This is a genomic window from Pseudonocardia sp. CA-107938, from assembly GCF_050936315.1.
Taxonomy (GTDB): Bacteria; Actinomycetota; Actinomycetes; order Mycobacteriales; family Pseudonocardiaceae; genus Pseudonocardia.
In genome coordinates, this window is sequence record NZ_JBNJNA010000001.1 from 1,842,244 (window position 1) to 1,952,781 (window position 110,538).

Here is a 110,538-nt window from a genome sequence, read left to right on the forward strand (position 1 = left end):
ATCCACAGTGCCGGCATTCCGTGGCGCGCGAGCGTGATCTGCACTCCTGGAACGCTACGAAGTCGAACACGCCCTCGGCATGCCCGACGAACGGTCCTGGACGCTGATCGCCTGCCGTTCGTAAGCTGTTTCGCCGTGCGACCCGTTGATTCATTGGACGCCACCGACTGGGCGCTGCTCGGCGAGCTGCAGCGCGACGGCCGGCTGTCCTACAACGAGCTCGCCCGCCGCGTCCACCTCTCCCCGCCGGCGGTGGCGGACCGGGTCCGCCGGCTGGAGGAGTCCGGGGTGATCACCGGCTACGCGGCCCGGGTGGACCCGGCAAAGGTGGGGCAGCCGCTGCTCGCCTTCGTGCTCATGCGCTGCGCGGCGGGCCGGTGCCTGCTGCGAACCGGCTCGTCCGGGGACTTCCCCGAGGTCACCGAGGTGCACAAGCTGTCGAGCGAGCACTGCGCCCTGCTGAAGGTGCGGGCCGGTTCGCTGGGCCACCTCGAGGGAGTGCTGGAGGCCATCGGCGCGCACGGCGAGCTGCGCACCCACATCGTGCTGTCGACGCAGTACGACGGGGGTCCGGTCGAGCAGCCGCAGCCCGAGCGTCCGGTCACACGGGCCGAGCGCTGGACCTGATTCTCGCGGGCCTGCCGCGCGATCGTCAGGCATCCTGTGTGCATGCCCGACCAGGACGCCGCCGGAGATCTGCCGGTGCACGGTGCGCTGGTGCTGCCCGCGCGCGAGCTGCACTGGCGGTTCTCGCGCGCGTCCGGGCCGGGTGGGCAGGGCGTCAACACCACGGACTCGCGGGTGGAGCTGTCGTTCGACCTGACCGGATCGGCGGCGTTGTCCGAGGAGCTGCGCCAGCGGGCTGCGTCGCGGCTGGCGGGCCGGCTCGTCGACGGCGTGCTGACCGTCGTCGCGGCGGAGCACCGCAGCCAGCTGCGCAACCGCGAGGCCGCCCGCGAACGGTTGGCCGACGTGTTGCGCACCGCCATCGCACCGCCGCCCCGGGCACGGCGCGCCAGCCGGCCCACCGCCGGATCGAAGCGGCGGCGGCTGGAGGCGAAGGCGCGGCGCGGGGCGTTGAAGAAGCTGCGGGGGCGGCCCGACGAGTGATCAGGCCGCGGCCCGGCGCCGTCTGGTCGGTCGCCGAGATCGGGCTCGCGACGCGAGGTCCGCTACGAGGCTGTCGACGTTGGGGGAGTGAGCGTCGATGTACTCCGCCGCCCGGCAGTCGGCGAAAGTGGACTCGGAGGCGGTGCCGCTCCGTGATCCTCGCGTCCGGCGATGTTCCCCGTAGGCGTTTCGGAGGATCCGCCGTCACCGGATCGGTACCGCGCGGTCGCGTCCTCCCCGGCAGGCCCGCCGGCCGCGTGGAAGGATGCCTTCGATCACAACAGACACGTGCCCCGACATCGTTCGTGCAGGAGGACCGCGGTGGCCAGCCCGACCAGCTCCAACGGCGCGGAGGTTCCGCCCGTTCTGCCCTCGATCCCGCTCGCTCCCGAGCCGGTCGTCCCGGTCGGTGAGCAGTCCATCGGCGCCATCGTCAAGGACGCGACGACGCACGTGTCGACGTTGCTGCGGGCCGAGGTGGAGCTGGCGAAGGCCGAGGTCACGGCCGAGGTCAAGAAGGGGCTGCAGGGCAGCATCTTCTTCATCGTCGCCCTGGTGATCATGCTGTTCAGCCTGTTCTTCCTGTTCTTCGCGCTCGGCGAGACGCTCGCGATCTGGCTGCACCGGGCGGCCGCGTTCGGCATCGTCTTCGGCATCATGATCCTCGCGGCGGGACTGTTCGGGCTGCTCGGCTACCTGCGGGTGCGCAAGATCCGGGCGCCGGAGCGCACCATCTCGACGCTGAAGGACTCGGCCGCCGTGCTCTCGTCGCGGGGGCGCAGCCAGGCCGAACTGAACGGTCACCCGCGCTGACCCATGCGGCTGCCGGGGCCGTGGCGCCAGCGCTTCGTCTCCGCCAACGGCATCCGGCTGCACGTCGTCGAGCAGGGGGCGGGGCCGCTCGTCGTCCTGCTGCACGGTTTTCCCGAGTTCTGGTGGGCGTGGCGGCGCCAGCTGCCCGGTCTGGCGGCGCAGGGCTACCGCGTGGCGGCGATCGACCTGCGCGGGTACGGGGAGAGCGACAAGCCGCCCCGCGGCTACGACCTGTGGACCCTCGCCGGTGACGTCTCCGGCCTGATCGGAGCGTTGGGGGAGGTCCGCGCCGCCGTCGTCGGGCACGGGTGGGGCGGGCTCATCGGTTGGACGCTCACCGCGCTGCATCCGCGGCGGGTGTCGCGGCTCGTGTCGATCGGATCGGCGCATCCGCGGGCGCTGCGCGCGGCGATGGTCCGCGATCCTCGCGGGCAGGGCGCCGCGACCGCGTCGTACGCGCTCGGGTTCCAGGTGCCGCGCCGCCCGGAGCGGTCCTTGCGGGCCGACGACGCCGCGCGCGTCGAGCGGATCATGCGGGACTGGTCGGGTCCCGGCTGGACGGCGACCGCCGACTTCGCCGCCGCCGTCGCGCACTACCGCACGGCCATGGCCGTGCCGAACGTGGCGCACTGCACTCTCGAGTACCACCGGTGGGTCGCCCGGTCCCAGCTCAGGTCGGACGGACGCCGTTTCGCCGAGGCCGTGGCCAGAGCGTCCGAGGTGCCGGTGCTGCAGGTCCACGGCGCGGTCGATCCGTGCGTGCTGCCGGCCACGGCTGCGGCGTCGGCGCGGTGGGCCGGTGCCGACCATCAGCTCGAGGTGCTCGACGGGTGCGGGCACTTCCCGCACGAGGAGCAGCCGGACCGCGTAACCGGTCTCGTGGCGGACTTCCTCCGACGCTGACCGCGCGCTATATTCGTAGACGAGTATTCGTCTACGAATAAGGATGCGTCATGGCGAAGCGTCGCCGCGTCGGGAACCTGCTGGCCCTCGCCGTGCTCTCCGCACTGCTCCAGGGCGACCAGCACCCCTACGAGATCGCGGCGCGCCTGCGGGACCAGGGCAAGGAACGCGACATGGCGATCAAGTGGGGCTCCCTCTACACCGTGATCGGCAACCTGGCCAAGCACGGACTCGTCGTCGCGACGGGCAGCGAGCGCGCTGGAGCGAGGCCGGAACGCACCGTCTACCGCATCACCGACGAGGGCCGTGCCGAGCTCGTCGACTGGATCCGTGAGCTCGTCGGCGATGTGGAGACCGAGCGGCCGCGGTTCGTCGCCGGCCTGTCGCTGCTCAGTGCACTGCCCCCCGACGAGGCGCTCGCCCTGTTGCGGAAGCGGTCGGCGGCACTCGACGCGGCGCTGGCGGAGGAACGCGCACGGCTCGCCGAGGAGCTCGCCGCGGTCGACCGGCTCTTCCTGATCGAGGAGGAGTACGCCATCGCCGTGCTGGCGGCCGAGGCCGACTGGGTCCGCGGACTCGTCGCGGAGCTCGCCGACGGCACGTTCCCCCGACTCGCCGAATGGCGGGCCGTCTACGAGGAGGCCGCCGTGGACGGCTGACCCCGACACCCCGGCGGGGGTGCGCCAACACCTCCGCCGGGGCCCATCGACACGAACCCGGAACCGCCAGGAACCGAACCCGTTGCCACGCACAGCGTAGGCCGCGGGATCCGCCCCACTCGACGGGAGAACCCATGCCCCGCGTCAAGCTCGTGCCCGAGATGGAAGGCCCGATCGCTCGTTGGTACGCCCGACAGCGCTCGTCCGAAGCGCAACTCGTCGGCGTGCGGGCCAGCGCCGCCCGCTACGCAGCCGAGCTCGCTGCAGGCGCCGACGTGCTGGAAGTCGCGCCCGGCCCCGGTCTGCACGCGATCGAACTGGCCCGTCTCGGTCTGCACGTCACCGGTCTCGACATCAGCGCCACGTTCGTCGAGCTGGCGACCGAAGCCGCCCGTGTCGCGGGCATGGACGTCGTGTTCGTCCGCGGTGACGCCGCTTCCCTGCCCTTCCCCGACGCGTCCTTCGACCTCGTCGTCTGCCAGGCGGCGTTCAAGAACTTCCGCGCACCCCGTCTCGTGCTCGACGAGATGCACCGGGTGCTGCGGGACGGCGGTAGCGCCGTCGTAGAGGACCTCCGGCGGGACGTCTCGTCGGCGCAGATCGCGGAGGCCGTCGACGCCATGGGTCTGAGCCGTGCGAACGCCGCCGTCACCCGGATCGTGCTGGGTCGGCTGCGCAGGCGAGCGCTTCCGCGCGCCGAGTTCGAACGGCTCGCTCGGCAGAGCCGGTTCGGGGCAGCCTCCGTCGAGGAGGAAGGTCCCGGACTCCGCGTGCGACTCACCCGCACCCGCCCCTGAACACACCAGGCGGGGTGCGCCAACACCCCGCCGGAGCATCCACCCGTACCGGAACCGCCACCGAATCCTTCAGGAGAATCGATGCCTCTCGCCCCGTCCGTCGCCGTCATCGGCGGCGGCATCTCCGGACCCGTCACGGCGATCGCCCTGGCCGAGGCCGGCATCCCCGCAACCGTGTTCGAGGCCGCGCCCGGCCCCGACGGCACACCGGCAGGGCTGATCGCCCTCGCGCCCAACGGCGTCGCAGCCCTGGACGCCGTCGGAGCGGCGTCCGCCGTCCTGGACCACGCCCAGCCGATCGCCCACAGCGTTGTCGCCGTCGGGCGCAAGCGGATCCCGATGCCCGCGCTCGCCGACGTGCCGCCGCTGCAGGTGGTGCGCCGCGGCGACCTGCACCGCGCGCTGCACGACATCGCCGTCGCCCGCGGCATCCCGTTCGAGTACGGCAAGCGCCTCGTGGGGGCGACGCCGTCCATCGGCGGAGTGACGGCCACGTTCGCCGACGGGACGTCGGTGCGGGCCGACGTGCTGGTCGGCGCCGACGGCGTGCACTCCGGCGTGCGCCGCATCATCGACCCGGCTGCGCCTGCTGCCGGGTACACCGGGCTGCTGGCGTTCGAGGGCAGGACCGACCTCGACGTGCCCGGTGGGGCCGACACCATGACGTTCGCCTTCGGCCGGCGGGCGTACTACCTGTACTGGGGTCTTCCCGGCGGGGGATCGGTGTGGGGTGCGAACCTGCCGTCGCCGGAACCGCTGTCGCGCCGGAAGGCCCAGGAGCGGCCGAAGGCGGAGTGGCTGAAGGTGCTCGCCGACACCTACGCCGGCGACGATCCCGGAGCCGAGCTCGTGGCCCGCACCCGGCCGGAGGACCTGCAGGTGACGGGGGCGCTCTACATCATGCCGCCCGTGCCGCACTGGCACCGCGACGGAATGGTGCTGGTCGGCGACGCGGCGCACGCCCCGTCCAACAGCTCGGGGCAGGGCGCGTCGCTGTCGATCGAGAGCGCTGTCGAGCTGGCGCGCTGCCTGCGCGACCGGCCCGACGCCGCCAGCGCGTTCGCGACCTACGAGCAGTTGCGCCGAGCTCGGGTCGAGGGCGTCGCGGCGCGCGCGGCGAAGATCAACCACGTCAAGGCGCCCGGGCCGGTCGCCCGTGCCGCGCTGCCCGTCCTCATGCCGCTGGTGGCGCGCTACCTGATGCGCCCGGAGCGCACGCTCGGACCCGAGCAGCGCTTCCGCATCGACTGGGCGGCGCCGGTGGCCTGAGGGTTCGACGCGATCCGATCAGGCGTCGTCGCGCGCCAGCTGCGCCTCCTCGAGGTCGAGGCGGCGCAGCACGCGGCGCAGGATCTCGTCGTCGATGTCGCCGGAGTCGCGCCGCGCCACGAACGTGGCGCGCTCCTCGCGGAGCATCTCGCGCCGCAGCCGGCGGTAGGTGGCGTTGGGGCTCTCCCCGGCCTCCTCGTCGGAGCGGCCGAGCTGCTCCCACACGCCGTTGGCGCTCATCTGCGCCAGGCGCCGCAGCTTCTCGGCGGTGTGCTGGGTGGTGCTGATCTCGACGTCGGCGACGAGCGCGTCGAGGCGTTCGATGGAGGCCTGGACGGCGTCGTACTGGGTCTGGGCCTCGGCCAGCAGCTCCGCCTGGCCGTTCTGGTCGCGGACGCCGAGCCTGCGGATCAGCCACGGCAGCGTGAACCCGTGCAGCAGCAGCGTGGCGACGGTGACGAAGAAGGCCAGGAACACCACGGTGTCGCGGAACGGGACGTCGGTGTCGATGGTGAACGCGGCGGCGAGGGTGACCACGCCGCGCATGCCCGCCCACGAGATCACCGCCGGCCACTGCCAGGGCGGATAGGGGTCGCGGGCACGGATCCTGCGGAACAGGAAGCGCGGGACGTAGGTCGCGGGGAACACCCACACGATGCGCGCGACCACCGTCGCGGCGGTGATCACCAGCCCGGCCACGACGAGCGCACCGACGTCGCCGACGTTGCGCAGCACCGTGGTGAGCTGCAGCCCGATCAGCGCGAACACGACTGCCTCGAGGATCGTGTCGCTGGCCTGCCACACGGCCTGCTCCTGAAGCCGGGTGGCGTAGCCCGACTCGGGCGCGTGGTAGCCGAGGTACAGCCCGGCCACGACCACGGCGAGCACGCCGGACGTGTGCGCGATCTCGCCCACCGCGAACACCGCGAACGGCACCACCAGCCCGAGCGCCGCCTCGACGGGGGAGTCCTCGAGCTTGCGGCGGACGCGGTGCGCGATCCACGCCAGCCCGTACCCGATCGCGGCGCCGCCCGCGGACGCGATCACGAACATGCCGGCGCCCTGGAGCAGCGTGATCCCGGCCCCCGTGGCGACGGTCAGGAACACCCGGAACAACGTCAGCGACGTCGCGTCGTTGATGAGGCTCTCGCCCGAGATGATCGTCATCATGCGCCGCGGCAGCCCGAGCCGCCGCCCGATCGACACGGCCGAGACCGCGTCCGGCGGCGCGACGATCGCGCCCAGCACCAGCGCCGCCGGCAGGGTCAGCTCGGGCACCCACCACCAGGCCACGACGCCGACGACGACAGCGGTGAACGCCACCAGCCCGACGGCGAGCAGCCCGATGGGTCGTAGGTTGGCCCGGATGTCCAGGTACGAGGATTCCAGGGCCGACGAGTAGAGCAGCGGCGTCAGCACCAGCAGCAGGACGATCTCCGGATCGAACTCGACGATCTCCACGCCGGGCACGAACGACACCGCGATGCCGACGACGACGAGCACGAGCGGCGCGGACACGTCGAACCGGCGACACAGCCAGGTGATCGCGAGCGCGCCGAGCACGAGGGCGAGGATGGTGATCTCGGTGGTCATGGGTGCATGTCCCGTTCAGGCCTCACAGGGAGCAGGATGGTCCATGATGAGCTGCGCACACACCACTTCGTTCGACGCCCCGTCGTTCAGCTTCCCTGAGCCCGGCCCCGACGCCGTCTGCGAGGACTGCGCGGCTCTGGGCGAGACCGTCTGGGCGCACCTGCGGATCTGCCTGACCTGCGGGCACGTCGGCTGCTGCGATTCCAGTCCGCACAAGCACGCCACCGTTCACCACAAGGAGTCCGGTCATCCGGTCATGCGCTCGTACGAGCCGGGCGAGTCATGGCGCTGGTGCTACGTGGACCGCCGGCTCGTGTAGTCGGCCTGACCTGCTCCGCGACCGCCGCACTGGCTACGATTCCGGTCCGTGCGCGTCCTGGTCGTCGGTTCCGGTGCTCGAGAGCACGCCATCGTCCTGGCACTGGCCCAGGACCCCGAGGTGACGGCGCTCGCCTGCGCACCCGGCAACGCGGGCATCGCTGCGGTCGCCGAGCTGCACGGCCTCGACGTCACCGACCCGTCCGCAGCCGCCGATCTGGCCAAGGAGTGGCGGGCCGACCTGGTCGTGGTCGGTCCCGAGGTGCCACTGGTGGCCGGCATGGCCGACGCCGTGCGGGCGGCGGGGATCGACTGCTTCGGCCCGTCCGCCGCTGCGGCTCGCATCGAGGGCTCGAAGAGCTTCGCGAAGGACGTGATGGCGGCTGCCGGGGTGCGCACTGCCGACAGCGAGATCGTCGACAACCCGGCGCGGCTGGACGCGGCGCTGGCCCGGTTCTCCCCGCCGTACGTGGTCAAGGACGACGGTCTCGCGGCCGGCAAGGGCGTCGTGGTGTCGAGCGACCTCGAGGTGGCGCGCGCGCACGCGTCCACGCTGCTCGACGGCGGGCACCCGGTGCTGATCGAGGACTTCCTCGACGGGCCTGAGGTCTCCTTGTTCTGCCTGGTGGACGGCGAGACGGTGGTGCCGCTGCTCCCGGCGCAGGACTTCAAGCGGGTCGGCGACGGCGACTCCGGCCCCAACACCGGTGGGATGGGTGCCTACGCGCCGCTGCCGTGGGCGGCGGACGACCTGGCCGGGCAGCTGGTCGACCAGGTGGTCGCGCCGGTCGCCGCCGAGCTCGTCCGGCGGGGGGTGCCGTTCCAGGGGCTGCTGTACGCGGGTCTCGTGCTGACCGCGACCGGTCCCGCCGTGATCGAGTTCAACTGCCGCTTCGGCGACCCCGAGACCCAGGTCGTGCTGGCGCTGCTGCGCACGCCGCTGGCCCAGTTGCTGAGGGCCACCGCCACCGGCAAGCTCGCCGGCGAGGCTCCCCTGGAGTGGGCCGACGGGGCGGCCGTGACGGTGGTCGTGGCGGCCGAGGGCTACCCGGGCACGCCCCGCGTGGGAGATGTGATCACCGGAGCCGAGGCCGAGGGCGTGCTGCACGCCGGTACTCGCCGTCGTGACGACGGCGCCGTGGTCTCGGCAGGTGGTCGCGTGCTGTCGGTCGTCGGCACCGGGGCGGATCTGGCGGAAGCGCGGGCCGAGGCCTACCGGCGCCTCGAGGGCGTGCACCTCGCCGGGTCCCACCACCGCACCGACATCGCCGCCCGGGCGGCCGCCGGCGAGGTCGCCGTACCGTCCGCCGAGTGAGCCTCCTACACCGTTCCGGTGATGCACTTCGTCGATGATCCGTACCCGTTCGTCTCGACACGCGGCCGAACGAGTGGCACGAACCGCCCGTAATCCCCAAAGATGTCCTGGCGTCGTTGCTCCCCGCGATATCCGACGGCGTGGTCGCCCCGCGCGGCGCCGCTCCCCAGAAACTCAGAGGACACGCATGACGAAGAAGTACCGACCCCGGCACGCCGCCCCGAGCAAGACCAGCCGCATCGCCGGTCGGGCCGCGATCGGTGTGCTCGGTGCCCCGCTGGCGATGTTCGCCGCTGCAGGCCCGGCCGGCGCCGCGCCGCTGGTCGACGACAGTGGCGACTCGACCGTGGGTGACACCTCGCCCGCTCTCGGCCTCCCCGACCTCGGCGCGACCCTCGACGGCCTGCTCGGCGGCGCCCAGCTGCCCGGCCTGTCGTCCGTCTCCGGCCTGCTCTCCGGGCTGGCCGGCGGCGCCGAGCTGCCGACGCGACTCTCCCCGGCCGCGTTCGACCGCTTCGACGTCCAGGACGTCCAGCGCTGGCACCAGGAGGCGAGCGACTCCGACGACGACTCCGACGACTCCGACTGGAGCGACGAGGACTCGGACGACGACGAGGACGCGTCGAACTGGGACGATGACGACGACGACTCCGACTGGAGCGACGACGACTCGGACGACGACGAGGACTTCTCGGACTCGTCGTCCGACGATGACGACGATGACGACTCGTCGTCCTCCTCGTCCGGGCGCTCGCACCACGACGACGGCGGTTCGGGCGGGTCGTCCGACTCGGGCGGTTCCGGCCGGTCCAACGCCGAGAACGCCTCGTCCCACTCGGGTGGTGGCGGCGGTGGTCTGCTGGGTGGGCTGCTCAACCCGCTGTTCTGACTCGCTCCGCCAGGTCCTCCATCGAGGCCGCTCCCGAATCACGGGAGCGGCCTCGATCGCGTCCGTCCTAGAGTCGGCCGGGTGCCCCTCTCCTCCTCCGTGCCGCAGGGTCTTGCGGTGGCCTCCCGCGCCGGGATCCCGCCGTTCCACGTGATGAACGTGTGGTCGGCGGCCGGCGTGCGGCAGCGCCTGCGCGGTGACGTCGTCAACCTGTCCGCCGGCCAGCCGTCCACTCCTGCGCCGCGCCCGGTGCGCGCGGCGGCCGCTGCCGCGTTGGACGGAGAGGTGCTCGGCTACACCGAGGCACCGGGCATCCCCGCGCTGCGGGAGGCGATCGCCGCCCACTACGAGCTGCGGTACGGGCTGGTCGTCGCACCCGAGCAGGTGTTCGTCACGACGGGGTCGTCGGGCGGGTTCCTGATTGCGTTCCTCTCCGCGTTCGACGCCGGCGACCGGGTGGCGATGGCCCGCCCCGGATACCCGTGCTACCGCAACATCCTGGCCGCGCTGGGCTGCGAGGTCGTCGAGCTGCCGTGCGGGCCGGAGACGCGGTACCAGCCGACCGTCGCCATGCTGGAGGCGCTGGACGAGCCGGTCCGCGGCCTGATCGTGGCGAGCCCCGCCAACCCCACCGGCACCGTGCTCGACCCCGCCGAACTGGCGGCACTGGCGAGCTACTGCGCGGACCGCGGGATCCAGCTGATCAGCGACGAGATCTACCACGGCATCTCGTTCGCCGGGGCGCCGGCGACGTCGACGGCGTGGGCGACCTCGCGCGAGGCGATCGTGGTCAACTCGTTCTCGAAGTACTTCTCGATGACGGGCTGGCGGCTGGGTTGGCTGCTGCTGCCCCCGCGGCTGCTCACCGCCGCCGGGGCGATCGCCGGCAACTTCACCGTGTGCCCGCCGGCGCTGCCCCAGCACGCGGCGCTCGGCGCGTTCGACGCGGAGAGCATCGCGGAGGTCGACGGGCACGTCGCCGTGTACGAGCGCAACCGCGACGTGCTGCTCGCCGGGCTGACCCGGCTCGGCATCACCCGCGTGGCGCCGCCGGACGGGGCGTTCTACGTCTACGCCGACGTCTCCCACCTGACCGGCTCCGGGACGTCGATGGACTTCGTCTACCGGATCCTGGACGACACGGGCGTCGCGATCGCGCCTGGTCGCGACTTCGACCCCGTCGAGGGCGACCAGTGGGTGCGGTTCTCCGTCGCGGGATCGGCCGGGGACGTGCACGAGGCGATCGATCGGCTCGCGAAGTGGCTCCCGACGTACGAAGTGCCGTGAGCCGTCAAGCCGGGGCCACCAGCCGGTCGATCGACGCCAGGCGCACCGACCCGGCCCGTTGAACGGGCGCTGGACCCGCTCCAGCAGCAGCGCACGGGCCATGGGGGTCGCGCCGTCCGCGCCCCGGACGCCGGACAGGGCGAGCAAGGCGGCCTCCGACGGGTCGCCGACGTCGGCGATCCGGTAGCTGAGCGACGACAGCAGCTGCCCGGCCAGCACGCCGCCGGCGGCGGCCGCCGCGGTCACACCGGGCAGGTAGATGCGTTCCGCGTCGAGGTGGCGCGCGGCGTCGGACGCGACCCAGCCGGCGAGTCGGGACAGGTCGGCGACGGCGGCGAACAGCCGCCGCCCGGTCGCCTCGGAGTACGAACAGCGGCCGATCACGTCGTCTGCAGCAGCGAGCTCGGCCGAGACGACCGGTGACAGGTTGTTGCCGCCCACGATGTCGTCGAGGTGCCCGCAGCTCGACGACCCGGCGTTCCGGCTCGCTCACGAGCGTGCCACCGACCCTGCGTCCAGCCGCGGACTCGGTGCGGAGCGCGTTGTCCGAGACGAGCCACTCATGGGCGACTCGCAGAGGGTCGAGCGCCGGGCCCAAGATACGACCCACAGCCACGCCCAGCGCGCGGGAGTACGCCGTGACGTGCTCCGGCAGGACGGTCCGGTTGCCGATCTCCAGGTGGCCCAGCAGCGCCTTCGAGTAGTGGGTGCGGCGAGACATCGCCGACAGGCTGGGACCGGCCGCCAGGCGGGCGTAGCGCAGGTTGAAGCCAAAGACCGCACGAAGGTCCGTCACCCCGGCCTCCCGTCTCAGGTGCGGCCGTCGGGCGACGTTGCGTTGATCATGGGCAAAACGTCGCTCGTGGATCTTGAACAACGACGTTCTGCCCATGATCAACGCCCGGGCGCCCGCCTCGGGCACCGCTGCGCTCGGATCGTCGGTGATCAAGGGCAGAACGTCGTTGATCGATCTTGTGCAGCGACCTTTTGCCCTTGATCACCGAGCACCCCCGCCCACCGGTCCGGACCGAACCTCCCCGGTCAGCGACCGGTCGGCCGTGCTGGCGCCCGTCCGACCCTGCTCAGCGGCGCCCGTCCCGTGCCCGGGTCCTCGAGGCGGCCGCGGTCGATGGCGCCGATGCGGTTGAGGGCTTCCTTGATGTCGGTGTCGCTGAGGTCGGCGTGGGTGACGAAGCGGACCTTGCCGCCCATCGGGGCCACCTGCACGCCTGCGGCGGCGAAGCGCTGCAGCGTGCCGCGCAGGTCGGCGACGGTGACGAGCACGATGTTGGTCTCCGGCACCGAGGCCTGCCAGCCGCGTTCGCGCAGCCCGGTGGCGAGGGTGCGGGCGCGTTCGTGGTCCTCGGCGAGCCGGTCGATGCCGTCGAGCGCGACGAGGCCGGCCGCGGCCAGCACGCCGTTCTGCCGCATGCCGCCCCCGAGCATCTTGCGCAGCCGCCGGGCCTGCTCGACGAACTCGGCCGTACCTGCCACGAGCGAGCCGGCCGGGGCTCCGAGGCCCTTGCTGAGGCAGACCTGCACCGTGTCGACGCCCACCGTGAGCGCCCCCGGCGGCACCCCGAGCGCGACGGCGGCGTGCCAGAGCCGGGCCCCGTCGAGGTGGACGGCCAGCTTGGCGCCCCGGGCCGCCGCGACGACCGCCGCGTGCTGCTCGGGCGGGGTGACGACGCCGCCGGCGTGGTTGTGGGTGTTCTCCAGGCACAGCAGCCGGGTGCGCAGCGCGAAGTAGGGCCCCGGGCTGCCGGCGGCGCGACGGACGGCGGCGGGCGACACCCGGCCCGGTCCGGCGTCGTGCTCCAGAGGGCGCGGGGTGCCGCCGGCGAGCCATGCGGCCGCGCCCAGCTCGTCGTCGAGCACGTGTGAGCCCGCGGGGGCGAGGAACGCGTCGCCGCGGCCGACGTGGCTCATCAGCGCGATGATGTTGCCCATCGAGCCGGACGGCGTCCACAGTGCGGCGGATGCGCCGACCAGGTCGGCGACCCGTTCCTCCAGTTCCCGCGTGGTGGGGTCCCCGTCGAGGACGTCGTCGCCGACCTCGGCCGCGGCCATGGCGGCGCGCATCTGCTTGGTCGGCTTGGTGACGGTGTCGGATCGGAAGTCGATCGGGCGGTCCGCGTTCGCACGCCGGGAACGGGACGGGGTTCGCACAGTCTCCGATTCAACCATCCAGCGACGAACTGGTCGCGTCAGGGTCACGGAAAGGTCACAGCGTTGGCCCGTTAGGGGTACGCCGCAAGGCCCGTGCAACCGTATGTCCCGCAGCTGCCGTCTGAGCATCGGAAGGAGGACCGGGCCGCGTGGATGAGGCCAGCGAACGGGAGTTCGCCGACTACTTCCGCGCTCGGCGCGAGATGGTGCGACGGACGGCGTACATGATGTGTGGCGACTGGCACAAGGCCGATGACCATGCCCAGGCCGCGTTCGTCGCGCTGCACCGGAACTGGCGCAAGATCCGGGACCCCGGGGCGCTGGACGGCTGGATGCGTCGCACGTTGACGCGTTCGGTGATCGATGAGTCACGTCGACCGTGGCGCCGCGAGCGCTCCACGGCCGAGCACACCGACGTCATCGCGATCCCGCCCGCCGCCGACGCCATGGCCACGCGCCAGGTGCTCGTCGACGGGCTGCGGACGGTCCCTCCGCGCCAGCGCGCCGTGCTGGTCCTGCGGTTCTTCGAAGGCCTGGACGTCGCAGAGACGGCCAAGGCCATGGGATGTTCGGAAGGAACGGTCAAGAGCCAGACCGCGCGCGGTCTGGAGGCGCTGCGGTCCTCGCTGGGTGACGCCCTCGACGACCTGCGTCCGGCTGGGTGAGAGGAGGTGGCGGGATGAACGACGAGCTCGACGGCATCGACGGCAGCGACAAGCTGGTGGCGTTGATGCGTGCGGCGGCGTCGGTCCAGGACGCACCGCCACCGGCCTTCGACCACTCGGACGTGCTCGCCGGCTCCCACCGGATCACCCGCCGGAACCGCATGATCGCCGCGGGCGCCACCGGGCTGGTGCTGATCGCCAGCCTCGGCACGGCCGCCGTCCTGCCGATGCTGAGCGGTGCCGACGGCCCTTCGTCGACCGTTGCGGAGGCACCCCGCACCCCGACGACCGCGCCGGCCGCGGCCCCGGCGGCACCATCCAGCGAGCTGTTCGCACCTGCTCCTGCGCCCTCCGCCGGTGCCCGCTCGGCGGCGCCGGCGCAGCCGGCACCGAAGGAGGCTCCGGCACCATCACCGGCTCCGCAGGCTCCGCCGCCCGGCGACGGCGGACCCCCGCCGCCTCCCGCACCGACCGGCGGTGGTGCGCGCGACGACCGGGGCAGCGGCGGGGTGAAGCCGGACAACGGTGCTGGGCACGGCGGCGGCGTCAAACCACGGGACGAGCCGGCGGAGCCGCAGCCGGCCGAGGGCGGCGGCGCCGGGGGCAACCCTCCGCCGGCGCAGGGCTGCCAGGCCGGGCAGGCCCCGAACCTGAGCGCGATCGTCAGCGAGGTGGTCCCGGAGGCGTCGGGCGGGTCGCAGTCGTGCCGGTCGAACGGGGACTCGGCACTGGACGTCCGCATCACCAAGGACGGCAAGACGGGCATCCTCACCGTCGTCTTCTCCCCGAATGGCGGCGGCACGCCCAGCGGCACCACGGCGACGACGGCGTCCGGCGGCACGGTCGGTGTGAGCGTGCGCAGCACCGGCGACGGTCCGGCGCCGTACGCCGACGAGCTGGGGCGGATCGCGTCCGAGCTGGCCTCACGTCTGTAGAGCACCGCTGTAACCTGTGCGAACGTGATCCCCAACGTGCTGGCCGCGCGCTACGCGAGCCCCGAGCTGGTCCACCTCTGGTCGCCCGAACGCAAGATCGTGCTGGAGCGGCAGCTGTGGATCGCGGTGCTGAAGGCCCAGCGTGAGCTCGGCATCGACGTGCCCGACGGCGTGGTCGAGGCGTACGAGCGGGTCGTCGACCAGGTTGACCTGGAGTCGATCACCGCGCGCGAGCGGGTCACCCGGCACGACGTGAAGGCGCGCATCGAGGAGTTCAGCGCGCTGGCCGGCCACGAGCACGTGCACAAGGGCATGACCAGTCGCGACCTCACCGAGAACGTCGAGCAGCTGCAGATCCGGCTCTCGCTCGACCTGGTGCGCGACCGGGCCGTCGCCGTGCTGGCCAGGCTGGCGCGGCGGGCCGCCGAGTACACGGAGCTCGTCATGGTCGGCCGCAGCCACAACGTCGCCGCGCAGGCCACCACCCTCGGCAAGCGGTTCGCGTCGGCCGCGGAGGAGCTGCTCGTCGCCATCCAGCGCCTGGACGAGCTGCGTGCCCGCTACCCGCTGCGCGGCATCAAGGGCCCGATGGGCACCGCGCAGGACATGCTGGACCTCCTCGGTGGCGACGCGACCAAGCTGGCCGACCTGGAGCGCCGCATCGCCGAGCACCTGGGCTTCTCCGCGGTGTTCACCAGCGTCGGCCAGGTCTACCCGCGCTCGCTCGACCTCGACGTCGTCTCGGCGCTGCTGCAGCTGGCCGCCGGCCCGTCGTCGCTGGCCACCACGATCCGGCTGATGGCCGGGTTCGAGCTGGCCACCGAGGGCTTCCGGCCCGGCCAGGTGGGCAGCTCGGCGATGCCGCACAAGATGAACTCCCGCTCCACCGAGCGCGTCAACGGGATGATGGTGCTGCTCCGGGGCTACGCCGGCATGGTGGGTGAGCTGGCCGGCAGCCAGTGGAACGAGGGCGACGTCTCCGACTCGGTGGTGCGCCGGGTTGCCCTGCCCGACGCGTTCCTGGCGCTGGACGGGCTGTTCGAGACGATGCTGACGGTGCTCGACGACTTCGGCGCCTACCCGGCCGTCATCGCCCGCGAGCTGGACCGCTACCTGCCCTTCCTCGCCACCACCTCGGTGCTGATGGCCGCGGTGCGCCATGGCGTCGGCCGGGAGACCGCGCACGAGGTGATCAAGGAGCACGCCGTCGGCGTCGCGCTCGCCATGCGGGAGAAGGGGCAGGCGGAGAACGACCTGCTGGCCCGCCTGGCCGCCGACGAGCGCCTCGGCAACCCGAACCTGGACGGGCTGCTGTCCGACCCGCTCGCCTTCACCGGCGCCGCCACCGCGCAGGTCGCCGAGGTCGTCCGGCGGGCGGCCGTGATCGTCGACGCCTCGCCGGAGGCGGCCGCCTACACCCCCGGAGCCACGCTGTGAAGCTCGTCCACCAGGGCAAGGTCCGCGATCTGTACGAGGACGGCGAGGACCTGATCCTCGTCGCGTCGGACCGCCTCTCGATCTACGACGTCGTGCTGCCCACGCCGATCCCGGACAAGGGGGCGTTGCTCACGCAGCTGTCGCTGTGGTGGTTCGAGCAGCTGTCCGACGTGCCCAACCACGTGCTGTCGGCGACCGACGTGCCGGCCGAGTTCGCCGGACGGGCGCTGCGCTGCCGCAAGCTGGAGATGCTGCCGATCGAGTGCATCGCGCGCGGCTACCTCGCCGGGCTGGGGCTGAAGGAGTACGAGAAGCACGGTGCCGTCTCCGGGGTCGCGCTGCCCGACGGGCTCGTCGAGGGCTCGAAGCTGCCCGAGCCGATCTTCACGCCGACGACGAAGGCGCCGGTCGGCGAGCACGACGAGTTCATGACCTTCGCCGATGCCGAGGCGCTGGTCGGCGCGGACACGGCAGCTCGCCTACGGGAGCTCACCCTCGCCGTCTACGCGCGGGGCGCGGCGCTGGCTGCCGAGCGCGGCATCATCGTGGCCGACACGAAGCTGGAGTTCGGGCTCGCCCCCGACGGGTCGATCGTGCTGGCCGACGAGGTGCTGACGTCCGACTCGTCGCGGTTCTGGCCTGCTGACCGGTGGGCGCCGGGTGGGCCGCAGTTCTCCTTCGACAAGCAGTTCGTGCGCGACTGGTCGGCCGGGCTCGACTGGGACCGCACGCCGCCCGGCCCGGAGATCCCGGCCGACGTGGTGACGGCGACCCGAGACCGTTATGTCGAGGTCTACGAACGGATCACCGGGCGCGACTGGTAGTTCACCCGCGTATGGCCTGATGGCAGCGTGGCCTCACGACTGATCGTCTCGCTGTCCGGGCTCGGTGACGACTCGTTGAAGCGGGCGGTCGAATTCACCGACCAGCTCGCCGCCCGCGGTGTGCCGGTGTCGCAGCTGCTGCGGCCGGCCGGGCTCCTGCCGGAGTCCCCGCTGGTGAGCTGGGTGCGGCAGCGTCGCGCTGCCGGTGACGCGCTCGTCCTGCACGGGTACGACCACGTCGTCGCGCCGGCGATGCCGACGGTGGGTCGCCGCGCCGAGTTCGCCGCGCTCCCGCGGCACGAGGCCGGCCTGCGGCTCACGGCCGCCCGGCGGGCGCTGACGGCCCTGGGTCTGCGCACCGACGTGTTCGTGCCACCGCGCTGGCTCGCGTCGGCAGGCACCGTCGAGGCGCTGGTGGAGCAGGGTTTCCGGGTGCTGGCCGACGAGACCGCCGTACGCCTGCTGCGGGAGCCGGCCGGCGGCGTCCGCTCCCGGGTGCTGGGCTTCCGTGCCGCAGGCACCCGGCCCCTGGGTGACGGGCGGGCGGCGGCCGAGGCCTGGCGGGCGCGGCTCCTGCTGGCCGAGGTGGGTCGCACCGCGCGCCGCGGCGGGTTGGTGCGGATCAACGTGCGGGCCAAGGACCTGCGCCGGGAGGAGCGGGTGACGGCCGCGCTGGCGGCGGTCGACCTCGCGCGGTCGCTGGGCGCGGCCCCGCTCACGTATGCGGGGGTGGGTGTCGATCAAGGGCAAAAGGTGGCTTCCTGATCGATTCAGGGCGCCCTTTTGCCCTTGATCGGCGTCAGAGCGCGGTGGCGACCTCGCGGTCCAACACCTGGAACCTGCTCTTCTCCGGCTTGAGGTTGTCCAGCAGCCCGTACGGGAGCTGCAGGATCGCCCACACCGCCTCGTGGATCGGGACGATCGTGCGCGGGTTGACCGCGCGGGTGTAGTCGACGGCCTCCGCCAGCTTCAGCCACGGCGCCCCGGACGGCACGAACAGCACGTCGACCGGGTGCGGCGGCACCACGAACGCATCGCCGGGGTGCAGGTGCGTGCCGTCGACGAGGTAGGCGTTGTTGGGGATCACCGGGATGTCCGGGTGGATGACGGCGTGCGCGCCGCCGAGCACCTCCACCCGGGCACCCGCGATCTCCAGCGTGGTGCCGGGCTCGGCGACCTCGTGCGGCACGTCCAGCTGGCTCGCGGTGCCCGTGTCGACGATCAGCCGGGCGTCCGGGTTGGCGTCCAGCAGCGGGCGCAGCCGCTCGGCGTCGAGGTGGTCGAAGTGCTGGTGGGTGACCATGATCGCGTCGAGGTCGGTGAGCGACTCGAAGCCCTTGGAGAACGACCCGGGGTCGAGCAGCAGGCGCGCGGCACCCGTGTCCAGGAGCAGGCAGGAGTGGCCGAAGTGGGTGATCTGCACGCGGCCCAGTCTCCACCCGCGGATCAATCCTTGGACTGACGACACGGGCCCGGCCGGGCCCGATGCTCGGTGCATGGTCACGACCAGCCCACGGACCGCCGGCCCGACAGGCATCCTCACCGCCGCCGGACTCGCCGTGTTCGCCGCCGCCTACGGATGGCTGCTCGCCACCGGCACCACCGAGGTGACGGGCTCGGCGGACTCCGGTGCCACCGGTCCGTCGCTGCTCGGGGCGCTGCTCCCGGCGCTGGTGGCCGTCCTGATCGCGCTGGTGGTGGCCCCGCACGCGCGGCCCGTCGTGCTCGACGGCGTGCCCACAGACCAGCTGCGCCGGGAGGCGCTGGTCCTCGTCGGCCTCGCGGTCGCGTTCCCGCTCTCCGTGCTCGCGGTGCCCGGCGACCTGGCCTACCCCCTGCTGAAGGTCGGGCTGTTGCTGGTGGCGCCGCTGGCCGCGTTCCGGCTGATGCGCGGCACGGGTCCGGTCGCCCGCACCGTGCCGCGCCCGCTCGTGTGGGCCGCGCCCAGCGCCGCCGCACTCGCCTGGTTCCTGACCTCGCACGTCGGCCCGCTCGCCGTGCCGCTCACCCAGCAACTGCCCGACCCGGTCACGCTCGCCGTGGTCTCGCTTGTCACGCTGCTCACGGCGAGCGTGCTGGAGGAGTTCTTCTACCGGGCGTGGCTGCAGACCAGGCTGGAGCGGCTGATCGGCGTCGGCCCGGCGGTGGTCGGCCAGGCCCTGCTGTTCGCCGCCATGCACGTCGGCCACATCCTGGCCAACACCGCCGGCATCGCGACGGGAGTGGCAGGCGCACTCGCCGTGCAGGGGGTGTTCGGGCTGATGCAGGGGGTGCTGTGGGCCCGCTACCGCAACATCTGGGTGATCGTCGCGATCCATGTCGTGACCAACCTGGTCTACGTCGACCTGCTGCTCGGCTGATCGGCGAGCATCGCGGCGGTCAGCACGTGCCCGCCGATGCCCCAGCCGCCGTCGACGACCTCCTCGACGAGGACGAGCGTGGTGGCCCGCGCCCGCTCCCCGTAGATCCGTACGTAGAGCTCGGTGGCCTCCTCGACGATCTCCTGCTTCTGCTCGGCGGTGACGGTGCCGGCAGGGACCTTGAAGTTGGCGAACGGCATGGTGACTCCTTCGGTGATCAGAGCGATGCGGATGCGGGCAGCAGCTCGGCGATGCCGATGCGGCGGTAGAACTCGGCGCGGATCCGGTCGTAGACGGCCGAGACCACCTCGCTGCCGTCCCGGCTCGGGTCCACGTGCACCCGGAACGGGCGCTTCCCGGCAGGCAGCCCGACCACGCGCACGATCTCCTCGGCGACCTCGTCGGCGGTCCGGCCCTCCGGGAACAGCCCGTCCAGGCGGGCCGGCATTTCCTGGCGCAGCGCGCCGTACGCGCCGTCGTACGCGGCCTCCCGCCCGGTGTCGGCGGGGTGGCCGGCGTGTGCGAAGTGGTTCGTGCCCGACGGGTAGGCACCCGGCACCACGATCGTCGTGTCGATGCCGAACTTCGCCACCTCGGCGGCGTAGCTCTCGGCCAGCGCGTCCATGCCGGCCTTGGCCGCGAAGTACGGGGCGAGGAACGGCGGGTGCCCGCCACGGGTCGACGACGACCCGACCCACACCAGCAGACCGGAGCCGCGCTCGCGCATCGCCGGCAGCACGGCCCGGTTGACGCGCTGCGTCGAGAGCACGTTGACGTCGTACAGCTGCGCGAGCTGCTCGGGGGTGAACGCCTCGGCCGGGCCGAGCACCATGTGCCCGGCGTTGTGGACCACGACGTCGACCGGACCCACCGCAGCGACGGCGGCGTCGACCGACGCCTGGTCGAGCACGTCCATCTCGACGGCGTGCACGCCGTGCTCGTGCAGCTCGGCGACGGCCGGCGCGTTGCGGCCCGTGCTCTCCCGCACGCCCGCGTGCACGGTGTGACCGGCCCGGGCCAGTGCCCGCGCGGACAGGTTGCCGAACCCGCTGGATGCGCCCGTGATGAGGACCGCGGCCATCAGACGATCCCGCCGTTCGCGCGGACGCGCTGTCCGTTGACCCAGTGGCCGGCCGGCGAGGTGAGGAACGCGACGACCTCGGCGATGTCCTGCGGCAGGCCGAGCCGCTCCAGTGGCGGCTGGGCGGCGAGGCGGTCGATGGTCTCCTGGTCCTTGCCGTCGAGGAACAGGTCGGTGGCCGTCGGGCCGGGGGCGACGGCGTTGACGGTGACGTCGCGGCCGCGCAGCTCGCGGGCGAGGATCAGCGGCAGTGCCTCGACAGCGCCCTTGCTCGCGGCGTACGCGCTGTAGCCGGGGAACGCGAGGCCGAGGACCGACGTCGAGAAGACGACGATCGAGCCGCCACGACGCACGCGGCGCGCCGCCTGCTGGGCGACGACGAACGCGCCGCGCACGTTGGTGCGCTGGATGGCGTCGAACTCGGCGAGGTCGAGGTCCACGAGCGGGGAGAGGGCCATCCGGCCTGCGGCGTGCACGACGACATCGACGCCGCCGAACTCGCGCTCGGCCGCGTCGAACATGGCGGCGACGGCGGTCTCGTCCGCGACGTCGGCCGCCGCGGCGACGGCGCGGCCGCCCGCGGCGATGATCTCCGCGACGGTCTTGTCGGCGGCCTCGTGGTTGCCCGCGTAGCCGACGACGACGGCCACGCCGTCCGCGGCGAGCCGGAGGGCGACGGCGCGCCCGATGCCGCGGGAGGCGCCGGTGACGACGGCGACGCGGTCGGTGCTGGTTGAAGTGGTCATGCCACCACGGTTCGCCGATCGGCCGGCGGCAGACAGAGTGCGTTCACCGGGGGGATGACACCCCCTGTCTCCGGCCGGGGCGCGAGGTCAGACTGCGGTGGTGAACCTCGCCGAGCTCGGCACCTTCCTGCGCTCGCGCCGCGACCGCATCCGCCCCGCAGACGTCGGGCTGCCCACCGGTCCGCGCCGCCGCGTTCCCGGGCTGCGCCGCGACGAGGTGGCGCAGCTGGCCGGGGCGTCCGTCGAGTACTACATCGAGCTGGAACGCGGTGCCGGCTCGCAGCCGTCCGAGCAGATGCTGGCGGCGCTCGCGCGGAGCCTGCGGCTCACCGTCGACGAGCGCAACCACCTCTACCACCTGGCCGGACGTCCGGTGCCCCGGCAGGGCGGCCCGGCCTCGCACGTGCACCCCGGGATGTCCGACCTCCTCGACCGGCTCACCACCACGCCCGCGCAGGTCATCACCGACCTGCACGTCACGCTGGTGCAGAACCGGCTGGCCAAGGCGCTCGTCGGGGACGAGTCGGTGCACCGCGGGCCGGCCGCGAGCTACGTGCACCGCTGGTTCCTCGACCCGGACGGCCGCCGCGCCTACCCGGAGGCGGACCACCCGGCCCAGTCCCGCGCGTTCGTCGCCGACCTGCGTGCCGCATTGGCCCGGCGCGACGCCCGCGACCCCGAGGCGTCGACGCTGCTGGCGGCGCTGCAACAGGGGTCGCCCGAGTTCGTCCGCCTCTGGGAGGAGCACGACGTCGCGTTCCGCCGCGACGACCGCAAGCGGATCATCCACCCCACGCTGGGCGTGCTGGAGGTGAACTGCCTCAACCTCTTCAGCGAGGACGGCCGGCAACGGCTGCTGTGGTTCACCCCGGCCGCGGGCACCGACACCGCCGAGCGGATGGAGCTGCTGGGCGTGGTGGGCCGGCAGGACCTCACACCCGAGCGCGGCTGAGCAGCTCCCGCTCGTCCGCGGCGGAGAGCCCCGCGCGGCGCTCCCGGTCCATGCCGAGCGCCTGCTCGTGGGCGAGCGCGCTGCGCGCGGTGTCAGCGATGGGCCGGCAGGTCAGGCCGGCGGCTGCGGCCGGGCCGGGGTCGCGGGACACGACGCCGAGGCTGTCGGAGGGCAGCCACAGCGGCAGCGACCGGGGTCCCATCCAGGGCTCGATCCCGGCTGCCACCAGCGTGTCCGCCGGCACCGGCACCCGCTCCAGGTCCGGCGCGCCGACCGCGGCGGCGATCTCGTCGAACATCGCACCGAGCGTCGTCGCCGGTCCGACGCCGTCGTACGTGCCACCCGTCCCGTTCTCCGCGCAGCGCACGATCCACGCGGCGAGATCGCGCACGTCGACGATTCGTACGGGCTGGTCAGGCACGTCCGGCACCACGGCCCGGCCGCCGCGGGCGAAGCGGGCCGCCCAGTAGCCGAACCGGTCGCTGAGGTCGCCGGGGCCGCAGATCAGCCCGGCACGCACGATCAGCGCGTCGGGGTGGGTGGCGCGGACCGCGTTCTCGGACGCGACCTTGACCGCGCCGTAGCCCTCCGGGTCGGTCGGGTCGGCCTCCTCCAACGGCGCGAGCAGCGAGCCGTCGTCCGCGTACACGCTGACCGATGACACGAACGTCCAGTGCCGCGCATCGATGCTGGTCAACGCGTCGCGTACCCAGGGCAGGTTCATCCGCGCCACGTCGACGACGGCGTCGAACCGCTCGCCCGTGAGCGGCCCGAGCCCGCGGTCACGGTCGACGGCCACCAGCATCGCCCCGTCGGGAACGGAGCCGGACTCGCCGCGCGCCGCGCAGACCACGTCGTGCCCGCGGGCGAGCGCGGCCGCCGCCGTCGCGTGGGAGAGGAACCGGGTACCGCCGAGGATCAACAACCGCATGAGCGCAGCGTCACGGACAGCGGTGACCGGCGGCAACGATGTTCGCCGTACGCTGAGGCACCGTGGCGAGAGTCGTGGTGGACGTGATGCCGAAGCCGGAGATCCTCGACGTGCAGGGCCAGGCCGTGCACGGGGCGCTGGGCCGCCTGGGCATCTCCGGTATCTCCGACGTGCGGCAGGGCAAGCACTTCGAGCTCGAGGTCGACGACTCGATCGACGACGAGACCCTGCACAAGGTGGCCGGGGAGCTCCTGGCCAACCCCGTGATCGAGGACTGGGTGGTGACGCGTTCATGACCCGCGTCGGCGTCATCACCTTCCCCGGCACCCTCGACGACGTCGACGCCGCGCGTGCGGCGCGCCGCTCCGGCGCCGAGGCCGTCGCGCTGTGGCACGCCGACCACGATCTGCGGGGCGTGGAGGCGGTGGTGATCCCGGGCGGGTTCAGCTACGGCGACTACCTGCGCGCCGGCGCGATCGCGAGCATGGCGCCGATCATGCGGTCGGTGGTCGACGCGGCCCGCGGCGGCATGCCCGTGCTGGGCATCTGCAACGGCTTCCAGATCCTCTGCGAGGCCGGGCTGCTCCCCGGCGCGCTGCTGCGCAACGCCGGCCTGCACTTCGTGTGCCGCGACCAGCGCCTGCGCGTCGAGACCACCGCCACGGCGTGGACCAGCGGCTTCGTCGCGGGCGCCGAGATCGTCGTGCCGGTGAAGAACATCGACGGCCGCTACCACGCCGACGCCGCCACGCTGGAGCAGCTGGAGGCGGAGAACCGGGTGGCGTTCCGCTACGTCGGGGGCAACCCCAACGGCTCGCTCCACGACATCGCCGGCATCAGCTCGGCCGACGGGCGCGTCGTCGGGCTCATGCCGCACCCGGAGCACGCCATCGACGAGCTGACCGGCCCGTCGACGGACGGCCTGGGCCTGTTCACGTCGCTGCTCGGCGCGGTGGCCGCAGCCTGAGGCGCGCGTTGATCAAGGGCAGAATGTCGCTTGTTGATCTCCGCGGACGACGTTCTGCCCTTGATCGACACAACCTCGGCCGTGCTTGACCGGTGGGGCGGGGTCCTGCTCACGACCGCCGTCGCCACGCCGGTGGCCGCGCTGGTGGTGTGGGCGCAAGCCGCACGGCGTGGGTGGCGCAACCCCGCACTGGAGGCCGTCCTCGTCCTGGGCACGCTGCCGTGGCTGTGGATGGTGCTCACCCCGCGCGGGACGGGCCGTGCGCTGGACCTCGTCCCGTTCGCGGACCTCGCCGGCCAGCTGGGCGCCGCGTCGGCCGTCGAGCAGATCGGCGGCAACCTGCTGGTCTTCGCCGCGCTGGGCGCGGCCGCACCGCTGCGCTGGCCGCTCGGCTGGCGGGTGGTCGCGATCGCGGCGGCCGGTTCCGTGGCGATCGAGGTCGCGCAGTACGTGCTGGCGATCGGTCGCGTCAGTTCGGCCGACGACGTGCTGCTCAACGTGGCCGGCGCGGCGCTGGCGGCGGCTGCGTCGCGGCACTGGTGGCGGGCAGGATGGGCGCGTGCCGGTCACCGCTGACGAGATCCGTCGGTTCGCCGCCCCGCTGCCTCGCACGGAGGTCGCGATGGTGCGCGACTCGCTGAAATTCCGCATCCGCAGCATCGTCTACCTGGCGATCTCGCCCGACGAGCGGACGATCGGGTTCGCGTTCCCGAAGGCCGAGCGCGCCGATCTGGTCGCGAGCGAGCCGGCCAAGTTCCACCTCCCGCGCGAGTCCGACCTGCGGTTCAACTGGGTGCAGGCGTGGCTCGCCGCCCTCGATCCCGACGAGATGCGCGAGCTCGTGCTCGACGCCTGGCAGATGGTGGTGCCGAAGAAGGTCGCCGCCGAGTACCTGGCGACGGACCCGATCCGGCGGGCGGCACGCGGCGACGTGTGAGGTTGCCCGGGGTGCGTCGGGCCGTGCGACCAGGCACGTAGGCTCGGACCGTGACGACCCCTGCCGTCAGCACCGCCGACACCGTCGAGCACGCCGCCGCGACGCCGGACCAGCCGCAGCCGTTCCGCGAGCTCGGCCTGAAGGACGACGAGTACGCGCGCATCCGGGAGATCCTCGGCCGCCGCCCCACCGACGCCGAGCTGGCGATGTACTCGGTGATGTGGAGCGAGCACTGCTCCTACAAGTCGTCGAAGGTGCACCTGCGCTACTTCGGCGAGACCACCACCGAGGCCATGCGGGCGAAGATGCTCGCGGGGATCGGCGAGAACGCCGGCGTCGTCGACATCGGTGACGGGTGGGCGGTCACGTTCAAGGTCGAGTCGCACAACCACCCGTCGTACGTGGAGCCGTACCAGGGCGCCGCGACGGGCGTGGGCGGGATCGTGCGCGACATCATGGCGATGGGTGCGCGCCCGATCGCGGTGGCGGACCCGCTGCGGTTCGGGCCTGCCGACGCGCCCGACACCCGCCGCGTGCTGCCCGGCGTGGTCGCGGGCGTCGGGGGCTACGGCAACTCGCTGGGCCTGCCGAACGTGGGCGGCGAGGTCGTCTTCGACGCGTGCTACGCCGGCAACCCGCTGGTCAACGCGCTGTGCGTGGGCGCGATGCGCACCGAGGACCTGCACCTGGCCTTCGCGTCCGGGGCCGGCAACAAGATCATCCTGTTCGGTGCCCGCACCGGCCTCGACGGCATCGGCGGGGTGTCGGTGCTGGCCAGCGAGACGTTCAGTGAAGAGACGGGGCGCAAGAAGCTGCCGGCCGTGCAGGTCGGCGACCCGTTCACCGAGAAGGTGCTCATCGAGTGCTGCCTCGAGCTGTACCACGCGGGCCTCGTCGTGGGCATCCAGGACCTGGGCGGTGCCGGCCTGTCGTGCGCCACGTCCGAGCTGGCCAGCGCCGGTGACGGCGGCATGCACATCGACCTCGACGCCGTCCCCCTGCGCGCGACCGGCATGACGCCGGCGGAGATCCTGTCCAGCGAGTCGCAGGAACGCATGTGCGCCGTCGTGACCCCGGAGAACGTCGACGCGTTCATGGCCGTGTGCCGCAAGTGGGACACGATCGCGACGGTCATCGGGGAGGTCACCGAAGGCGACCGGCTGGTCATCACCTGGCACGGCGAGACCGTCGTCGACGTGCCGCCGCGCACCGTCGCCCACGACGGGCCCGTCTACGAGCGCCCGGTCGCCCGCGGCGCCGGCCAGGACGCGCTGGTCGCGAACACCCCCGACGCGTTGCCGCGCCCGACCGACCTGCGCGCCGAGATCCTCCGCATGGTCGCCTCGCCGAACCTGGCCAGCCGCGCCTGGGTCACCGACCAGTACGACCGCTACGTGCGCGGCAACACCGCGGCTGCCCAGCCCGCCGACGCCGGTGTCGTCCGCGTCGACGAGGAGACCGGCCGCGGCATCGCCGTCGCCACCGACTGCAACGCCCGCTTCGTCGCGCTCGACCCGTACGCCGGCGCGCAGCTGGCGCTCGCGGAGGCCTACCGCAACGTCGCCACGTCGGGCGCGGTGCCGCTCGCCGTCACCGACTGCCTCAACTTCGGCTCGCCGGAGGACCCGCACGTCATGTGGCAGTTCCAGCAGGCCGTCCGGGGCATCGCCGACGGCTGCGCGCAGCTGGGCATCCCGGTCACCGGTGGCAACGTCAGCTTCTACAACCAGACGGGTTCCACCGCGATCCTGCCCACGCCGGTGGTCGGCGTGCTGGGCGTGCTCGACGACGTCGCGGCGCGGATCCCGGCCGGTTTCCGGCGGGACGGCGACGTGGTCGTCCTGCTCGGCGAGACCCGCGACGAGCTGGGCGGGAGCGAGTGGGCGCACGTCGTGCACGGGCACCTCGGTGGCCGCCCGCCCGCCGTCGACCTGGTCGCGGAGCAGCGGCTGGCCGGGTTCCTGGCCGGCTCGGCCGCCCTGCTCACCGGCTCGCACGACCTGTCCGACGGCGGTCTGGCCCAGGCGCTCGTCGAGAGCTGCCTGATCGGCGGGCAGGGCGCGAGCGTCGAGCTGCCCGGCGACGACGCGTTCGTGGCGCTGTTCGCCGAGTCCGCGGGGCGCGTGCTGGTCACGACGGCGCCGGAGCAGGTCGACGCCGTGCTCGCAGCGGCCGCGGCAGCAGGCGTGCCCGCCCGGGCGATCGGCACCACCGGCGGCGCGGACCTCGCGATCGCCGGCCTCGCCGAACTGCCCCTCGCCGAGCTGCGCACCGCGTGGGAGGGCACCCTCCCGGCGCTCTTCGCGTGAATGACCCGCTCGGGCCCGTGCTGGCCTGGCTCGACGGCGGGCCGGTCCCGGAGCGGGTGGTGCTGCGCTCCGCGGTGAAGGAGAGCCTTGCAGCACTTGCCGCCGCGGCTCCGGGACGCAGCGTCGAGGTGCGGGTACCTCCGATGGGTGCAGTGCAGTGCGTGGCGGGCCCGCGACACACCCGGGGGAACCCACCGAACGTGGTGGAGACCGACCCCCGCACGTGGCTCGCGCTGGCCGTCGGGCGGCTGAGCTGGGACGACGCGCTCACCGAACGGTTGGTGTCGGTTTCCGGGTCTCGGGCGGGCGAGATCGCCGCCTGGTTACCGCTGCTCTGACCAGTCCATTCCGTCACGCAGAGCCACTACGTGGACCCACCCGGTAGAGTGAAGCGCCACTCGTCGCGGTGGCGTTGCTCCGTCCCCGCGACCACACTTGGCCCGTTCGGTTCCCCTCGATCGGGCGAGAGGCAGGTGCCGCGTGACGCGCATCAACGGCACGGCCGACGCATCCGACGCGTTGGCGGAACCGACGGCCCCGATGCCGCGGATCGCCGACGAGCGGCTCGTCCGGCTGGCGACCCGGTGGGCGGCGACCGCCGGTGGCTCGGCGCACCTGGCCGGACGGCTCGAGACCGTGCTGCGCCGCATCGCCACCGTCGTGCGCGGCGAGCCCTTCACCGCCGAGTGCGGGCGGCAGATCGGGGCGGACCTGTTCACCATCGGGTCCACGATCAGCGCCACGGACCCCGAGGACCTGCTCGCCGCGAGCCTCACCCTGCTGCGTGCCGAGGAGGGCGTGCTGCTGGGCACCGTGGAGCCGTCCGGCCGCGCCCGGTTGGCCGCCGTGCTGGCCGAGCTCGCCGCCGGCTTCTCCCGCGCCTACGGCGAGCTGGGCGCCCGGGTCCCGACCGGTGCGGCCGCGCTGCCCGTGGACCTCGCGGGCGGCCTCGACAGCTGGTACTACCGCGCCGCGTTCGAGCAGGCCGCGTTCGCCGTCGGGCTGATGTCCCTCGACGGGGCGTCGTTCGTCGGGAACCCCGCGCTGGTCGCGATGTTCGGCATGCGTGGACCCGACCGCCCGCTCTCCGACTTCGTGCACCCGGACGACCTGGGTGAGGTGCTGCGGCTGCGGCAGCGGCTCGTCGAGGGCGAGGCCGAGGTCGTGCGCGTCGACGTGCGGGTGGTGCGGCCCGACAGCGCGACGTTCTGGGCGCACATGGTCGGCTCCCTCGTGCACCGGGCGGACGGGGCACCCACCCACGTCCAGGTGCTCGTCGAGGACGTGTCGCAGCGGCAGGCCCGCACGGCCCGGCTCGTCCACGCCGCGGGCCGTGACCACCTGACGCACCTGCCGGGCGAGGCGCAGGCCGAGACGTGGCTGCACCGGGCGTTCCACGGCGGGGCGCAGACCGTCGGCGTGTGCTCGGTGAACCTCGACGGGTTCTCCGCCATCGTCGACAACCTCGGCTCGTCCGGCGCCGACCGGCTGCTGATGGCCGTCGCCGGCCGGTTGCAGCTGGTGTCGGGCACGCACCTGCTCACCCGCACCGGCGCCGACCAGTTCCTCGTGCTGCTGGCCGACCCCGGCACCGACGGCGAGCCGGTCCGCCTCGCCGACCGCCTGCTCGACGCCCTGTCGGTGCCGTTCGTGATCGGGGAGCGGCCGGTCAGCGTCACGGCCAGCATCGGCGTGGCGCACGCGGCCACGGCGAGCACCACCGCGGCCGAGCTGACCAGGGCCGCCGACGTGGCGTGCTCCTGGGCTCGCTCGCTCGGCGGCGGCCGGCGCGTCGAGTTCGACCACCGCCGTGACGCCGGCGAGGCCGCCCGCTTCGCGCTGCTGTCGGGGCTGCGGGGCGCGATCGGGCGCGGCGAGTTCCGGCTCGCCTACCAGCCGCTCGTGGCGCTCGACTCCCGTCGGCTGCGCGGCGCGGAGGCGCTGGTGCGCTGGCAGCACCCCGACGAGGGCCTGATCGGGCCGGGACGGTTCATCGAGCTGGCGGAGCAGAGCGGCGCGATCGTCCCGCTCGGCCGCTGGGTGCTGGAGGAGGCGTGCGCGCAGGCGGCCCGCTGGTGGCACGAGCTCGGCGCGGAGGCCCCGTACGTGAGCGTCAACGTGTCGCCGGTGCAGCTGGCCGCCGCCGACTGGGTGGACGATGTCACGGAGGTGCTGGCCACCACCGGGCTCCCGCCCACCCACCTGCAGCTGGAGATCACCGAGCAGGCCGTCCTCGTCGACGAGGAGACGGCGCTCACCTCGCTCACCGCGCTGGCCGAGACCGGGGTGCGCTTCGCCCTCGACGACTTCGGCACCGGCTACTCCAGCTTCGCCTGGCTGCGCCGGCTGCCGGTGCACATGCTGAAGATCGACGGCTCGTTCATCCAGGGGCTGCGGCATCCGGCGCCCGACCGGGTGGACCGTTCGATCGTGCGCGCGCTGGTCGACATGGCCCACGCTCTGGACCTGTCCGTCACCGCGGAATGGGTCGAGACGCCCGTGCAGGTGCGCCGGCTCGCCGAGCTGGGATGCGACGTCGGGCAGGGCCGGTGGTTCGGTGACCCTGGTCCCGGTCAGTGGGTTCCGGGGGAGTTCCGGCGTAGGCTCGGGCGGTGACGTGCGGCAACCCGCGCGCTCACTGACCCGTCGCCGCATCCAGGAGCGTGTCGTGCGCACGAGTTCCGACCGGAACTGCCACCTCGACGACGATCTCGACACCACCCCCGGACTCGACGTCTCGGCCGACCCGGAGCCCCGCGAGGAATGCGGTGTCTTCGGCGTCTGGGCCCCTGGCGAGGACGTCGCGAACCTCACCTACTACGGCCTGTACGCGCTGCAGCACCGCGGACAGGAGTCCGCCGGCATCGCCGTGTCCGACGGCCACCGCATGGTGGTCTTCAAGGAGCTCGGCCTGGTCAGCCAGGTCTTCGACGAGCAGACGCTCTCGTCGCTGCGCGGCCACCTCGCCGTCGGCCACTGCCGCTACTCCACCACCGGCTCGTCGGTGTGGGAGAACGCGCAGCCCACGTTCCGCACCACCGCAGCGGGCAGCGGGGTCGCGCTGGGCCACAACGGCAACCTGGTCAACACCGCGGAGCTGCGCGACGAGGTCGCCCAGCTCGTCGCGTCCGGCGCCGCGCAGCACGCGAAGATCGCCGCCACCACCGACTCCGACCTGATCACCGAGATCCTCGCCGCCACGGCCGTCGACATCGGCCTGGAGGAGGCGGCTGCCCGGCTGCTCCCGCGCGTCCGCGGCGCCTACTCGCTGGTGTTCGCCGACGAGCAGACGGTCTACGCCGCCCGCGACCCGCACGGCGTCCGGCCGCTCGTGCTCGGCCGCCTCGAACGCGGCTGGGTGGTGGCCAGCGAGACGGCCGCGCTCGACATCGTCGGCGCCTCGTTCGTGCGCGAGGTGGAGCCCGGCGAGCTCCTCGCCATCGACGAGAGCGGCCTGCGCAGCACCCGCTTCGCCACGCCGGAGCCCAAGGGCTGCGTCTTCGAGTACGTCTACCTGGCCCGGCCCGACACCACGATCTCCGGCCGTTCCGTGCACGCCGCGCGCGTCGACATCGGCCGCCGCCTCGCCGAGGAACACCCGGTGGAGGCCGACCTCGTGATCCCCGTGCCGGAGTCCGGCACCCCCGCCGCCATCGGTTACGCGCAGGGCTCCGGCATCCCGTACGGGCAGGGCCTGGTCAAGAACCAGTACGTGGGCCGCACGTTCATCCAGCCCAGCCAGACCATCCGCCAGCTGGGCATCCGGCTCAAGCTGAATCCGCTGCGCGACGTCATCCGCGGCAAGCGCCTCGTCGTCGTCGACGACTCGATCGTGCGTGGCAACACCCAGCGCGCGCTCGTCCGCATGCTGCGCGAGGCCGGCGCGCTCGAGGTGCACGTGCGCATCGCGTCGCCGCCGGTGCGCTGGCCGTGCTTCTACGGCATCGACTTCGCCACCCGCGCCGAGCTCATCGCCTCCAGCCTCGACGCCGAGGGCGTGCGCCGCTCCATCGGCGCCGACTCGCTCGGCTACGTCTCCGTCGAGGGCATGGTGGCGGCCAGCGAGCAGCCCCGCAGCCGGCTGTGCGCCGCCTGCTTCGACGGGGAGTACCCCATCGCGCTGCCCGAGGAGGCCCGGCTCGGCAAGCACCTCCTGGAGCTCTCCCCGGTGTCGGGGGCCGCCTCCGGGGACCCGGGCCCGCTCTCCGTCGGTTACGGTGCGGCGGACGCCCTGCAGCGTCCCTGACCAGCTCCCCACACGCTAGGAGTAGTGCCCGTCATGTCGCCGACCACGCCGGAAGGCCCGGTGGTGAGCTACGCGTCCGCCGGGGTGGACATCGACGCCGGCGAGCGCGCCGTCGATGCCCTGCGCCCGTACGCGGCGAAGGCGAGCCGCCCCGAGGTGCTGGGCGGCATCGGCGGTTTCGCCGGGCTGTTCGCGGTGAAGTTCGGCAAGTACACCGAGCCGGTGCTGGCCGCGTCGACCGACGGCGTGGGCACCAAGGTCGCGGTCGCGCAGGCCATGGACAAGCACGACACGATCGGGCTCGACCTCGTCGCCATGGTCGTCGACGACCTCGTGGTCTGCGGGGCCGAGCCGCTGTTCCTGCAGGACTACATCGCCGTCGGCAAGGTCGTGCCCGAGCAGATCGCGGCGATCGTCAAGGGCATCGCGGAGGGCTGCCAGCAGGCCGGCTGCGCGCTCCTGGGCGGCGAGACCGCCGAGCACCCCGGCCTCATGGAGGAGGGCGGGTACGACGTGTCCGCCACCGGCGTCGGCATCGTCGAGTCGGGGCAGATGCTGCGCCCGCAGAACGTCCGCCCAGGGGACGTGCTGGTGGCGCTCGGCTCGTCCGGCCTCCACTCCAACGGCTACTCGCTCGCCCGGCACGTGCTGCTCGACATCGCCCGCATGCCGCTGGGCGGGCAGGTGGAGGAGTTCGGGCACACCCTCGGCGAGGAGCTGCTCACCCCCACCCGGATCTACGCCAAGGACTGCCTCACCCTCGCCGCCGAGACCAGCGTGCGCACCTTCGCGCACATCACCGGCGGCGGGCTGGCCCGCAACCTGGAACGCGTCCTCCCAGCCGGCCTGGAGGCCACCGTCGAGCGCAGCTCCTGGACGCCGGCCCCCGTGTTCAAGCTCATCGCCTCCCGAGGCCGCGTCGAGCGCGCAGAGATGGAGAAGACGTTCAACATGGGCGTCGGCATGGTCGCCGTGCTGCCCGCCGACGACGTCGACCGCGCGCTGGCCGTCCTCACCGCCCGGCACGTCCCGGCGTGGGTGCTCGGCGAGGTGCGTCGCTCCACGAAGGAGACCGACGGCACCCCCGGTGCCCGCGTCCAGCTGGTGGGCGAGCACCCGAGGTTCTAGGTGAAGTCGGCCGGGCTGTACGGCTTCGACTCGACCAGCACCATCCAGTTGCCGGAGTTGTCGCGGGCCACGGCCTCCACCCCGTACGGGCGCTCCTGCGGGGTCTGGACGAACTCCACGCCCTTCGCCACGAGGTCCTCGTAGGTCTTGCGGCAGTCGTCGACGTTCACGCCGATGCCGAACATGTTGCCGGCGTCCTGGGCGCGCTTGATCGCGGCCGCCATGTCGTCGGGGACGGGCGGGCCGGGCACGGTGAGCTGGATCTGCAGGTCGGGCTGGGACGCGGAGCGCACGGTGCACCAGCGGTAGCCCTCGCCGAGGGTGATGTCGGTGTGCTCGGAGAACCCGAGCACGTCGACGTAGAAGGCCTTGGCGGCGTCGATGTCCTTGACGAACACGGTGACGATGGAAACAGCAGTGATCATGCGGGGAACGCTACGACCCGGTCGCTCCGGGTGGCTTCTCCTCGCTTGCGCGACTGCTCCGCTCGGCCAGGCCCCACATGAACACGAAGCACCCCGGGATGTGCGGTGCGCCGGTGGCGGCCCACCGGCGCTGGAACTCGCTCGGTGACTCGCCGACCAGCTCGCGGAACCGGCTGCTGAACGAGCCGAGGCTCGCGAAACCGACGGCGCAGCAGACCTCGGTGACGGTGAGGTTGGTGGCGCGGAGGAGGTCCTGCGCGCGCTCCACGCGCCGACGGGAGAGGTGGGCCGCGGGAGAGACCCCGTAGGTGGCGGTGAACAGCCGCTGGAAGTGGTACTTGCTGATCCCGGCGACCGCGGCGATCGTCGCGAGGTCGAGCGGCTCCGTGTAGTGCCGGTCGATGTGGTCGTGGGCGCGCCGCAGGTGCACCAGCAGGTCGTTCGGGGCCCGGCGGGTGGGGGCGCTCACGGCGGCGAGTCTAGGACCGAGCCGGCGCGGAGTCAGCTGTCGCCGCGCAGCATCGGCGGGTGCAGTGACGTCGCGGGGCCCCGGCGGAACAGTTGGGCGGGGCGGCCGCGGCCGCTCGACACCCGCTGCTCCGTGGGGATGAGGAAGCCGGGGGTGCTGGTGACCTTGCGCTGGAAGTTGCGGGGGTCGATCTCGACGCCCCAGACGGCTTCGTAGATGCCGCGCAGCTGGGCGACGGTGAACTCGGGCGGGCAGAACGCCGCGGCGAGCGTCGTGTACTCCAGCTTGGCGCGCGCCCGTTCGACGCCGGCGGCGAGGATCGTGTCGTGGTCGAACGCCAGCTCGGCCACCTCGTCGACGGGGTGCCATGCGCTGGCGGCGGCGTCGGAGCCCGCCTGCGGATCGGGTAGGTCGGGCACGAGCGCGAGGTGCCCGACCGACAGCACCCGTCCGCGCGGATCCCGATCGGGTGCCGCGTAGCTGGCGAGCTGCTCGAGGTGATGGCCGGTGAGCGCGAGCCCGGTCTCCTCGACGAGCTCGCGGGTGGCGGCGTCGAGCAGGTCCTCGTGCGGGAGGACGAACCCGCCGGGCAGCGCGAGCCGGCCCTCGAACGGCGGGATGCCGCGGCGCACCAGCAGGGTGGCCAGCCGGCCGGCGCGCACCGTGAGCACGACGAGGTCGACGGCCACGGCGAACAGGTTGCCACGCATTTCTCGTCATCCTGACCTTAAACTGTGTTATCGTCGGGATGACGATATACCGTGCTGGATCCTGGGGAGATCGAGATGGCCGACATCACCCGCACCCTGTTCGTCCATCACCTGCGTGGCGCGCCCACCGCCTGGGTCCGGCACTCCGCGCGGGGCGCCGTCCGGCACGAGGGCGTGGGTGTGTCGTTCTGGTTCCGTGCCCGCACCGCCGTCGTCTCCGAGGTGCCCGTCGATGACCGCGACCTGTCGCTCGTGTGCCACGCCCGCACCGCCGACCACGCCGAGCTGTCGGTGCCGCTGGGCATCACCCACCGCATCGCCGAGCCCGCCAAGGCCGCCGCGCGCCTCGACTTCGGTCTCGATCCGCGCACCGGACGGTGGCGCGGCGCCCCGCTCGACGCCCTGGCCACCCTGCTCGGCGAGCTCGCCCAGCAGCCCGTGCTGGCCGGGCTGGCCCGGCAGACCCTGGAGGCTGCGCTGGCCGCCGGCCCGGACCCGATCGAACGCGCCGTCGCCGAGCGGCTCACCGCCGACTCCCGGCTCGCCGAGCTGGGGGTGCAGGTGGCCGGCGTGCGCGTGCTCGACGTGCGTCCCGACCCCGACCTGGAACGGGCGCTGGCCACCCCGACCCGCGAAGCCGCCCAGGCGCGGGCGGACCGCGCCACGTACCAGCGCCGCGCCGACGCCGTCGAGCGCGAACGCGCGATCGCGGAGAACGAGCTGCAGAGCAAGATCGAGCTGGCCCGGCGCGAGGAGCAGCTCGTGGAGCAGCGGGGCGCCAACGCCCGCCGACGTGCCGAGACGGACGCCGCTGCCGCACTGGTGGCGGCGCAGGCCGAAGCCCAGCGCGGCGAGCTGGAGACCCGCTCCGCCGCCGAGCGCGACCGCACCCTCAGCGCGGCCCGCGCGGCCGGCGTCGAGGAGCTGGGCCGCGCCCAGGCGGCGGCCGAGGCCGCCCGCATCGCGGCACTGCGCGACCTCCCGCCAGCCACGCTGGGCTTGCTCGCCGCCCGCGAGCTGGCAGGCAAGCTCCCCGAGATCGGCCAGCTCACCATCACGCCCGACGTCGTCACGGGTCTCCTGGAACGGCTGCGGGCGTGACGCTGGAACCGCGACTCGTCGTCGTCACGCGGGCCAGCGCGTACCGCGAGCTGCTCGACCGGCACGGCACACCGGGCGCCGTGGAGTTCTTCCTGCGCGACCGCGACCCGGGCGAGCTGGAGCGCCTGCGCGCGCAGCACGACGCATGGACGCGGACGCTGGAGGCGGTCGCCGCCGCCGTGCCGGCGGGTTGGCGGACGGGCCGCGCCGACCGGTCGGAACTGGCCGCCTTCCCGTTCGCCGCCGGTGACGTCGTGGTGGCCGTCGGCCCGGACGGCCTGGTGGCCAACGTCGCCAAGTACCTCGACGGGCAGCCGGTGCTGGGCATCGACCCGGCGGGCGTGGCCGTGCTGTGCCGCCTGACCGTCGATCAGCTGCCTGCGGCGCTCGCGGCGGTGGCCGAAGGCACCGCGACCGTGCAGGAACGCTGCACGGTGCTGGCCCGGCTCGACGACGGGCAGACGCTGCGCGGGCTCAACGAGGTGTTCGTCGGCGACCGCGGGCACCAGTCCGCGCGCTACCGCCTGCGTCTGCCGGACGGCCGCGTCGAGGTGCAGAGCAGCAGCGGGCTCGTCGTCGGCACGGGCACGGGCGCCACCGGGTGGTGCGCATCACTGGCGCGCACCCCGGGAGCGCCGCCGCTGCCGATGCCGGACGAGCCGGCGCTGGCGTGGTTCGTCCGCGAGGCCTGGCCGTCGCCTGCCACCGGGGCGGACCTGGTCGCCGGCCGGCTCACCGCCGACGAGCGGCTGGAGCTGGTCGTCGGCTCCGATTCCCTCGTCGTGTTCTCCGACGGGGGCGAGGCCGATCGGCTCACCGCCGTGCGCGGCAGCCGCGTGACGGTCGGGCTGGCGGCGCAGCGGCTGCGGCTCGTGGTCGGCTAGCGGGAAACCTCAGCCGGCCTGGCGGGGCCGCGGCTCCGGGCGAGGAGCGCCCTGCCGCATGTGCTCGGCGAGCGCCGCCTGCACAGCGGCGTGCACCGCAGCAGCGTTGACGTTGGGGTCGACTGCCCGAGCAGCAGCCAGCGACCGCGACGACACGGCGATATTGATCATCTGCCACCTCCCGGACGGTTGCCGGGACGCCAGCCGTGACGTCCCGTTCACATGCGGGTAATCGAATCAACGAGCCCGATCGTGTCACCAGCGGGTGAGACTTGGATCACTTTCGGGTTCGTCGAAAGACGCACGCGCGCAGGAACCAATGACGACGCATCATGGTCGTCACGGAATGGCGCAGAAAGGAGACTCTCCGCAGTTAGCGGCGTCGGTCGTCCTCGTCGTAGTCGTCAGGGGCGTACGGGTCGTTGTAGTCGTCCCCGTCGTCCTCCTGGTGGAGAGCCGTCCCACCGCCCAGCTCGCGCTGCAGCGCGTCCAGGTCCATTGTGGGGGAGCTGTACTTGAGCTCGCGGGCCACCTTCGTCTGCTTGGCCTTGGCTCGTCCGCGCCCCATGGCTGGTCCCCCTTACACAGGGAAGGGGCGGCCGGAACTGGTCGGCGGCCCCATTCATCTCATCAGTGTCCTGCCACCACCGTACCTTGCTGATGCCCCTGTGTGCGACGCGGCATCGCCACACCGGACAGGCTGATCGGGACACGCGCCGATCGGGTGACGGGCAGTTGCTGGCACGATCGGCGACCGTGCCGGTCCCCATCCTCTCCTACCTGCGGGTCTACGAGCCCCTGCGGGTCTTCCAGGGACCGGACGGTGCTGCCGTGCGCGAGGCGCTCGAACGCGGGCCCGTCCCAGCGACCGCGGCCGGGGCCCTCGAGCGGGAGCTCGGACTCCGTGCGGTGCTGCGATCGCGGGTGCTGCCGGAAGGCCGGCTCGAGGTGCTCGTCACAGCCGGGCCCGACGGCGTGCAGCGCGTCTGCCCGCTGGACGTCCGGCCGCGCGCCGGTGCTGCGCTCGTGGCGTTCCTCGACGGATCGATGCCGCTGCTCGCCGCGGCGGCGTTGCCGCTGCCCGTGCGCACCGCCCGGCGGCTCGCCGAGGCTGCGATCGCCGAGCTCGGTGACGGCGCGGCGCACGTCGTGTCCGCCGGCTGGGTGGTGCCGCTCCCGTGGTTCGCGCTCGTTGAGCAGGAGGCGCGGCAGGTCCAGAACGATCCGCGCCGGGTGTGGTGGCAGGTGCCGATGGCCGACGCCCGGGAACGCGTCGGGCTGGCCGAGACGGTGGTGCGGGAGACCCTGGGGGAGTCGCTGTCCGGTGACGGCCCCGCCGAGGTGCTGGCCGAGACCGGGAACTGGCTCGAGCGCTTCGACGACGACGCCGTCGTCGAGCTGGACTACGGCGGTGTCGCGTCGGTGCTGAGCGAGGAGGAGCTGGCCGCGGACCGGTCGGCCGAGCAGGTGGCAGCGGCCCTCGACGCGCTGGCCGACGGCGAGGCGGAGCCCGCCGCGGAGGCGTACCAGGCGCTTCAGGAGTTCTGGGCGGGGGTCGCTGCGCGCGAGCGCTCGTCCTGATCCGGCCCCAGCCCGGCCAGCGCGACCCGGGCGAACACGGCAGCGACCGCGCCCAGCGCCAGCATCGCCGGCCACCCGGCCACCTGCGCGACCGCTCCGCCGACCACCGGGGTGATCGCCGCGGACAGGAAGTTCGCGGTGTTCGTGACCGCCATGCCGGTGGCTGCCCGTCCGGCCGGTGCGAGCTCGCCCGCCGCGGTGAAGACCAGCCCGTTCCAGCACGCGGCGAGCGCCACGGCGGGCACGAGCACCGCCGCGAGCAGTGTCGCCGGTCCCGGTTCGAGCGCCGCGGACGTCGCGAAGCCGACCGCGACGGCCACGGCGAGGATGCGCAGCGGCCCCAACCGGCTGGCGACCCGGTCCGACCAGGCCCCGACGCCGATCCGGCCGGCCGCGCTGAGCACCTGCGTGCCGGCCAGCAGCGCGCCCGCGACGGCGAGCGGCAGTCCGGACCCGTCGTGCAGCATCTCGACGAGGAACGTCACACCGAGGTACTGCGGGACGACGAGCGCGAACCCCGCCGCCGACAGCCGTTGCAGGCGCTTGTCGGCCAGCACCGCGCGGAAGCCGGTGCGGGCGGTCGTGCCGCGGGCCGGGCGGTCGGGCGGCTCGCGCACCCAGACCGCGACGGCGCCGGCCATGACCAGGGACGCGCCGCTGAGCGCGGCGAGGACGGCCGGAATCCCGGCCGAGCCCGCGAGGCCGGGCAGGACGACCGCGGCGACCGCCGCGCCGGCCGGCACCGCCGTCTGCCGCACCGCCATCGCGAACCCGCGGAGCTCGGCCGGGAACCAGGTGAGCACCGCGCGTCCGCTCGCCGCGTTGACGCTGGCGCCGCTCGCGCCCGCGAGTGCGAGCAGCAGCCCCGCGGCCACCGGGCCGGGAACCACCGCGGCGGCGGCGAGCGCCGCGGCGGACCCGAGCAACCCGACCGTCATCACGCCGCGCTCGCCGAACCGGTCCGCGGCCCCGCCCCACGGGATCATCGTGGCGACCAGGCCGACGGAGATCGCGCCGATCAGCGCGCCGACCCCGGCCAGGTCCAGGCCGTAGTGCGCGCGCAGCGCCGGAGTGACCGAGGCGAGTCCCATGAAGAACGCCGCCGTCGTGCCCTGGGCGGTTGCCCCGACGGCGAGTACGACCCAGCGGTAGCGATCCGGCGCGACCATGCTTGCGGACGGTACGCCGTTGTCTCGTCATGCGGGAGAACTGTCTCAAAATACGGACACCCCAACCGATCGCGGAACGCCGGGCTCGTCCTGGTCGTCCCCTCGAACGGAAGGTGTCGCGATGACCGTCGCTGCAGGACCACACCTCGATCCGCCCATGGCGCCGCGGATCGCCCGCGCCTGGCTCGGTGACGTCGTCGCTGTGGCCGTCGTGCTGGTGGCGGCCGTCTGCGGTCTCCTCGGCTGCCTCTTCGGGTTCCTGGGCCTCGCCATGACCGGCGGCAAGGAGGGCGAGCCGTTCGTGGTCGTCGGCGCCTTGCTGGTGGCGGTCGCGCTGGTCGCCGCCGTGGCGGAGATCGGCCTGTTGAGCGGCGCCTCATGGGCCCGCGTCGCGCTCCCGATGTGCGCCGGCACGGCCGCTGGGTTCGTCGCGCTCGGTGCACTGACGTTCGGGTCCGCCGTCGCGGTGGCCGGGCTGGTGGTCGCCGTAGCGCTCGGCGCGGCCGCCGTCGTACTCGGCCCGCTGTCGTTCCCGGGTACCCGCCGCCCAGGAGTGGCTGCGCTGGTGGCCGTCCTGCTGGCCCACGCCTTCGTCGCGGTCCGACTGCCGCAGGTCACCGACGTCCTGTTCCGCCTGATCGTCGCCCCGTCGTTCGCCGTGCTGCCGGTGTGGAGCCTCGTGCTCACCGCCGTGTGCACGGTGCTCCCGCTCGCCGGCGTGGTCGCCTCCCTGCGCGGGGTTCGGTGGGCTTTCCTGCTGGTCACGGCCCCGTGCGCGCTGCAGGTGCTGCTCGCGTCGACCTACGCCGGGACCGGAGCGATCGCCTTGTGGACCGCACTGTCCGTCGCGGCCGCGGCGACGGCGCCGTTCCTCCGGCCACGTCCGCCGCGATGATCGGCGTGGTCAGCCGGTTGCTCGCCCCGCAGACGCGTTTCGGCTGGTCGGCGGCCGCCGTCCCGGTGGGCTGCCGCGCCGCGGCGCTGACGGTGCCGCTGCTGGCTCAGCGCAGGCCGCCCCGGATCTGGGCGGCCCGACCGGGAGGGACGGCGCCGGTGTCGACGGGCAGCGAGTCGGGGTCGATGCGGGCCGGTGCGGCGCGCTCGTCCTCACCGGCGACGAGCTCGGCGTCGACCGGGGTGCTGCGCTTGACCAGCGCCGATGCGACGGGACCGAGCTCGTGATGCACCACCACGCTGCCCACCCGGCCGACGGGGCGGCCGTCGCGCAGCACGGGGTCACCGGGCACGGGCAGCTGCTCGTCGCCGGAGTCCAGGAGGAGCAGCACCCGCATGCGCGGCGGCCGGCCGAGGTTCGCCACCCTGGCCACGGTCTCCTGGCCGCGGTAGCAGCCCTTCGTGAGGTGCACCGCGGAGCCGATCCAGCCGACCTCGTGGGGAATCGTGCGGTCGTCGGTGTCGAGGTGCAGCCGTGGCTGCCCGGACTCGACGCGCATCGCCTCGAACGCGATGGTGCCGGCTGGCCGGGCGCCGCCGTCGGCCAGCCGGGCCAGCACGTCCGCGGCCGCGGTGCGCGGCACCACGATCTCCGCGGCGTCCGGACCCGGCCACGGCATGCGCATGACGAACCCGCCGTCGGGCAGTGCGGTGACGTCGAGCGGGCGCTGCGGCACGGGCAGGCCGGCTGCGGCCAGCACCGTCGCGGTCGTCGGGCCGACGACGTCCAGCACGGCGAGCTCCGCGGTGGCGTCGCGCAGCTCGACCTTCGCCCAGAACACCATCTTCTGCAGGTAGTCGAGCAGGGGCGGGACCTCGCCCGGCTCGGTGACCAGCGCGACGGTGTCGGCGACGTGCGCCACCACCATGTGGTGCAGCACTCGCCCGTTGATGTCGAGCACCAGCGCCTCGGTGCCGGTGCCGGCGGGCAGCTCCGCGACGTGCTGGGTGAGCAGCAGGTGCAGCCAGGACAGCCGCTCCTCGCCGGAGACGAGGATCACACCCCGGTGGCTGCGGTCGACGGCGGCCGCGGACCGGGCCATCGCCCGCTGCTCGGCGAGCGGGTCACCGCGGTGGGCGGGCACGGCGGCGTCCAGGTCGTGGTCGGGCAACGTCACGACGCCGCCCCGCAGCCGCGGCAGGTGCCCGAGAGCGCGACGTGCGTGGCGTCCAGCTCGAACCCGCTCGCGGAGCGCAGCTGCTCCGCCAAACCCGCCAGCAGCTCGGTGGGGACCTCCGACACCTCGCCGCACGCGTGGCAGACGAGATGGACGTGCTGATGTTCCTGTTCCGAGTAGGTGGGGGCGCCGTGCCCGAGATGGGTGTGCCGGACCAGTCCGAGCCGTTCGAGCAGATCGAGCGTGCGGTAGATCGTGGTGATGTTGACCGGCGCGGACTGCTGCACCTGGGCGCAGATCTGCTCGGGCGTGGCGTGCCCCAGATCCCGGACGGCGTCGAGGACGAGCTGGCGCTGCGGGGTCATCCGCAGCCCTCGTTCCCGGAGGGTCGTGCGCAGCGAGGTGTCCACAATCAGATGTTAGGCCCGCACCGGAACCGTGCGAAGCCGACGACGGTCGGTATGCTCAGCGGGCGGTCGGTGTCCGCGATCTTGGAGGCTAATCGATGACGAACGACGGTGGCGGCTCCGGCGCGCCGCGGTTCGACGTCGTCCTCCGTGGCTACGACAGACGGCAGGTCGACGAGCACGTCGCCCGGATGCAGCGCATCATCGGCCGGATGCGCGCCGATCTGGAGCTGGCGCGCAGCCAGCCGCTGCCCATCGTCGCGCCGGCGCAGGCGGGCATCCCGGCCTCCGATCAGAACGGCCGCTCCGCCCGTTCCCGCCCCGGTGGGTCGCCCGATGTCGTCGGCTCGTTCACCGACCGCATGCAGAGCATCCTCCAGTCCGCGGAGGAGGAGGCGGCGGAGATCCGCAAGAAGGCGCACGCCAGCGCCCGGTCGGAGCTGCAGGCGGCGCGCGCCGAGGTGGCCGATCTGGCCCGGCAGCGCGACGTCATGGTCACCGAGCTGAACCGGCTCCGCGGCCAGCTGGAGAGCATGCTCAGCGCCCCCACGGCGAAGATGGCTCCGGTCGCGACGAACGGCAGCACCCCGTCTCCCGCCCGGCGCGACGGCAAGCCGCGTCCGTCGCCGAAGCCACGGCCGGGCGCGCCGTCGCCGGTCGCCCGGCAGGCGGCCACGGGTCCGCAGCCGGTGTCGCCACCGAAGCCGCCCGCGTCCGATCCGAGCGTCACCGCGGCGGCGCCTGCGGTGCCCGACGAGCCGCCGCCCGCGCCCGAGGCCGCCACCAACGGCGCGTCGCGCAACGGTGGCGGTGAGCAGGCGTCGTCGCCGTCCGACTCCCCGCCCACCACCGTCGTGCAGGTCACGAAAGACACGCGCGCCAAGGCGGTGCCGGCCAAGCCGGCACAGGGCAAGCCGGCACCGGCCAAACCGGGCCCGGCCAAACCAGGCCGCGCCAACGGAGGCGAGGAACGGCCGCCCGTCGATGCCACGGTGCGCGTCGCTGCCGTCCGTCCCGACGGCGAGCGCGGCGAGAAGGCGAAGGTGGCTCCCGAAGCCGAGATGCGGTCGTCACGCTCCGGGTGAACCCGGTAGCAGTGCGTCATCGTGGCTGACTACGCTGCCTGCTCATGCCATGGCCTCCGTCGACGGACGTGCTGGTCGCGTCCGGTGTGGGCGCCGCCGTCCTGATCGTCCTGATCGTGCTGTGGATCGTCGACGTGGTGCGGCGCCGGGCTCGTCGCCGTGCCGAGGTCCGGCGCACCGTCGCCGACGCCGTCGCGACGGGCATGCTGCCTCGCGCGCTCGGCGAGCCGGACGCGGACCCGGGGCCCGGCCCCGAGCCGGCCCCGGCGGATCCGCCGCCGCTCCCGCAGCCCGTCGCTGCCGTGCCGACGGTCGCCGCACCCGACCGGCCCGACACCGCGGGCTCCGGGGGCCCGCTCGCCGCGGCGCTCAACCGGGCGCTGACCAGCCGTCCGGCACCCCGCGGCGACGCCAGGGACCGCCTGCTCGCCGTGCTGCTCGACGACCCCGCCCGGACGGTCGGCGCTGCCGCCGCGCTGGAGGCCAGCTCGGCGCAGCTGTCCCGGCTCACCGCCGCCGTCAGCCACGAGCGCGACGTGCTCGGCGCGCACCTGGCGAAGCTCGTCGCCGCCGGGCTGCAGCCCGAGCAGCTGGCGTCGCTGGCGGGCCTGCCGGCCTCGGAGATCCGGGACCTGCTGGCGCGGTGACCCGTGCCGCCGGCCGGACGCGTCGATCAAGGGCGAACCGTCGTTCCCGGATCGATCCGGGACAACCTTTTGCCCTTGATCACCGCAACGCGGCCCGGCGGAGTGCCCCCACATAGCCGTCGGGCCGGACCTCGACGACGTCACCGGGCTCCACGCCGTACGCCCGGAACGCGTGCCCGTCCCCGTCGACCAGCTCGCCCGACCCGCCGGACGGCGCGATCGCGTACGAGTGCGGGCCGGCCGGAGCGGGCCCGCCGAACGCCAGCGTAGTCGCGTGCGGGCCGCGGAACAGCTCGAACAGCCGCACCGTCCGCCCGTCGACGGTGCGCAGCGGCGCGTCCGGGGCGCGGTCACCGGCGGCCACGATCCCGGCCGACGCAGGAGCCGTGCGGTAGGTGAGCCCGAGCTGGCGGACCTCGGCGCCGCGCTCATGCGCGTCGGAGTCACCGTCGGCGTACTTGCGCATGATCCGGGTGGAGAGGTCCAGCACCTCCTGGGCCACCCGGCGACGCTCGGTCTCGTACGTGTCGAGCAGGGCCGGGTCGCCGTCGGCGAGCTTCCAGCCGAGGTTGTACGCGTCCTGCACCCCGGTGTTGAGGCCCTGCCCGCCCGTCGGCGGGTGGACGTGCGCGGCATCGCCGGCGAGGAACACCCGGCCGTCGCGGAACCGGGCCGCCAGGCGCACGTTCGGCCGCCAGACCGTGCACCAGGTGAGGTTGCGCAACCGGATGTCGGTGCGGCCGGAGAACCGTTCGAGCAGCGCCTGCAACCCCTCCAGGGTCGGCTCGCCGTCGAGCGGGGCGCCGAACTGGAACTGGTCGGTGCCGGGCAGGGGGCTGAGCGCGACCCCGGACCGCGGGTCGGTGGGCGAGGCGAACCAGTGGACGTGCTCGCGGTCCAGCGCGTCGGCGGAGACGTCGCCGAGCAGCATGCGGATCGACTCGTCGGTCACCCCCTCGAACGGGATGCCGAGCGCCTTGCGCACGGTGCTGCGGCCGCCGTCGGCGCCCACGAGGTGGTCGACGCGCACCGTCTCCACGCCGGAGGCCGAGGAGAGGGTGGCGGTGACCCCGTCGGCGTCCTGGGTGAAGCCGGTGAGGGCGGTGCCGAACTCGACGTGCCCGCCCAGCTCGCCGAGCCGTGCCCGGAGGATGCCCTCGGTCCGCGACTGGCCGAGCATCACACCGTTCGGGTACGGCGTGTCCGGCCGGGGCTCCTCGATCTCCGCCATGCGTCCTTCGAAGACGACGTCGTGGCCGGCGTAGCCGCGGATGGGCCAGGGGAGCTCGCCGGCGTCGAGCACGGCGTCGAGCACGCCGAGGTCCTCGAAGACCTCCAGGGTGCGGGGCTGCAGACCGTCGCCCCGCGAGCCGATGAACGGCTGCTCGGCCTGCTCGACGACGCGGACGGGCACGCCCCGGCGAGCGAGCTCGATGGCGAGGGTGAGGCCGGTGGGGCCGGCTCCGACGACCAGGACACTCATGGTGACTCTCCGTTCAATGAATTGAAGTTCAGTGAATGTGAGTTCATCATGATGCCCGGTACGGTCTGCCGTCAAGAGGGAGGATCGGGTGACCACGACTCGCAAGGAGCGCGCCGCCGAGACCGAGGCGGCGCTCAAGGCCGCCGCCAAGCGCGTGTTCGCCGAACGCGGCTGGGCCAACACCAAGATCACCGACATCACCGCGGCCGCCGGCCGTGCCGCCGGCTCGTTCTACAACCACTTCCCCAGCAAGGAGGCGCTGCTACAGGCGCTGCTCGCGGACCTGCTCGAGGCAGGTGACGAGGCGGCCGCCGAGCCCGAGCACAGCATGGACTTCACCGACCGCGCCGCGATCCGCTTCCACGTCGCGTCGTTCTGGCGGTTCTACCGCGAGCACATGCCGGTGATGGTGGCCCTGCGCGAGGCGGCCCAGGCCGATCCCGCTCTGCGGGAGCGGCTGCAGGAGCTGACCCGCGAGGACGGCGACCACCTGCAGGCCCACCTGGCGACCGTGCGCCACCTGCCGGGCGCGCCCCGGTTCGTGGTGTCCGCGTTCACCAGCCTGCTCGAGCAGTTCGCCTGGACCTGGCTCGCCAACGGCGGTGACGGCAGCGGCCCCCCGCCGTCGGACGAGGAGGCGATCGAGCTGCTCACGACGATCCTGCACAGCGGGATCGCCGGTCGCGGGTGAGTCCTACCCGGCGATCCGGCTCAGCCGCGCCGACAGGTGCGGCTGCATCTCCTGGCCCTCCATGGCCCGCTCGTCGACGTACGCGAGGTCGCCGCCCTCGACGATGCCGTACAGCCGCTGCGACGCCGTGACCTCCTTCGCCGACGCGGTGCGCATCACCGCGTCGCTCTGGAACTCCCAGGACGTCAGGTTGCGGGCCTTGCCGTAGAAGATCTCGGCGATGCCGGTGGCGTGCAGGATCAAGACCTCCAGCTCGCCGTTCGGCTGCGGCCGCCAGAACCCGGTCTCCCGCGCCGCGGGCCGGACGATCTCCCCGTCCGGGCCGAGGAGCCACGACCGCGACTCGTACGCCAGGAACGGGCGGCCGTCGTGCGCGAACACGATCTGCTGCCCGAACGTGTACGGCCCGTCGATCGTCGGGTACACGGCCTCTCCCGCCCCGCGCCACACCCCGACCAGCGGCAACAGGCCGAGCAGGGCGTCGTTCAGGTTCGGGCCTTCACGGAGGTTGGCGGTGTCGTCCGGGACCGGGAGGTCGTCGAAGCGGGGGCGGTTGCGCTGCGGGGCGTCCGGGGCGGCGTTCGACGGCGGGGTCGTCGACGGGATCTCCTGCTCGCTCATGACTCCTCCTCGCCCGGACCCGCCTGCGGACCGGCCGGTTCGAGGGTGAACAACCGGCGCAGCAGGAAGCCGATGTAGGCCACCGTGCCGGCGCCGGCCACGATCAGCAGACCCGTGTACAACCACTGCACGCGGGCACCCTAACGCTCGCGCGGCCTTCGACCATGATGGGCCGGTGTCGAGACCACCGATCCACGACGTCCCGCTCGCCGAGGCGCCCATCCGGCTGGGCCAGTTCCTCAAGCTGGCCGGACTCGCCGAGGACGGGGCGCAGGCCCGCCGGCTCGTCGAGGACGGGGCGGTGCAGGTCAACGGGCGGGTGGAGACCCGCCGCGGCGCCCAGCTGCAGCATTCCGACGTCGTCGCGGTGGGCGAGCTACGGGCCCGTCCGGTGCCTTCCTGAGGCTTGCGGGCGACCGCCGCCCACAGCGCGCGATCGGGCTCGCACGAGGTCCAGCCCGGCCAGCAGCTCCTGCACCTGCGCGTGGGTGCGCGCCCAGGTCGCGGGCGTCGGCCGGGCGGAACGGGCGCGGTCGGTCATCAGGTCGACCTCGGACATGCGTGTCGCGCCCCTCGCTGCGGGGGAGGGGTCGATGCTCGATGCTACGAGCCGGCGCCATCGAACCGTGGGGGAACCATGAACGGTCGTCACCTCCTGCCCGCCGTAGCGATGGCGGTCCTCTGCGGCTGCACCGCGCCGCCACCGCCCGCCCCGCCACCGGTAGCCGTGCTCGCTCCGGCCGCCGCCCGACAGCAGTTGACGAACGGCAGCGCGACCTGCGACTTCGACGTCACCTGGCTCACGGTCTCCGGCATCGACGAGGGTGCCGCCGCGACCGCCAACGCCGCGCTCGACCTGACGCCGGAGCCGGCCGACTGCGCCGAGACCACGACGATCAACGGGGGCTACCGCGGCCAGGCGCTGAACGAGCGCGGGGTCCTCTCCGTCGCCTACCTGGTCACCCGGTCCGTCCCGGGCGGGGCGTACCCGAACCAGACGCTCCAGACGTTCGTGATCGACCTGCGCACCGGCCAGGAGATCCCGCTCGACGACGTCCTCACCCCCGCGGGCCGTGCCGCGTTCGTCGACGCGTGCGGGAAGGGGCTCGATCCGCGGCTCGACCCCAACGATCTCTGCCGGACCACCTACGACACCGGCCCCGACGCGCCCTACACCGTCACGCGCGACGGGCTGGTCGCGCAGCCGTACAACGAGGTGCCGCACGCGGCGCAGGCACTGGCGGAGCAGGGCGTGCTGGTGCCGTGGGCCGCGCTCGGCGACGGGCTGCGCCCCGGCACCCCGATCGCGGCGCTCGCCGGCCGCTGAGGGAACCGACGCGGCACCCAGGTACTCATGTCAGGCGTACGCGTACCGCGTGCTGGTCAACGGGATCGCCCGCCGCCGCCGACGGCGCTGGCATGGTGAGCTGCCGTGGGCGCGCCCGCCGGAGGCCCGGGCCGGCGCGGGTCCGGAGGAGGCGGTCGTCAACAGGACCGCCGTCGCGGCGGCGCTGGACCGCCTCGCCACCGACCCCGCGCTCGCCGAGGAGTTCCGATGACCGAGGACGACATCCGCGCCCTGCTCGCGACCGCGGCCGGACCCGATCCCGGGCCGGTGCCCGTCGACCGGATCGTGGCGGCGGGCCGACGACGAGCCCGTCGCGTGCGGATCGCGCAGCTCGCCGGCACGGTCGCCGTCGTCGCCGGGATCGCCGGCGCGGTGTGGGCGGAGGTGCCGGACCGGTCGCTGCCCACCGCTGCCTCCACCTGCTCGCCCGTCGAGCCCGCGGTCCTGCCGGACTGGGCACGGGGCGGGTTCTCCGAACCCGAACCCGTGATGCCCTACGTGCTGGGGGAACGCGGGGAGATCGTCGCGATCCTGTGGACGGACCTGCACGCGCCCGCGCCGGCCGGCCGCACCAACAAGATCCTCTGGGTGGCGAAGGACCACAGCCCGGAGCCGATGACGATCACCGCCCGGCTCGGGACCACCACCGTCACCTCCACGATGCAGCAGGGGCCGGGCCCGTCGACGTTCGACGTGCCCGGCCCCGGTTGCTGGACCTTCGTCCTGCGGTGGGGCAGGAACCAGGACACCCTGGTGCTGCCCTACCGAGGATGATCAGGCGACGGCGACCTCCGTCTGGAAGAGGCCCGGCCCGTCCGGGGTGAGCTCGGCCTGGCCGTTGCCCGACCGGGACAGTGCGCGCACCGTCCACGTGCCGGGAGCGGCGAAGAACCGGAAGTCACCCGACGCCGACGACACCACCTCGGCGGTGAACTCGCCGGTGCCGTCGAGGAGTCGCACGAACGCGCCCGCGACGGGCTCGCCGCCGGAGAGGACGCGCCCGGCGAGGACGGTCTCCTTGCTCAGGTCGGTGTTCGGGGGCAGGGCGATGCCCTGGTCAGGTGCAGCGCACATCAGGAACCACTCCCGGTCTCGATCGGCACGCCGATGAGCGAGCCGTACTCCGTCCAGCTGCCGTCGTAGTTCTTCACGTCGCCGTGGCCGAGCAGCTCGTGCAGCACCACCCAGGTGTGGCTGGAGCGCTCGCCGATGCGGCAGTAGGCGATGGTGGCCTTCGAGTCGTCGAAGCCCTGCTCGCCGTAGAGCTCCTTGAGCTCCTCGTCGGACTTGAACGTGCCGTCCTCGTTGGCCGCCTTGCTCCACGGGATGTTGATCGCCGACGGGACGTGGCCGGGCCGCTGCGACTGCTCCTGCGGCAGGTGCGCGGGCGCGAGGATCTTGCCGGAGAACTCGTCGGGCGACCGCACGTCGACGAGGTTCTTCTTGCCGATCGCGTCGACGACCTCGTCGCGGAACGCGCGGATCGACGTGTCGGCGTCCTTGGCGGTGTAGGTGGTGGCGGGGCGCTCGGTGACGTCGGTGGTCAGCGTGCGACCGTCGAGCTCCCACTTCTTGCGCCCGCCGTCGAGCAGCTTGACGTCGCCGTGGCCGTACAGCTTGAACTGCCAGTAGGCGTAGGCGGCGAACCAGTTGTTGTTGCCGCCGTAGAGGACGACGGTGTCGTCGTTCGACACCCCCTTGGCGGAGAGGAGCTGCTCGAACTGCTCCTTGCTCGCGATGTCGCGGCGGACCTGGTCCTGCAGCTCCGTCGTCCAGTTGATCTTCACGGCACCGGGCAGGTGGCCGCCGTCGTATGCGGTGGTGTCCTCGTCGACCTCGAGGAACACGATGCCCTCGGAGCCGAGGTTCTTCTCGGCCCAGTCTGCGGTGACCAGGACGTCCTGGCGGCTCATGCGGTGGCTCCCTCTTTGTTGTTGCCGGGCTTGGGTGAACGGAGTCGGTGGATCAGTGCGTACATCTCGCAGCCGAGGCAGAACCCGACGGCCGCGTTGAGGAGGGCGGCGACCAGCGCGAACGTGGTGGCCACGATGCCGAGAGCGGTCAGCCCGGTGAGGTAGCCCACCGTGCCGACGGCGGCGAAGGCGAACCCGACGAGCTGGGAGAACCGCACCGGGGCGGCCTCCTCCTTCTCGGCGGGCGGCCCCAGACGTGGTGCGACCAGCGCGCGGTACAGCACCGAGTAGGGCGCGAACTGCAGCCCCACGAAGGCGCCGAGCGCGAAGACGACGGCCTGCGCGGCCAGCAACCAGCCGCTGCCGGACAGCAGCACCAGTGCCAGCACGACCGTGGTGACGCCTGCGGCGAACCGGACGCCGCGCGGATCTACCGGCGGATCGACCGCCGTGGGAGAGGACATGCGTGTGCTCCTGAGAGACGAACCGAGGCGTGCGCGGACCTGACAGGTGGCGCGGGCGGGAGGCTCAGGAGTGCCGACACAGGCAGCTGCCGACGCGGCACAGATCGACTGCGCGGCGACGGGTCAGCGGCCAGAACACGTCAGCCAGGGTAACCGACGATCCCGGTTTGCGGGAGGAACTGTCCATGTGACGGACATTCAGCCGGACAATGCGGACTCCAGACCCGACAGGAGGTCGGTCGAACGGGGCACCCCGGACACCCGCAGCAGCTCCGCGCCGCCGCGGTCGAACGCGACCACCGTCGGCGTGCGCATGACGCCCAGCTCCCTGGCCACGTCGGGGCGGTCGGCCACGTCCAGCTCGACGTGGACCAGGCCGGGCGTGCGCCCGGTCAGCTCGTCCAGCACCGCGGCCGTCTGCCGGCACGGCGTGCAGACGGGGGAGGACAGCTGCAGCAACAGCACCCGATCGGGTGCGGCCGGCGGTCGCTCGGCCAGCGCCCAACCGCCGGTGTGGCCACCACCCGCCCGCACCCGCCCGTCGCGGGCGCGCAGCAACAGCGCGACGACCACCGTGACGGCGACGGCGACGCCGAGCCCAACAGCTCCCCAGAAGCTCACCCGTCCAGTATCACCCGCCGCGCGGTGCGACGTGGCTCATCCGGCGCTGGGGCCGCCCCCGCCGAGTGTGAGGTTGTTCGCGGTGCCGCTGATCTGCAGCGTGCCGTCGACGGCCGTCAGCTCGGTGGGCGTGACCTGCAACGGCAACGACCCGGGGTCGACGGAGATGGTGAACATCTGCGAGACCGTGCGCTGCACCGCCGCCGGCAGCGCGTTGCCGCCGAACCGGACGTCGCGCGGCACCAGGCGTGCCTTCCCGTCCTCCAGCGCCAGCTGCGCGATCACCGACACGTCGTTCTTGCCGAGCAGCGGCAGCGTCGTCGACCCCGTCAGCCGGGCGGCCCGCTCCGGGTCGATCGACGTCAACGACGTGTCGCCGCTCTCCTTCGCCGCCGCCTTCAACCCCGGCAGGTCGATCGCGTCGATGCGCAGGTCGTCGATCGCGAGGTTGCCGTTGCGGTTCAGGATGCGCTCGACGGCCTTCGCCGGGATCCGCACCGAACCCTCGGCCTCCCCGACCTTCAACGTCTTCGGGCCCGACCCCAGCACCATCGACAGCGGCGCGTCGACGTCGCGCAGCTGCGCCTGCACCGACAGGTCCTGCAGCTCGGCGACCTTGATGTGCTGCGCGACCACGTCCACGCTGCCGTAGCGGCCGGAGATGGCCTGCGTCAGGAACGGGAACCCGTTGATGCGCACGCTCGGGTCGTCGACGAGGCCGACCTGCTGGCGCATCTGCCGCGACACGGCCGACTCGGCGAGCGCTGCGGCGCCGAAGTCGACGGCCACGAACAGCCCGACCAGCACCACCAGCACGATGATCACGCGCCTCACACGGACCTCCGATTCCGCTCGACGTCCTGTGCCGACCGTAGAGGGGGAGGCAGCGGCAGCGACCGTCCGGGTCACCGGTCATCGGATGTGTGGTCAAGCGCGCTTCGCTGGAACGGGTGTATCCGGTTATATTGCTGCGATCCGTGTGGTGGTGTGAATGCCGGGTCACGCGGACGTGAACGGTGAGTCGACGACGCCCCGCCGCCCGGAAATCCCGGTGAGAGGAGGCACGTCGTGGAGCTCCTGCTGCTGACCGCGGATCCCGACCCTGGATCCGTGCTCCCCGCGCTCGCGCTGCTACCGCACGGTGTCCGCACCGCCGCCCCCGAGGTGGCGGCGCTGCTCGACGCCGGCCCGCATGACGCCGTGCTGGTAGATGCCCGCACCGACCTCGTCGCCGCCCGCAGCCTGTGCCGGCTGCTCGGCAGCACGGGCACGGACGTGCCCGTCGTCGCGGTGCTCACCGAGGGCGGCCTGGTCGCCGTCTCCGGTGAGTGGGTCGTCGACGAGATCCTGCTGCCCGGCACGGGTCCCGCCGAGGTCGACGCACGCCTGCGCCTGCTCAAGTCCCGCGCCGGCGCCGACAGTGGAGCCGAGGGCGGCGCACTCGTCCTCGGCGAGCTCGTCATCGACGAGGCCACGTACGCCGCACGCCTGCGCGGCCGACTCCTCGAGCTCACCTACAAGGAGTTCGAGCTGCTCAAGTACCTCGCGCAGCACGCCGGCCGGGTCTTCACCCGCGCCCAGCTGCTCCAAGAGGTGTGGGGCTACGACTTCTTCGGCGGCACCCGCACCGTCGACGTCCACGTGCGCCGGCTCCGCGCCAAGCTCGGCACCGAGCACGAGCAGATGATCGGCACCGTGCGCAACGTCGGCTACAAGTTCGTGCGCCCCGCGCGCGGCCAGCTCGGCATGGCCGCCACCGGCGTCCTCGACGAGGACGAGGCCGACGAGGAGAGCGACCGAGAAGTGGCTCGCGCGCACTGACCCGGCCTAAGGTCGGCCGGGTGTCCGATCTTTCTTGGGGATCGCCCGTCGACCCGGCTGCCGTCCGTTCGCTGATCGCCGCCGCCACGAAGGCCGACGGTGACGCGCCCATCGGCGAGAACGTGCTGCTGCACCTCGCAGAGGGGGACAACCTGCAGGTCGTCGAGGGGGGCGAGCTGGTCGGGTTCGCGCACCTCGACCCCGTCGCCGCCGACGGGAGCCGCAGCGCCGAGTTCACCGTGCACCCCGATGCGCGGCGGCGGGGCATCGGTGGCCGCATCGTCGAGGCGTTGCTGGAGCGCACCGACGGGGTGCTGCGTGCATGGGCGCACGGCGACCACCCGGCGGCGGCCGCGCTGGCCGCGCGCCACGGCTTCACCCGCACCCGCGAGCTGTGGCGGATGCGTCGTCCGCTCGCCCCCGACGACGTGTTCGAGCCGGTGCTGCCCGACGGGGTCACGCTGCGCTCGTTCGTCGTCGGCCAGGACGAGCCGGAGTTCCTGCGCGTCAACAACGCGGCCTTCGACTGGCACCCGGAGCAGGGCGGGTGGGACATCGAGCAGGTGCGCGTGCGCGAGGCCGAGCCGTGGTTCGACGCGGCCGGGTTCCTGCTCGCCGTCGACGCCGAGGGAACGCTGCTCGGCTACCACTGGACCAAGGTCCACCACGACGAGACCCCACCCGTCGGGGAGGTCTACGTCCTCGGCGTGGACCCGTCGGCCCGCGGCCTGCACCTCGGCACGGCGCTCACCCTCGCCGGTCTCGCGCACCTGCGCGACCGGGGTCTGGGCCAGGTGCTGCTGTACGTCGAATCGGACAACTCGGCAGCCATCCGCGTGTACGCCGACCTGGGCTTCGTCCACACCGAATCGGACGTCTCGTACTCCCGGTGAGCCGCTCGTTCACCCGTTAGCAACCACGATCGAGATGGGACATACCTCATAGCTGCAGGTCACGGCGAGGTCACAGCGCGCATTTCGTGTGGTGCTGCCCACCGTGAACGCGAACGTGTTCATGCTGCGTTCACCTGTGCGGCGGGGTGCGTCCACCGGGCTTACCTACCGTCTCCGGCGGGCGGCCACGACGGCCGCAACGACCACTCGTCGGAGGACCTTTCCAGTGAAACTCCAGCGGCACGGCGCCGTCGTCGCTTTCCTGGCCGCGGGCGCGCTTCTCGTCGCCGGCTGCGGCAGTGACCCGACTCCCGCCGGTGGCGGTGCGGGGGCACCCGCCGCCGGCGGTTCCGCCAGCGTCGACTGCAGCGGCAAGAAGAACCTGACGGCCGAGGGCTCGTCGGCGCAGAAGAACGCGATCGACGCGTTCATCCAGGCGTACCAGAAGGCCTGCGCGGGCAGCAACGTCGCGTACAACCCCACGGGTTCCGGTGCGGGCGTGAAGCAGTTCAACGCGGGTCTCGTCGACTTCGGTGGTTCGGACTCGGCGCTGTCGAAGGACAAGGGCGAGGTCGACGCGGCCGCGAAGCGCTGCCAGGGCAACCCGGCGTGGAACCTCCCGCTGGTGTTCGGCCCGGTCGCGCTGGCCTACAAGGTCAACGGCGTCACGGACCTGGTGCTCAACGGCGAGGTAGCGGCGAAGCTGTTCAACGGCGGCATCACCACCTGGAACGACCCGGCCATCGCCGCGCTGAACCCGGGCAAGACCCTGCCGGCCGAGCCGGTCAAGGTCGTCTACCGCTCGGACGAGTCGGGCACCACCGACAACGTCCAGCAGTACCTCACCGCCTCCTCGAAGGGCGCGTGGACCCAGGGTGCCGGCAAGAAGTTCGCCGGTGGCGTCGGTTCGGGCGCGGACAAGTCCGCCGGAGTCGCGCAGGCCGTGCAGGCCACCGAGGGCGCCATCTCCTACGTGGAGCTGTCGTACGCGCAGGACCAGAAGCTGTCGATGGCGAAGATCGACAGCGGCAGCGGCGCGGTCGAGCTGACGACCGAGAACGTGGGCAAGGCCATCGAGGGCGCCAAGATCACCGGCACCGGCAACGACCTGACGCTGGACCTCAAGTCGGTCTACGGCGCACCCGCCGCCGGCGCGTACCCGCTGATCCTCGCGACCTACGAGATCGTCTGCTCCAAGGGCTACGACGCCGACACAGCGAAGGCCGTGAAGGCGTTCCTCGGCACCGCCGCCACGACCGGGCAGGGCAGCCTCGCGGACGCCGGCTACGCGCCGCTGCCCGCGTCGTTCCAGCAGAAGCTGATCACAGCCATCAACGCGATCTCCTGACATATCCTCAGGTCAGATCTCGCACGGAGGTTCGCTTGACCGACCGACCCGTGACGGGGGGCCCCGCCGACGCCGAACCCGGTGTCGAGCGGGGCTTTCCCGCGACTGCCACCGTTCCGGAGGATGACGTCCTCATGCCGGACCCGGGAACCGAACGAGAACCGGTGACTCCGGAGACGGCGGGTGCCACGTTCACCCAGCGCGGAGACCGGATCTTCCGGGGGCTCGTCACCGGCTCCGGAGTCTTCATCGTCGCCCTGATCGGCGCCGTCGCACTCTTCCTGCTCATCCAGGCCATCCCGTCGGTGCTGGCCGACAAGGACAACTTCCTGCTGAGCCGGCAGTTCGTCGCCGACGACCCGAACAACATGCACTTCGGCATCCTCGACCTGCTGCTGGTCACGGTCGAGGTGTCGCTCTTCGCGCTGGTGCTGGCCATGCCGGTCGGGCTGGGCATCGCGCTCTTCCTCACCCAGTACGCGCCGTCGCGGCTGGCGAAGCCGTTCGCCTACCTGGTCGACCTGCTCGCCGCGGTGCCGTCGATCGTGTTCGGCCTCTGGGGCCTGCTGGTGCTGGCTCCGGTCATCGAGCCCGTGGCCGTCTGGTTCCAGGACGTCTTCGGGTGGTTCTTCCTGTTCGCGCCGACCCAGGCACGTTCCGGCGCGACGCTGTTCACGGCCGGGATCGTGCTGGCCGTGATGATCCTGCCGATCATCACGTCCATCACGCGGGAGGTGTTCGAGCGCACGCCCCGCCCGCTGATCGAGGCCGCGCTCGCGCTCGGAGCCACCAAGTGGGAGGTCGTGCGGACCACGGTGCTGCCGTTCGGTCGCTCCGGCTACGTCAGCGCGTCGATGCTCGGCCTCGGCCGCGCACTCGGCGAGACGATCGCCCTCACGGTCATCCTGGCCGCGGTCAACACCGCGTTCGGCGGCAGCCTGTTCGACGGCGGCGCGACCTTCGCGTCGAAGATCGCGCTCTCGTTCGCCGAGCTCAACAACGCGCTGTCGGCCGGTGCGTACATCGCGGCCGGGCTCGTCCTGTTCGTGCTGACGTTCGCCGTCAACGCGCTGGCCCGGTGGATCATCGCCCGATCGGGGGTTCGGGCATGACGACCGTGGACCTGGACAAGCCGGCTGTCGGACCGACGTTCACGGCGATCAGCACGGGCCGCAAGGTCCGCAACGGCATCGCGACCGTGCTGGTGACGTTGGCCTTCATGGTCGCCGTGGTCCCGCTGATCTGGGTGCTCTACTCGGTCGTCGAGCAGGGCATCGCGCCGGTGCTGCGCTCGGGCTGGTGGACGCAGTCGCTGAACGGGCTGCTCGGCCGGCAGCAGGGGGGCGGCGCCTACCACGCGATCTACGGCACCCTCGTGCAGGGACTGATCGCTGGTGTCATCGCGACGCCGCTAGGCATCCTGATCGCGATCTACCTCGTCGAGTACGGCGCCAAGACCCGGCTCGCCCGGGCGACGACGTTCATGGTCGACATCCTCACCGGGGTGCCGTCCATCGTCGCGGCGCTGTTCATCTACGCGGTCTGGATCTCGATCTTCGGGCTGGGCCGCAGTGCGTTCGCGGTGTCGTTGGCGCTGGTGCTGCTGATGGTGCCGGTGGTGGTGCGGTCCTCGGAGGAGATGCTGCGGATCGTCCCGGACGATCTGCGCGAGGCCGCGTACGCGCTCGGTGTGCCCAAGTGGAAGACGATCATGCGGATCGTCATCCCGACGGCGCTCTCCGGGATGTTGACCGGGGTCGCGCTCGCCCTCGCCCGGATCATGGGGGAGACGGCGCCCGTGCTGATCCTGGTGGCGTACGCGCCGTACATCAACTTCAACGTCTTCGACGGCAACATGGCCTCCCTGCCGCTGCTGATGACCGTCGAGCGGGCCAACCCGACCGCGGCCGGCAGCGACCGCATCTGGGGCGCCGCCATCACCCTGATCCTCATCATCACCGTGTTCCAGCTGATCGCGGCCTTCCTGTCGCGCGTCACGGCACCCAAGACCAAGTAGGTAGGAATGGCCAAGCGTCTGGACCTCAAGGACGTCGACATCTACTACGGGGCCTTCCACGCCGTCGACGGTGTGAGCCTCTCGGTGCCGCCGAACAGCGTCACCGCGTTCATCGGGCCGTCGGGCTGCGGGAAGTCCACCGTCCTGCGCACCCTCAACCGCATGCACGAGGTCATCCCCGGTGCCCGCGTCGACGGCGAGGTGCTGCTCGACGGGGAGAACATCTACGGCACGTCCGTGGACCCGGTGAGCGTGCGGCGCACCATCGGCATGGTGTTCCAGCGGCCCAACCCGTTCCCCACGATGTCGATCCGCGACAACGTGGTGGCCGGGCTGAAGCTGCAGGGCGTCAAGAACAAGAAGGAGCTCGACGAGGTCGCGGAGCGCTCGCTGCGCGGCGCCAACCTCTGGAACGAGGTCAAGGACCGGCTGAACAAGCCGGGCGGCGGCCTCTCCGGCGGACAGCAGCAACGCCTCTGCATCGCCCGCGCGATCGCGGTGCAGCCCGAGGTCCTGCTGATGGACGAGCCCTGCTCCGCGCTCGACCCGATCTCGACGCTCGCGATCGAGGACCTCATCGCGCAGCTCAAGAAGGACTTCACCATCGTCATCGTCACCCACAACATGCAGCAGGCGGCGCGGGTGAGCGACCAGACGGCGTTCTTCAACCTCCGCGCGACCGGTGAGCCGGGCCGGCTGGTGGAGATCGGTGAGACGGAGCGGATGTTCTCCACGCCGAACGAGAAGGCCACCGAGGACTACATCAGCGGCCGCTTCGGGTAGCCGCACCCGCGTCGAGAACGACGTTGCGGTGATCAACAGGGCTTTTCGATCACCACAACGTCGTTCTCGACGCATCAGGGTGGGTCGGACAGCTCCGCCGCCACCTGCTCCACCTGCTGCCCCGTGACCATGTAGACGACCTGCTTCGCCACCGCGACGGCGTGGTCGGCGAACCGCTCGTAGTACCGCGCCAGCAGCGTGACGTCGACGGCGGCGCCGACGCCGTGCTCCCAGGCGGGGTCGAGGGTGAGCTCGAAGACCTCGCGCAGGCAGCGGTCGACGGTGTCGTCCATGCGGTCGAGCTCCAGCGCGAGCAGCACGTTGCGGGTGCGGGCGACCTCGGCCGCCTGGTCGGCCATCTCGGCGGCCAGCTCGCCCATCCGCTCGAAGATCGAGCGGGCTGCGTCCGGCACCGGGCGGCGGCGCGCTGCACGGGCGACGTGCGTGGCGAGGTCGCCCATCCGCTCGATGTCGCCGGCGCAGCGGATCGCGGCGACGAGCGTGCGGAGGTCGCCGGCGACGGGCGCGTTCAAGGCCATGGCCGTGAGGGCCTGGCGCTCGACCTCCGCGCGCAGGTCGTCGATCGCCGCGTCGCCCGTCACCACGCGTTCGGCGAGGCGGGGCCGCTCGTCGCGCAGCGCGACGGTGGCGGTCCGCAGCGCGGCAGCGGCGGCCGTGCACATCTGCTCGAGCAGTTCGGCGATCTCGGTGCGCCGCTGCTCGAGCGGCACCGTTGCCACCGGCGTCAGACCATCAGCGGCCCGGGCATCTGCCCGGTCACGACGAACACGATGCGCCGCGCGACGGCGACGGCGTGGTCGGCATAGCGCTCGTAGAACCGGCCGAGCAGCGTGATGTCGACGGCCGGGCCGACGCCGTGCGGCCAGCTGTGGTCCATCAGCACGGTGAACAGGTGGCGGTGCAGGTCGTCCATCGCGTCGTCCTCGGCCTCCAGCGCGGTGGCCTGGGCGAGGTCGCGGGTGCGGACCATCTCGCCCGCCTTGCGGGCCAGGTCGACGCCGATCCGGCCCATCTCGGCGAAGTACGGGGCCACCTCGGCCGGCAGGACGGGCTGCGGGTGGCGGCGCCGCGCGGCCTGCGCGACGTGCAGGGCGAGGTCGCCCATGCGCTCGATGTCGCCTGCGCCGTGGATCGCGGAGACCACGATGCGCAGGTCGGTGGCGACCGGCGCCTGCAGCGCGAGCAGCGCGAACGCACGCTCCTCGGCGGTGGCGCGGGTCTCGTCGACGAGCGTGTCGCCGGTGATGACCTCCTCGGCCAGCTGGAGATCGGATTCCAGCAACGCCTTGGTGGCCTTCTCGAGGGCATCGGCGACCTGGCCGCACATCACGGACAGGATCTCGCCCAGTCCCTCGAGCTGTTCCTGGTAGGCGTCACGCATGTGCCGAGCCTAATGGCCCGGACGGGCGATTCGCGCGGTTGCGGGTGAACCGCAGGTGAACCCTGGTCGACCGGTCCTGCTCAGCTGCACTGTGAGCTGCCGGTCGCGGCCTGCGCACCGTCCGTGTCCGGGACGGCGCTGGTCGGCGGCCGCACGACGTCGTCGAACGACCGGCCGAGGACGAGCTGGAGCACCCCGGTGCTGCCCGGGTCGGGCACCGTCGTCGCCGACGGCACGCTGCCGGCCAGCAGCTTCGCGGCGGCCTCGCGGTCGGGCGAGAACCTGATGATCGTCTGGCTGGTGCGCTGGGCGGCGTTGCCGGTGTCGCCGACGCCGAAGCCGAGCTGCTTGAGCGTCTCCGCGATCTGGTTCGCCAGTCCGGCCCGGTCCGACGCATTGAGGACCTGGACCGGCACGTCACCGGGCTGCGGTCCGGCTCCGGCGGCGGCGTCGGAGGCCGCCGGCAGCGGCTTGCCGGTGCGGATGGCCGTGAAGAGGTCGGCCGCCTCCGCGTCGCGCAGCACGAGCGCCGATCCGGACGGCCCGGCCATCGTCGGCGCCGCCACGAACCGGACGCCGTCCGCGTCGAGCTTGTGCAGGGTCCGGGCGGTGGCGTGCACCTGGTCGAGGTCGAGGCCATCGACGGTGAGGGCGCGACCCAGCACCGGCCGGGCCGCCATCAGCCGGCCGATGTCGAGCAGCCCGGTGGTGGACAGCAGCGGCGCCAGCGCGGCGGCCAGCACCCCCTGCTGGCGTTCCACCCGGCCCGCGCCGGACGCCGGGTCACCCGCGACCTCCCGGGCGCGCAGGTAGTCCAGGGTGTGGTCGCCGCCCAGGCGCTGCGTGCCCGGCTGGGCGACGATCGGGCCCAACGACTGGTCGACGACGGGCCGGGTCAGGCACAGCCCGACGCCGCCCACCGCGTCCACCAGCCGGGCCAGCTCGTCGAGGTCGATCCCGACGTACGAGGTGATCGACAGGCCGGTGAGCTGCTGGACGACGCGCGTCGCGCACCGCGGTCCACCCACCCCCAGTGCGGACGCGAGCTTGGTGCCCTTCTCCGCCGGCACCAGCTGGGTCGTGTACTCCCGGGAGATCGGGTCGAACCGCTCGCACGGCGGCCGGTTGATCTCCAAGGTGGAGGGCAGCGACAGCACCGTCACCGATCCGCCACCGGCCGGCACGTGCGCGATCGCGAACGTCGTCGCGTCGTTCGAACCGGTACCCGGGATCGTCTCCCGCTCACCCGCGACGACCAGCACGTTCTTCGACCCGGCCTGGGCCGCCGCGTCGACCACCGCGCTGGAGCGGGTGTCCAGCGCCGAGACGGTCGGCACGACCTTGCCGAGCCAGGCCCGCGTCGCGTACCCGGCGCCCGCGGCTCCCAGCACCACGACGACGAGGGCCAGGCAGAGCAGCCGCAGCGGCGTGAAGCGCGGGCGCGGCAGCGGCTCGTCGTCCTGCTCGAGGTGGCGGTCACTGATCAGCGCCAGACCCGCGTGTGCCGCGGTCAACCTGGTCAGCGTCTCGTCGATCCGGGCGACGCGCTGGGCGCCGTTCTCCCGGTCGTCCGCAGACGGCTCGGGCCGGGAACGCCGATCGGCGCCCGGCCCGTCCGGCTGCTCGCGACGGCGCGCCGGGAGGGCGGTGGTGGCGGGATCGGCGAAGGCCGCCCGGCGTCCGGCGGGCGGCACCTTCGCGTTGGGCGCGGTGTGGCGGGAGGTGCGCGCGCTCAGGCGGGTGGTGGCTTCGGCCCCGTTCGACCGGTCGTTCGCGCGCACCCAGCCCGGCGACACGGCCTGCGTGCGCTGCAGCGCACCGCTGCTCTCCAGCGCGGCCCGCCCGCGTGCCGTGGACTCGTCGAGGAAGTTGCCGGTGCCGCCCGCTCCGCGGCCGCCCAGGTCGTCCACGTGCGGGCCGGGTGGCGCGTGGCGTGCGGGAGGCGCCTCCGGGCGGCGGCGTCGGCCACCCGGCTGCGGTCCGTCGTCGACGGGCTCGGGTCGTCGACGACGGCCACCGGTGCTCTCGACGGGCGGGGCCGCGTCGTCGCGTCGCCGGCGCCCACCGGTGGACTCGACCGGCCGAGCCGTGTCGGGCTCGGGTGCTCTGCGGCGGCCGGCCGGGCGGTCCTCGGTCGCCGGCCACGAGTCGACCTCGGGCCGCCTGCGGCGTCCGCCGGTGGTCTCGACGGCCGACCGGGGCTCGTCCGTATCCGGTGCCCGGCGGCGGCCGCCCCCGGCGACCGGCGGGGCATCGGCTCGGCGGCGCCCACCGGTGGCCTCGATCGCCGGGCCGTCGGCGCGTCGGCGACGTCCGCCGTCGGCCTCGGGGGCGGGAGGCCGGGGCTCGTCCGGTTCGGGCCGGCGGCGCCGCCCGCCCGTGCGTTCGACGGGCGAGTCGTCGGGTGCCCGGTGCCGGCGCGGGGAGCCGTTCGCAGCCGCGGGCGGCGGGCCGGCGGCATCATCGGGCCGTCGACGGCGACCACCTGCCTCCGGCTCGAGCAGGCCGAAGCGGGCGAGCACGTCGTCGGCCCGCTCGTCACCGTCGCGAACGGCAGCGCGGCGGCCGCCGGATCCACCGGCGTAGTCACGTCGAGCACGGTCCCTGCCGTCCTCCACGTCACCTCCCGGATCGAACCTCGTCCGGGACGGACCTGGGTCGCCGCGCAGTGCCCGGTCCGCCCCCGCGGCCGCAGGCCAGCTTACGGATCGAGAACGATGCGGGAACGATCAGGGTCAGGCGGGCTGGACGATCGACCGGCGGGCCGCAGCTGCTCCGGCCAGCCGCACGAGCCCCGTCTGCTCGTCGCGGTAGGCGACGGCGTTGCGGCCCGAGTGCTTCGCGGCGTACAGCAGGGTGTCGGCGGCGTCCACGAGCTGTTCCACGTCCGTCACCGGGCCCACGCCGTGCGCGACCCCGATGCTCACCGTGACGCGCAGCGCGGGGTCCAGCGCGGCCCAGTCGTGGGAGTCGACACGGTGCCGGGCGGCCTCGCAGGTGCGCACGGCCGAAGCGATGTCGCACCCCGGCAGGACCAGCGCGAACTCCTCGCCGCCGTAGCGGGCGCAGAAGCCGCCGGGAGGCAGGTCGAGGGCGAGCTCGTCGACGAGGCACTGCAGCACGCGGTCGCCGAAGCGGTGCCCGAACCGGTCGTTGACCTGCTTGAAGTGGTCGGCGTCGACGAACGCCACAGACACCCCGGCCGAGCTGCGCACAGTGCGGTCGTCGAGGAGCGCCGCGAGGTGTTCGTCGAGGTAGCGGCGGTTGTAGCTGGAGGTCAGGCTGTCGCGGCGGCTCTGCTCCCGCGCCTCGGCGTACTCCCGGCGCAGCCGGTCCAGCTCGTCCACGCCACCGGTGAGTGAGCTCAGCAACCGGACCGCGGTGCGCAGGTGGCGGTAGGCCTGCTCGTAGCTGCCGTCGGCGGCCAGCTCGTCCGCTGCTTCGACCAGCCGGGCCGCCGCTCCGGCCGAGCCCGGCCGCGTCACCTCTCCCGGCATCGTCGTCGTACCCATCGTTGCCCCGCCTCCCCGTTACCGGTGTTGTCGGCGGGACTGATGTGACGCTTGAGGGTTACGACCCGGACGTGGTATCAGCCGCCCGAGTGCTCCAGCTCGGCGCCGGCCGGCACCGTCGGGTCGTCGGGATCGTCCAGCCAGTGCTCGGGCAGCACGACCTTGCCCGGGGAGCCCTGACGGCCGCGCGGGCCCTCCGCGTCGGCCGGGAACGGCTCGTCGGGATCGAGACCTGACAGCAGCTCGTCGAGCTGGTCGAGGCTCTCCACCATGCCCAGGCTGCGGCGCAGGTCGCCGCCGATCGGGAAGCCCTTCAGGTACCAGGCGATGTGCTTGCGCATGTCGCGGATGCCCTTGTGGTCGCCCATGTACTCGATCAGCAGCTCCGCGTGCCGGCGCATCGTCGCCGTCACCTGGCCCAACGACGGCGGCTGCGGCAGCTCCCGTCCGGCGAACGCGGCCTCCAGATCGCCGAAGAGCCACGGCCGACCCAGGCAGCCGCGTCCCACGACCACGCCGTCGCAACCCGTGGCCGCGACCATCGCCAGCGCGTCCGCAGCGCTGAAGATGTCGCCGTTGCCGAGCACCGGCAGCTCCGCCGGCAGGGCGTCGCGCAGCCGCGCGATCGCCGACCAGTCGGCCGTGCCGGAGTAGCGCTGCGCCGCCGTGCGCGCGTGCAGGGCCACCGCCGCGACACCGGCGTCGGCGGCGCGGCGGGCGGCGTCGAGGAACGTGTGCCGCTCGTCGTCGATGCCGATGCGCATCTTCACCGTGACGGGCACGTCGCCGGCGTTGTCGACCGCGGCCCGAACGATCGCCTCGAACAGGCGCCGCTTGTACGGCAGCGCGGCGCCCCCGCCGCGGCGCGTCACCTTCGGGACGGGGCAGCCGAAGTTGAGGTCGACGTGATCGGCCAGGTCCTGCTCGACCACCGTGCGCACGGCGAGCCCGATCGTCGTCGGGTCGACCCCGTAGAGCTGCATGGAGCGCGGGTGCTCGTCGGGATCCATCGCGATCATGCGGAACGTCAACGGGTTCTTCTCCACCAGCCCGCGCGAGGTGATCATCTCGCAGACGTAGAACCCCGCACCCTGCTCACGGCACAGCCGGCGGAACCCGGCGTTGGTGATACCGGCCATCGGGGCCAGCACGACCGGCGTCGCCGACTCGTACGGGCCGATGCGCAACGGCCTGTGGATCGCAGGAGCACTCACGCTGACCCATTGTCCACGCTGACCGAGCCGATCAGAACGGCACGTCGATGCAGGCGGCGCGAGCACCCGCCGTCCCCGCCTTGCCCGGCTCCGTCGACGTCGGCATCGCGTGCACGATCACCGACGCGGGCCGGCGATCGGCGGGGAACACCTTGCGCATCGTGGCCGTGGCCGTGCCGGAACCGCCGTTGTCGGTGGTGAGGTCGAGCCACACCTCGTTCTGCGCGTTCGCGTACCGCGGGTCGACGCTCGGCTGCACCGGATCCACGTCGAACTGGAAGTGCGGGCCGGCCGCATCCCCCTTCGCCCCGCACGGCTTGGCGTGCGCGTGCGCCCCGTACCGCCGGTTCGGCAGCACGCCACGCAGCGCCAGCGTCACCACCTCGCCGCCGTCACGGGTCGTCGTCGTGACCACCGCCCCCGCACCCACCGGCACCAGGCCCGGGTCGTAGGTCACCCCGCCCGACCCCGGCTGCGACCCGAACTGCACATCCGTCCGCACCTGCCGCGGCCCCGCCGCCCCCGCGGTCCCACCGCACGCGGTGAGCCCCGCCACCAGCACGAGCAGGGAACACACCAGCACGCGTCGTCGCATCGGCCCAGAATGGCCTGCTGACCAGCAGTGACGACCCCGCCCCGCCCCGTTGCTCCACCCGAGTGATGGCGACGGAGCCGGCGGGTGGCCGTAGGCTTGCCGCAGGGGCCTCTAGCTCAATCGGCAGAGCAGCGGACTTTTAATCCGCGGGTTCCGGGTTCGATCCCCGGGGGGCCCACCGCGCTTGACCAGGTGAACGTGCCGCCCGCGCTCGGCCCGCCTCAGTTGTGACGCGTTCCATGACGCGAACGTGCTCCACAGCTGCACGTATGGCGCCACGAACACGTCGCCGGCAGCGCACGCGGGTCCACTGCTCGACGATTCCGTCGAAGGGGCTGGTGTTCGGGCGCTGAGTCTCGACCGTGACTCGCGGCGGGACGCTCGGGCTGGCACCCACGGGCGGGTGGTGGGTGATCGTTCTCGTGGCCCTTGCCTTGCCATGCTTGCATGCGGCCCCCCGACGCCTCGACGTCGTAGCGCTGGTCGAAGCGGCGTTGCGGACTCGCCGGCGCTCAAACCGGTCGACGTCCGCATATCCCCGGGGGCCTACACCCGACGGCAGCTCACGACTGGGCGGCGTCCACGACGTGCCCGTCGTGGACGAGCAACCGGATGCGGCCGGGACGGAGATCGGCGGTCAGCAGGAAAGGGTCGCCGAGGTGGTAGATCTCGACCTCGAACCCTTCGCTGCGGTACCGCTCGGCGACCTCGTCGGTCGGCCGATCTGCCGCGTGCTCGGGCGGGAGCGTGGGTACTGGCCAGCCGTCACGGGGGCCGTCGAAGCGATCTAGTCGCATCGAAAGGTCGGGTGGGCCGTTGCCGATGACGACCACTGCGAGCTGATCCTGCGGCGGCCAGGCCGGTGAAGCGCTCGGGCTCCTGCTCGATCAGGCTCTGCATCGCGTCGATCACCGGAAGCTGTGCCGCCTGCCGTACGTGGCTGTCCGGCGCTGTGTCGAATCCGCTCCGGGGGAGCCGCTTCCTCTCAAAGTCTTCGGTCACCTCTTCGGTCACCGACAGTCCTGCCTAATGCACGATGAGTGCACGGGGCGGGCGACGACTCGCCGAAAAGGGTCGGAGCCAAGCCCTTCCCAGCAACAGCCGTCCGGCCCGCCGCCCCTCCGTCGTGCCGAACACGCGCTCCATCACCGCCATGACCCTCGCCGATCTTCGAATCGACGTTTCCGCCGACGGACAGGAACTGAAGATCCGTCGACACAGGGGACGGCCGGTCGTCAGGAGGAGAGACCGGATCTGGCCGGCGCGCACACCGCTGGGGCACACATCGCACCCCCGTCGACGCAGCAGCAGTGGATGTATCACAGACGAGGGACGAGGTCTCCTCCACTTCGACAGGGTCACGGCGCTGTGCGACGGGCTCGGGATGCAGGAGCCAGGAGGGTCGATGAACGAGCAGTCGGTCGGTGACGGGACAGATGTGTCGCTGGTGCGGTACGGGCTGTTCATCGGCAGCGTGCTGGCCATTTTCCTGGCCACGTTCGTGCTGGTCGCGATGCTGGCCGTGCCGTTGCTGGACGACCCGGCCCCGATGATGAGCGGGGGCGGGGTCGTCGCCGCCCTGTGCGGGGTCGGGCTCCTCCTGGCCGATGTCCTGCTGCCCGTGCCCTCAAGCCTGGTGATGATTGCCCACGGCATGTTGTTCGGTGCCGCAGCGGGAGCACTGCTGTCGCTGATCGGCGGGGTCGGTGCCGCGCTCGCCGGGTACGGGCTGGGCCGCTGGGCAGGCCCGCCCACGTTGCGGCGGGTGTGCTCGGCCGCGGAACGGGCGCGGGCGGCCCGTCTCGTGGACCGCTGGGGCGTGCTCGCCGTGATCGTGACGCGTCCGGTACCGCTGCTGGCCGAGACGGTGGCCGTGATGGCGGGCGCTCAGCAGTTGGGGTTGCCGCGGACGGCGCTCGCGTCGGTGGTGGGCGTGCTGCCGGCCGCCGTGCTCTACGCCGCGGCCGGAGCGCTGGGCTGGTCGGAGTCGACGGGTCTGGTCGCGTTCGGGCTCGTCCTGCTGGTCGCGGCACTGATGTGGCTCGTCGGGCAGCCACCACGGACGGAGGACACTCGTGATTGACCTGCAACAGCCTCTCGATCTGGACGACCCCGAGGCCGAGGCGTTCCTGGACGGCATCCAGGGCAACATCCTGCGCTCGCACGGCCGGGACTTCAGCGCGCACCTGTTGCTGCGCATGGCCGGCGACGCGGAGGCGGCGCGGCGCTGGATCACCGCTTTCGCGACCGAGCGGGTGACCTCGGCCGCGACCGCACTGCGCCAAACCCGCGCGTTCCGGGAGTACGGCGGGCCAGGGGCGCCGTTCGCCCTGTTCGCACTGGCCCCTGACGGGTACCGCGCGCTCGGCTTCACCGACGCACAGCTGCCCACCCCCGACGACCGGTTCAACCCGTCGTTCGGCGACCGCTACTTCCGGCTCGGCATGAAGGGCCAGGCCACGATCGTGCCGCGTCGGGCCAACGACCCCGATGTGTCGGCCTGGGAACCGCCCTACCGGCAGCAGATCCACGCGATGGTCCTGCTGGCCGACGACGACAAGGCACGCCTGGACACGTCCGTCGCCGAGGTGGCAGCGTCGGCCGCGGGGGTGTTCGACGTACTGACGGTTGAACGCGGCGCGCGCCTGACCCAGAAGTTCCCCCGTGGCGAGCTGACCATCGAGCACTTCGGGTTCCAGGACGGCGTGAGCCAACCGTTGATGATCAAGCAGGACATCGACGCGGAGGTGGCACGGCGCGGTGCCGAGCACTGGGACCCGCGGGCACCGCTGTCGCTGGCGCTGCTGCGCGAACCGGGCGGCGGGCTGGGCAGCTTCCTCGTGTTCCGCAAGCTCGAGCAGGACGTCAAGGGCTTCCGGGACGCTGTGGGTGACCTCGCCAACCGCACCGGCGCCGATGCCGAGGACCTCGCGGCGATGGCGGTGGGCCGCCGACGCGACGGCACCCCGCTCGTCCCGACCACGACACTCGTCGACGGCGCCGACCCGAACGACTTCCACTACGACCTCGATCCGGTCGGCCGCCAGTGCCCGTTGTTCGCGCACATCCGCAAGACCAACCCGCGCGGTGACGTCCCCCGCTACATCGCACCCGGGACCGCCGAGTTCGAGCGCGCGCGCCGGATCGTCCGCCGCGGCATCACCTACGGCGAGCGCCCCGACCTCGCCGACCCACCCGTGGGCGACCCACCCTCGACCGGGGTCGGGCTGCTGTTCCTGTGCTTCGGGTCGAACATCGACCAGTTCATGATCCAGCAGGACGGGGCGGATTCCGACCACTTCGTGCGCAGCGATGTCGGCGTGGACGCGATCATCGGGCAGCATCCCGACCCGCTTCCCCAGCGTTGGTTCGGCACGGCGTTCCCGATGGCCAACTTCGTGACGATGAAGGGCGGCGAGTACTTCTTCGCGCCCAGCATGACCTTCCTGGCCGGTCTGGGCCGGACGGAGGCTCGGCCATGACCCGGTTGCGGTGGCGACGCCACCGGATCACGACGCTTCCGGCCGAGGAGCTGGCGGACCTCGTGCGGAACCTCGCCCCGGTGTCGGCGTTCGCCCGGTCGGTTCAGGGCGAGGCGATCGAGGACGACGGCATCGAGCTGCCCGAGCTGCCGGATTCTCCCGTCGGCAAGGCGACGGCGCTGCTGCGGGTGGCCGCGCAGATCGAGCATGCGCTGATGGTGCAGTACCTGTACGCGGGCGCCTCGCTCACGAGACCGGCCCACGCGCTGCGGGTCACCGGTGTGGCGGTCGAGGAGATGAGCCACCTCATGACGGTGCAGAACCTGCTGCGCCTGATCGGCGCCCCGCCGCACCTGCAGCGGCAGGACGACGGCCACCCGGTCGACGAGGACGAGCAACTGTTCCCGTTCGACTTCCGGCTGGAGCCCGTGTCGAACGTGTCGCTTGCGAAGTACGTGATCGCCGAGTCTCCCGCGGTTGCCCCGGACGGGGTCGATCCATCGGTGCTTGTGCGCATGCACAGTCTGGTAACTGGGGCCCGATCGGACCCGATCAACCGGGTCGGCACGCTGTACGCGCTCCTGAGCGCCGTGTTCGGCACGCCGGAGATGCTGCACCAGCTGGCGACCCCTGGTCCCGGCGTGAGCGCGGACCAGGTCCTCTGGTACTCCATGATCGAGAGCGTCGCGGCCGAGGCGGCCTTGCGCTACGGCGGCGCGGAGAGCGTGCACCTCCCGGACGACGCCTTCGCGGTACCGGACAGCGAGGCGCAGAGCACGGACAAGGACTGGGACCGTGCGAAGATCTCGGTGATCGGGGTCCGGGTGCACGCCGTGACGTCCCGGCTGGAAGCGCTCGAGGCACTGCGCGACATCGGAGTGCAAGGTGAGGGCCCGACCCCGGTGCCCGGGGAGACCAGCCACTTCAAGCGCTTCTACGACCAGTTCACCGCGCTGTTCGGCGCCGACGGTCTCGGGACCGTGCCCCCGGCTGGGACCGTCCGGCCGCTTCCTGCCGGGGCTCGGATCGTCCTCGACCCGGGCGGCGTCGATCGGGACGGCGCCATCACCCATCCGGCGACCGCGCAGTGGGCCCGCCTGGCCGACCTACGGTATGCGCTGCTCCTGGGCTCGCTGGAACGCTTCCTCCAGGCACCGGCCGACGACCGGGCGTACCTGCGCGGCTGGTGCTTCGCCGAGATGTACGCCCTGCACGAGCTCGCCGAGTTGCTGGGCGGGATGCCGGCCGGGACCGGCGTCTCGCCGGCCGTCGCGGCTCCCCCGTTCACGCCGCCTGCCTGGCCGGGCGACGGTGCGCGGTGGCCGGACCTGGCGGCGGCGTTCCAGGAGAGCCGGACGATTGCCGGGGACCTGCTGCCAGGCGTGCCCGAGGATCCGGACGAGCCGGAGAACGGGCACCGGTTGCTGGTCCACCTGCTCGCGTCGGACGAGCGCAAGCTGGCCGAAGCACAGGCCCGCGCGAACGGGACCACCCAGCGCACGCGCACCGACGCCGTCCGCGACGCGCTGGACTGGGCGGCCGGGGCCGGCGATCCCAAGAGCGGCCACGCCGATCAGGGCCGGTTCTGGAACCTGCAGCACGCCGAGTTCGTCGAGGTGACGATCGGGACCAAGGTCGTGCAGCGACCGGGACCGGGCGAGGACGCACCGATGGTCGAGCGCCTGCGCAGTGGATCGATGCCCCGGCTCCGGCCGAGGCTCGACCCGACGGGTCCCGAGTTCCTGCTCATCGAGAAGTGGGTGGCCGACGGCTGCCCGGACGACCCTGCCTGAACCGGCGACCGGAACGAGGAGAGACATGACCGTCATCGCGGCACTCCAGGGCGAGACGTCCGGCGACCACTTCCTCATCGCGCCCCACGACGGCCGGGTCTTCCCCGGCGTGCTGGCACTGAGCACCGACAGAGCCACGACCGTCACGCTCCGCTCGGTGCCCGACGGGCGGATCGTCCTGTCCCCCACGACATGCGACCTCGGCACCGACCCGACGGACGTGACCGTGCACGCGACCGGGCCCAGCCAGTCCCGCGGGGACACGACGATCGAGATCGTCGAGGGCGGCGACGTCGTCGCCACGCTGGAGCTGACCTGCATCGAGGAACCGGTCGTGCACTTCCGGGGCAGGTTCGAAGCGCGGTTCGCCACCGACTCCGCCCCGTACAACGACAACCCGGCCTACACCTCCGACCCGGACCAGGACCAGGACGTTGCCGTGGCCTCCGGCTGGACCTGGGTGCTCGAGGGCGAGCCCCCGTTCGTGCCGGCCACCGGCAACGTTCCAAAGCGGATCGAGATGCCCGTCGGACGGGAGATCCGCTTCAACGACCCGGTCGCGCTTCGCCCCAGGGTCGAGCCCGTCGTGACCCTCGTGGACCGGGTCAGCGGTCGCACCGCGGCCGGTGAGGAGAGCTTCACCGCCGGCGACCCGCTCATCGGCGAACCCGTCGATGTCGGCCCGCACACCTACTTCGCCGGCAACCGCGGGCGCAACCCCGCCGACCCCCGCACGGAGGAGTCGTACCAGCCCATGCGCGAAGTGCTGGCGCTGTTCGAGCTGCACCTGGGGACCCGCTTCTCCGGCGGCTCGGCCGTGGGTCCTTTCACCCACATGGCGACCAGCGTCAACGAACGCACCCGCACACCCGACTCCCGGCCGCACACCGTGGAGTTCACCTCGGGGACCGATGAGCTCGTCCAGTTCGGCCTCCCACCGGACGTCGCCTCGGTCAGCGATGCGCGCATCGACGCCCTCCTCGGCGACTACGCCGCCGCGACACCGGGCACCACCGAACGCCGCAACCTGCACCGGCGCATCTGCCACCTGCTCGCCACCGTCTCCGACGGCAAGCAGGCAGCGGTGCTCGCCGCAGCGCAACCGGGCGAGTTCGACATCCGTGCGGGAACGATCCCCCAAGGGTGGACGGGCAAGCAGGTGTTCCGCGGAAAGGTCGACGCCGACCTGCACGTCACGCCCGACGGCTCCGGCGTCGTCGCGTACCTCGCGGGGTTCGGGTCCTTCACCGTGGAGCTGCACATGTTCGGCTTCCACTCCGACGAGCTCTGCGCCCATCACATCGGCAGCCTCCGGCCCGACAGCGCGTGACTCACGACAGGCAGCACGCATGACGCGGTTCGCGCGTGTGGTCTCGACGAGGCCGGCTGCTGATCGATGCAGGAAGTGGCGAGAGGAGGACCTCACACTCCGCCGTACGAGGCCACCGTCAGCTGACGTGCGCAGCGAGGGCGGCAAGACCCTCCGCGATGTCCTCCGGGCCCGGCGCGGCGTCGGGGTCGATCAACCACTGCAGCATGATCCCCGAGATCATGGCGAGCTGGACGCTGCCGATCCGGCGGGCGGCGACGGGGTCGAGCTCGTCCTCCGGCACGCCGAGCAGGCCGGCGGCGAGGCCGCTGCGGCCTTCGCCCATGCCGCGCTGGATGGCTTCGCGCACCCGAGGGACCCCGTCGAGCTGCAGGCTGGCCTCCACGGTCGCCATCCACAGCTTCGGCCGGGTGCGGAACGACTCGATGGCCTGCCGCCAGAACGCTTCGTAGCGCTCCCGTGGGTTCGCGTCGACGCGCACCGACGCGGCGACGGCGGCGCCGATCTCGTCGCCCCACTCCTCGAAGGCCTGCATGAACGCCTCGGTGAGCAGCGCCTCGCGGGACCCGAAGTGGTAGCCGATCGCGGCGTGGTTGACGCCCGCGGCGGCGGCGATGTCGCGGACGGTGCTGCGCGCCCAGCCCTTCTCCAGCAGGCAGGTGAGCGCGCCGGCCAGCAGGTCCTCCCGGTTCCCCATGCGCGCACTGTACTCCAACTGGTTTATCCATTTGGATTGACCAAGTGGATAAGCCAGCGCTACCGTCAGCGCATGACAACGGTGCTGATCTCAGGTGCAGGTATCGCCGGACCGTCGCTGGCCTTCTGGCTGAGCCGCTACGACTACGAGGTGACGGTCGTCGAGCAGGCCGACGAGCTGCGGAAGGGCGGATCGGCCGTCGACTTCCGCGGCGACCAGATGGCGCTGCTGGAGCGCATGGGCATCCTCGACGAGCTGCGCGCGTGCGCCACGGGGATGGGCGACCAGCTGATCGTCGACCGGGACGGCCGCGAGGTCTCCCGCATGCCGTCGGTCGTCTTCAGCGGGGAGCTGGAGGTCGAGCGCGGCGACCTGTCGGCCGTCCTGCACCGGCACACGGCCGACCGCGTCGAGTACGTGTTCGGCGACCGGATCATCGCACTCCGCCAGGACGCGGACGGCGTCGACGTCACGTTCGAGCGGGCCCCGCGGCGGCGGTTCGACCTGGTCGTCGGCGCGGACGGGCAGCACTCCGGCGTCCGCCGCCTGCTCTTCGGCGACGGGCACACCGCCGATCTCGGCTACCACGCGATCGGCTTCACGATGCCGAACGTGCTCGGCCTCGACCACAGCGCCCGCATCCACAACGAGCCCGGCCGCTACGTCAACGTCGGCAGCGCCCGCGACCCGCACCGGGCGGGGGTCATGCTCGTCGCGGAGGCACCCGAGCTCGGCCAGCACCGGCGCGACGCGCAGGCACAGCGCGCGATCGTCCGCGAGCGCTTCGCGGACATGGGCTGGATCGTGCCGCAGGTCATCGACGCGATGGACGAGGCGGACGACCTGTACGTCACGTCGTTCGCCCAGGTGCACCTGCCGCGTTGGGCGCAGGGTCGGGTCGTGCTGCTCGGCGACGCCGCCTGGTGCGGTGGCCCCGGCAGCAACGGCACGGGGCACGCGATGCTCGGGGCGTACACGCTGGCCGGTGAGCTGGCCGCGGCCGGTGGCGACCACGTCGCAGCCTTTGCGCGCTACGAGGAGGTGATGCGCCCGGCGACGACGAAGTCGCAGAAGTTCGCGGCGAGCGCGGGCCGGCACCTGGCCCCGCCGACGGCGCGCAAGATCCGGCAGCGCGACCGCGTCTACCGGCTGCTGTCCTCGCGGCCGATGACGGGGCTGCTGAGCCGGATCGTGAAGCGCAACGCCAACACCGGGGCGCTCAGGGAGTACGCCGACGCATGAGGAGCTGTCCGACCGCGTCGGCGGTCCGCTCGTCGGTCATGACGCCGAAGTGGTTCTGCGGCACCTCGACGACCCGCAGGTCAGCGGCCGCGGCGCGCAGCGCGTCCCGGTCCGCGGCGGTGACGGTGTCGCCGCCGGCAAACGGGACGGCGGCCCGTACGAGCAGCGCGGGCATCGTGATCCGCGACCAGTTCGCGACCAGCCCGGCTCGCTCGTCCGCCAAGCGGTCGAGGTCCTCGGTGCACGCCGCCTTGCTGGTGCGCGGGCGCCAGCCGTCGCCGGTGGCGTGCAGCTCGTAGGCGTACAGGCGGTCCCAGTAGTGGCTCCACTGGGCGACGTGACCGGCGGTGCGCAGGGTGGCGACGTAGTCGGCGGGATCGCCGACGACCGCGTCGAGGCGACCCAGCCCGGCCCGGACGGCGGCGTGGACGGCGGGCTCCTCCTCGCGGGCGTGGTCGATCAGCGTCAGCGTGCGCAGCCGCTCACCTGCCAGGCCGGCGACGGTGATCCCGATGAGCGCACCGAGCGACCAGCCGACCAGGTCGAACCGGTCGGCGCCCAGCCCGTCGGCCACGGCCAGGACGTCGGCGGCGTGCGACGCCAGCCCGTAGCTGCCGGGCGGGGTGATGCTGCTCTGCCCGCGTCCCCGCAGGTCCATGGCGACGACCTGGTGCTCGGCGCCGCCGATTCGGTCTGCGACGTAGTCGAAGGCGCGCAGGTTCGCCGACAGCCCGTGCACGCACAGCACGATCGGGGCGTGCGGGTCGCCGTGCCGGGCGATCCGCACGGTCGCGCCGCCCGGCACCTCCACGTCCGATTCGACGGTCGTCTGGTTCTGCGCCATGCCGGCAGTGTCGGTCAGCCGGCTTTCACCGGCGCTTCACCCGGCTCCGACGTACTCCGCCAGGTGCTGCCCGGTGAGGGTGGAACGGGCGGCGACGAGATCGGCCGGGGTGCCCTCGAACACGATCTGGCCGCCGTCGTGCCCGGCGCCCGGACCGAGGTCGATGATCCAGTCCGCGTGCGCCATGACGGCCTGGTGGTGCTCGATCACGATCACCGAGCGGCCGGCGTCGACGAGCCGGTCGAGCAGCGCGAGCAGCTGCTCGACGTCGGCCAGGTGGAGCCCGGACGTGGGTTCGTCGAGCACGAAGACCGCGGAGTCGGCGGCACCTTTCTCGCTCATGCGGGTGGCGAGCTTCAACCGCTGCCGCTCGCCGCCGGACAGCGTGGTCAGCGGCTGGCCGAGGGTGAGGTAGCCGAGCCCGACGTCGGCGAGGTGGGTGAGGATCGTGTGCGCGGCCGGGGTCCTGGCCTCGCCGTCGCCGAAGAACGCCTGCGCCTCGGCGACGGGCATCGCGAGCACCTCGCTGATGTCCTTGCCGCCGAACTCGTACTCGAGCACGGAGTCGGCGAAGCGGCGGCCCTCGCACACCTCGCACGGCGCCGACACCCCGGCCATGATCCCCAGGTCGGTGTAGACCACGCCGGCGCCGTTGCAGTTCGGGCAGGCGCCCTCGGAGTTGGCGCTGAACAGGGCCGGCTTCACACCGTTGGCCTTCGCAAAGGCCTTGCGGATGGGGTCGAGCAGGCCGGTGTAGGTGGCCGGGTTGCTGCGCCGCGAGCCGCGGATCGGCGCCTGGTCGACCGAGACCACACCGTCGCGGCCCGACACCGATCCGTGGATCAGGGAACTCTTGCCCGACCCCGCCACGCCGGTGACGACCACCAGCACGCCCAGCGGGATGTCGACGTCGACGTCGCGCAGGTTGTGCGTGCTCGCTCCGCGCACCTCCAGCGCGCCCGACGGGGTGCGCACGGACGGCTTGAGCCGCGCGCGGTCGTCCAGGTGCCGGCCGGTGCGGGTGCCGCTCCTGCGCAGGCCGTCCAGCGAACCCTCGAAGACGATCTCGCCGCCGGCCGTGCCGGCACCCGGCCCGAGGTCGACGACGTGGTCGGCGATCGCGATCATCTCCGGCTTGTGCTCGACGACGAGCACCGTGTTGCCCTTGTCGCGCAGCTGCAGCAGCAGGTCGTTCATGCGCTGGATGTCGTGCGGGTGCAGGCCGATCGTCGGCTCGTCGAAGACGTAGGTGACGTCGGTGAGCGACGAGCCGAGGTGCCGGATCATCTTGGTGCGCTGCGCCTCGCCGCCCGACAGCGTGCCCGCCGGTCGGTCGAGGGAGAGGTAGCCCAGCCCGATCCCGACGAACGAGTCGAGCGTGTGGCCCAGCGCCTGCAGCAGCGGCCCGACGGACGGCTCGTCGAGCTTGCGCACCCAGCCGGCCAGGTCGCTGATCTGCATGGCGCAGGCGTCGGCGATGCTGAGCCCGTCGATCTTCGACGAGCGGGCCAGCTCGGTGAGGCGCGTGCCGTCGCACTCCGGGCACGTGCGGAACGTCGCCGCGCGCTCCACGAAGGCGCGGATGTGCGGCTGCAGGGAGTCGATGTCCTTCGACAGGAACGACTTCTGGATCTGCGGCACCAGCCCGAGGTAGGTGAGGTTGACCCCGTCCACCTTGATCTTCGTGGCCTCCTTGTACAGGAGGGCGTCGAGCTCCTTCTTCGTGTAGTCCTTGACCGGCTTGTCGGGGTCGAACCAGCCGCAGCCGCGGTAGATGCGCCCGTACCAGCCCTCCATGCTGTAGCCGGGGATGGTGATCGCGCCCTCGTTCAGCGACTTCGTCTCGTCGTAGAGCGCGGTGAGGTCGACGTCGTTCACCGATCCGCGACCTTCGCAGCGCGGGCACATGCCGCCGACGATGGCGAAGTCGCGGCGCTCCTTCACCGTCTTGCCGCCCCGCTCGAACTGGACGGCGCCCGCGCCGCTGATGGAGGCCACGTTGAAGGAGAACGCCTGTGGTGAGCCGATGTGCGGCTCCCCGAGCCGGCTCCACAGGATGCGCAGCATGGCCCCGGTGTCGGTGGCCGTGCCGACGGTCGAGCGCGGGTCGGCACCCATCCGCTGCTGATCGACGATGATCGCCGTGGTCAGCCCCTCGAGGACGTCGACGTCGGGGCGGGCCAGCGTGGGCATGAACCCCTGGACGAAGGCGCTGTACGTCTCGTTGATGAGGCGCTGCGACTCCGCGGCGATCGTGTCGAACACCAGAGAGCTCTTGCCCGAGCCGGAGACCCCCGTGAACACCGTCAGCCGCCGCTTGGGCAGCTCGATGCTGACGTCCTTGAGGTTGTTCTCGCGCGCCCCGTGGACCCGGATCAGGTCGTGGCTGTCCGCGGCGTGTGCGGTGGTCATCGTGGTCTCCGAGCCTCGGATTCTTCAGCCGACCTGGAAGATGCGGATCAGGTTGCCGGCGGGATCGCGCAGCGCGCAGTCGCGGACGCCCCACGGCTGGTCGGTCGGCTCCTGGACGATGTCGACGTCGCCGCTCTGCAGCTCCTCGAAGGTGCGGTCGACGTCCTTGGTGGCGAGGTTGATGCCCCCGTAGGTGCCCTTGGCCATCATCTCCGCGATCGTGCGGCGCTCCTCCTCGGTGACGCCGGGGTCGGCGGCCGGCGGGTGCAGCACGATGGACGTGCCCGGCTGGTCGGCCGGGCCCACCGTGATCCAGTGCAGCCCGCCGTACTCGACGTCGTTGCGGACCTCGAAGCCGAGCGTGTCGCGGTAGAAGGCGATCGACGCCTGCGGGTCCTCGTGGGGGAGGAAGGCCTGGTAGATGCTGATGTCCATGGCCGTCACGGTAGGGCCGGCGCCGGCGCGGTTGCTTCTCGATTCCTGATCGGTCTGGAGACCTGCTTCGCGACGCACGGCGGCATCCCCTCGAGCGTGCCGGCCGCCTCCCGCTTGTAGGCGCTCGGCGGCATGCCCACCAGCTCGGTGAACCGCGTGCTGAACGTGCCCAGCGACTGGCAGCCGACGGCGAAGCACACCTCGGTGACGCTGAGCTCGCCGAAGCGCAGCAGTGCCATGGCGCGCTCGATGCGTCGGGTCATCAGGTAGCTGTAGGGCGACTCGCCGTACGCCAGGCGGAACTGGCGGCTGAGGTGCCCCGCCGACATGTTGACGCCCTTGGCGAGCGCCTCGACGTCGAGCGGCTGGGCGTACTCGCGGTCGATCCGGTCGCGGACGCGCCGCAGCAGCGCGAGATCGCGCAGGTGTTGCGCCGATGCCGGTCTGCTCACCGGCAGATACTGCCACGATCCGGACATGGCGTTCCAGGTTGCGGTGTGCGGCCCGGCCGAGGCGACGGAGACCGAGCGGGCGATCGCGTTCGACGTCGGGCGGCTGCTGGCCGGCCGCGGTGCGGTGGTGGTCTGCGGCGGCGGGACGGGGGTGATGGCGGCGGTCGCGGCCGGCGCCCGGTCCGCGGGCGGGCTGGTGGCGGGCGTGCGGCCCGGTCCCTCCCGGGAGGACGCCGCGCCGGACCTGGACGTCGTGCTCGCCACGAACATGGGCGAGGCGCGCAACGCGGTGATCGTGTGGAGCGCCGACGCCGTCATCGTCGTCGGCGGGTCGTGGGGCACGTTGAGCGAGGTAGCGCTGGCGATGCGCCGCGGCGGGGTGCCGGTCGTGTCGGTCGCGGGTTGGCGGGTCGTCGACGCCGACGGGCGGGAGGTACCGGGCATCGCGCACGTGGCGTCGGCCGCCGAGGCCGTGGCGATGGTGTGCGACGGCTACCCAGGGTGAGGGGGCGTAGCGTTGTCGCCGGCCCGCCTCCGTGATCACTGGGGGCGGCCGGAGGGGGGAACCGGTTCGTGGCGGCACGCCAGGAGCACGACGCGGGCCGGTCCGGCGCTGCGGATGGCCGCAGCACCCGGTGGGCTGCCCACCGGGTGCGTCGCCGCGAGCAGCTCATCGACGCCGCGCTGGCCGTGCTGGAGGAGGACGGGCCGGAGTTCGGGCTGCAGCAGGTGGCCGCGCGGGCCGGGGTCACGAAGCCGGTGATCTACCGGCACTTCGGCGACCGCGCGGCCCTCGTCGAGGCGATGGGGGACCGTGCGACGAACCTGCTGATGGCGCGGCTGATGCCGGCCATGTTCGCCGAGCGGCCGCTGCTGGAGCGGATCCGGCTGACGATCGAGGCGTTCCTCGGCTTCATCGACGAGTCGCCGCGCATATACCGCTTCTTCGCGCGCCGCGTGCCGGCCGAGGGTCGTGATGTCGCGGGCGTGGACAAGGCGTTCGTCGCCGAGGCGTTGACGTCGCTGATGCGCGAGTACGTGCTGCCCTTCGACCCGGCGGCGGCCCGCCTGGCACCGGTGTGGGCACACGGCACGGTGGGGTTCGTGCAGAACGCGGCGGAGTGGTGGCTCGACTCGCGGGCGGTGAGCCGCGACGAGCTCGCCGACAACCTGACGGCCCTGCTGTGGGCCCAGGTCGACGGGATCGCGCGGCGCCACGGGGTCGTCCTCGACCCGCACCAACCGCTCACCGTCGAGGGCATCGCATCGTTGCTGGGCAGACGTCCGTGATCATTCGGTCATCTTGCTGACCCGAAATTAGCGTTACCCGGGGTATCAAGTAACCTTCCGCGGCGCGTGGCCGGGGGACGGTCGCCGCGAACCGTGCAGGCGTGGGAGGGGACCGCATGACCGACGAGGCGACGCCCGAGACCGACATGGGGATGGCGCCCGGCGGCCCGCGCGCCCTCGCCGGCGGCTGCATCTGCTCGGTGCTGGCCAACGCCGACTACCGGGCCGGGGTCGTCGACGAACCCTGCATCGACCCGCGCTGCCCGCTGCACGCGGAGGATGCCGCCGCAGCGCCGTCCTGACGGTGTCGAGCCACGGTGACCGGGGCGCCGGTGCACCGTCCGGGGCCGGGGTGGGGCCACTCGGGGGAGTCCCCGCCCCGGCCCGTCAGAGCCGTTGCGCGACCCGCAGCTCGAACAGGTACTGCTTCGTGACGCGGCCGCCGTGCTGCCCGTCGATCAGGTCGGCGAGGCAGTTCAGCAGGCCCGCGCGCAGGTGGTCGGGCAGCGCCAGGTGGCCCGAGTAGGTGCACAGCAGCTGCAGGTACTCGTCGGTCTCGTAGGTGACGTCCTGGAGGTGCCGGCGCAGCGTCGGTGCCGTGAACAGCGGCGAGACCAGATCCGGCCGCTCGACCGGGGTGCCCGCGACGGTGGTGCGCGGCAGGTCCGGCGGGGTGTCCGGGTCCCAGGCCTCGTAGCAGCGCTGGGAGGCGGCGAAGAAGTCGGCGCTGCCTCCGGCCGAGATGTGGTGGGTCTCGACGATCGCCAGTGACCCGCCGGGCCGCAGGATGCGCGCCGGCTTCGCGAACCGTGCTCCCTCGTCGATCCAGTGGAACGACGTCGCCGCGACCACCAGGTCGAATGCTCCGTCCGGCAGGTCGACCCGTTCGAACGCGTCCTGGACGACGCGGACGCGCGGGAAACCGCCCAGGTTCCGCCGGGCCACTGCGGCCAGCTGCGGTCCCAGCTCGACCGCCGTGACGTCCGCACCCGTGGCTGCCAGCGGCACGGTGAGCTGCCCGGTGCCGCTCCCGATCTCGACGATCCGCGAGCCGGGCCCGATCCCGGCGAGCTCGACCAGCTCGGCCACCAGCGCATCGGGGTAGCGGGGGCGGACCGCGTCGTAGCGCTCGGCGACGGCGTCGAAGGTGGTGCGCAGCAGGCGCCGTTCGGCGGGGCTCACACCAGGCGGGGCGGATCGCCCGGGAGCGGCGCCGGCGCCGTGCGCTCCTCGCGCGCGACGGTGTCCTCACCCATGCGGTGCGCCGCGGGGTCCCACATCTGCTCGAAGACCCCCATCAGCCCACCGCTCGTGCCGCGGCGGCGAGCGCGCGTGGCCAGCACGGCGAACCCCCCGGCGATCACGAGCGGGATCCCGATGACGGCCACCGCGGCGATCAGCTCCTGCACCCGACCAGTGTGCCGGAAACGACGAAGGGCCCGGACGCGGGAGGCGTCCGGGCCCTTCGTTGCGCCGCGGGAATCGGCTGTCCGTGACTCAGTGCGAGATCAGGTACCCCACCGTGCGGAACATGATCTTGATGTCGAGCCAGAGCGACCAGTTGTCCGCGTACTCGTTGTCGACGCGGGCGCGCTCCGGGATCGAGGTGTCGCCGCGCAGGCCCTTCACGACCGCCAGGCCGGTGAGGCCGACCGGGACGCGGTGACGCAGGGCGTAGCCGGGGATCTCCTGTGAGAACTGGTCGACGAAGAACGGGCGCTCCGGCCGCGGGCCGACCAGGCTCATGTCGCCGACCAGCACGTTGAACAGCTGGGGCAGCTCGTCGAGGCTGGTGCGGCGGATGAACTTGCCGACCTTGCCCAGGCGCGCGTCGTTGTCGATGTTCCAGCGGACGTCGCCCTCGTCTGCGACCGGCTTCAGCGAGCGCAGCTTGTAGAGCGTGAAGACGCGTCCGTGCTGGCCGACGCGCTGCTGCCGGAAGATGACGCCCGGGCCACCCTCGATGCGGACGGCGACGGCGATCAGGAGCAGGACCGGGAGGGTCAGCAACAGGCCCGTGAGAGCGCCCAGGATGTCGATGGTGCGCTTGGCGGCGCGACCGACGGCGGTGCCGCTGCCGGCGCCGTAGGCGACGTGCGGGACCTGGCCGGCGGCACGCGCCTCGACCTCGGCCAGCACGGGGTGCAGGCTGAGCGGTGCGGTTGCTGTTGCCTCCATGACCTAAGAGACGTCATGGGGCGGGGGGCGGTTGCTCCCCAGTTCCCATGTGTTGGCAACGGAATGGTCACGAACCCGCCGATGGCCTGCTGACCTGCGGAGTTCTCGTACCGATGAGTCGCATCTCGCCATCGTTGTGGCTCGGATCACTCTGAACCGGTCCGGAACCGGTCGCTCGCCGCTACCATCGGCGCCTTCGGGGGGTCCGGAACCGAGCGGGGAAGGTACCCCATGGCCGGCACGGCGTCCCCGCACGATCGCGAGGCCATCATGCGTGCCGCCGTCCAGCTGACAGCCCGGCACGGCACCGCCGCCGTCGAGGACATCCTGCGCGTCGCACACGTCAACCGCCGCATCTTCTACCGGCACTTCGCCTCCAAGGACGCGCTGCTCGCCGAGCTCGCCGCCGAGGCCGCCGAGGCCGTCGGGCAGGAGCTCGCCGCCGCCGTTTCCGGGGCGCCCGACGGCGCGGGCGCGGCCCGCGCGTGGGTCGGGCACTACCTCGAGCTCGTCCGGGACGAGGGTGCCGCGACATCCGCCCGGTCCTACCTCGCGCCGGACCCGACCGCCGGCACCACCGTCGCCGCCGCCGTCGAGGCCGGCCATGACCGGCACCGCGAACTGCTGGAGGACGCGCTGCGGCGCGGCCGCGCCGACGGCAGCCTGCCCGCGACCGACCCCGAGGGCGACGCGTTCGTCGTGCAGGCGGCCGTCCTGCGCTACGCCGGGCTGCACCTGCACGGCCACCCGTCCCTCGACGCCGAGGCCGCTGCGGCGGCCGTCACCGGGGCGTTGCAGCGGCTGGGTGGGGCGTCCGGTCCGCCGTGACGACGCCCGTCACTTGTTCTGGAACGCCCCCAGGTCGACCTTGCCGTTGGTGCGGGCCACGCCGAGCAGGTCGGCCTGCGGGGCGCCGTCGGCGATCCCGGCACCGATGCCGGCCGAGCCCGGCGCCAGCTGCAGGTCGCCGGCCTCCGGGTTGACGAACTGGACGGTCCCCTGCACCGGGTCCGACCCGACCGGGCCGCTGCCGAACAGGTTGTGGTCGGCAGCGAACACGCCGATGTTGCCCGCGCTGTCGGGCCTGTTGCCCGTGACGATGTTGTTGCGCAGCACGTTGGTGCCGGTGAACTGGTAGTCGCGCGCGTTGATGCCGGGGCCGGCGTTGTTCGCGATCGTGTTGTTGACGATCGACAGGTCGCTGAACGTGCCCTCGGACTCGACGAAGAAGTTGATGCCGCCGCCCGAGTTGCCCGTGATCACGTTGTTGTAGATCTTGACGTTGTAGGTGCGGCGGGTCTCGGAGATGTCCTCGACGCCGAGGAAGATCCCCGCCTTGCCCTCGCCGGTGGCCCCGAGCACCGTGTTGTTGTAGACCTCGATCGTGTTGGCCGCGTCGACGTAGATGTTCGGGCCGCGGTTCGCGCGCGTCGTGTTGTCGTGGATCTTGCCGTTGCGGGCCTCGTACTTCGCGTCGATGCCCTCCTCGCCGCAGTTCTCCACGACGGAGTAGGCGATCTCGAAGCCGTCGATGTTGGACATCGAGATGGCCTCGTTCTTGGCCTCGGTGCCCTGGGCGTTGGAGCGGTTCACCTCGCTGTGCAGCACCTGGATGTCGGACCCGTCGATGAACACGATGCCGCCGTCCTGCGAGTCGGCGACCTCGGTGTCCTGCACGACGATGTGGCTGGCGTCCGAGCCGTAGACGCCGTGGTCGCCCGACCCGCGGACCTTCAGCCCGATCAGCTTGATCCAGCTGCGGTCACGCATCTCGACGAGCCCGTCGGTGTCGGGGTTGCCGGTGATCACGACTTCGGCGCCGGGCGCCGCCTGGTAGGTGATGTACTTGCCTTGTTCGCCGTTCCGCGGGATCTCCAGCGGCTCCTGGTAGGTGCCGGCCGCGATCACGACGGTGTCGCCGGGCTGCGTCTGCGCCGCGGCCTCGCCGATCGTCCGGAACTGGCCGGAGCCGTCCTGCGCGACGTTCAGGGTGCGGCCCGACGCGGGCGCCTCGATCTGCGTGACCGGCCGGACCCCGTGATCCTGCCCCGGCGTGCCCGCCATCGGCCCGAGCTTGCCCGCCGGGGGCGTGTCGGATCGCCCGGACAACGTCACGACGAGCACCACCACGAGCACCGCGACCAGCGCCACGGCGGCCGCACCGCCGATCACCAGGCGGCGGTCGATCGGCTTGCGCGGCCCACCCGGCCCGCCACCGGACAGCCCCGGTACCCGCACGGTGTCGGGCAGCTTCGGCCCCCGCGCCTGCTGCGGCTGCATGCGGGGATCGGCGAACGGCGGCTGCTGCCCCGTCGGGGGTCCCCCGTACGGCGGTAGTGGACCCGTACCCGGACCGGGGTGCGGAGGACCGGGCGGGCGTCCACCGTACGGCCCCGGCGGGCCGGCCGGCGGTCCCGGACGGGGCCCGGGTTGCGGCGGCTGCGAGGGGCTGTTCGACTGCATGGGGTGGACGGTCCTTCCGGGCATGAAAGCGGTGGTCGGCCGCTGCGCGGAGAGAGGCCCGACCTTCGGCCACGATAGCGAGGACGGCGTGCACCCCCTGTGAGGGCGAGCGCCGACGCCACGTGCACCTGTAGGACGTTCCCCGACCGGATCAGGTTCCGTGCTGTTCGGTCGCGGGTCGCGCAGCATGGCCGAGATCACGGCCTGAGCACGGAATCCGTGGCTACCGTGACCGAATGGACGCCGACGACCTGCTCGATCGTTCCCGTCGTGACGGCGCCCGGGCATCGGCCGCCGCCGCGGCCGGGCTCGCGGCCGCTCCGGCACGCCGCGCCGTCATCGTCACCTGCATGGACGCGCGGATCGACCCCGCGCTCCTGTTCGGTCTGGCACCGGGGGAGGCGCACGTGCTGCGCAACGCCGGCGCCGTCATCACCTCCGACACCCGCCGCTCGATCGTGATCAGCCAGCGCAAGCTCGGCACCCGCACCGTGCTGCTGGTGGCGCACACGGGCTGCGGGCTCGCGTCGTTCACCGACGACGAGTTCTCCACCGAGCTCGAGCTCGACACGGGGTTGCGTCCGCCGTGGCGGCCCGGGACGTTCGCCGACCCCGCCGAGAACGTGGCCGCCGGCCTGCGCGCCCTCCGCCGCGACCCGTTCCTGCTGCCCGACACCGAGCTGCGCGGGTTCGTGCTCGACGTCGCCACGTTCGCCCTCACCGAGGTGCCCGAACCGACCTGACCGTCGGTTACGAGGAGCTCTGTGAATTCACACGATCGAGCGTAACCCGATCGTGTGAACATCGTTCTTCGGGTTGCACGCCCCGCGTGCAGCCCGCCCCGAACATGCCTGATGGGGAACGATGCTCACGGAGACGGACGTCCCGGAAACCACGCCGCCGACGGTGCCGACCCGGATGGTGCACCGCGTCGCGCTCGGCGCGTTCGTGACCGTCGTCGGCATCGTCGCCGGTCTGGCACTCGGCAGCCCCGCTCGACCCGGCGGCACCGACGCCGATCCCGTGCTGGACGCGGCCATCGCCGTCGCCGGAGTCGACCCGGCCACCGCGGTACTGCCGCTCTCCACCACCCGCACCACGGTCGACGGCGCGCCGGTCGACCAGACCCCGTGGAACGCGACCGACGGGCTCGTCGTCCACCCGATCCGCGAGACCCCGATCCACGAGACGCCCGACGGGAAGCCGCTCGCGCGGTTGCCCCGCACGATGCTCGGCGACGCGGGCGACACGTGGCTCCCCGTCATCGACCAGCAGCCGGGCTGGGTGCGGGTGCTCCTGCCGTCCAAGCCGAACGGCTCCACCGGCTGGATCCGTGCGGCCGACGTCGAGGACGCCCGCACCCCGTTCGTGATCAACGTGCGGTTGGGGCAGAAGAAGGTCCAGCTGCTGAAGGACGGCCGGGTGACCGACACCTGGACCGTCGGCATCGGCAAGCCGTCCGCGCCCACCCCGGTCGGCCGCACCTTCCTGCTCGGTGCGTTCACCGACCCGAACCAGCAGTTCTCCCCGGTCATCCTGCCGCTGGGCACGCACAGCGCGACGCTCGACACCTTCGGCGGCGGCCCCGGCACCGTCGCCATCCACACCTGGCCGACGGCTGACGTGTTCGGCACCGGTTCCAGCGACGGCTGCATCCGGGTGCCCGCAGCCGCGCTGACCAAGCTCACCGCCGTGCCGCTCGGCACGCTCGTGATGATCACGGACGACTGACCGTGCGGACGACGACAGTGACGAGCAGGAGCTCGGCCCGCGCCGCCGTCGCCGGCCTCGTGGCCGCGGCCGCCCTGCTGACCTGGGCCGCGCCGGCCACTGCCGATCCCGGTGAGCGCCCGGAGACGGCGTTCGCGCTCGCCGGTCAGGGCCTGCTGAACTTCGGCCCGCTCACCCGCGTCGCCGCACCGGACGGCAAGCCCGCGCACGCCGAAGCCGTCGGGCTCGCATCCGTGCCGGGGCTCGCGGAGGCGGGCGTCTCCGGCGGGCTGCTCACCGCGGACGCGCGCGCCGGGTACGCCGCCACGTCCGTGGCCGAGCTCAAGCTCGCCGCGCTGCTCTCCGCCGACGTCGTCAAGACCAGCTGCGAGGACGGCCGCGGCAAGGTCGAGATCGTCAACGGGTCGCTGCTCGGCACCGCGCTCCCGCAGTTCCCCGTCCGCGGCCAGACCGTCGACCTCACGATCGCCAGGGCCACGTTCGGCGAGGAGAAGCGCAACGCCGACGGCACCATCACCGTCACGGGCATCCGGGTGACCGTCCTGCCGGCCGGCGGGCCCCCGACCAGGAACGTCGGCTTCGTCACCGCCGACGAGCCGGACGACTCCGGCGACTCCACGGACACGGCGGACGACACGCCCGTCGCGCCCCGACCCCGCCCCCGGGCCACGGCGCCGACTCCGCGCACGACGTCGGCCTCGCCTGCCCCGCTCGTGCCCGGTCCGGACTCGCTGGGCCTGCCCGGTCTCCCGCTGCTGACGCAGCCCAGCGACAACCGACCCACGCAGACCGTCACCATCGGCTCGGCCACCTGCGACACCGTCCAGCAGCCGGTCAACGCCGTCGAGCAGGACGGCAACCCCGACGACGCCGACGACGCGCCCGCCCCCACCGTCGTCCAGGCGGACCTGCCCGTCACGAGGTGACCTCAGGCGGGGTTCGGCCGGCCGGGCAGCCGCCAGGACATCTCGACGGTCGTGCCGGTCCGGCCCCGGCGCACCCGGCAGCGCTGCGCCAGACCCGCCATCAGGCTCATGCCGTGGCCGCGGAACCCCGGATCGGTCGGTGGCGGACGCCATCGGCCGGTGTCGTGCACCATGACGCGCAGGACGTCCCCGGCCGTCCGGTCGGCGCGCAGCACCACCTCACCGTCGGCGCCGGCGAACGCGTGGTCGGCCGCGTTCGCGAGCGCCTCGTTGGTCGCGAGCACGACGTCGTCGATGGTGTCCGGGTCGAGTCCACCCTCCGCCAGCCACGCCGCGATCACGCGGCGCACCCGCCCCAGCTGTGCAGGCAGCGCCGCCCCGTCGAGGCGCAGCGTGAGCTTGCTGCGGAGTCCGGTGGCGTCGATGGCGAGGACTACCCGGAGACAGAATCCGTCAACCGCGTCGGCGACGGGCATGGATCACGACCGTCCGGTGTTGGGGGCATCGTGAGCCTTCGCCCGACCGGTACCGACCGGATGTGGCTGGTGGCGGTCGCGGCGGCCCTCTGGGGCACCGACGGCCTGTTGCGCCAGCCGCTCGCCCAGGCCGTGCCCGCCGCCACCGTCGTCTTCTGGGAACACCTCATCGTGGTGGTGGTGCTCCTGCCGTTCCTGCCGTCCGCGGTGCGGGCCTTCCGTGCGGCGAGCCCGCGCGACCGGCTCGCGCTCGTGCTGATCGGCGCCGGGGCGTCCGCCGTGGCCACGGCGCTGTTCACCGCAGCCTTCCGGCTCGGGGACCCGGTGACGCCGCTGGTGCTGCAGAAGCTGCAACCCCTGGTCGCGGTGCTCGCGGCTGCCGTGCTGCTGGGCGAGCGCTTCCGTCCCGCCTACTGGGCGTTCGCCGTGCCGGCGCTCGCCGGTGCCTGGCTGATGGCGTTCCCCGATCCGCTGGCCGTCGCGCCCCGGCAGGTCGCTGCGGCCCTGCTCGCCGTCGGCGCTGCGGTGCTGTGGGCCATCGGCACCGTCCTCGGCCGCATGGTCAGCGAGCGTGTCGCCAGCCGCGACGTGACGGTGCTGCGGTTCGCGATCGGGCTCCCCGCGGCGGCGCTCGTCCTCGGCGTGCAGGGCGCCCCGGTCGCCGTCACCGTCGCGCAGCTCGGGCCGCTCGTCCTGCTCGCGCTGATCCCGGGCCTGCTCGCCCTCACTCTCTACTACATCGGGCTGCAGTCGACGGCCGCCGGCCGCGCCACCCTCGCCGAGATGGCGTTCCCCGTCACCGCCACCCTCATCGGCGTCGGGTTCCTCGGGGCCACCCTCACGGGCACCCAGTGGATCGGACTCGCCGTCATCGTCGTCGCCGTCACGGCGCTCGGCCTGCGGGAACGCAGCGAGCGGCCCGTCGTCGAGCTGCCGGCGGTGCGCGTGTAGTCGTCGACATCTGTCACTACCGCTCCCACCGCGGTGCCGACATGCTCGGCGAGGTGCCCGGCACCGCGATGAGTTCCTGCTCGCGCCCGGGTCTACCTGATCGGCAAACCCGGATCGAGGAGCAGGAGTTCTCCAGTGAGCAGTGTCAAGGTGTTGGTGGCCGGAGCGAGCATCGCAGGGCCGGCGCTGGCCCACTGGCTGCGCCGCCGCGGGGCCGAGGTGACCGTCGTGGAGCGGGCGCCCGGGCTGCGGCCCGGTGGGCAGGCCGTGGACGCGCGCGGCGTCGCCAAGGAGGTCATCCGGCGGATGGGGTTGGACGAGACGGTGCGCGCGGCCTGCACCGACACCGCCGGCGCGTACTTCGTCGACGCCGACGGGAAGGTGCTGGAGACGTTCCGCGCCGACGACCACGGCGGCGACGGGTTCATCGCCGACATCGAGATCCTGCGCGGCGACCTGTCGCAGGTGCTCTACGACGACACCCGCGACGGTGTGGAGTACCTGTTCGACGACCGGATCGCCGAGCTGGTCCAGGACGGCGACGGTGTGGACGTGGTGCTGGCGAGTGGGACGCGCCGGCGGTTCGACCTGGTGATCGGCGCCGACGGGTTGCACTCCTCGCTGCGTGCGATGGTCTTCGGCCCGCGCGAGCAGTTCATCCGCCACCTCGGGCTCGTGCTGGCCTTCTACAGCGTGCCCAACGAGTTCGGGATCGACCGCTGGCTCATCGACCACAACGACGGTGGACGCTCCGCCGGTCTGCGGCCCCTGCCGGACAACACCCGGGCGATGGCGATGTTCTCCTTCCCGTCACCCGCGTTCGACATCGACCACCGCGACATCGACGCCCAGAAGCGCCTGCTGCGCGAGCAGATGGCGGGCTTCGGCTGGGAGAGTTCGCGCATCCTCGCGCACGTGGACGACACCCCGGACTTCTACCTCGACCAGGTCGCCCAGGTGGTCATGGACCGCTGGTCGAAGGGCCGGGTCGGGCTGCTCGGCGACGCCGCGTTCTGCGCGTCGCCGATGTCGGGTGCGGGCACCGGGCTGGCGCTCATCGGCGCCTACCTCCTGGCCGGGGAGCTGGCCGCCGCCGGGTGGGACCCGGAGGTCGCGTTCGCGCGCTACGAGGAGCGGATGCGCCCGTTCGTCGAGGCGAACCAGGAGATCGGCCGGCTGCACGTGCGCAGCCTGCTGCCCGCGCCGGACGCCGACCCGGCCGCCGAGCCCGAGTTCGACATGGAGCTGATCGACCGCGCCATCAACGGTGTCGACCTCCCCGACTTCGCGGGCGTGCCGGACAGCGGGCCCTCTGTCCGGTCGGCCGTCGGCTCGGCCTCCTAGATCACTCGATCCCGCGGAGGCGATCCAGCTCGCGCCGGTCGCGCTTCGTCGGGCGGCCGGCGCCGCGGTCGCGCCGCGCCACCGGGCCGGACAGGCCGGGTACCGGTTCGGGGGACCGGTCCACGTAGCAGGTGACGGCGTCCGGCGCCCCGACCCGCTTGTCGATCACCCGGACGACGTCGACCAACCGGGTGCGGTCGTGCAACCGGGCGCGGACGACGTCACCCGGTTTCACCGGGGTCGCCGCCTTCGCCGAACGATCGTTCACGCGTACGTGCCCGCCGCGGCACGCGTCGGCCGCCGCGGAGCGCGTCTTCACCAGGCGCACGGCCCACAACCACCGATCGATCCGGGTCGAGTCCACCCGGCGATGATGCCTCGACCGAGCCGTCCCGGGCAGGTGACTTCCCCGGCGCGCTGTCCGGCGGATCGATCAAGGTCGGTGCTAGGTTCGCGCCTCGACGTGAAGTCGTCCGTCCCCGTGATCTGGGAGCGCTCCGCATGAGCACAATCGTCGTCGTCGTGTCGGTCGTCGTGGCACTGGTCGTGCTCGTCGCGCTGGCGATCTGGGTGTTCCTGCGGTGGCTGCGCCGGCACGAGACCTCGGCCCGGCACCGCACCGGCCCGCGCACGGTCGCCGAGCTGGTCGAGCTGCGGGGCGTGGAGGGCAAGGACGTGCCCGCCGCCATCGCGCCCGAGGTCGTGCCGGCGGCGGCCGAAGCCGTCGAGGAGCCGGAGCCGCCGGCGCCCGCTGCGGTGCCCGCGGCCGCGCGGCCCCGTCCGCCGGTGAACCCGGAAGGCGCGGACACGCCGTGGGCGCGCGGGGCCCGCATGACCGGCGACCCGGACGGGCCGGGCGAACCGTGGGCCGACGCCGAGCAGCCGGCGCAGGCGAAGAGCCGGTCGTGGGTTCCCGGGGTGATCACCGGCGCGGCCGGCGCCACGGGACTCGCCGCCGTCGCGGCGCATCAGACCGACGGTGCGGAGGGTGAACCCGCGGCGGAGGGTTCTGCTGCGGACGAGGCGTTGTCGAAGGAGTCCGCCGCGGATGGGCCGGCAACGGAGGAGCCCGCAGCGGGGACCGTCGCCGACGGCGGCGAGCCTGCCGCCGAGGAGTCGGCCCCTGCGGAGGAGCCTGCCGGGAACGTCGCCGGCGGAGAGCCTGCGGATGCAGGTGAGACTGCGGATTCCGAGTCGATGGCTGGGGACTCGGCGTCTGCAGGATCGGCTTCTGATGAATCGGCGGAGGGCGCGTCCGCGCCGGAGCCGATCGCGGAGGAGTCGTCCGCTGCCGGCGCGAGCCCAGCGGGTGGCGAGGATGCTGCGCCGGAGGAGCCGGTTGCGTCCGGTCCGAGCGCCGGCGTGGTGGGGCTGTCCGCAGCGGCCGGGCTCGCCGGTGTCGCCGGCGTTGCGCTGCACGGCGCGCAGTCCGTCGGCGAACCGGAGGGCGACCAGGCCGCAACCGACGACCAGCGGGCGGACGCCTGGCTGCCCGCCGACGACGCCGACACCACGGACAACCCCGCCGGCCGCACCGAGGCGGAGCAGGCCGAGGAGGTCGCCGGGTTCGGGGAGGGCGCTGCGGCCGGGTCAGGTGCCGGTGGCCCGGTCGAGGAGGAGGTCGTCACCGAGGCGACGGACACGCCGACCGACGACGGCGAGACCGAGCACGACACCGCAGCCGATGTGATCACGGAGGGAGCGGAGGCCGCCCCCACCCCGGTCCCCGCTGTCGCCGAGGGCAGCGCCGAGGGCAGCGTGGCTGATCCGGCCGGACCGATCGACGTCGAGTCGGCGGCGCAACCGGTCGAGGCAGGGGAACCGGCGGCTGCGGCGGACGGCCAGCCGGCCGCTTCCGAGCAACACGGAGGAGCCGCGCTGACGGTCGCCGGGCTCGCTGCCGCTGCCGCGGGCGGGGTGGCCGTTGCCGGGTTGGCCGGACGCTCGCACGAGCGTCAGGCCGATGAGCCGGGGGAGGACGGCGACGAGGCCGCGACGAGCCTCGACTCGACGGACCGGGAACCGGCACTTCCGGTGGCCGCGGCCGCCGAAGCACCATCACCTGCGGCGGGCGCGGACCCGGCCGCAGGTTCCGAGGACGGCCCTGTTCAGGAGGGTGGAGCGGTGGCTGCGTCAGATGTGGTGGACGATCCGGCCGAGGACGATCCGAGCGTTGCGGGGCCGGACTGGGCGGACGAGCCCGCCGCCGACGAGCCGGACGACGATCCCGCCTACGAGGACGAGGAGGGCGCCGGTCCGACGGGCGCCGACCTCGCCGCGGTGCACGCCGAGAGCGCGGCCGAGCAGGACCGCCGGCCGCGCCGCACGCCGGCCGAGCGCGCGGCCGAGCACGCCGCCGTCGACGTGGCGCTGCTGCGGACGTTCGGTGTGGCGGAGACGGGTGACCGGCCGAGCGCGGCGCCGATCGTGTCGTTGAGCGCGGCCACCGCGCACCCCGCGCCGCGGGATCCGTCGGGCCCGGCGATGCCCGTGTTCGTCCGGGTGTCGGGCCGCGACGACGAGCCGGTCGAGGCGGCGTCGGTGGCGCTGGTGGACGACCTCGGCACCCATGTCGCCGCGGCCGAGACGGGCCCCGACGGGAAGGTCGAGCTGACCGCGCCCGGGCCGGGCACGTACATGGTCGTGGCGTCGGCGGCGCAGCACCAACCCGGTGCGGGCGCGGTGGTCGTGGCGGGTGGACCGGCGACGGTCACGGTGCCGCTGGTGCGGTCGTCGTCGGTGGCGGGCTCGGTGTGGGGCGCCGAGGAAGCGGTGGCGGAGGCCCAGCTGGTGCTGCTGCAGGACGGCGAGGTCGTCGAGGAGGTGCAGTCCGGCGGCGACGGCGGGTTCCGCATCGCCGACCTGACGGCGGGCACCTACACGCTCTCGGTGACGGCGTCGGGGTTCGAGCAGCTGGAGGTCGCGCTCGACGTGCCGGTGGCCACCGACGTGCGGCAGGACATCGATCTGCAGGCGTCGTCGCTCGTCGGGCAGTAAGAGGACCCTCTAAGTTCGGCCCATGCACGTCGAGGGCAGGCTGGTCGGTGCGCGTGGCGTCGAGCTGTTCTGGCAAGGATGGTTACCGGACGGACCGCCGTCCGGGGTCGTCCTCCTCTGCCACGGCCTCGGCGAGCACTCCGGCCGCTACGGCAACGTCGTCGACGCGCTGCTGCCCGACGGGTGGGCGGTGTACGGGCTCGACCACCGCGGGCACGGCCGTTCGGCGGGCCGGCGCGCGCACCTGGACGACTACGCCGACTGGCTGAGCGACTACGACCTGTTCCGCCGGACCGTCGTGGCCCGCCACGAGGACCTGCCGGTGTTCCTCCTCGGCCACAGCATGGGCGGGCAGATCGCGCTCGCCTACGCGCTGGACCACCAGGACGACCTGGCCGGTCTGGTGCTCTCGGCGCCGGCGCTGGCCAGTGACGCCGTGCCGAAGCCGCTGTTGCCGCTGCTCCGCGGGTTGGCCAAGGTGGCGCCGACGTTGCGGCCGGCCGGCATCGACGCCACGAAGATCAGCAAGGACGCCGACGTCGTGGCCGCCTACCAGGCAGATCCGCTGGTGCACCACGGCAACCCGACGCTGGGTCTCTCGGCGCGCCTGGTGGGCCAGTTCGACGTGCTGCCGGAGCGGGCGCGCGAGCTGCGACTGCCGCTGCTGCTGCAGCACGGCTCCGTCGACGTGCTGACCGACCCGGCCGGCACGAAGGTGCTGGAGGCCGCGAGCGGGTCCCCGGACCAGACGGTGCACTGGTACGAGGGGCTGTGGCACGAGATCTACAACGAGCCGGAACGGGACCGCCCGCTCGGCGATCTGCGGGAGTGGTTGGCGGCACACCGGTCATAGGCCGGACATTTGCCGGGACTGCCCGCGGGCTGGGAGGCCGGTGGACGCCGCCGGTCCTTGTGTGTTCACATGTCCAGGTGTTCTCGCAGGCCGCCGTTCTCGGAGAGATCTGGGGTGGCCGTCGCGCGGACCAGTTCGACCAGGGGTGTTGCCGGAGCTGACGTCTCGTCCGCTCGTCCGGCCCTTCCCTCTGGAGTACTCCCGTGCTGCTGCACGCTCCCACGCCGTTGGCGCTCGCCGATCTGAGGTCGTTGACCCGTGAGGTCGCCGCGGAGGTCCGCGCCGGACTCCATCCGGTGCACGTCGACCCTGATCAGCGCTGGTACCGGCTGCTGCGCAGCGACGCGTTCGTGGACGTGTGGCTGATCAGCTGGGCCACCGAGCAGTCGGCGGAGCTGCACGACCACGGCGGGTCGCTGGGCGCGCTGACCGTGGTGTCGGGTGCACTGTCCGAGCAGCGGTGGGTCGGCACCGGGCTGGCCACGCGCCGCCTGGCGGCCGGGTCGAGCGCCGGGTTCCCCCTCGGCCACGTGCACGACGTCGGCAACCCGGAGCCGACGCCTGCGGTGAGCGTGCACGCCTACTCGCCGCCGCTGTCGGCGATGTCGTACTACGCCGTCGACGACGCGGGGCTGCTGCGCCGCACCCGCAGCGAGCTGGTGGAGCAGGGCACGCCGGTGGCGTGATCAGGCTCGCGGCAGCGCGTGCAGCGCCGTGACGAGCGGCTCCAGCTCGGGCACGGCGCACGCCTCGTCGAGGGTGGCGGACAGGGTGTCGTCGTGCACCGGACGCGCCTTGGCCAGTAGCTCGCGGCCGGCGTCGGTGAGCGAGCTGTAGATCCCGCGGCGGTCGTCGTCGCAGAGGGTGCGGCGCAGCAGGCCGCGCTTCTCCAGCCGTGTGACCAGCCGCGTCGTCGCGCTGTGCGACAGGGCAGCGGCGCGCGAGAGCTGCTGCATGCGCATGTGCCAGCCATCCTGGCGGTCGAGCGTGTCGAGCACCGTGTACTCGACGACGGACAGGTCGAACCGGGCCTGGAGCGCCTTCTCGAGCGCCTCCTCCAGCCGGCCGTGCAGCGCTGCGAGCGTGCGCCAGCCCTGAGCCCGCACCTCGACGGCGTCGTCGGCGATCCCCATGACCTCTCCTCGCGATCGCTGTCTCCCGCATCATACCGGATTGCGCGGATAGGAAGCGCGTGCAATCATTGCGCACGCCAGATATCTGCTCACGCGTAATGAAGGAGGACGCGTCATGCCGCTCGCGCTTCTCGCGCTGGCGATCAGTGCCTTCGGCATCGGGACCACGGAGTTCGCCGTCGCCGGCCTGCTGCCGGACGTCTCCGCCGACCTCGGGGTCGACATCCCCGCCGCCGGCCTGCTGGTCACGGGTTACGCCCTCGCCGTTGCGATCGGCGCGCCGCTGCTCACCGCGGCGGCCACCCGGTTGCCCCGCAAGACCGTGCTGCTCGGCCTCCTCGGGCTGTTCGTCCTCGGCAACCTGCTCACCGCGGTAGCCACGAGCTACGGCCTGGTCATGCTGGGCCGGGTCGTCGCTGCGTTGTGCCACGGCGCGTTCTTCGGCGTCGGGTCCGTGGTCGCCGCCGGGCTGGTTCCGCCGCAGCGCCGGGCCGCGGCCATCGCGCTGATGTTCACCGGCCTGACCGTCGCGAACGTGGTCGGGGTGCCGTTGGGCACCGCGATCGGCCACGCCTTCGGCTGGCGGACGACGTTCTGGGTGATCACCGTGCTGGGCGTGGTCGCCGTGCTGGGCGTGCTCGCACTGGTGCCGCGGCAGCCGGCCGACCCGGCGGCGAGCCTGCGGGCCGAGCTTGCCGCGTTCGGCAACCCGCGCCTGTGGCTGGCGCTCGCCACCACGGCACTCGGGTTCGGGGGACTCTTCGCCGCGTTCACCTACGTCGCGCCACTGATGATCGACGTCGCGGGCTTCCCGGCCGGCGCAGTGACCTGGATCGTGCTCGTCTTCGGGATCGGCGCCGTGGTCGGCAACCTCGCCGGCGCCAAGGCCGCCGACCGGGCGCTCGTCCCGTCCCTGCTGGTGCTGCTCGCCCTGCTCGCGCTCCTGCTCGGCCTGTTCACGATCACGGCCGCCGGACCCGTCCCCGCGATCGTGACGCTCGCGGCGATCGGCGTCGTCGGCTTCGCGACGGTGCCGGGCCTGCAGACGCGCGTGCTGGACGCGGCCGGCTCGGCGGGCACGCTGGCCTCGGCGGCCAACATCTCCGCGTTCAACCTCGGCAACGCCGTCGGCGCCTGGTTGGGCGGTCTGACGATCGGCGCGGGCTTGGGCCTGACGTCGCCGAGCTGGGTCGGTGCGCTGATGGTCGCCGGCGCGTTCGGGATCGCGCTCGCCGGTGCGCGGCGCCGCGAGCGGGTCGAGGTCGCGGCATGACGCGCGTGGCGCTCGTCGTCGGGGCGAACGGCGTGATCGGCGGCCGGCTGGCCACGCACCTGCGGGCGAACCCCGAGTGGGAGGTGATCGGGCTGTCCCGCCGGCCGGGTCCCGGCCGGCACGTGCAGGCCGACCTCTTCGACGTCGGGTCGGTGCGCGCGGCGCTGCAGGACCAGCCGGCCGTCACCCACGTGTTCTACGCGGCCTACCAGGATCGACCGAGCTGGTCGGAGCTGGTCGCGCCGAACGTGACGATGCTGCGCACCGTGCTCGACGCGGTGGGTGGAACGGCGTTACAGCACGTCAGTCTCATGCAGGGCTACAAGGTCTACGGTGCGCACCTCGGCCCGTTCGACACGCCCGCGCGGGAGGACGACCCGCCGCACATGCCGCCGGAGTTCAACGTCGAACAGCAGCGCCTCGTCGAGGAGGCCGCGGCGGCCCGCGGGTTCACGTGGTCGGCGATCCGCCCGTCGGTCGTGGCGGGGTTCGGGCTCGGCTACCCGATGAACATCGTCAACGTGCTGGCGGTCTACGCCGCGATCAGCGCCGAGCTGGGCGTGCCGCTGCGGTTCCCCGGCAAGCCGGGCGCGTACGACGCGCTGCTCGAGCTGACCGACGCGGGCCTGCTCGCCGAGGCCACCGAGTGGGCGGCCACGGACCCGAACGCGGCGAACCAGGCGTTCAACATCGCCAACGGCGACCTGTTCCGCTGGCGCCGGCTGTGGCCGTTGCTCGCCGAGCAGTTCGGGTTGGAGGTGGCACCGCCGCTGCCCATGTCGCTGGCCGACGTCATGGCCGACAAGGAACCCGTCTGGGACGCGATGGTGGCCCGCCACGGGCTCGCCCCCACCCCCTACGCGGACGTGTCCTCGTGGGCGTTCGGCGACTTCGTGTTCTCGTGGGACTACGACATGTTCGGCGACACGTCGAAGGCGCGGCGGGCGGGCTTCCACCGCTACGTCGAGACGTCGGCGATGCTCGTCGAGCAGATCGCGGACCTGCGGAAGCGACGGATCATCCCGGAGCGCGCGTAGCTCTAGGATCATGCCTCGTGGCCGGAGGTGAGTTCGGCCCCTACCGGCTCGATTCGTTGCTGGGCCGGGGCGGGATGGGCGAGGTCTGGCGGGCCTACGACACCGACCAGCACCGCGTGGTCGCCATCAAGCTCCTGCTCGAATCGCTGTCCGCGGACGCCGCGTACCGGACGCGGTTCGAGCGGGAGGCGCGGACCGCGGCGAACCTCCACGAGCAGCACGTCATCCCGATCCACCGCTACGGCGAGATCGAGGGTCGGCTGTTCATCGACATGCGCCTGATCGTGGGCGAGGACCTCGGGAAGGTCCTCGACCGGGAGGGCGCGTTGCCGGTGCACCGCGCGGTCGCGGTGGTCAGCCAGGTCGCGGCGGCGCTCGACGCTGCGCACGCGGTCGGGCTCGTGCACCGCGACGTCAAACCGGCGAACGTCCTGCTGGCCACCACGCCCGAGGGCGCGCCGGACTCGGTCTACCTGGCCGACTTCGGCATCGCCGCGCTCGTCGACGCGGAGGCCCGGCTCACGCTGACCGGGGCAGCGGTCGGCACGCCCTCCTACATGGCCCCGGAGCGGTTCACGGTCGGGCGGGTCGACCACCGCGCCGACGTGTACGCGCTGGGTTGCCTGCTGCACGAGATGCTGACCGGGGAGAAGCCGTTCCTCGGCGACGACGTGGTCGCGCTGCTCCACCAGCACGCCACCCAGCCTCCTCCGCGGCCGACCGACGTCCGCCCGGAGCTCCCGGCCGCCTTCGACGTCGTCGTCGCCGCTGCGCTGGCCAAGGACCCGGATGAGCGGTTCCCCAGCGCCGGCGCGCTCGCCGCGGCCGCCCGCCGGGCCACCACCGCGAAGGAGCCGGCGCCGCCGCCCCGGCCGGCCCCGCGGCCGACCACATCCGCCACGACGGTGACCGGTCCCGCGCTGCCGACGGACGACGTCACGCCGGTGCGCCGCGACCCGGCGCCCGGCCGCCACCGCGGGATGCTCGCGATCGGGGTGGCGATCCTGGTCGTCGTCGCCCTCGTCGTCACGTACGCCGTCACGCTGCGCCGGCCGGTGTCGCCGGCGGCGAGCGCCGAGCTCGGGCGCATCGACAGCGAGATGTACGGCTCCGACGTCGTCGTCGCGCAGCTGAACGGGGCGCCGGTGCTCGTCGCCGGGACCGGTGACCGCGCGGTCGAGGTGTGGGACGCCGCCACGCGCACGTCGATCGGGCGGACGCCCAAGGCCGCCGGCTCCGTCCAGTCCCTCGCCGTCGCCGAACTCGACGGCCAGCCGGTCGTCGTCTCGGGCGGGGAGCAGACGCTGCAGGTCTGGGACCTGGCGAGCCGGCAACCCGTCGGGGCGCCGATCGCGGCCACCGACCGGCCGATCACGGCCGTCGCCACCGCTCGCCTCGACGGGCGAGCGGTGATCCTCGCCGGCGACCAGGGCGGGTCGATCACGGTCTGGGACCTCGCCACCCACGAGCGGGTCGGCCGGCCCATGACCGGCTACAACATCGTCTCGAACATCCTGAGCACCCAGCTCGACGGCCGCACGGTCGTGATCGCGGCCGGCTCGGGCGCGACCGTGCGCGCCTGGGACCTGACCACCCGCCAGGAGATCGGCCGGACCTTCAGCGGCCCGATCACGGACGTGTACGCCGTCGCCCTCACCGAGCTGGACGGCAGGCCGGTGCTGGTCGCGAGCAGCAGCAGCGCGCTGTGGGTGTGGGACCTCGGCACCGGCGCGCCCATCGGCGCGCCGCTCACCGGGACACCGGCAAGATCCTCGCGCTCGCGGCGACGACGCTGGACGGCAAGCCGGTCGTCGCCTCCGCCGGGGAGGACCGGACGGTCCGCCTCTGGGACCTCGCCGCGCGGACGGTCATCGGGCAGCCCGTCACCGGGCACACGGGCGCGATCGACACGCTCGCCGTCACGCAGCTGGAGGGCCGGCCGGTGCTCGTCACCGGCAGTCCGGACAACACGATTCGCCTCTGGGACCCCGCCGTCCCGCGCGCGCCCGGGGCGTCGGCCGGGACTCCACTGGTACGGACACTGACCGGGCACACCAACGCCGTCTACACGGTCGCCGTCGGCCAGGTAGACGGCCGCACCGTGATCGTCTCCGGCGGCGTCGACCGGACGATCCGCCGCTGGGACCTGGCCACCGGCGAACCCGTCGGCGCGCCGCTGACCGGGCACACCGGCGACGTCAACGAGCTGGCGATCGCCCAGCTCGACGGGCGTCCGGTGATCGTCTCCGGCAGTGACGACACGACGATCCGCCGGTGGGACCTGGCCACCGGCGCTCCCATCGGAGCGCCCATCACCGGCCACGGGAGCGCGGTGATGGCCGTGGCGGTCACCGAGATCGACGGCCGGCCCGTCATCGTCTCCGGCAGCGGCGGCATCGCCGCGAGCGACTACTCGATCCGCCGCTTCGACCTGGCCACGGGCCGGCCGCTCGGGGCACCGATCGCCAGCGCGGCCAACGGCTCGTTCAACGAGGTGATCACGGCCCAGCTGGCCGGCCGGCCGATCATCATCGCCTCGGGCGGGATCAACCAGGAGATCCGGCGCTGGGACGCCGCCACCGGCCAGCCGATCGACCCCCCGCTGCCCGAGCACTCGAACGCGCTGGCGACCGCGCAGCTCGACGGCCGGCCGATCATCGTCTCCGGGTACGACACCGACTACCGCAGGTGGGACCTGGCGACCGGCCAGCCGATCGGCCAGCCCGTCCGCACCGACGGCGAGCCGAACGACCTCGCGACGGTGGTGGTGAACGGGCGGCCCGTCGTCGCGGCCACGGCCGACGAGGACCAGATCCGGGTCTTCGACCTGGGCAGCGGTCAGCTCGTGGGTCCGCCGCTGGCCGGCCACAGCGACATCGTGTGGTCGCTGGCCACGACAGAGGTCGGCGGCCGGCCGGTGCTCGTCTCCGGCGGGTGGGACGACACCGTGCGGGTCTGGAACCTGTCGTGACGCGGTTCGGCCCGTACCGGTTGGAGGAGCTGCTGGGCCGTGGCGGGATGGGCGAGGTCTGGCGGGCCTACGACGCCGCGCACGACCGGATGGTCGCGGTCAAGGTGCTGCTGGAGTCGCTGTCGGCGGACGACGAGTACCGGGCGCGGTTCGAGCGGGAGGCCCGGACGGCGGCGAACCTGAGCGAGCAGCACGTCATCCCGATCCACCGCTACGGCGAGATCGACGGTCGGCTGTTCATCGACATGCGCCTGGTCGAGGGCGAGGACCTCGGCCACCTGCTGGATCGGGAGGGGGCGCTCCCCGCAGCGCGCGCCGTCGACATCGTCGAGCAGGTCGCCGCGGCGCTCGACGCCGCACACGCGGCCGGGCTCGTGCACCGCGACGTCAAACCGGCGAACGTGCTGCTGGCCGCGGTGCCGCCCGGCACGCCGGACGCGGTCTACCTCGCCGACTTCGGCATCGCCACCACCGCTGCACCCGACGCCGACGGCCGGATCACGCTGACCGGAGCCGCGGTCGGATCACCCGCCTACATGGCCCCCGAACGGTTCAGGGGCGATCGCATCGACCACCGCGCGGACGTCTACTCGCTCGGCTGCCTGCTGTTCGAGCTGATCACGGGCAGCAGGCCGTTCCCCGGCGGCGACTTCCTCATGCTGGTCTACCAGCACGCGAGCCGGCCCCCGCCGCGCCCGACGGAGCTGCGCCCGGAGCTGCCGGCCGCCGTCGACGCCGTGATCGAGACGGCGCTGGCCAAGGATCCCGACCAGCGGTTCGCCAGCGCCGGCGCGTTGGCCACGGCTGCCCGCCGGGCCGTGGCGACGCTGGCCGACACCGCGCCCACGCCACGCCGATCGACCGGCCGGTGGATCGCCGCCGGCGCGCTGGCGGCGGCCGCTGCGGTCACCGCGGCCCTGCTGGTCGCCGCGCCGTGGCGAACCGAGCCGCTCGCGGGCCCGCCGCCGGCGGCCTGCGGCGAGTCCGGCACGTTCGGCCTGCGCAACAACGCACTGACGATCGCTCCCGACGGCCACCGCGCCTACGCGATCTTCGCCGGCTCCGACTCCGTGACGGTCCTGGACCTCGACCGCAACTCCACCGCCGGCTGCATCCACGTCGGCGGCTCGCCGCGGAGCATCACCGCCACGCCCGACGGCCGGCACCTCTACGTCTCCCGCTTCGACGGACCGCTCGCCGTGGTCGACACGTCGACGAACGCCGTCGTGGGCACCGTCGACGTCTCCGGCGTGAATCCCCGCGGTGTCGCCGTCCTGACCGACGGCCGGGGGTACGCGACCGCCGACCAGCGCATCTCGGTGTTCGACACGGCCACCAACACGGTCACGGCGACCATCCGCAGGAGGAGCACCTTCGACTTCGGGGCACCGGTGGCCGCTCCCGACGGACGGCGGGTCTACTTCGGCGACGACAAGGGGATCTCGGTCCTCGACACCGCGAGCAACACGGTCGCGGCCACCATCCCCACCTCGGCCGCCGGCAGCGCGCCCCGCGGGATGGCCATCACGCCGGACGGCCGCCGGCTCGTCGTCGCCAACTCCAAGGGCAGCACCGACGCGACCGAGGACACGGTCTCGATCGTGGACACCAGCACCGCGAGCGTGGTGGCGACGATCCCGATGGGCACGCTCCCGTCGTCCGTCGCGATCACGCCGGACGGGCGGCTGGCGTACGTGACGCAGTCCTACCCCGGCAAGCTCGCGGTGATCGACATCGCCGCGGCCCGGCTGCGCGAGGCACTGCCCCTCCCCGACAGCTCGCCGGCGGGCCTGGCGATCACGCCCGACGGCCGCAAGGCCGTGGTGACCTTCGGCCGCGACCCGTTCCTCACGTTCGACGTGCCCCCGGCGTGACCAGGGCCCGGCGCATGGCGGCGGCGTGCTCGGCGAGCCAGGCGCGGGTGCGGTCGGCGCGTTGCTGCGCCTGCCCCGTCCAGTAGGCGGCGAATCCGGGCACGCCGCGGCGGGCACCGTCGCGCACGAGCGCGCACATCCACTCGTGGTTGCGCACCACCGCGTCGACGACGAGATCGCGCTCGACCTCGCCGTACGCGTCGACCAGCACCCGCAGCCGGTGCAGCTCGTGGCCGCGGCGCGGGTCGTCGGTGTCGGCGGGGGAGCGCAGCGGCGCCCACAGCCGGGCGGCTCCGGCCAGGTCCCAGACCGGCGCGCCGGGGGCGGCGAGGTCGAAGTCGATCAGCGCGACGGCGCGGCCGTCGCGGAAGACGACGTTGTCGAGGTTCGGGTCGTTGTGGGTGATCGTGCCGCCGGAGAACGGGGGCGGCGCCGAGGCAGGCCAGGCGTACGGGCTCGGGTCGAAGTCGGCGACGGCCTCGTGGAAGCGGCGCAGCAGCTCCCCGACGGAGCGCAGCGCACTGTCGGAGAGTGCCCAGGTCGGCGCCGGCGCGGTGATCGCCGTGCCGTGCACGTAGCTGAGCACCTCGCGGCCGGTCCGGTCGATGCCGAGGATGCGCGGCGCGCCGTCGAACCCGACGCGTTCGAGGTGGCGCAGCAGCGCGTGCGTGGCCGGTGCGGTGGGTCGCAGCGGGCGACGCACGGTGTCGCCCACGCGGTGGACGCGCCCCCGGTTGGCGGTGCCGCCGAGCAGCGGCACCTCGCCGGAGGGCTGCACCGACATCAGGCGGCCCCGGACGCGGCGCCGATCAGCCGGGTCGCGAGCGTGGAGTGGGTGACGAGGCTGTCGACGAGCCCGCCGCGCACGGCTGCGAGCACGGCGTCGGCCTTGCCGAGCCCGTACGCGATGCCGATGACTTCGGGCACCGCTCTCATCTGAGCGGCGTTGATGCCGATCATGCGCTCGGTGAGCGGGGCCGTGACGGTCTCGCCGGCGGCATCGAGCAGCACGCCGGAGACCTCGGCGGCGACACCGCGGCGGGTCAGGTCGACGCGCTCGGCCTCCGTCGCCGCGTCGTAGAGGGTGGAGAGCTCGGGCGCCCACGCGCCGACGCCCGCGACGGCGATGGTGACCGAGCCGATGAGGGAGAAGGTCCGCGCGACCTCGGGCTGGCTGCGCAGCGCCCGCGCCGTGGTCGCGTCGGGCACCGCCATGGGCGCGTAGTAGAAGTACGCCGGCCCGCCGGAGATCCGCGCGACCTCGCGCACCAGCTCGATCGAGCTGTTGTCGAGCACCGAGCGGGCCAGCGCCCCGGTCAGCTGCACGACGGGTGCCGGGGCGAGCCGGCGCAGCTTCGTCGCCATCGCCGACACCGCCCGTGACCAGGACAGGCCCAGCACGTCGTCGGCCGTGACGAGCTCGCTGAGCAGGTCGGCCGAGGCGGCGGCGAGGTGCTCGCGCAGCGCGGTCGGGTCGTCGTCGGGGGTGTCGGTGACGATGCAGTGCTTCAGCCCGAGCGCCTCCATCAGACGACCGGACAGCTCCACGTCGACCACGCCGGGATGGCCGATCTCGATGCGGACGAGACCGCTCGCGCGCGCGTCGTCGAGGAGCCGCGCGACCTTGAACCGGGACAGCCGGAACTCCTCGGCGATCTCGATCTTCGTGCGCCCGTCGAGGTAGTAGCGGCGCGCCACCGACGCCGACAGGACGAGGTGCGCGGGGCCCTGCACCGCGTCGTCGGGTACTGCCATGTCCCACCCCCGTGGTGCTCATATGAGCGGAGCGAGTCGCATTATTGCATCGGCCATTGACGATGGGTGAGCGATGCCACACTCTTTCGTGTGTGCTGGGCCGCGCTCATCTGAGCGGCCCCGCGGATCCGGGGAGGACGCAGTGCGGCGATCTGGGTTGCGAGCAGTGCTGCTCGCCCTTGTCCTGCTGTCGAGCACGGCATGTGCCGGATGGGGTGGCGGCGTCGGCGCCGGCGGCCCGAACAGCATCAACGTGCTCATGGTCAACAACCAGCAGATGGTGGACCTGCAGAGGTTGACGGCCGAGCACTTCACGAAGCAGACCGGCATCACCGTGAACTTCACGGTGCTGCCCGAGAACGACGTGCGCGACAAGATCAGCCAGGAGTTCTCCAGCCAGGCCGGCCAGTACGACGTCGCGACGGTGTCGAACTTCGAGATCCCGATCTACGCGCGCAGCCGCTGGATCGCCCCGCTCGACGACTACATCGCGAAGGACCCCACGTTCGACCAGGCCGACATCCTCAAGCCGATGACGACGTCGCTCACCGCGGCCGACGGCAAGATCTACGGGGAGCCGTTCTACGGCGAGTCGTCCTTCCTCATGTACCGCAAGGACGTGCTGGCAGCCAAGGGCCTGACCATGCCGGCGAAGCCGACGTGGGACCAGGTCGCCCAGCTCGCCGCGCAGCTCGACGGTGCGCAGCCGGGCATGAAGGGCATCTGCCTGCGCGGCCAACCCGGGTGGGGGCAGGTGTTCGCGCCGCTCACGACCGTGGTCAACACGTTCGGCGGCACGTGGTTCACGGCGGACTGGCAGGCGAAGGTCAACGCGCCGGAGTTCACCAACGCCGTGCAGTTCTACGTCGACCTGGTGCGCACGCACGGCGAGACGGGCGCCCCGCAGGCCGGTTTCACCGAGTGCCTGAACAACCTGATCCAGGGCAACGTCGCCATGTGGTACGACGCCACGTCGGCCGCCGGCTCGCTCGAGGCCGCGGACTCCAAGGTCAAGGGCAAGATCGGCTACGCGCCGGCGCCCGTGAAGCAGACGGCGAGCTCGGGCTGGCTCTACGCCTGGTCGTGGGGCATCCAGAACGCCAGCACGAAGAAGGACAACGCCTGGAAGTTCATCTCCTGGGCGTCGGGCAAGGAGTACGAGCAGCTCGTCGGTGAGCAGATCGGCTGGTCCAGCGTGCCGGCCGGCAAGCGCGCGTCCACGTACTCCAACCCGCAGTACCTGGCCGAGTCGTCGTCGTTCGCCGCGCCCACCAAGGCCGCGATCGAGGCGGCCGACCCGAAGAACCCGGGAGTGCAGCCCCGGCCGGCGCTGGGCATCCAGTTCGTCGACATCCCCGAGTTCCCCGATCTGGGCACCCAGGTGTCCCTGCAGGTCAGCGCGGCCATCGCCGGTCAGGTGACCGTCGCGCAGGCCCTCGACAGAGGCCAACAGCTGGCCGACGACGTCGCCGAGCGGTACCGGTCCCGTTCCGAGGGGAGTGGTTGATCATGAGCACGACGGTCGAGAAGCCGGCGGCTCCCGCGGCCACCGAGCCGAACGAGCCCACCGCGCTGAAGCGGGCCGGCGCCTGGGCCCGGCGGGCACCGCTCCTGCCCGCGCTGGTCTTCATGGTGATCGTGACGCAGCTGCCGTTCGTCGGCACGCTGATCATCTCGTTCATGAACTGGAACGCGTACTACCCCGACGAGCGCGGGTTCGCCGGGCTCGACAACTTCGTGCGCGTCCTCACCGACGTCAACACGCGCGACGCGATCATCACCACGATCATCCTCACGGCGTCGGTGGTGCTGGTCTCGCTCCTGCTCGGCATGCTCATCGCGCTGCTGCTCGACCGGGTGTTCCTCGGCCGCGGCATCGTCCGCACGATGATGATCACGCCGTTCCTCGTCGTGCCGGTGGCGGCCGCGCTGCTGTGGAAGCACGCGCTGTTCAACCCCGAGTACGGCCTGCTCAACGGGCTGCTGACCTGGCTGTTCGGAGCGAACGCGGTCCAGCCCGACTGGCTCACCAGCGCCCCGCTGACCTCGGTGATCATCGCGCTGGTGTGGCAGTGGACGCCGTTCATGATGCTGATCCTGCTGGCCGGCCTGCAGGGCAAGCCGCTCGACGTCATCGAGGCGGCGCAGATCGACGGCTGCAACAACTGGCAGATCTTCCGGCACATGACCTTCCCGCACCTGCGCCAGTACCTGGAGCTGGGCGGGCTGCTCGGGTCGATCTACATCGTGCAGAACTTCGACGCGGTCTTCACCATCACGTCCGGCAGCCTCGGCACCGCCAACCTGCCGTACACGATCTACCAGATCTTCTTCCAGGCCCAGGACTACGGCCGGGCCTCCGCCGCCGGCGTCGTGGTCGTGATCGGCACGATCGTCCTGGCCACGTTCGCGCTGCGCAGCGTGTCGTCGCTGTTCCAGCAGGAGGGTGGACGATGACTGTCACCGTGGATGCCCCCGCCGTCACCGCGCCGGCACCGCCCAAGAAGCGGAACCGGTCCGGCGCGCTGCTGGGGCTGGTCGCCTGGATCGTCGGCCTGCTGTTCGTGGCACCCGTGGTGTGGATGGTGCTGACGTCGTTCCACAGCGAGCCCGACGCGGCCACCAACCCGCCGTCGGTGTTCGCGCCGCTCACCGTCGAGGGCTACGCGAACTTCTTCGGCGCCGCCGGCGGGGCCACACCGTGGCCGCCGCTGCTCAACTCGATCACCGCGAGCGTCCTCTCGACGGTGCTCGTGCTGCTCTTCGCGATCCCGGCGGCGTACGCGCTGTCGATCCGGCCGGTGGAGAAGTGGACGGACGTCCTGTTCTTCTTCCTCTCCACGAAGATGCTGCCCGTGGTGGCCGGCCTGCTGCCGGTCTACCTGATCGCGCAGGGCATCGGCATGCTCGACAACATCTGGCTGCTCATCGTGCTGTACACGTCGATGAACCTGCCGATCGCGGTGTGGATGATGCGGTCGTTCCTGGCCGAGGTGCCCGGCGAGGTGCTGGAGGCCGCGGCGCTGGACGGCTGCTCGCTCACCCACACGCTGCGCACGATCGTCATCCCGATGGTGCTGCCCGGCATCGCCGCCACGTCGCTGATCTGCTTCATCTTCAGCTGGAACGAGCTGCTGTTCGCCCGCGTCCTGACGGGTACCGTCGCCCAGACGGCCCCGGTGTTCCTCATCGGGTTCGTCACGAGCCAGGGACTGTTCCTGGCGAAGGTCTGCGCCGCTGCGGTGATCGTCTCGCTGCCGGTGCTGATCGCCGGGTTCGCGGCTCAGGACAAGCTCGTGCAGGGACTGTCGTTGGGGGCCATCAAGTGAAAGCCGCGGTCATCGCGTCGGACTCGGTCACCGTCGAGACGGTGCCGGATCCGGCACCGGGGGCCCGCGAGGTCGTGGTCGAGGTGGCCGCGTGCGGCATCTGCGGCACCGACCTGCACATCGCGGAAGGCGAGTTCGCCCCGACGCTGCCGATCGTGCCCGGCCACGAGTTCGCCGGCCGGGTGGTGGCGGCCGGCTCCGACGTCACGCAGCTGCGCGTCGGCGATCCCGTGGCGGTGGACCCGTCGCTGTACTGCCACGAGTGCCACTACTGCCGGCTCGGGAAGAACAACCTCTGCGAGAACTGGAACGCGATCGGGGTCAGCAAGCCGGGCGGCGCCGCCGAGTTCGCGGTCGCACCGGCCGCGAACTGCGTGCGGCTGCCCGAGAGCGTCTCGCTGCAGGACGCGGCCCTGATCGAGCCGCTGTCGTGCGCCGTCCGAGGGTTCGACGTGCTGCAGCCCGCGCTCGCCGACAACTACCTCATCTACGGGGCCGGCACCATGGGCCTGATGATGATGGAGCTGGCGAAGCGGGCCGGCGCCGGCAGCGTCAGCATGGTGGACCTCAACCCCGCCCGGCTGGAGACGGCCAAGGAGCTGGGCTGCACGGCCACCGTGACCAGCGCGGACGAGCTGGACCGGCCGCGCGGCTGGGAGGTCGTCATCGACTGCACCGGCGTCGTCGCCGCGATCGAGGACGGGCTCGGCCGGGTCGCACCGGGCGGCACGTTCCAGCAGTTCGGGGTGTCGGCGGAGGGGGCGAAAGCCACCTTCTCGCCGTACCGGGTCTACAACAAGGAGATCCGGATCGTCGGCTCGATGGCGGTGCTGCACAGCTACGAGCGGGCCGCCGCACTCTTCGCGGAAGGTGCGCTGAAGCCCGAGGTCATGATCAGCCACCGGCTGCCGCTGGAGGAGTACCCGGCGGCGCTGGACCAGTTCCGGCAGGGCATCGGGCGGAAGATCCAGGTCAACCCCTGAGGCAGCTCACCAGGGCAGCGCGACGCCGACCACCATCAGCGCGCCGCCCAGCAGGCCGGCGGCGACGGCGGCCCACACCTGCCAGCGCGGCACGGCCGGCAGCTCGGCGACAGGCAGCGCGGCGGTCGGCGCGGCCAGCGGCAGCGGGCGCGTGACGGGCAGCGCCGCGGCGGGAGCACTCTCGATCGTCATGCCCCCTCGTCGTGCGGGCCCACCAGGCTGTTGCACGCGCAGTACGCCGTTCACCACAAAGGGTGACGGGATGTGTGGGCGTTTGTGGCGCCGCCCGAGGGGTGCGTTGATCATGGGCAAAACGCGGTTGATGAAGATCGACGAGCAACGTTTTGCCCATGATCAACGCGACTGCCCGCGCGTCCGCGACCACGTGATTACGCGGACGCTGCGGAATTTGTCGAAATGAGTTTATCGATCAGTCGCAGCACGGATTAGGCGTACGGCGGCGGGCCTGGGTGCCAGTACGTCGCGTAGCTGGACAGCACTGTCATCTCGGGCGTCGTCATGCCTCTTTCTGCAGGTGGGGCGCCTATCGGGCCGGTCTCGTCGCCTCCGTGAACGCTCTGGTCCACCCATTCCCGGGCACGTTCGGAGGCGAGTGCGTGCGTCATTGCGATCGCTCCTTTCGATGATTCCGACAGTACCCATGAAGGGGTACCCGTTCATTGTTATGGTGTCAAGATGGGGGCCGGTCAACTGTTTCTCGCGCCGCTGGAGAACGCGCATGCAACGGCGGTCAGGCGCGAGCTGGACACGCCGGCGGCTGCGTGGTTCGACCTCGCGATCGGGCAGCGGAACGTCGAGCTGGCCGGTTCGGTCGAGCGGGTGCTGCGCACGTACCTCGCGGCGTTGCGCGCGGTCGGCGAGGAAGCGCCTGCGGACCTGCGCGAACTCGCCGGCGATCCGGGCGCGCGGCCGGAGGTGCTCCGCACGTTCGGCGCGCTCGCCGACCTGATCGAGGTGCGGATGCGCAACCGCGCGGCCGCGGCCGCCGAGCTCGCCCTGCGCCTGCAGGCGGACGCCGCCGAGCTCGGCGAGTGGCTCGGCCTGGGCCGGCCGTTCGCGCCGGCGGCGATCACGCTCGGTCTCGGCGACTCGCACGACGGCGCCCGCGCGGTCGCCGCGGTCACCGACGCCGGCGGCGCCCGGCTCGCGTACCGCCCGCGTCCTGTCGACGCCATGGTCGCGTTCGGCCGGTTCTGCACGGCCGTCGGCGAGCGCGAGGTGCGCATGCCGGCGGTCCTGCCCCGTGCCGGCTACGGCTGGACCCGCTGGGTCGAGCCCCGTCCGTGCACCGACCGGCCGGCCTACGCGCGGCGGCTGGGCCGGATCGCGGCGGTGGTCTGGGTGCTCGGCGGCACCGACCTGCACCGCGAGAACGTCGTCGGCGCCGGGTCCGTGCCGATGCTCGTCGACGTCGAGACGCCGCTCGGCACCGACCCCGTCCTCATCCCGGACGAGCCGGGCGCCTGGGCCGTCCACGACAGCGCGGTGAGCACGAGCATGCTGCCGGGCGCGCGACCGTTCCCCGGCGCCCCGCGGGCCGACGTGATCAGCGCCTTCCTGGCCACCGCGCCGGCGGCGGAGCAGGAGCAGCTGCACGCCGCCCTGCTCGACGGGTTCCGCTCGGCGGCCGGCAACATCGCGGACCAGCACGACCGGCTCAGCCTGGACGCGTTCCGCGGCGTCCCGCTGCGGATCATCGTCCGCCCGACGTACCGCTACGCCGAGCTGCTGCAGAAGGCCGACCACCCGGCGCTGCTGAGCGATCGTGGTGCCCGCGAGAGGTTCTTCGGCCAGCTCGCGCTCGACGGCAGCCGGCCGCTGCCCGATCTGGTCTCGGCCGAGGTGGACGCGCTGCTCGCCGGCGACGTGCCGCTGGTGGAGGTCGCCGCCGACGCGGTCGAGGCGTGGTGCGCCGGGCGACCGGTGCTCCGGCTCGACCGCTCGCCCCTGGACCGGGCCGCCGCGCGGATCGCCGCGCTGACCGAGGACGCCGTCGCGGTCGAGTCCGACCTGGTCGCGGACTGCCTGCTGGCCGACCGGTTCGACCGGCTCCCGCAGACCATGCAGGTGCCGCCCGCCGTGCCCCGCACCGGCGACGGCGACCTGGTCGAGGCGGCGCTCGCGGCCGGCCACGCACTGCGCCGCCGGGCCCGCCGCTCGCCGGCCGGCATCTCGTGGCTCGACGTCTCGTCGGTCGCGGGCACGGACTGGCACGTCGGACCCGTCGACGAGTCGCTCTACAAGGGACTCGCCGGCATCGCACTGGCCTGCGCGGAGCTCGCCGCGCGCACGGGTGACGAGCGCATCGCCGCCCTGCGCGACGACGTCGTCGAGAGCTGGTCGCGGACGCCGGTGCCGGGCGCGCTCGGCGCCTTCGCCGGGGTGGGCGGGCAGCTGCTCGCCGCCGCGCTCCTCGGCGTCGACGCGCGGGTCGACGCGGCGCTCGCCGCGCTGGCGGGCGCGCCCGACGGGTCGCCGGCACCGGACGTCCACTTCGGGGTGGCGGGCGCCGTGCTGGTGCTCGAGGCGGTGCGCGAGCGGCTCGGCGGCGATCGGGTGGATGCTGCCCGGCAGCGGTGCGCGGAGCGGCTGCTCGCGCTGGCCGATGCGGGCGGACCGTGGTGGCACGGGCCGGACGGGCAGGGGCTCGCCGGGTTCGCGCACGGGTCCGCCGGGATCGTCCTCGCGCTGGAGCTGCTCGCCGCCGACGGGTGGGCCGGTGCGCGGGAGCACGCGGAAGCGCTCGCGCGGTGGCAGGAGGCGCAGTTCGTGCCCGCCGAAGGTGGGTGGCGCGACCTGCGCACCGGCCCGGCCGGGCCCGTCACCACGACGTGGTGCAACGGCTCGTCCGGGATCGGCACCGCGCTCGCCGTCGCGGTCCGCCTCGGCATCGGCGAGGTGGCCCGGCTGCGGCAGGTCGCGGAGGCGACCGCGCGGCGGCCGGGCGGCGCCGTCCTGAACGTCTGTGACGGCGACCTGGGCGTCGCTGCCTTCCTGCTCGACGCCGGCGTCGCCACGGGGGAGGACGAGTGGGTCGCGGCCGGCCGGCGCATCGCCGGGCACGTCGCGGCCCAGGTGCTGGCCGGTGGCGACCCGGCGACGGCGACGGCGCGGCTCGACCGGCGCAGCGGCCTCATGAACGGGTACGCGGGGATGATGCTCGGCCTACTGCACGCGGCCGACCCGCGTTCGGTGCCGTCGGTGCCCGCCTTCGGCCTCAACCTGGTCGAGCCGAAAGTGTCGGTGGCCGCCCCTACGCTCCGCTCGTGACGATCATGGAGCTGCGTCGCTACATCCTCCACCCCGGTCGGCGGGACGAGCTGATCGAGCTGTTCGAGCGGGAGTTCGTGGAGTCGCAGGAGGAGCTCGGCGCGCGGATCGTCGGCACCTTCCGCGACGTGCGCGACCCGGACCGGTTCGTGTGGATCCGCGCGTTCCCCGACATGGCGGTGCGCCTGGCCGCGCTGAAGGGGTTCTACGGCGGGCCCGTGTGGAAGGAGCACGGCCCGGCCGCCAACGCCACGATGATCGACTCCGACGACGTGCACCTGCTGGAGCCGGAGTTCGGCGAGTTCGTGCCCGCGCCCGGGCACGAGCGGGTCGTCGTCGCGGTGGCGGCCGCCGACGGGCCCGCACTGCCGAAGCTGCCGGAGCCGTTCGTGCAGCTGCGCACGTCCGCGCAGGTCAACGACTTCCCGGCGCTGCCGGTGCACACCCGGCAGGTGCGGGTGCGCATCGCGAGCGTGCCCGACTCCGCAGCGGTCGCGTCGCTCACGGCGCACTGGCCGTCCGGCGTCGACGTGCTGGAACTGGAGCCGACGCCCCGATCGCAGTATCCCTGAGGCCGGTTCACTCCGCGGCCCGCGCGCACCGCCCGGCCAGCCGGCCGAAGGCGTGTCGCAGCTCGTCCGGGCCGACGACCTCGATCTCCGTGTCGAAGCGGGCCAGCGCCGCGGCGAGGCCGATCCACGACCACGAGCCGAGCGAGAGCCGGCAGCGGTCCGGGCCGAGTGCCTCGACGGTCCCGTCGCCGGCGAACGGGGCGACCTCGGCGGCGGCGAGATCGAGCACGACCTCGCCACGGCAGGGCCAGTCATCAGGTCTGTCGCCACCACGGAACCGGCCGGCCACGAACGCGGCGACGTCACCGCCCGGGATCTCGCGCGGCGTGAAGCGCGGACCGTTCGGCGTGCGCAGGGCCATGCGGTCCACGCGGAAGGTGCGCCAATCGGCGCGGTCGAGGTCCCAGGCGACGAGGTACCAGCGGCCGGCCCTGGTCACGAGGTGGTGCGGCTCGGCGCGGCGCACGTCGTCCCGGTAGTCGAAGCGCAGCACCTCGCTTCCGCGGAC

The 110,538-nt window shown here is 72.9% G+C and carries 119 protein-coding genes and 1 tRNA gene (2 of these 120 cut by a window edge); 73 read left to right on the forward strand and 47 right to left on the reverse strand.

Translation table 11 applies throughout. From position 1 onward, the window contains the following. Positions 1-44, reverse strand: partial view of an MFS transporter gene (locus ACQEVB_RS09075; RefSeq protein WP_432967396.1) — the 5' end (the start) only. It extends 1,093 nt beyond the left edge of the window; only the first 44 of its 1,137 coding nucleotides appear in the window; it begins with the start codon at positions 42-44; its stop codon lies beyond the left edge, outside the window. Positions 45-135: 91 nt separating this feature from the next. Between ACQEVB_RS09075 and ACQEVB_RS09080 the strand changes: the two genes are divergently transcribed. The 7 genes from ACQEVB_RS09080 (at position 136) to ACQEVB_RS09110 (ending at position 5,551) form a co-directional block, all read left to right on the forward strand. Continuing rightward, positions 136-627 carry an Lrp/AsnC family transcriptional regulator gene (locus ACQEVB_RS09080; protein ID WP_432967399.1) on the forward strand — a complete coding sequence of 164 codons (492 nt, stop codon included), beginning with the start codon at positions 136-138 and terminating at the stop codon, positions 625-627. 42 nt (positions 628-669) lie between these two features. Continuing rightward, on the forward strand, positions 670-1,110 hold the full coding sequence (gene arfB / locus ACQEVB_RS09085; RefSeq protein WP_432967402.1) for an alternative ribosome rescue aminoacyl-tRNA hydrolase ArfB: 441 nt from the start codon (positions 670-672) through the stop codon (positions 1,108-1,110). Positions 1,111-1,431: 321 nt separating this feature from the next. Then, entirely contained in the window at positions 1,432-1,923 is a 492-nt protein-coding gene (locus ACQEVB_RS09090; RefSeq protein ID WP_432967405.1) for a phage holin family protein, read from the forward strand. A 3-nt stretch (positions 1,924-1,926) separates the two neighbouring features. Continuing rightward, a complete protein-coding gene (locus ACQEVB_RS09095; protein ID WP_432967408.1) occupies positions 1,927-2,826 on the forward strand; it encodes an alpha/beta fold hydrolase in 900 nt (299 codons plus the stop codon). Positions 2,827-2,876: 50 nt separating this feature from the next. Further along, the gene (locus ACQEVB_RS09100; protein ID WP_432967410.1) at positions 2,877-3,485 is read left to right on the forward strand and encodes a PadR family transcriptional regulator; all 609 of its coding nucleotides are present in this window, start codon (positions 2,877-2,879) and stop codon (positions 3,483-3,485) included. A gap of 134 nt (positions 3,486-3,619) precedes the next feature. Continuing rightward, positions 3,620-4,282 carry a class I SAM-dependent methyltransferase gene (locus ACQEVB_RS09105; RefSeq protein ID WP_432967413.1) on the forward strand — a complete coding sequence of 221 codons (663 nt, stop codon included), beginning with the start codon at positions 3,620-3,622 and terminating at the stop codon, positions 4,280-4,282. Between the two features lie 81 nt (positions 4,283-4,363). Continuing rightward, positions 4,364-5,551, forward strand: a complete 1,188-nt coding sequence (locus ACQEVB_RS09110; RefSeq protein ID WP_432967416.1) for an FAD-dependent oxidoreductase — start codon at positions 4,364-4,366, stop codon at positions 5,549-5,551. 18 nt (positions 5,552-5,569) lie between these two features. Here the strand turns inward: ACQEVB_RS09110 and ACQEVB_RS09115 are convergent, their stop codons facing one another. Next, positions 5,570-7,144: a Na+/H+ antiporter gene (locus ACQEVB_RS09115; RefSeq protein ID WP_432967419.1), complete on the reverse strand. Its 1,575-nt coding sequence runs from the start codon at positions 7,142-7,144 to the stop codon at positions 5,570-5,572. Between the two features lie 43 nt (positions 7,145-7,187). Between ACQEVB_RS09115 and ACQEVB_RS09120 the strand changes: the two genes are divergently transcribed. The 4 genes from ACQEVB_RS09120 to ACQEVB_RS09135 all read left to right on the forward strand — a co-directional run bounded on the left by ACQEVB_RS09120 (position 7,188) and on the right by ACQEVB_RS09135 (position 10,953). Next, positions 7,188-7,463, forward strand: a complete 276-nt coding sequence (locus ACQEVB_RS09120) for a UBP-type zinc finger domain-containing protein (protein ID WP_432967422.1) — start codon at positions 7,188-7,190, stop codon at positions 7,461-7,463. 48 nt (positions 7,464-7,511) lie between these two features. After that, positions 7,512-8,777, forward strand: a complete 1,266-nt coding sequence (gene purD / locus ACQEVB_RS09125; RefSeq protein ID WP_432967425.1) for a phosphoribosylamine--glycine ligase — start codon at positions 7,512-7,514, stop codon at positions 8,775-8,777. A gap of 187 nt (positions 8,778-8,964) precedes the next feature. Next, complete coding sequence (locus tag ACQEVB_RS09130) at positions 8,965-9,666, forward strand: hypothetical protein (RefSeq protein ID WP_432967428.1); 702 nt, start codon at positions 8,965-8,967, stop codon at positions 9,664-9,666. 153 nt (positions 9,667-9,819) lie between these two features. After that, positions 9,820-10,953 carry a pyridoxal phosphate-dependent aminotransferase gene (locus tag ACQEVB_RS09135; RefSeq protein ID WP_432980250.1) on the forward strand — a complete coding sequence of 378 codons (1,134 nt, stop codon included), beginning with the start codon at positions 9,820-9,822 and terminating at the stop codon, positions 10,951-10,953. Positions 10,954-11,994: 1,041 nt separating this feature from the next. On the opposite strand, the gene ACQEVB_RS09140 is transcribed toward ACQEVB_RS09135, so the two are convergent. Next, a complete protein-coding gene (locus ACQEVB_RS09140) occupies positions 11,995-13,122 on the reverse strand; it encodes a threonine aldolase family protein (protein ID WP_432967431.1) in 1,128 nt (375 codons plus the stop codon). Positions 13,123-13,271: 149 nt separating this feature from the next. On the opposite strand from ACQEVB_RS09140, the gene ACQEVB_RS09145 reads away from it, so the two are divergent. From ACQEVB_RS09145 to ACQEVB_RS09165, 5 genes are read left to right on the forward strand one after another with little or no spacing between them, the layout of a single operon-like run. Next, entirely contained in the window at positions 13,272-13,787 is a 516-nt protein-coding gene (locus ACQEVB_RS09145; protein ID WP_432967434.1) for a SigE family RNA polymerase sigma factor, read from the forward strand. Between the two features lie 14 nt (positions 13,788-13,801). Continuing rightward, positions 13,802-14,722 carry a hypothetical protein gene (locus ACQEVB_RS09150; RefSeq protein ID WP_432967437.1) on the forward strand — a complete coding sequence of 307 codons (921 nt, stop codon included), beginning with the start codon at positions 13,802-13,804 and terminating at the stop codon, positions 14,720-14,722. A gap of 24 nt (positions 14,723-14,746) precedes the next feature. After that, positions 14,747-16,159 carry an adenylosuccinate lyase gene (gene purB / locus ACQEVB_RS09155; protein WP_432967440.1) on the forward strand — a complete coding sequence of 471 codons (1,413 nt, stop codon included), beginning with the start codon at positions 14,747-14,749 and terminating at the stop codon, positions 16,157-16,159. Beyond that, on the forward strand, positions 16,156-16,983 hold the full coding sequence (locus tag ACQEVB_RS09160) for a phosphoribosylaminoimidazolesuccinocarboxamide synthase (RefSeq protein WP_432967443.1): 828 nt from the start codon (positions 16,156-16,158) through the stop codon (positions 16,981-16,983). Before purB ends, ACQEVB_RS09160 begins: the two co-directional genes overlap by 4 nt. A gap of 27 nt (positions 16,984-17,010) precedes the next feature. Beyond that, entirely contained in the window at positions 17,011-17,748 is a 738-nt protein-coding gene (locus tag ACQEVB_RS09165) for a DUF2334 domain-containing protein (RefSeq protein ID WP_432967446.1), read from the forward strand. Between the two features lie 34 nt (positions 17,749-17,782). Here ACQEVB_RS09165 and ACQEVB_RS09170 read toward each other — a convergent pair whose 3' ends face one another. Continuing rightward, positions 17,783-18,406, reverse strand: a complete 624-nt coding sequence (locus tag ACQEVB_RS09170; RefSeq protein ID WP_432967449.1) for an MBL fold metallo-hydrolase — start codon at positions 18,404-18,406, stop codon at positions 17,783-17,785. Between the two features lie 73 nt (positions 18,407-18,479). Between ACQEVB_RS09170 and ACQEVB_RS09175 the strand changes: the two genes are divergently transcribed. Then, entirely contained in the window at positions 18,480-19,343 is an 864-nt protein-coding gene (locus ACQEVB_RS09175; RefSeq protein ID WP_432967451.1) for a lysostaphin resistance A-like protein, read from the forward strand. Here ACQEVB_RS09175 and ACQEVB_RS09180 read toward each other — a convergent pair. From ACQEVB_RS09180 to ACQEVB_RS09190, 3 genes are read right to left on the reverse strand one after another with little or no spacing between them, the layout of a single operon-like run. Then, positions 19,319-19,543 (reverse strand): 4-oxalocrotonate tautomerase family protein, encoded by a 225-nt coding sequence (locus tag ACQEVB_RS09180; RefSeq protein ID WP_432967454.1) that lies wholly within the window; start codon positions 19,541-19,543, stop codon positions 19,319-19,321. The genes ACQEVB_RS09175 and ACQEVB_RS09180 overlap by 25 nt on opposite strands. Before the next feature lie 17 nt (positions 19,544-19,560). After that, on the reverse strand, positions 19,561-20,424 hold the full coding sequence (locus ACQEVB_RS09185) for an SDR family NAD(P)-dependent oxidoreductase (protein ID WP_432967457.1): 864 nt from the start codon (positions 20,422-20,424) through the stop codon (positions 19,561-19,563). Further along, entirely contained in the window at positions 20,424-21,170 is a 747-nt protein-coding gene (locus ACQEVB_RS09190) for an SDR family oxidoreductase (RefSeq protein ID WP_432967460.1), read from the reverse strand. Before ACQEVB_RS09190 ends, ACQEVB_RS09185 begins: the two co-directional genes overlap by 1 nt. A 100-nt stretch (positions 21,171-21,270) precedes the next feature. On the opposite strand from ACQEVB_RS09190, the gene ACQEVB_RS09195 reads away from it, so the two are divergent. Then, positions 21,271-22,122 (forward strand): helix-turn-helix domain-containing protein, encoded by an 852-nt coding sequence (locus tag ACQEVB_RS09195; protein ID WP_432967463.1) that lies wholly within the window; start codon positions 21,271-21,273, stop codon positions 22,120-22,122. Here ACQEVB_RS09195 and ACQEVB_RS09200 read toward each other — a convergent pair. Continuing rightward, a complete protein-coding gene (locus tag ACQEVB_RS09200; RefSeq protein ID WP_432967466.1) occupies positions 22,103-23,053 on the reverse strand; it encodes an NAD-dependent epimerase/dehydratase family protein in 951 nt (316 codons plus the stop codon). The two genes, ACQEVB_RS09195 and ACQEVB_RS09200, sit on opposite strands and share 20 nt — an antisense overlap. A gap of 62 nt (positions 23,054-23,115) precedes the next feature. Here ACQEVB_RS09200 and purS point away from each other — a divergent pair, with 62 nt between their 5' ends. The 9 genes from purS to purM all read left to right on the forward strand — a co-directional run bounded on the left by purS (position 23,116) and on the right by purM (position 32,640). Continuing rightward, entirely contained in the window at positions 23,116-23,349 is a 234-nt protein-coding gene (gene purS, locus ACQEVB_RS09205) for a phosphoribosylformylglycinamidine synthase subunit PurS (protein WP_432967469.1), read from the forward strand. Next, entirely contained in the window at positions 23,346-24,020 is a 675-nt protein-coding gene (gene purQ, locus ACQEVB_RS09210) for a phosphoribosylformylglycinamidine synthase subunit PurQ (RefSeq protein WP_432967472.1), read from the forward strand. The genes purS and purQ overlap by 4 nt, the downstream gene beginning before the upstream one ends. Positions 24,021-24,080: 60 nt before the next feature. Then, positions 24,081-24,596, forward strand: a complete 516-nt coding sequence (locus tag ACQEVB_RS09215; RefSeq protein WP_432967475.1) for a VanZ family protein — start codon at positions 24,081-24,083, stop codon at positions 24,594-24,596. Further along, positions 24,580-24,957 (forward strand): MmcQ/YjbR family DNA-binding protein, encoded by a 378-nt coding sequence (locus ACQEVB_RS09220; RefSeq protein WP_432967478.1) that lies wholly within the window; start codon positions 24,580-24,582, stop codon positions 24,955-24,957. Before ACQEVB_RS09215 ends, ACQEVB_RS09220 begins: the two co-directional genes overlap by 17 nt. Before the next feature lie 50 nt (positions 24,958-25,007). Beyond that, the gene (purL, locus tag ACQEVB_RS09225; protein WP_432967481.1) at positions 25,008-27,266 is read left to right on the forward strand and encodes a phosphoribosylformylglycinamidine synthase subunit PurL; all 2,259 of its coding nucleotides are present in this window, start codon (positions 25,008-25,010) and stop codon (positions 27,264-27,266) included. Then, positions 27,263-27,604 carry a sterol carrier family protein gene (locus tag ACQEVB_RS09230; protein WP_432967484.1) on the forward strand — a complete coding sequence of 114 codons (342 nt, stop codon included), beginning with the start codon at positions 27,263-27,265 and terminating at the stop codon, positions 27,602-27,604. The genes purL and ACQEVB_RS09230 overlap by 4 nt, the downstream gene beginning before the upstream one ends. A gap of 142 nt (positions 27,605-27,746) precedes the next feature. Beyond that, complete coding sequence (locus ACQEVB_RS09235; RefSeq protein WP_432967487.1) at positions 27,747-29,882, forward strand: putative bifunctional diguanylate cyclase/phosphodiesterase; 2,136 nt, start codon at positions 27,747-27,749, stop codon at positions 29,880-29,882. Positions 29,883-29,934: 52 nt separating this feature from the next. Further along, entirely contained in the window at positions 29,935-31,512 is a 1,578-nt protein-coding gene (gene purF / locus ACQEVB_RS09240) for an amidophosphoribosyltransferase (protein WP_432967490.1), read from the forward strand. 33 nt (positions 31,513-31,545) lie between these two features. Continuing rightward, positions 31,546-32,640 (forward strand): phosphoribosylformylglycinamidine cyclo-ligase, encoded by a 1,095-nt coding sequence (purM, locus tag ACQEVB_RS09245; protein WP_432967493.1) that lies wholly within the window; start codon positions 31,546-31,548, stop codon positions 32,638-32,640. Here purM and ACQEVB_RS09250 read toward each other — a convergent pair. Genes ACQEVB_RS09250 through ACQEVB_RS09260 form a run of 3 tightly spaced genes read right to left on the reverse strand, consistent with a single transcriptional unit; the run spans position 32,637 to position 34,244 of the window. After that, positions 32,637-33,065 (reverse strand): VOC family protein, encoded by a 429-nt coding sequence (locus ACQEVB_RS09250; RefSeq protein WP_432967496.1) that lies wholly within the window; start codon positions 33,063-33,065, stop codon positions 32,637-32,639. The genes purM and ACQEVB_RS09250 overlap by 4 nt on opposite strands. A 10-nt stretch (positions 33,066-33,075) precedes the next feature. After that, positions 33,076-33,534 carry a helix-turn-helix domain-containing protein gene (locus ACQEVB_RS09255; RefSeq protein WP_432967499.1) on the reverse strand — a complete coding sequence of 153 codons (459 nt, stop codon included), beginning with the start codon at positions 33,532-33,534 and terminating at the stop codon, positions 33,076-33,078. 32 nt (positions 33,535-33,566) lie between these two features. Beyond that, positions 33,567-34,244 (reverse strand): NUDIX hydrolase, encoded by a 678-nt coding sequence (locus ACQEVB_RS09260; protein WP_432967502.1) that lies wholly within the window; start codon positions 34,242-34,244, stop codon positions 33,567-33,569. A 75-nt stretch (positions 34,245-34,319) separates the two neighbouring features. Here ACQEVB_RS09260 and ACQEVB_RS09265 point away from each other — a divergent pair, with 75 nt between their 5' ends. Both ACQEVB_RS09265 and ACQEVB_RS09270 read left to right on the forward strand, forming a co-directional pair. Beyond that, entirely contained in the window at positions 34,320-35,345 is a 1,026-nt protein-coding gene (locus ACQEVB_RS09265) for an SPFH domain-containing protein (protein ID WP_432967505.1), read from the forward strand. Then, positions 35,342-36,229 (forward strand): hypothetical protein, encoded by an 888-nt coding sequence (locus ACQEVB_RS09270; protein ID WP_432967508.1) that lies wholly within the window; start codon positions 35,342-35,344, stop codon positions 36,227-36,229. Before ACQEVB_RS09265 ends, ACQEVB_RS09270 begins: the two co-directional genes overlap by 4 nt. A gap of 9 nt (positions 36,230-36,238) precedes the next feature. Here ACQEVB_RS09270 and ACQEVB_RS09275 read toward each other — a convergent pair whose 3' ends face one another. Next, positions 36,239-36,400 carry a hypothetical protein gene (locus ACQEVB_RS09275; protein ID WP_432967511.1) on the reverse strand — a complete coding sequence of 54 codons (162 nt, stop codon included), beginning with the start codon at positions 36,398-36,400 and terminating at the stop codon, positions 36,239-36,241. A 202-nt stretch (positions 36,401-36,602) separates the two neighbouring features. Further along, the gene (locus tag ACQEVB_RS09280) at positions 36,603-36,797 is read right to left on the reverse strand and encodes a DUF3073 domain-containing protein (protein WP_432967514.1); all 195 of its coding nucleotides are present in this window, start codon (positions 36,795-36,797) and stop codon (positions 36,603-36,605) included. A gap of 188 nt (positions 36,798-36,985) precedes the next feature. Here ACQEVB_RS09280 and ACQEVB_RS09285 point away from each other — a divergent pair, with 188 nt between their 5' ends. Next, positions 36,986-37,810 carry a hypothetical protein gene (locus tag ACQEVB_RS09285; RefSeq protein ID WP_432967517.1) on the forward strand — a complete coding sequence of 275 codons (825 nt, stop codon included), beginning with the start codon at positions 36,986-36,988 and terminating at the stop codon, positions 37,808-37,810. Here the strand turns inward: ACQEVB_RS09285 and ACQEVB_RS09290 are convergent. Next, positions 37,765-38,979, reverse strand: coding sequence for an MFS transporter (locus ACQEVB_RS09290; protein ID WP_432967520.1), 1,215 nt, complete (start codon positions 38,977-38,979; stop codon positions 37,765-37,767). The two genes, ACQEVB_RS09285 and ACQEVB_RS09290, sit on opposite strands and share 46 nt — an antisense overlap. Before the next feature lie 121 nt (positions 38,980-39,100). Between ACQEVB_RS09290 and ACQEVB_RS09295 the strand changes: the two genes are divergently transcribed. Continuing rightward, complete coding sequence (locus tag ACQEVB_RS09295) at positions 39,101-39,874, forward strand: hypothetical protein (protein ID WP_432967523.1); 774 nt, start codon at positions 39,101-39,103, stop codon at positions 39,872-39,874. Positions 39,875-39,980: 106 nt separating this feature from the next. Here the strand turns inward: ACQEVB_RS09295 and ACQEVB_RS09300 are convergent, their stop codons facing one another. Both ACQEVB_RS09300 and ACQEVB_RS09305 read right to left on the reverse strand, forming a co-directional pair. After that, positions 39,981-41,051, reverse strand: a complete 1,071-nt coding sequence (locus ACQEVB_RS09300) for a YgfZ/GcvT domain-containing protein (RefSeq protein WP_432967526.1) — start codon at positions 41,049-41,051, stop codon at positions 39,981-39,983. After that, positions 41,048-41,416: a Fur family transcriptional regulator gene (locus tag ACQEVB_RS09305; protein WP_432980253.1), complete on the reverse strand. Its 369-nt coding sequence runs from the start codon at positions 41,414-41,416 to the stop codon at positions 41,048-41,050. The genes ACQEVB_RS09300 and ACQEVB_RS09305 overlap by 4 nt, the downstream gene beginning before the upstream one ends. Before the next feature lie 140 nt (positions 41,417-41,556). On the opposite strand from ACQEVB_RS09305, the gene ACQEVB_RS09310 reads away from it, so the two are divergent. Continuing rightward, entirely contained in the window at positions 41,557-42,543 is a 987-nt protein-coding gene (locus ACQEVB_RS09310) for a hypothetical protein (RefSeq protein ID WP_432967529.1), read from the forward strand. Between the two features lie 44 nt (positions 42,544-42,587). Continuing rightward, on the forward strand, positions 42,588-43,190 hold the full coding sequence (locus tag ACQEVB_RS09315; RefSeq protein ID WP_432967532.1) for a hypothetical protein: 603 nt from the start codon (positions 42,588-42,590) through the stop codon (positions 43,188-43,190). Positions 43,191-43,269: 79 nt separating this feature from the next. On the opposite strand, the gene ACQEVB_RS09320 is transcribed toward ACQEVB_RS09315, so the two are convergent. Beyond that, positions 43,270-44,673, reverse strand: coding sequence for an FAD-dependent monooxygenase (locus ACQEVB_RS09320; RefSeq protein WP_432967535.1), 1,404 nt, complete (start codon positions 44,671-44,673; stop codon positions 43,270-43,272). A gap of 88 nt (positions 44,674-44,761) precedes the next feature. On the opposite strand from ACQEVB_RS09320, the gene ACQEVB_RS09325 reads away from it, so the two are divergent. Next, entirely contained in the window at positions 44,762-45,364 is a 603-nt protein-coding gene (locus ACQEVB_RS09325; protein ID WP_432967538.1) for a TetR/AcrR family transcriptional regulator, read from the forward strand. Between the two features lie 3 nt (positions 45,365-45,367). Here ACQEVB_RS09325 and ACQEVB_RS09330 read toward each other — a convergent pair whose 3' ends face one another. Beyond that, entirely contained in the window at positions 45,368-45,985 is a 618-nt protein-coding gene (locus ACQEVB_RS09330) for an FABP family protein (RefSeq protein WP_432967541.1), read from the reverse strand. Further along, on the reverse strand, positions 45,982-46,116 hold the full coding sequence (locus ACQEVB_RS09335; RefSeq protein WP_432967544.1) for a hypothetical protein: 135 nt from the start codon (positions 46,114-46,116) through the stop codon (positions 45,982-45,984). Before ACQEVB_RS09335 ends, ACQEVB_RS09330 begins: the two co-directional genes overlap by 4 nt. 44 nt (positions 46,117-46,160) lie before the next feature. Here ACQEVB_RS09335 and ACQEVB_RS09340 point away from each other — a divergent pair, with 44 nt between their 5' ends. The 4 genes from ACQEVB_RS09340 to ACQEVB_RS09355 all read left to right on the forward strand — a co-directional run bounded on the left by ACQEVB_RS09340 (position 46,161) and on the right by ACQEVB_RS09355 (position 48,107). Beyond that, positions 46,161-46,388 carry an RNA-binding S4 domain-containing protein gene (locus tag ACQEVB_RS09340; RefSeq protein WP_432967547.1) on the forward strand — a complete coding sequence of 76 codons (228 nt, stop codon included), beginning with the start codon at positions 46,161-46,163 and terminating at the stop codon, positions 46,386-46,388. A 234-nt stretch (positions 46,389-46,622) separates the two neighbouring features. Beyond that, positions 46,623-47,312 (forward strand): hypothetical protein, encoded by a 690-nt coding sequence (locus ACQEVB_RS09345; protein WP_432967550.1) that lies wholly within the window; start codon positions 46,623-46,625, stop codon positions 47,310-47,312. 49 nt (positions 47,313-47,361) lie between these two features. Beyond that, positions 47,362-47,544 (forward strand): hypothetical protein, encoded by a 183-nt coding sequence (locus tag ACQEVB_RS09350; RefSeq protein WP_432967553.1) that lies wholly within the window; start codon positions 47,362-47,364, stop codon positions 47,542-47,544. Next, a complete protein-coding gene (locus tag ACQEVB_RS09355; RefSeq protein ID WP_432967556.1) occupies positions 47,541-48,107 on the forward strand; it encodes a hypothetical protein in 567 nt (188 codons plus the stop codon). The genes ACQEVB_RS09350 and ACQEVB_RS09355 overlap by 4 nt, the downstream gene beginning before the upstream one ends. Here the strand turns inward: ACQEVB_RS09355 and ACQEVB_RS09360 are convergent, their stop codons facing one another. The 5 genes from ACQEVB_RS09360 to ACQEVB_RS09380 all read right to left on the reverse strand — a co-directional run bounded on the left by ACQEVB_RS09360 (position 48,108) and on the right by ACQEVB_RS09380 (position 51,165). Beyond that, positions 48,108-48,407, reverse strand: a complete 300-nt coding sequence (locus tag ACQEVB_RS09360; protein WP_432967559.1) for a DUF1416 domain-containing protein — start codon at positions 48,405-48,407, stop codon at positions 48,108-48,110. After that, positions 48,407-49,246 carry a sulfurtransferase gene (locus ACQEVB_RS09365; RefSeq protein WP_432967562.1) on the reverse strand — a complete coding sequence of 280 codons (840 nt, stop codon included), beginning with the start codon at positions 49,244-49,246 and terminating at the stop codon, positions 48,407-48,409. The genes ACQEVB_RS09360 and ACQEVB_RS09365 overlap by 1 nt, the downstream gene beginning before the upstream one ends. Then, positions 49,243-49,710, reverse strand: a complete 468-nt coding sequence (locus tag ACQEVB_RS09370) for a DUF4395 domain-containing protein (protein ID WP_432967565.1) — start codon at positions 49,708-49,710, stop codon at positions 49,243-49,245. Before ACQEVB_RS09370 ends, ACQEVB_RS09365 begins: the two co-directional genes overlap by 4 nt. 198 nt (positions 49,711-49,908) lie before the next feature. Further along, positions 49,909-50,331, reverse strand: a complete 423-nt coding sequence (locus tag ACQEVB_RS09375) for a thioredoxin family protein (protein WP_432967568.1) — start codon at positions 50,329-50,331, stop codon at positions 49,909-49,911. 36 nt (positions 50,332-50,367) lie between these two features. Further along, complete coding sequence (locus ACQEVB_RS09380) at positions 50,368-51,165, reverse strand: LmeA family phospholipid-binding protein (protein ID WP_432967571.1); 798 nt, start codon at positions 51,163-51,165, stop codon at positions 50,368-50,370. Between the two features lie 234 nt (positions 51,166-51,399). On the opposite strand from ACQEVB_RS09380, the gene ACQEVB_RS09385 reads away from it, so the two are divergent. From ACQEVB_RS09385 to pstB, 6 genes are all read left to right on the forward strand, one after another. After that, positions 51,400-52,152 carry a winged helix-turn-helix transcriptional regulator gene (locus tag ACQEVB_RS09385; protein ID WP_432967574.1) on the forward strand — a complete coding sequence of 251 codons (753 nt, stop codon included), beginning with the start codon at positions 51,400-51,402 and terminating at the stop codon, positions 52,150-52,152. 20 nt (positions 52,153-52,172) lie between these two features. Beyond that, a complete protein-coding gene (gene mshD / locus ACQEVB_RS09390) occupies positions 52,173-53,045 on the forward strand; it encodes a mycothiol synthase (RefSeq protein WP_432967577.1) in 873 nt (290 codons plus the stop codon). 226 nt (positions 53,046-53,271) lie between these two features. Then, positions 53,272-54,393, forward strand: a complete 1,122-nt coding sequence (gene pstS / locus ACQEVB_RS09395; protein WP_432967580.1) for a phosphate ABC transporter substrate-binding protein PstS — start codon at positions 53,272-53,274, stop codon at positions 54,391-54,393. A 35-nt stretch (positions 54,394-54,428) separates the two neighbouring features. Beyond that, positions 54,429-55,505 (forward strand): phosphate ABC transporter permease subunit PstC, encoded by a 1,077-nt coding sequence (gene pstC, locus ACQEVB_RS09400; protein ID WP_432967583.1) that lies wholly within the window; start codon positions 54,429-54,431, stop codon positions 55,503-55,505. Next, positions 55,502-56,410, forward strand: coding sequence for a phosphate ABC transporter permease PstA (gene pstA / locus ACQEVB_RS09405; protein ID WP_432967586.1), 909 nt, complete (start codon positions 55,502-55,504; stop codon positions 56,408-56,410). Before pstC ends, pstA begins: the two co-directional genes overlap by 4 nt. A 6-nt stretch (positions 56,411-56,416) precedes the next feature. Next, positions 56,417-57,193, forward strand: a complete 777-nt coding sequence (pstB, locus tag ACQEVB_RS09410) for a phosphate ABC transporter ATP-binding protein PstB (RefSeq protein WP_432967589.1) — start codon at positions 56,417-56,419, stop codon at positions 57,191-57,193. A gap of 74 nt (positions 57,194-57,267) precedes the next feature. On the opposite strand, the gene phoU (ACQEVB_RS09415) is transcribed toward pstB, so the two are convergent. The 6 genes from phoU (ACQEVB_RS09415) to ACQEVB_RS09440 all read right to left on the reverse strand — a co-directional run bounded on the left by phoU (ACQEVB_RS09415) (position 57,268) and on the right by ACQEVB_RS09440 (position 63,916). Beyond that, complete coding sequence (phoU, locus tag ACQEVB_RS09415) at positions 57,268-57,933, reverse strand: phosphate signaling complex protein PhoU (protein ID WP_432967592.1); 666 nt, start codon at positions 57,931-57,933, stop codon at positions 57,268-57,270. Between the two features lie 5 nt (positions 57,934-57,938). Continuing rightward, positions 57,939-58,595, reverse strand: coding sequence for a phosphate signaling complex protein PhoU (gene phoU, locus ACQEVB_RS09420; RefSeq protein WP_432967595.1), 657 nt, complete (start codon positions 58,593-58,595; stop codon positions 57,939-57,941). An 80-nt stretch (positions 58,596-58,675) separates the two neighbouring features. Then, on the reverse strand, positions 58,676-61,213 hold the full coding sequence (locus ACQEVB_RS09425; protein WP_432967598.1) for an LCP family protein: 2,538 nt from the start codon (positions 61,211-61,213) through the stop codon (positions 58,676-58,678). A gap of 117 nt (positions 61,214-61,330) precedes the next feature. Then, on the reverse strand, positions 61,331-62,107 hold the full coding sequence (locus ACQEVB_RS09430) for a GGDEF domain-containing protein (RefSeq protein ID WP_432967601.1): 777 nt from the start codon (positions 62,105-62,107) through the stop codon (positions 61,331-61,333). Between the two features lie 77 nt (positions 62,108-62,184). Beyond that, on the reverse strand, positions 62,185-63,321 hold the full coding sequence (dusB, locus tag ACQEVB_RS09435) for a tRNA dihydrouridine synthase DusB (RefSeq protein ID WP_432967604.1): 1,137 nt from the start codon (positions 63,319-63,321) through the stop codon (positions 62,185-62,187). 31 nt (positions 63,322-63,352) lie between these two features. Then, complete coding sequence (locus ACQEVB_RS09440; protein WP_432967607.1) at positions 63,353-63,916, reverse strand: superoxide dismutase; 564 nt, start codon at positions 63,914-63,916, stop codon at positions 63,353-63,355. Positions 63,917-64,021: 105 nt separating this feature from the next. Here ACQEVB_RS09440 and ACQEVB_RS09445 point away from each other — a divergent pair. Further along, a tRNA-Lys gene (locus ACQEVB_RS09445) sits at positions 64,022-64,094 on the forward strand. A gap of 385 nt (positions 64,095-64,479) precedes the next feature. Here the strand turns inward: ACQEVB_RS09445 and ACQEVB_RS09450 are convergent. Beyond that, a complete protein-coding gene (locus ACQEVB_RS09450) occupies positions 64,480-64,713 on the reverse strand; it encodes a hypothetical protein (protein ID WP_432967610.1) in 234 nt (77 codons plus the stop codon). 608 nt (positions 64,714-65,321) lie between these two features. Between ACQEVB_RS09450 and ACQEVB_RS09455 the strand changes: the two genes are divergently transcribed. From ACQEVB_RS09455 to ACQEVB_RS09470, 4 genes are read left to right on the forward strand one after another with little or no spacing between them, the layout of a single operon-like run. Further along, positions 65,322-65,999 carry a TVP38/TMEM64 family protein gene (locus tag ACQEVB_RS09455; RefSeq protein WP_432967613.1) on the forward strand — a complete coding sequence of 226 codons (678 nt, stop codon included), beginning with the start codon at positions 65,322-65,324 and terminating at the stop codon, positions 65,997-65,999. Further along, entirely contained in the window at positions 65,992-67,398 is a 1,407-nt protein-coding gene (locus tag ACQEVB_RS09460) for a Dyp-type peroxidase (RefSeq protein ID WP_432967616.1), read from the forward strand. Before ACQEVB_RS09455 ends, ACQEVB_RS09460 begins: the two co-directional genes overlap by 8 nt. After that, positions 67,395-69,191, forward strand: a complete 1,797-nt coding sequence (locus tag ACQEVB_RS09465) for a ferritin-like domain-containing protein (RefSeq protein WP_432967619.1) — start codon at positions 67,395-67,397, stop codon at positions 69,189-69,191. The genes ACQEVB_RS09460 and ACQEVB_RS09465 overlap by 4 nt, the downstream gene beginning before the upstream one ends. Before the next feature lie 25 nt (positions 69,192-69,216). Continuing rightward, positions 69,217-70,521: a hypothetical protein gene (locus ACQEVB_RS09470; protein WP_432967622.1), complete on the forward strand. Its 1,305-nt coding sequence runs from the start codon at positions 69,217-69,219 to the stop codon at positions 70,519-70,521. Positions 70,522-70,639: 118 nt separating this feature from the next. Here ACQEVB_RS09470 and ACQEVB_RS09475 read toward each other — a convergent pair whose 3' ends face one another. After that, a complete protein-coding gene (locus tag ACQEVB_RS09475; protein WP_432967625.1) occupies positions 70,640-71,218 on the reverse strand; it encodes a TetR/AcrR family transcriptional regulator in 579 nt (192 codons plus the stop codon). A 72-nt stretch (positions 71,219-71,290) separates the two neighbouring features. Here ACQEVB_RS09475 and ACQEVB_RS09480 point away from each other — a divergent pair, with 72 nt between their 5' ends. Continuing rightward, entirely contained in the window at positions 71,291-72,460 is a 1,170-nt protein-coding gene (locus ACQEVB_RS09480) for an FAD-dependent monooxygenase (protein ID WP_432967629.1), read from the forward strand. Here the strand turns inward: ACQEVB_RS09480 and ACQEVB_RS09485 are convergent. The 4 genes from ACQEVB_RS09485 to ACQEVB_RS09500 are packed head-to-tail and all read right to left on the reverse strand — an operon-like array spanning position 72,438 to position 76,603. Then, on the reverse strand, positions 72,438-73,304 hold the full coding sequence (locus ACQEVB_RS09485) for an alpha/beta fold hydrolase (protein WP_432967632.1): 867 nt from the start codon (positions 73,302-73,304) through the stop codon (positions 72,438-72,440). The genes ACQEVB_RS09480 and ACQEVB_RS09485 overlap by 23 nt on opposite strands. A gap of 36 nt (positions 73,305-73,340) precedes the next feature. Next, a complete protein-coding gene (locus tag ACQEVB_RS09490) occupies positions 73,341-75,716 on the reverse strand; it encodes an ATP-binding cassette domain-containing protein (RefSeq protein WP_432967635.1) in 2,376 nt (791 codons plus the stop codon). A gap of 24 nt (positions 75,717-75,740) precedes the next feature. Next, entirely contained in the window at positions 75,741-76,151 is a 411-nt protein-coding gene (locus ACQEVB_RS09495; RefSeq protein WP_432967638.1) for a VOC family protein, read from the reverse strand. A gap of 5 nt (positions 76,152-76,156) precedes the next feature. Beyond that, positions 76,157-76,603 (reverse strand): helix-turn-helix transcriptional regulator, encoded by a 447-nt coding sequence (locus ACQEVB_RS09500; RefSeq protein WP_432967641.1) that lies wholly within the window; start codon positions 76,601-76,603, stop codon positions 76,157-76,159. Positions 76,604-76,628: 25 nt separating this feature from the next. Between ACQEVB_RS09500 and ACQEVB_RS09505 the strand changes: the two genes are divergently transcribed. The 3 genes from ACQEVB_RS09505 to ACQEVB_RS09515 all read left to right on the forward strand — a co-directional run bounded on the left by ACQEVB_RS09505 (position 76,629) and on the right by ACQEVB_RS09515 (position 78,195). Next, on the forward strand, positions 76,629-77,108 hold the full coding sequence (locus ACQEVB_RS09505) for a TIGR00725 family protein (protein ID WP_432967644.1): 480 nt from the start codon (positions 76,629-76,631) through the stop codon (positions 77,106-77,108). Positions 77,109-77,176: 68 nt separating this feature from the next. Next, complete coding sequence (locus ACQEVB_RS09510) at positions 77,177-77,893, forward strand: TetR/AcrR family transcriptional regulator (RefSeq protein WP_432967647.1); 717 nt, start codon at positions 77,177-77,179, stop codon at positions 77,891-77,893. A 116-nt stretch (positions 77,894-78,009) separates the two neighbouring features. Further along, positions 78,010-78,195, forward strand: coding sequence for a hypothetical protein (locus ACQEVB_RS09515; protein ID WP_432967650.1), 186 nt, complete (start codon positions 78,010-78,012; stop codon positions 78,193-78,195). Positions 78,196-78,280: 85 nt separating this feature from the next. Here ACQEVB_RS09515 and ACQEVB_RS09520 read toward each other — a convergent pair whose 3' ends face one another. The 3 genes from ACQEVB_RS09520 to ACQEVB_RS09530 all read right to left on the reverse strand — a co-directional run bounded on the left by ACQEVB_RS09520 (position 78,281) and on the right by ACQEVB_RS09530 (position 80,071). Then, positions 78,281-79,075: a class I SAM-dependent methyltransferase gene (locus ACQEVB_RS09520; RefSeq protein WP_432967653.1), complete on the reverse strand. Its 795-nt coding sequence runs from the start codon at positions 79,073-79,075 to the stop codon at positions 78,281-78,283. Next, entirely contained in the window at positions 79,072-79,302 is a 231-nt protein-coding gene (locus ACQEVB_RS09525) for a hypothetical protein (protein WP_432967656.1), read from the reverse strand. Before ACQEVB_RS09525 ends, ACQEVB_RS09520 begins: the two co-directional genes overlap by 4 nt. 88 nt (positions 79,303-79,390) lie before the next feature. Then, positions 79,391-80,071 carry a sugar transferase gene (locus tag ACQEVB_RS09530; protein WP_432967659.1) on the reverse strand — a complete coding sequence of 227 codons (681 nt, stop codon included), beginning with the start codon at positions 80,069-80,071 and terminating at the stop codon, positions 79,391-79,393. Between the two features lie 231 nt (positions 80,072-80,302). Between ACQEVB_RS09530 and ACQEVB_RS09535 the strand changes: the two genes are divergently transcribed. Then, the gene (locus tag ACQEVB_RS09535; protein WP_432967662.1) at positions 80,303-80,899 is read left to right on the forward strand and encodes a TetR/AcrR family transcriptional regulator; all 597 of its coding nucleotides are present in this window, start codon (positions 80,303-80,305) and stop codon (positions 80,897-80,899) included. 9 nt (positions 80,900-80,908) lie between these two features. Here ACQEVB_RS09535 and ACQEVB_RS09540 read toward each other — a convergent pair whose 3' ends face one another. Then, complete coding sequence (locus ACQEVB_RS09540) at positions 80,909-82,351, reverse strand: right-handed parallel beta-helix repeat-containing protein (RefSeq protein WP_432967665.1); 1,443 nt, start codon at positions 82,349-82,351, stop codon at positions 80,909-80,911. 419 nt (positions 82,352-82,770) lie between these two features. On the opposite strand from ACQEVB_RS09540, the gene ACQEVB_RS09545 reads away from it, so the two are divergent. The 3 genes from ACQEVB_RS09545 (at position 82,771) to ACQEVB_RS09555 (ending at position 85,191) form a co-directional block, all read left to right on the forward strand. Beyond that, a complete protein-coding gene (locus tag ACQEVB_RS09545) occupies positions 82,771-83,277 on the forward strand; it encodes a beta-class carbonic anhydrase (RefSeq protein WP_432967668.1) in 507 nt (168 codons plus the stop codon). A 121-nt stretch (positions 83,278-83,398) separates the two neighbouring features. Then, positions 83,399-84,265, forward strand: coding sequence for a L,D-transpeptidase family protein (locus ACQEVB_RS09550; protein ID WP_432967671.1), 867 nt, complete (start codon positions 83,399-83,401; stop codon positions 84,263-84,265). Positions 84,266-84,267: 2 nt separating this feature from the next. Beyond that, positions 84,268-85,191, forward strand: coding sequence for a hypothetical protein (locus tag ACQEVB_RS09555; RefSeq protein ID WP_432967674.1), 924 nt, complete (start codon positions 84,268-84,270; stop codon positions 85,189-85,191). Between the two features lie 2 nt (positions 85,192-85,193). Here the strand turns inward: ACQEVB_RS09555 and ACQEVB_RS09560 are convergent, their stop codons facing one another. Then, positions 85,194-85,667, reverse strand: a complete 474-nt coding sequence (locus ACQEVB_RS09560) for an ATP-binding protein (protein ID WP_432967677.1) — start codon at positions 85,665-85,667, stop codon at positions 85,194-85,196. A gap of 60 nt (positions 85,668-85,727) precedes the next feature. Here ACQEVB_RS09560 and ACQEVB_RS09565 point away from each other — a divergent pair, with 60 nt between their 5' ends. Continuing rightward, positions 85,728-86,618 (forward strand): DMT family transporter, encoded by an 891-nt coding sequence (locus ACQEVB_RS09565; protein WP_432980256.1) that lies wholly within the window; start codon positions 85,728-85,730, stop codon positions 86,616-86,618. A gap of 135 nt (positions 86,619-86,753) precedes the next feature. Then, positions 86,754-87,962 carry an FAD-dependent monooxygenase gene (locus ACQEVB_RS09570; protein ID WP_432967680.1) on the forward strand — a complete coding sequence of 403 codons (1,209 nt, stop codon included), beginning with the start codon at positions 86,754-86,756 and terminating at the stop codon, positions 87,960-87,962. Between the two features lies 1 nt (position 87,963). On the opposite strand, the gene ACQEVB_RS09575 is transcribed toward ACQEVB_RS09570, so the two are convergent. Then, positions 87,964-88,326, reverse strand: a complete 363-nt coding sequence (locus ACQEVB_RS09575) for an RNA-binding S4 domain-containing protein (protein WP_432967682.1) — start codon at positions 88,324-88,326, stop codon at positions 87,964-87,966. A gap of 137 nt (positions 88,327-88,463) precedes the next feature. On the opposite strand from ACQEVB_RS09575, the gene ACQEVB_RS09580 reads away from it, so the two are divergent. From ACQEVB_RS09580 to ACQEVB_RS09590, 3 genes are all read left to right on the forward strand, one after another. Continuing rightward, positions 88,464-90,959 carry a carboxypeptidase regulatory-like domain-containing protein gene (locus ACQEVB_RS09580; protein WP_432967685.1) on the forward strand — a complete coding sequence of 832 codons (2,496 nt, stop codon included), beginning with the start codon at positions 88,464-88,466 and terminating at the stop codon, positions 90,957-90,959. A gap of 22 nt (positions 90,960-90,981) precedes the next feature. After that, entirely contained in the window at positions 90,982-91,812 is an 831-nt protein-coding gene (locus ACQEVB_RS09585) for an alpha/beta hydrolase (protein WP_432967688.1), read from the forward strand. Positions 91,813-92,015: 203 nt separating this feature from the next. Beyond that, positions 92,016-92,498, forward strand: a complete 483-nt coding sequence (locus ACQEVB_RS09590) for a cysteine dioxygenase (protein ID WP_432967691.1) — start codon at positions 92,016-92,018, stop codon at positions 92,496-92,498. On the opposite strand, the gene ACQEVB_RS09595 is transcribed toward ACQEVB_RS09590, so the two are convergent. Continuing rightward, positions 92,499-92,945: a MarR family winged helix-turn-helix transcriptional regulator gene (locus ACQEVB_RS09595; RefSeq protein ID WP_432967694.1), complete on the reverse strand. Its 447-nt coding sequence runs from the start codon at positions 92,943-92,945 to the stop codon at positions 92,499-92,501. 115 nt (positions 92,946-93,060) lie between these two features. On the opposite strand from ACQEVB_RS09595, the gene ACQEVB_RS09600 reads away from it, so the two are divergent. Genes ACQEVB_RS09600 through ACQEVB_RS09620 form a run of 5 tightly spaced genes read left to right on the forward strand, consistent with a single transcriptional unit; the run spans position 93,061 to position 100,100 of the window. Beyond that, entirely contained in the window at positions 93,061-94,218 is a 1,158-nt protein-coding gene (locus ACQEVB_RS09600) for an MFS transporter (RefSeq protein ID WP_432967697.1), read from the forward strand. Then, positions 94,215-95,255 (forward strand): SDR family oxidoreductase, encoded by a 1,041-nt coding sequence (locus ACQEVB_RS09605; RefSeq protein WP_432967700.1) that lies wholly within the window; start codon positions 94,215-94,217, stop codon positions 95,253-95,255. Before ACQEVB_RS09600 ends, ACQEVB_RS09605 begins: the two co-directional genes overlap by 4 nt. Before the next feature lie 17 nt (positions 95,256-95,272). Further along, entirely contained in the window at positions 95,273-97,300 is a 2,028-nt protein-coding gene (locus tag ACQEVB_RS09610; RefSeq protein WP_432967703.1) for a WD40 repeat domain-containing serine/threonine protein kinase, read from the forward strand. Beyond that, positions 97,183-98,226 (forward strand): WD40 repeat domain-containing protein, encoded by a 1,044-nt coding sequence (locus tag ACQEVB_RS09615; protein ID WP_432980259.1) that lies wholly within the window; start codon positions 97,183-97,185, stop codon positions 98,224-98,226. Before ACQEVB_RS09610 ends, ACQEVB_RS09615 begins: the two co-directional genes overlap by 118 nt. Further along, a complete protein-coding gene (locus ACQEVB_RS09620; protein ID WP_432967706.1) occupies positions 98,223-100,100 on the forward strand; it encodes a protein kinase domain-containing protein in 1,878 nt (625 codons plus the stop codon). Before ACQEVB_RS09615 ends, ACQEVB_RS09620 begins: the two co-directional genes overlap by 4 nt. Here ACQEVB_RS09620 and ACQEVB_RS09625 read toward each other — a convergent pair. Then, a complete protein-coding gene (locus ACQEVB_RS09625) occupies positions 100,075-100,884 on the reverse strand; it encodes a phosphotransferase enzyme family protein (RefSeq protein WP_432967709.1) in 810 nt (269 codons plus the stop codon). The genes ACQEVB_RS09620 and ACQEVB_RS09625 overlap by 26 nt on opposite strands. Next, positions 100,884-101,855 carry a sugar-binding transcriptional regulator gene (locus ACQEVB_RS09630; protein ID WP_432967712.1) on the reverse strand — a complete coding sequence of 324 codons (972 nt, stop codon included), beginning with the start codon at positions 101,853-101,855 and terminating at the stop codon, positions 100,884-100,886. Before ACQEVB_RS09630 ends, ACQEVB_RS09625 begins: the two co-directional genes overlap by 1 nt. Positions 101,856-102,021: 166 nt before the next feature. Here ACQEVB_RS09630 and ACQEVB_RS09635 point away from each other — a divergent pair, with 166 nt between their 5' ends. The 4 genes from ACQEVB_RS09635 to ACQEVB_RS09650 are packed head-to-tail and all read left to right on the forward strand — an operon-like array spanning position 102,022 to position 106,167. After that, entirely contained in the window at positions 102,022-103,362 is a 1,341-nt protein-coding gene (locus ACQEVB_RS09635; RefSeq protein ID WP_432967715.1) for an ABC transporter substrate-binding protein, read from the forward strand. Positions 103,363-103,364: 2 nt separating this feature from the next. Next, positions 103,365-104,312: a carbohydrate ABC transporter permease gene (locus ACQEVB_RS09640; protein ID WP_432967718.1), complete on the forward strand. Its 948-nt coding sequence runs from the start codon at positions 103,365-103,367 to the stop codon at positions 104,310-104,312. Further along, the gene (locus tag ACQEVB_RS09645) at positions 104,309-105,184 is read left to right on the forward strand and encodes a carbohydrate ABC transporter permease (RefSeq protein ID WP_432967721.1); all 876 of its coding nucleotides are present in this window, start codon (positions 104,309-104,311) and stop codon (positions 105,182-105,184) included. The genes ACQEVB_RS09640 and ACQEVB_RS09645 overlap by 4 nt, the downstream gene beginning before the upstream one ends. Beyond that, on the forward strand, positions 105,181-106,167 hold the full coding sequence (locus tag ACQEVB_RS09650) for a zinc-dependent alcohol dehydrogenase family protein (protein WP_432967724.1): 987 nt from the start codon (positions 105,181-105,183) through the stop codon (positions 106,165-106,167). Before ACQEVB_RS09645 ends, ACQEVB_RS09650 begins: the two co-directional genes overlap by 4 nt. A gap of 6 nt (positions 106,168-106,173) precedes the next feature. Here the strand turns inward: ACQEVB_RS09650 and ACQEVB_RS09655 are convergent, their stop codons facing one another. After that, on the reverse strand, positions 106,174-106,359 hold the full coding sequence (locus ACQEVB_RS09655) for a hypothetical protein (RefSeq protein ID WP_432967727.1): 186 nt from the start codon (positions 106,357-106,359) through the stop codon (positions 106,174-106,176). 504 nt (positions 106,360-106,863) lie between these two features. Here ACQEVB_RS09655 and ACQEVB_RS09660 point away from each other — a divergent pair. Together ACQEVB_RS09660 and ACQEVB_RS09665 are read left to right on the forward strand one after the other, a co-directional pair. Then, positions 106,864-109,458, forward strand: coding sequence for a DUF4135 domain-containing protein (locus ACQEVB_RS09660; RefSeq protein WP_432967730.1), 2,595 nt, complete (start codon positions 106,864-106,866; stop codon positions 109,456-109,458). Positions 109,459-109,463: 5 nt separating this feature from the next. Next, entirely contained in the window at positions 109,464-110,030 is a 567-nt protein-coding gene (locus ACQEVB_RS09665; RefSeq protein ID WP_432980262.1) for an NIPSNAP family protein, read from the forward strand. Between the two features lie 7 nt (positions 110,031-110,037). On the opposite strand, the gene ACQEVB_RS09670 is transcribed toward ACQEVB_RS09665, so the two are convergent. Further along, positions 110,038-110,538, reverse strand: partial view of a helix-turn-helix transcriptional regulator gene (locus ACQEVB_RS09670; RefSeq protein WP_432967733.1) — the 3' portion only. It continues 432 nt past the right edge of the window; 501 of the gene's 933 nt are visible here — the last part of the coding sequence; the start codon falls outside the window, past its right edge; the stop codon is at positions 110,038-110,040.

Bases quoted from the DNA above. Each gene is read 5' to 3' on its own strand.
- arfB (WP_432967402.1), top strand. From the start codon at position 670: ATGCCCGACCAGGACGCCGCCGGAGATCTGCCGGTGCACGGTGCGCTG.
- ACQEVB_RS09095 (WP_432967408.1), top strand. From the start codon at position 1,927: ATGCGGCTGCCGGGGCCGTGGCGCCAGCGCTTCGTCTCCGCCAACGGC.
- ACQEVB_RS09100 (WP_432967410.1), top strand. From the start codon at position 2,877: ATGGCGAAGCGTCGCCGCGTCGGGAACCTGCTGGCCCTCGCCGTGCTC.
- ACQEVB_RS09105 (WP_432967413.1), top strand. From the start codon at position 3,620: ATGCCCCGCGTCAAGCTCGTGCCCGAGATGGAAGGCCCGATCGCTCGT.
- ACQEVB_RS09110 (WP_432967416.1), top strand. From the start codon at position 4,364: ATGCCTCTCGCCCCGTCCGTCGCCGTCATCGGCGGCGGCATCTCCGGA.
- ACQEVB_RS09115 (WP_432967419.1), bottom strand. From the start codon at position 7,144: ATGACCACCGAGATCACCATCCTCGCCCTCGTGCTCGGCGCGCTCGCG.
- ACQEVB_RS09120 (WP_432967422.1), top strand. From the start codon at position 7,188: ATGATGAGCTGCGCACACACCACTTCGTTCGACGCCCCGTCGTTCAGC.
- ACQEVB_RS09130 (WP_432967428.1), top strand. From the start codon at position 8,965: ATGACGAAGAAGTACCGACCCCGGCACGCCGCCCCGAGCAAGACCAGC.
- ACQEVB_RS09135 (WP_432980250.1), top strand. From the start codon at position 9,820: ATGAACGTGTGGTCGGCGGCCGGCGTGCGGCAGCGCCTGCGCGGTGAC.
- ACQEVB_RS09150 (WP_432967437.1), top strand. From the start codon at position 13,802: ATGAACGACGAGCTCGACGGCATCGACGGCAGCGACAAGCTGGTGGCG.
- ACQEVB_RS09175 (WP_432967451.1), top strand. From the start codon at position 18,480: ATGGTCACGACCAGCCCACGGACCGCCGGCCCGACAGGCATCCTCACC.
- ACQEVB_RS09180 (WP_432967454.1), bottom strand. From the start codon at position 19,543: ATGCCGTTCGCCAACTTCAAGGTCCCTGCCGGCACCGTCACCGCCGAG.
- ACQEVB_RS09185 (WP_432967457.1), bottom strand. From the start codon at position 20,424: ATGGCCGCGGTCCTCATCACGGGCGCATCCAGCGGGTTCGGCAACCTG.
- ACQEVB_RS09190 (WP_432967460.1), bottom strand. From the start codon at position 21,170: ATGACCACTTCAACCAGCACCGACCGCGTCGCCGTCGTCACCGGCGCC.
- ACQEVB_RS09200 (WP_432967466.1), bottom strand. From the start codon at position 23,053: ATGCGGTTGTTGATCCTCGGCGGTACCCGGTTCCTCTCCCACGCGACG.
- purQ (WP_432967472.1), top strand. From the start codon at position 23,346: ATGACCCGCGTCGGCGTCATCACCTTCCCCGGCACCCTCGACGACGTC.
- purM (WP_432967493.1), top strand. From the start codon at position 31,546: ATGTCGCCGACCACGCCGGAAGGCCCGGTGGTGAGCTACGCGTCCGCC.
- ACQEVB_RS09250 (WP_432967496.1), bottom strand. From the start codon at position 33,065: ATGATCACTGCTGTTTCCATCGTCACCGTGTTCGTCAAGGACATCGAC.
- ACQEVB_RS09260 (WP_432967502.1), bottom strand. From the start codon at position 34,244: ATGCGTGGCAACCTGTTCGCCGTGGCCGTCGACCTCGTCGTGCTCACG.
- ACQEVB_RS09265 (WP_432967505.1), top strand. From the start codon at position 34,320: ATGGCCGACATCACCCGCACCCTGTTCGTCCATCACCTGCGTGGCGCG.
- ACQEVB_RS09275 (WP_432967511.1), bottom strand. From the start codon at position 36,400: ATGATCAATATCGCCGTGTCGTCGCGGTCGCTGGCTGCTGCTCGGGCA.
- ACQEVB_RS09280 (WP_432967514.1), bottom strand. From the start codon at position 36,797: ATGGGGCGCGGACGAGCCAAGGCCAAGCAGACGAAGGTGGCCCGCGAG.
- ACQEVB_RS09290 (WP_432967520.1), bottom strand. From the start codon at position 38,979: ATGGTCGCGCCGGATCGCTACCGCTGGGTCGTACTCGCCGTCGGGGCA.
- ACQEVB_RS09295 (WP_432967523.1), top strand. From the start codon at position 39,101: ATGACCGTCGCTGCAGGACCACACCTCGATCCGCCCATGGCGCCGCGG.
- ACQEVB_RS09305 (WP_432980253.1), bottom strand. From the start codon at position 41,416: ATGACCCCGCAGCGCCAGCTCGTCCTCGACGCCGTCCGGGATCTGGGG.
- ACQEVB_RS09310 (WP_432967529.1), top strand. From the start codon at position 41,557: ATGACGAACGACGGTGGCGGCTCCGGCGCGCCGCGGTTCGACGTCGTC.
- ACQEVB_RS09315 (WP_432967532.1), top strand. From the start codon at position 42,588: ATGCCATGGCCTCCGTCGACGGACGTGCTGGTCGCGTCCGGTGTGGGC.
- ACQEVB_RS09320 (WP_432967535.1), bottom strand. From the start codon at position 44,673: ATGAGTGTCCTGGTCGTCGGAGCCGGCCCCACCGGCCTCACCCTCGCC.
- ACQEVB_RS09330 (WP_432967541.1), bottom strand. From the start codon at position 45,985: ATGAGCGAGCAGGAGATCCCGTCGACGACCCCGCCGTCGAACGCCGCC.
- ACQEVB_RS09345 (WP_432967550.1), top strand. From the start codon at position 46,623: ATGAACGGTCGTCACCTCCTGCCCGCCGTAGCGATGGCGGTCCTCTGC.
- ACQEVB_RS09355 (WP_432967556.1), top strand. From the start codon at position 47,541: ATGACCGAGGACGACATCCGCGCCCTGCTCGCGACCGCGGCCGGACCC.
- ACQEVB_RS09360 (WP_432967559.1), bottom strand. From the start codon at position 48,407: ATGTGCGCTGCACCTGACCAGGGCATCGCCCTGCCCCCGAACACCGAC.
- ACQEVB_RS09365 (WP_432967562.1), bottom strand. From the start codon at position 49,246: ATGAGCCGCCAGGACGTCCTGGTCACCGCAGACTGGGCCGAGAAGAAC.
- ACQEVB_RS09370 (WP_432967565.1), bottom strand. From the start codon at position 49,710: ATGTCCTCTCCCACGGCGGTCGATCCGCCGGTAGATCCGCGCGGCGTC.
- pstA (WP_432967586.1), top strand. From the start codon at position 55,502: ATGACGACCGTGGACCTGGACAAGCCGGCTGTCGGACCGACGTTCACG.
- pstB (WP_432967589.1), top strand. From the start codon at position 56,417: ATGGCCAAGCGTCTGGACCTCAAGGACGTCGACATCTACTACGGGGCC.
- phoU (WP_432967595.1), bottom strand. From the start codon at position 58,595: ATGCGTGACGCCTACCAGGAACAGCTCGAGGGACTGGGCGAGATCCTG.
- ACQEVB_RS09430 (WP_432967601.1), bottom strand. From the start codon at position 62,107: ATGGGTACGACGACGATGCCGGGAGAGGTGACGCGGCCGGGCTCGGCC.
- ACQEVB_RS09440 (WP_432967607.1), bottom strand. From the start codon at position 63,916: ATGCGACGACGCGTGCTGGTGTGTTCCCTGCTCGTGCTGGTGGCGGGG.
- ACQEVB_RS09450 (WP_432967610.1), bottom strand. From the start codon at position 64,713: ATGCGACTAGATCGCTTCGACGGCCCCCGTGACGGCTGGCCAGTACCC.
- ACQEVB_RS09455 (WP_432967613.1), top strand. From the start codon at position 65,322: ATGAACGAGCAGTCGGTCGGTGACGGGACAGATGTGTCGCTGGTGCGG.
- ACQEVB_RS09465 (WP_432967619.1), top strand. From the start codon at position 67,395: ATGACCCGGTTGCGGTGGCGACGCCACCGGATCACGACGCTTCCGGCC.
- ACQEVB_RS09470 (WP_432967622.1), top strand. From the start codon at position 69,217: ATGACCGTCATCGCGGCACTCCAGGGCGAGACGTCCGGCGACCACTTC.
- ACQEVB_RS09475 (WP_432967625.1), bottom strand. From the start codon at position 71,218: ATGGGGAACCGGGAGGACCTGCTGGCCGGCGCGCTCACCTGCCTGCTG.
- ACQEVB_RS09480 (WP_432967629.1), top strand. From the start codon at position 71,291: ATGACAACGGTGCTGATCTCAGGTGCAGGTATCGCCGGACCGTCGCTG.
- ACQEVB_RS09485 (WP_432967632.1), bottom strand. From the start codon at position 73,304: ATGGCGCAGAACCAGACGACCGTCGAATCGGACGTGGAGGTGCCGGGC.
- ACQEVB_RS09490 (WP_432967635.1), bottom strand. From the start codon at position 75,716: ATGACCACCGCACACGCCGCGGACAGCCACGACCTGATCCGGGTCCAC.
- ACQEVB_RS09495 (WP_432967638.1), bottom strand. From the start codon at position 76,151: ATGGACATCAGCATCTACCAGGCCTTCCTCCCCCACGAGGACCCGCAG.
- ACQEVB_RS09505 (WP_432967644.1), top strand. From the start codon at position 76,629: ATGGCGTTCCAGGTTGCGGTGTGCGGCCCGGCCGAGGCGACGGAGACC.
- ACQEVB_RS09515 (WP_432967650.1), top strand. From the start codon at position 78,010: ATGACCGACGAGGCGACGCCCGAGACCGACATGGGGATGGCGCCCGGC.
- ACQEVB_RS09530 (WP_432967659.1), bottom strand. From the start codon at position 80,071: ATGGAGGCAACAGCAACCGCACCGCTCAGCCTGCACCCCGTGCTGGCC.
- ACQEVB_RS09535 (WP_432967662.1), top strand. From the start codon at position 80,303: ATGGCCGGCACGGCGTCCCCGCACGATCGCGAGGCCATCATGCGTGCC.
- ACQEVB_RS09540 (WP_432967665.1), bottom strand. From the start codon at position 82,351: ATGCAGCCGCAGCAGGCGCGGGGGCCGAAGCTGCCCGACACCGTGCGG.
- ACQEVB_RS09545 (WP_432967668.1), top strand. From the start codon at position 82,771: ATGGACGCCGACGACCTGCTCGATCGTTCCCGTCGTGACGGCGCCCGG.
- ACQEVB_RS09550 (WP_432967671.1), top strand. From the start codon at position 83,399: ATGCTCACGGAGACGGACGTCCCGGAAACCACGCCGCCGACGGTGCCG.
- ACQEVB_RS09560 (WP_432967677.1), bottom strand. From the start codon at position 85,667: ATGCCCGTCGCCGACGCGGTTGACGGATTCTGTCTCCGGGTAGTCCTC.
- ACQEVB_RS09565 (WP_432980256.1), top strand. From the start codon at position 85,728: ATGTGGCTGGTGGCGGTCGCGGCGGCCCTCTGGGGCACCGACGGCCTG.
- ACQEVB_RS09580 (WP_432967685.1), top strand. From the start codon at position 88,464: ATGAGCACAATCGTCGTCGTCGTGTCGGTCGTCGTGGCACTGGTCGTG.
- ACQEVB_RS09585 (WP_432967688.1), top strand. From the start codon at position 90,982: ATGCACGTCGAGGGCAGGCTGGTCGGTGCGCGTGGCGTCGAGCTGTTC.
- ACQEVB_RS09595 (WP_432967694.1), bottom strand. From the start codon at position 92,945: ATGGGGATCGCCGACGACGCCGTCGAGGTGCGGGCTCAGGGCTGGCGC.
- ACQEVB_RS09600 (WP_432967697.1), top strand. From the start codon at position 93,061: ATGCCGCTCGCGCTTCTCGCGCTGGCGATCAGTGCCTTCGGCATCGGG.
- ACQEVB_RS09605 (WP_432967700.1), top strand. From the start codon at position 94,215: ATGACGCGCGTGGCGCTCGTCGTCGGGGCGAACGGCGTGATCGGCGGC.
- ACQEVB_RS09625 (WP_432967709.1), bottom strand. From the start codon at position 100,884: ATGTCGGTGCAGCCCTCCGGCGAGGTGCCGCTGCTCGGCGGCACCGCC.
- ACQEVB_RS09630 (WP_432967712.1), bottom strand. From the start codon at position 101,855: ATGGCAGTACCCGACGACGCGGTGCAGGGCCCCGCGCACCTCGTCCTG.
- ACQEVB_RS09640 (WP_432967718.1), top strand. From the start codon at position 103,365: ATGAGCACGACGGTCGAGAAGCCGGCGGCTCCCGCGGCCACCGAGCCG.
- ACQEVB_RS09645 (WP_432967721.1), top strand. From the start codon at position 104,309: ATGACTGTCACCGTGGATGCCCCCGCCGTCACCGCGCCGGCACCGCCC.
- ACQEVB_RS09655 (WP_432967727.1), bottom strand. From the start codon at position 106,359: ATGACGATCGAGAGTGCTCCCGCCGCGGCGCTGCCCGTCACGCGCCCG.
- ACQEVB_RS09660 (WP_432967730.1), top strand. From the start codon at position 106,864: ATGGGGGCCGGTCAACTGTTTCTCGCGCCGCTGGAGAACGCGCATGCA.
- ACQEVB_RS09665 (WP_432980262.1), top strand. From the start codon at position 109,464: ATGGAGCTGCGTCGCTACATCCTCCACCCCGGTCGGCGGGACGAGCTG.